General features: G+C 72.8%; 77 protein-coding genes, 2 tRNA genes and 3 pseudogenes. 35 read left to right on the top strand and 47 right to left on the bottom strand.

Translation table 11 applies throughout. From position 1 onward, the window contains the following. Positions 1 to 51: 51 nt before the first annotated feature. Together trpD and ACSLTV_RS23830 are read right to left on the bottom strand one after the other, a co-directional pair. Entirely contained in the window at positions 52 to 1,200 is a 1,149-nt protein-coding gene (gene trpD, locus ACSLTV_RS23825; protein ID WP_432156958.1) for an anthranilate phosphoribosyltransferase, read from the bottom strand. A 2-nt stretch (positions 1,201 to 1,202) separates the two neighbouring features. Further along, entirely contained in the window at positions 1,203 to 1,553 is a 351-nt protein-coding gene (locus ACSLTV_RS23830; protein WP_435612837.1) for a hypothetical protein, read from the bottom strand. A 302-nt stretch (positions 1,554 to 1,855) separates the two neighbouring features. Between ACSLTV_RS23830 and ACSLTV_RS23835 the strand changes: the two genes are divergently transcribed. From ACSLTV_RS23835 to ACSLTV_RS23860, 6 genes are all read left to right on the top strand, one after another. Further along, positions 1,856 to 2,626: a 4'-phosphopantetheinyl transferase family protein gene (locus ACSLTV_RS23835; RefSeq protein ID WP_435612838.1), complete on the top strand. Its 771-nt coding sequence runs from the start codon at positions 1,856 to 1,858 to the stop codon at positions 2,624 to 2,626. 72 nt (positions 2,627 to 2,698) lie between these two features. Continuing rightward, positions 2,699 to 4,243 carry a tryptophan halogenase family protein gene (locus ACSLTV_RS23840; RefSeq protein WP_432139887.1) on the top strand — a complete coding sequence of 515 codons (1,545 nt, stop codon included), beginning with the start codon at positions 2,699 to 2,701 and terminating at the stop codon, positions 4,241 to 4,243. Between the two features lie 260 nt (positions 4,244 to 4,503). Further along, positions 4,504 to 5,112, top strand: a complete 609-nt coding sequence (locus ACSLTV_RS23845) for a flavin reductase family protein (protein ID WP_435612839.1) — start codon at positions 4,504 to 4,506, stop codon at positions 5,110 to 5,112. Continuing rightward, positions 5,109 to 6,614, top strand: a complete 1,506-nt coding sequence (locus tag ACSLTV_RS23850; protein ID WP_435612840.1) for a cation:proton antiporter domain-containing protein — start codon at positions 5,109 to 5,111, stop codon at positions 6,612 to 6,614. The genes ACSLTV_RS23845 and ACSLTV_RS23850 overlap by 4 nt, the downstream gene beginning before the upstream one ends. A 2-nt stretch (positions 6,615 to 6,616) precedes the next feature. Then, positions 6,617 to 6,901 (top strand): chorismate mutase, encoded by a 285-nt coding sequence (locus ACSLTV_RS23855; RefSeq protein WP_432139884.1) that lies wholly within the window; start codon positions 6,617 to 6,619, stop codon positions 6,899 to 6,901. Positions 6,902 to 7,037: 136 nt separating this feature from the next. Next, positions 7,038 to 7,619 (top strand): hypothetical protein, encoded by a 582-nt coding sequence (locus ACSLTV_RS23860; RefSeq protein WP_432139883.1) that lies wholly within the window; start codon positions 7,038 to 7,040, stop codon positions 7,617 to 7,619. 13 nt (positions 7,620 to 7,632) lie between these two features. Here the strand turns inward: ACSLTV_RS23860 and ACSLTV_RS23865 are convergent, their stop codons facing one another. The 13 genes from ACSLTV_RS23865 to ACSLTV_RS23925 form a co-directional block, all read right to left on the bottom strand. Beyond that, entirely contained in the window at positions 7,633 to 8,520 is an 888-nt protein-coding gene (locus tag ACSLTV_RS23865; protein ID WP_435612841.1) for a LuxR C-terminal-related transcriptional regulator, read from the bottom strand. 17 nt (positions 8,521 to 8,537) lie between these two features. After that, positions 8,538 to 9,128: an anthranilate synthase component II gene (locus tag ACSLTV_RS23870; RefSeq protein WP_432139881.1), complete on the bottom strand. Its 591-nt coding sequence runs from the start codon at positions 9,126 to 9,128 to the stop codon at positions 8,538 to 8,540. Further along, positions 9,125 to 10,642 carry an anthranilate synthase component I family protein gene (locus ACSLTV_RS23875; protein ID WP_435612842.1) on the bottom strand — a complete coding sequence of 506 codons (1,518 nt, stop codon included), beginning with the start codon at positions 10,640 to 10,642 and terminating at the stop codon, positions 9,125 to 9,127. The genes ACSLTV_RS23870 and ACSLTV_RS23875 overlap by 4 nt, the downstream gene beginning before the upstream one ends. Positions 10,643 to 10,681: 39 nt before the next feature. Further along, positions 10,682 to 11,671 carry a TauD/TfdA family dioxygenase gene (locus ACSLTV_RS23880; protein WP_435612843.1) on the bottom strand — a complete coding sequence of 330 codons (990 nt, stop codon included), beginning with the start codon at positions 11,669 to 11,671 and terminating at the stop codon, positions 10,682 to 10,684. Continuing rightward, positions 11,668 to 12,198, bottom strand: a complete 531-nt coding sequence (locus ACSLTV_RS23885; RefSeq protein ID WP_432156965.1) for a YbaK/EbsC family protein — start codon at positions 12,196 to 12,198, stop codon at positions 11,668 to 11,670. Before ACSLTV_RS23885 ends, ACSLTV_RS23880 begins: the two co-directional genes overlap by 4 nt. Beyond that, a complete protein-coding gene (locus ACSLTV_RS23890) occupies positions 12,188 to 12,412 on the bottom strand; it encodes an MbtH family protein (RefSeq protein WP_432156966.1) in 225 nt (74 codons plus the stop codon). The genes ACSLTV_RS23885 and ACSLTV_RS23890 overlap by 11 nt, the downstream gene beginning before the upstream one ends. A 13-nt stretch (positions 12,413 to 12,425) precedes the next feature. Then, the gene (sbnA, locus tag ACSLTV_RS23895) at positions 12,426 to 13,409 is read right to left on the bottom strand and encodes a 2,3-diaminopropionate biosynthesis protein SbnA (RefSeq protein ID WP_432139876.1); all 984 of its coding nucleotides are present in this window, start codon (positions 13,407 to 13,409) and stop codon (positions 12,426 to 12,428) included. A gap of 38 nt (positions 13,410 to 13,447) precedes the next feature. After that, on the bottom strand, positions 13,448 to 14,488 hold the full coding sequence (sbnB, locus tag ACSLTV_RS23900) for a 2,3-diaminopropionate biosynthesis protein SbnB (RefSeq protein WP_435612844.1): 1,041 nt from the start codon (positions 14,486 to 14,488) through the stop codon (positions 13,448 to 13,450). 663 nt (positions 14,489 to 15,151) lie between these two features. Beyond that, positions 15,152 to 16,141 carry a TauD/TfdA family dioxygenase gene (locus ACSLTV_RS23905; protein WP_435612845.1) on the bottom strand — a complete coding sequence of 330 codons (990 nt, stop codon included), beginning with the start codon at positions 16,139 to 16,141 and terminating at the stop codon, positions 15,152 to 15,154. Positions 16,142 to 16,167: 26 nt separating this feature from the next. Next, on the bottom strand, positions 16,168 to 18,651 hold the full coding sequence (locus ACSLTV_RS23910) for a non-ribosomal peptide synthetase (protein ID WP_435612846.1): 2,484 nt from the start codon (positions 18,649 to 18,651) through the stop codon (positions 16,168 to 16,170). 175 nt (positions 18,652 to 18,826) lie between these two features. Then, positions 18,827 to 24,400, bottom strand: a complete 5,574-nt coding sequence (locus tag ACSLTV_RS23915; RefSeq protein ID WP_435612847.1) for an amino acid adenylation domain-containing protein — start codon at positions 24,398 to 24,400, stop codon at positions 18,827 to 18,829. Next, positions 24,397 to 28,983: an amino acid adenylation domain-containing protein gene (locus ACSLTV_RS23920; protein ID WP_435612848.1), complete on the bottom strand. Its 4,587-nt coding sequence runs from the start codon at positions 28,981 to 28,983 to the stop codon at positions 24,397 to 24,399. The genes ACSLTV_RS23915 and ACSLTV_RS23920 overlap by 4 nt, the downstream gene beginning before the upstream one ends. Then, the gene (locus ACSLTV_RS23925) at positions 28,980 to 37,145 is read right to left on the bottom strand and encodes an amino acid adenylation domain-containing protein (protein WP_435612849.1); all 8,166 of its coding nucleotides are present in this window, start codon (positions 37,143 to 37,145) and stop codon (positions 28,980 to 28,982) included. The genes ACSLTV_RS23920 and ACSLTV_RS23925 overlap by 4 nt, the downstream gene beginning before the upstream one ends. A 182-nt stretch (positions 37,146 to 37,327) precedes the next feature. Here ACSLTV_RS23925 and ACSLTV_RS23930 point away from each other — a divergent pair, with 182 nt between their 5' ends. The 6 genes from ACSLTV_RS23930 to ACSLTV_RS23955 all read left to right on the top strand — a co-directional run bounded on the left by ACSLTV_RS23930 (position 37,328) and on the right by ACSLTV_RS23955 (position 43,310). Beyond that, on the top strand, positions 37,328 to 38,332 hold the full coding sequence (locus ACSLTV_RS23930; RefSeq protein ID WP_432138457.1) for an ATP-binding cassette domain-containing protein: 1,005 nt from the start codon (positions 37,328 to 37,330) through the stop codon (positions 38,330 to 38,332). Further along, entirely contained in the window at positions 38,329 to 39,123 is a 795-nt protein-coding gene (locus ACSLTV_RS23935) for an ABC transporter permease (protein WP_435612850.1), read from the top strand. The genes ACSLTV_RS23930 and ACSLTV_RS23935 overlap by 4 nt, the downstream gene beginning before the upstream one ends. Before the next feature lie 5 nt (positions 39,124 to 39,128). Then, positions 39,129 to 39,932, top strand: coding sequence for a thioesterase II family protein (locus tag ACSLTV_RS23940; RefSeq protein ID WP_432138459.1), 804 nt, complete (start codon positions 39,129 to 39,131; stop codon positions 39,930 to 39,932). 1 nt (position 39,933) lies between these two features. Then, positions 39,934 to 40,917 (top strand): ABC transporter ATP-binding protein, encoded by a 984-nt coding sequence (locus tag ACSLTV_RS23945; RefSeq protein ID WP_435612851.1) that lies wholly within the window; start codon positions 39,934 to 39,936, stop codon positions 40,915 to 40,917. Further along, complete coding sequence (locus ACSLTV_RS23950; protein ID WP_435612852.1) at positions 40,914 to 41,741, top strand: ABC transporter permease; 828 nt, start codon at positions 40,914 to 40,916, stop codon at positions 41,739 to 41,741. Before ACSLTV_RS23945 ends, ACSLTV_RS23950 begins: the two co-directional genes overlap by 4 nt. An 837-nt stretch (positions 41,742 to 42,578) precedes the next feature. Further along, the gene (locus ACSLTV_RS23955) at positions 42,579 to 43,310 is read left to right on the top strand and encodes a GNAT family N-acetyltransferase (protein WP_432138462.1); all 732 of its coding nucleotides are present in this window, start codon (positions 42,579 to 42,581) and stop codon (positions 43,308 to 43,310) included. 69 nt (positions 43,311 to 43,379) lie between these two features. Here the strand turns inward: ACSLTV_RS23955 and ACSLTV_RS23960 are convergent, their stop codons facing one another. The 10 genes and pseudogenes from ACSLTV_RS23960 to galU form a co-directional block, all read right to left on the bottom strand. Next, positions 43,380 to 43,604 (bottom strand): hypothetical protein, encoded by a 225-nt coding sequence (locus tag ACSLTV_RS23960; protein ID WP_432138463.1) that lies wholly within the window; start codon positions 43,602 to 43,604, stop codon positions 43,380 to 43,382. A gap of 553 nt (positions 43,605 to 44,157) precedes the next feature. Further along, positions 44,158 to 45,363 (bottom strand): tetratricopeptide repeat protein, encoded by a 1,206-nt coding sequence (locus ACSLTV_RS23965; RefSeq protein ID WP_435612872.1) that lies wholly within the window; start codon positions 45,361 to 45,363, stop codon positions 44,158 to 44,160. Positions 45,364 to 45,558: 195 nt separating this feature from the next. Continuing rightward, positions 45,559 to 47,136: pseudogene (locus ACSLTV_RS23970) on the bottom strand (BTAD domain-containing putative transcriptional regulator); the annotation flags it as partial. A gap of 420 nt (positions 47,137 to 47,556) precedes the next feature. Next, positions 47,557 to 47,630, bottom strand: a tRNA-Ala gene (locus tag ACSLTV_RS23975). A 533-nt stretch (positions 47,631 to 48,163) separates the two neighbouring features. Next, positions 48,164 to 49,531, bottom strand: a complete 1,368-nt coding sequence (locus ACSLTV_RS23980; protein ID WP_432138464.1) for a hypothetical protein — start codon at positions 49,529 to 49,531, stop codon at positions 48,164 to 48,166. A 172-nt stretch (positions 49,532 to 49,703) separates the two neighbouring features. After that, positions 49,704 to 50,351, bottom strand: coding sequence for a GNAT family N-acetyltransferase (locus ACSLTV_RS23985; protein WP_432138465.1), 648 nt, complete (start codon positions 50,349 to 50,351; stop codon positions 49,704 to 49,706). A gap of 17 nt (positions 50,352 to 50,368) precedes the next feature. Further along, on the bottom strand, positions 50,369 to 50,977 hold the full coding sequence (locus ACSLTV_RS23990; protein ID WP_432138466.1) for a MogA/MoaB family molybdenum cofactor biosynthesis protein: 609 nt from the start codon (positions 50,975 to 50,977) through the stop codon (positions 50,369 to 50,371). After that, the gene (moaC, locus tag ACSLTV_RS23995) at positions 50,974 to 51,453 is read right to left on the bottom strand and encodes a cyclic pyranopterin monophosphate synthase MoaC (protein ID WP_432138467.1); all 480 of its coding nucleotides are present in this window, start codon (positions 51,451 to 51,453) and stop codon (positions 50,974 to 50,976) included. Before moaC ends, ACSLTV_RS23990 begins: the two co-directional genes overlap by 4 nt. A 142-nt stretch (positions 51,454 to 51,595) precedes the next feature. Next, complete coding sequence (gene glp, locus ACSLTV_RS24000) at positions 51,596 to 52,918, bottom strand: molybdotransferase-like divisome protein Glp (protein ID WP_432138468.1); 1,323 nt, start codon at positions 52,916 to 52,918, stop codon at positions 51,596 to 51,598. 5 nt (positions 52,919 to 52,923) lie between these two features. Next, positions 52,924 to 53,826: a UTP--glucose-1-phosphate uridylyltransferase GalU gene (gene galU, locus ACSLTV_RS24005; protein ID WP_432138469.1), complete on the bottom strand. Its 903-nt coding sequence runs from the start codon at positions 53,824 to 53,826 to the stop codon at positions 52,924 to 52,926. A gap of 127 nt (positions 53,827 to 53,953) precedes the next feature. Between galU and ACSLTV_RS24010 the strand changes: the two genes are divergently transcribed. Continuing rightward, a complete protein-coding gene (locus tag ACSLTV_RS24010) occupies positions 53,954 to 54,535 on the top strand; it encodes a 5-formyltetrahydrofolate cyclo-ligase (protein ID WP_432156395.1) in 582 nt (193 codons plus the stop codon). A gap of 77 nt (positions 54,536 to 54,612) precedes the next feature. On the opposite strand, the gene ACSLTV_RS24015 is transcribed toward ACSLTV_RS24010, so the two are convergent. Further along, positions 54,613 to 57,384 carry a penicillin acylase family protein gene (locus ACSLTV_RS24015; protein ID WP_435612853.1) on the bottom strand — a complete coding sequence of 924 codons (2,772 nt, stop codon included), beginning with the start codon at positions 57,382 to 57,384 and terminating at the stop codon, positions 54,613 to 54,615. Positions 57,385 to 57,628: 244 nt separating this feature from the next. Between ACSLTV_RS24015 and ACSLTV_RS24020 the strand changes: the two genes are divergently transcribed. The 6 genes from ACSLTV_RS24020 (at position 57,629) to mscL (ending at position 63,453) form a co-directional block, all read left to right on the top strand. Beyond that, on the top strand, positions 57,629 to 59,155 hold the full coding sequence (locus ACSLTV_RS24020; RefSeq protein WP_432138471.1) for a potassium/proton antiporter: 1,527 nt from the start codon (positions 57,629 to 57,631) through the stop codon (positions 59,153 to 59,155). Positions 59,156 to 59,423: 268 nt separating this feature from the next. Then, positions 59,424 to 60,716, top strand: a complete 1,293-nt coding sequence (locus ACSLTV_RS24025) for an MFS transporter (RefSeq protein WP_435612854.1) — start codon at positions 59,424 to 59,426, stop codon at positions 60,714 to 60,716. 67 nt (positions 60,717 to 60,783) lie between these two features. Beyond that, the gene (locus ACSLTV_RS24030; RefSeq protein WP_432138473.1) at positions 60,784 to 61,080 is read left to right on the top strand and encodes an FmdB family zinc ribbon protein; all 297 of its coding nucleotides are present in this window, start codon (positions 60,784 to 60,786) and stop codon (positions 61,078 to 61,080) included. Positions 61,081 to 61,206: 126 nt separating this feature from the next. Then, positions 61,207 to 62,040 (top strand): S-methyl-5'-thioadenosine phosphorylase, encoded by an 834-nt coding sequence (locus ACSLTV_RS24035; RefSeq protein WP_432138474.1) that lies wholly within the window; start codon positions 61,207 to 61,209, stop codon positions 62,038 to 62,040. 183 nt (positions 62,041 to 62,223) lie between these two features. Further along, positions 62,224 to 62,838: a hypothetical protein gene (locus ACSLTV_RS24040; protein ID WP_435612855.1), complete on the top strand. Its 615-nt coding sequence runs from the start codon at positions 62,224 to 62,226 to the stop codon at positions 62,836 to 62,838. A 138-nt stretch (positions 62,839 to 62,976) separates the two neighbouring features. Further along, positions 62,977 to 63,453 (top strand): large conductance mechanosensitive channel protein MscL, encoded by a 477-nt coding sequence (gene mscL / locus ACSLTV_RS24045; RefSeq protein WP_432138476.1) that lies wholly within the window; start codon positions 62,977 to 62,979, stop codon positions 63,451 to 63,453. A 49-nt stretch (positions 63,454 to 63,502) separates the two neighbouring features. On the opposite strand, the gene ACSLTV_RS24050 is transcribed toward mscL, so the two are convergent. The 3 genes from ACSLTV_RS24050 to pflB all read right to left on the bottom strand — a co-directional run bounded on the left by ACSLTV_RS24050 (position 63,503) and on the right by pflB (position 66,911). Continuing rightward, positions 63,503 to 63,682, bottom strand: a complete 180-nt coding sequence (locus ACSLTV_RS24050; protein WP_432138477.1) for a hypothetical protein — start codon at positions 63,680 to 63,682, stop codon at positions 63,503 to 63,505. 91 nt (positions 63,683 to 63,773) lie between these two features. Then, positions 63,774 to 64,601 (bottom strand): pyruvate formate-lyase-activating protein, encoded by an 828-nt coding sequence (pflA, locus tag ACSLTV_RS24055; RefSeq protein ID WP_432138478.1) that lies wholly within the window; start codon positions 64,599 to 64,601, stop codon positions 63,774 to 63,776. Between the two features lie 12 nt (positions 64,602 to 64,613). Next, positions 64,614 to 66,911, bottom strand: coding sequence for a formate C-acetyltransferase (pflB, locus tag ACSLTV_RS24060; protein ID WP_432138479.1), 2,298 nt, complete (start codon positions 66,909 to 66,911; stop codon positions 64,614 to 64,616). 227 nt (positions 66,912 to 67,138) lie between these two features. Here pflB and ACSLTV_RS24065 point away from each other — a divergent pair, with 227 nt between their 5' ends. From ACSLTV_RS24065 to ACSLTV_RS24080, 4 genes are all read left to right on the top strand, one after another. Beyond that, a complete protein-coding gene (locus tag ACSLTV_RS24065; RefSeq protein WP_432156322.1) occupies positions 67,139 to 68,392 on the top strand; it encodes a low temperature requirement protein A in 1,254 nt (417 codons plus the stop codon). A gap of 51 nt (positions 68,393 to 68,443) precedes the next feature. Beyond that, the gene (locus ACSLTV_RS24070; protein ID WP_432156323.1) at positions 68,444 to 69,472 is read left to right on the top strand and encodes a P1 family peptidase; all 1,029 of its coding nucleotides are present in this window, start codon (positions 68,444 to 68,446) and stop codon (positions 69,470 to 69,472) included. Between the two features lie 277 nt (positions 69,473 to 69,749). Next, positions 69,750 to 70,967: a L,D-transpeptidase gene (locus ACSLTV_RS24075; RefSeq protein WP_432156324.1), complete on the top strand. Its 1,218-nt coding sequence runs from the start codon at positions 69,750 to 69,752 to the stop codon at positions 70,965 to 70,967. Positions 70,968 to 71,124: 157 nt separating this feature from the next. Continuing rightward, positions 71,125 to 71,871, top strand: a complete 747-nt coding sequence (locus tag ACSLTV_RS24080) for a DUF6227 family protein (RefSeq protein WP_432156325.1) — start codon at positions 71,125 to 71,127, stop codon at positions 71,869 to 71,871. A gap of 595 nt (positions 71,872 to 72,466) precedes the next feature. Here ACSLTV_RS24080 and ACSLTV_RS24085 read toward each other — a convergent pair. The 4 genes from ACSLTV_RS24085 to ACSLTV_RS24100 form a co-directional block, all read right to left on the bottom strand. Beyond that, positions 72,467 to 74,662 carry a PTS fructose transporter subunit IIABC gene (locus ACSLTV_RS24085; protein ID WP_435612856.1) on the bottom strand — a complete coding sequence of 732 codons (2,196 nt, stop codon included), beginning with the start codon at positions 74,660 to 74,662 and terminating at the stop codon, positions 72,467 to 72,469. Positions 74,663 to 74,894: 232 nt separating this feature from the next. Next, positions 74,895 to 75,842, bottom strand: coding sequence for a 1-phosphofructokinase (gene pfkB, locus ACSLTV_RS24090; protein WP_432138485.1), 948 nt, complete (start codon positions 75,840 to 75,842; stop codon positions 74,895 to 74,897). After that, positions 75,839 to 76,600 (bottom strand): DeoR/GlpR family DNA-binding transcription regulator, encoded by a 762-nt coding sequence (locus ACSLTV_RS24095; RefSeq protein ID WP_432138486.1) that lies wholly within the window; start codon positions 76,598 to 76,600, stop codon positions 75,839 to 75,841. The genes pfkB and ACSLTV_RS24095 overlap by 4 nt, the downstream gene beginning before the upstream one ends. Before the next feature lie 508 nt (positions 76,601 to 77,108). Next, the gene (locus tag ACSLTV_RS24100; protein ID WP_432156396.1) at positions 77,109 to 78,677 is read right to left on the bottom strand and encodes an MFS transporter; all 1,569 of its coding nucleotides are present in this window, start codon (positions 78,675 to 78,677) and stop codon (positions 77,109 to 77,111) included. Positions 78,678 to 78,993: 316 nt separating this feature from the next. Between ACSLTV_RS24100 and ACSLTV_RS24105 the strand changes: the two genes are divergently transcribed. After that, positions 78,994 to 79,962, top strand: a complete 969-nt coding sequence (locus tag ACSLTV_RS24105; RefSeq protein WP_435612857.1) for a helix-turn-helix transcriptional regulator — start codon at positions 78,994 to 78,996, stop codon at positions 79,960 to 79,962. Positions 79,963 to 80,803: 841 nt separating this feature from the next. On the opposite strand, the pseudogene ACSLTV_RS24110 reads toward ACSLTV_RS24105, so the two are convergent. Together ACSLTV_RS24110 and ACSLTV_RS24115 are read right to left on the bottom strand one after the other, a co-directional pair. Continuing rightward, positions 80,804 to 81,197 (bottom strand): annotated as a pseudogene (locus tag ACSLTV_RS24110) (TetR/AcrR family transcriptional regulator); the annotation flags it as partial. A 1,038-nt stretch (positions 81,198 to 82,235) separates the two neighbouring features. After that, positions 82,236 to 83,234 (bottom strand): sigma-70 family RNA polymerase sigma factor, encoded by a 999-nt coding sequence (locus tag ACSLTV_RS24115; RefSeq protein WP_432156327.1) that lies wholly within the window; start codon positions 83,232 to 83,234, stop codon positions 82,236 to 82,238. A gap of 250 nt (positions 83,235 to 83,484) precedes the next feature. Between ACSLTV_RS24115 and ACSLTV_RS24120 the strand changes: the two genes are divergently transcribed. Beyond that, positions 83,485 to 84,033, top strand: coding sequence for an N-acetyltransferase family protein (locus ACSLTV_RS24120; RefSeq protein WP_435612858.1), 549 nt, complete (start codon positions 83,485 to 83,487; stop codon positions 84,031 to 84,033). Between the two features lie 268 nt (positions 84,034 to 84,301). On the opposite strand, the gene ACSLTV_RS24125 is transcribed toward ACSLTV_RS24120, so the two are convergent. Both ACSLTV_RS24125 and ACSLTV_RS24130 read right to left on the bottom strand, forming a co-directional pair. After that, positions 84,302 to 85,087: a dioxygenase family protein gene (locus ACSLTV_RS24125; RefSeq protein WP_432138490.1), complete on the bottom strand. Its 786-nt coding sequence runs from the start codon at positions 85,085 to 85,087 to the stop codon at positions 84,302 to 84,304. 103 nt (positions 85,088 to 85,190) lie between these two features. Then, positions 85,191 to 85,397: a hypothetical protein gene (locus tag ACSLTV_RS24130; protein WP_435612859.1), complete on the bottom strand. Its 207-nt coding sequence runs from the start codon at positions 85,395 to 85,397 to the stop codon at positions 85,191 to 85,193. On the opposite strand from ACSLTV_RS24130, the gene ACSLTV_RS24135 reads away from it, so the two are divergent. Next, complete coding sequence (locus ACSLTV_RS24135; protein ID WP_432138492.1) at positions 85,396 to 85,911, top strand: MarR family winged helix-turn-helix transcriptional regulator; 516 nt, start codon at positions 85,396 to 85,398, stop codon at positions 85,909 to 85,911. The two genes, ACSLTV_RS24130 and ACSLTV_RS24135, sit on opposite strands and share 2 nt — an antisense overlap. 290 nt (positions 85,912 to 86,201) lie before the next feature. Here the strand turns inward: ACSLTV_RS24135 and ACSLTV_RS24140 are convergent, their stop codons facing one another. Both ACSLTV_RS24140 and ACSLTV_RS24145 read right to left on the bottom strand, forming a co-directional pair. Further along, the gene (locus ACSLTV_RS24140) at positions 86,202 to 87,743 is read right to left on the bottom strand and encodes an MFS transporter (protein WP_432138493.1); all 1,542 of its coding nucleotides are present in this window, start codon (positions 87,741 to 87,743) and stop codon (positions 86,202 to 86,204) included. A 289-nt stretch (positions 87,744 to 88,032) separates the two neighbouring features. Next, a complete protein-coding gene (locus tag ACSLTV_RS24145; RefSeq protein ID WP_432138494.1) occupies positions 88,033 to 88,686 on the bottom strand; it encodes a TetR/AcrR family transcriptional regulator in 654 nt (217 codons plus the stop codon). A gap of 412 nt (positions 88,687 to 89,098) precedes the next feature. Here ACSLTV_RS24145 and ACSLTV_RS24150 point away from each other — a divergent pair, with 412 nt between their 5' ends. Continuing rightward, positions 89,099 to 90,403, top strand: coding sequence for a M6 family metalloprotease domain-containing protein (locus ACSLTV_RS24150; protein WP_432156328.1), 1,305 nt, complete (start codon positions 89,099 to 89,101; stop codon positions 90,401 to 90,403). 133 nt (positions 90,404 to 90,536) lie between these two features. Here ACSLTV_RS24150 and ACSLTV_RS24155 read toward each other — a convergent pair whose 3' ends face one another. Beyond that, positions 90,537 to 91,763, bottom strand: a complete 1,227-nt coding sequence (locus ACSLTV_RS24155) for an MFS transporter (RefSeq protein ID WP_435612860.1) — start codon at positions 91,761 to 91,763, stop codon at positions 90,537 to 90,539. Between the two features lie 423 nt (positions 91,764 to 92,186). Between ACSLTV_RS24155 and ACSLTV_RS24160 the strand changes: the two genes are divergently transcribed. From ACSLTV_RS24160 to ACSLTV_RS24170, 3 genes are all read left to right on the top strand, one after another. Beyond that, a tRNA-Arg gene (locus ACSLTV_RS24160) sits at positions 92,187 to 92,259 on the top strand. A gap of 113 nt (positions 92,260 to 92,372) precedes the next feature. Continuing rightward, positions 92,373 to 92,705 carry a hypothetical protein gene (locus ACSLTV_RS24165; RefSeq protein WP_435612861.1) on the top strand — a complete coding sequence of 111 codons (333 nt, stop codon included), beginning with the start codon at positions 92,373 to 92,375 and terminating at the stop codon, positions 92,703 to 92,705. 105 nt (positions 92,706 to 92,810) lie between these two features. Then, complete coding sequence (locus tag ACSLTV_RS24170) at positions 92,811 to 93,146, top strand: deoxyxylulose-5-phosphate synthase (protein ID WP_435612862.1); 336 nt, start codon at positions 92,811 to 92,813, stop codon at positions 93,144 to 93,146. A gap of 76 nt (positions 93,147 to 93,222) precedes the next feature. On the opposite strand, the gene ACSLTV_RS24175 is transcribed toward ACSLTV_RS24170, so the two are convergent. Together ACSLTV_RS24175 and ACSLTV_RS24180 are read right to left on the bottom strand one after the other, a co-directional pair. Further along, positions 93,223 to 94,407: a tyrosine-type recombinase/integrase gene (locus ACSLTV_RS24175; RefSeq protein ID WP_435612863.1), complete on the bottom strand. Its 1,185-nt coding sequence runs from the start codon at positions 94,405 to 94,407 to the stop codon at positions 93,223 to 93,225. A gap of 54 nt (positions 94,408 to 94,461) precedes the next feature. Beyond that, positions 94,462 to 94,743 (bottom strand): helix-turn-helix domain-containing protein, encoded by a 282-nt coding sequence (locus ACSLTV_RS24180; protein WP_030052133.1) that lies wholly within the window; start codon positions 94,741 to 94,743, stop codon positions 94,462 to 94,464. Between the two features lie 369 nt (positions 94,744 to 95,112). On the opposite strand from ACSLTV_RS24180, the gene ACSLTV_RS24185 reads away from it, so the two are divergent. The 5 genes and pseudogenes from ACSLTV_RS24185 (at position 95,113) to ACSLTV_RS24205 (ending at position 100,317) form a co-directional block, all read left to right on the top strand. After that, a complete protein-coding gene (locus ACSLTV_RS24185; RefSeq protein ID WP_435612864.1) occupies positions 95,113 to 95,358 on the top strand; it encodes a helix-turn-helix transcriptional regulator in 246 nt (81 codons plus the stop codon). Positions 95,359 to 95,499: 141 nt separating this feature from the next. Further along, the gene (locus ACSLTV_RS24190; RefSeq protein WP_435612865.1) at positions 95,500 to 96,771 is read left to right on the top strand and encodes a DUF3631 domain-containing protein; all 1,272 of its coding nucleotides are present in this window, start codon (positions 95,500 to 95,502) and stop codon (positions 96,769 to 96,771) included. 330 nt (positions 96,772 to 97,101) lie between these two features. Beyond that, a complete protein-coding gene (locus ACSLTV_RS24195; protein WP_435612866.1) occupies positions 97,102 to 97,812 on the top strand; it encodes a DUF2637 domain-containing protein in 711 nt (236 codons plus the stop codon). A 296-nt stretch (positions 97,813 to 98,108) separates the two neighbouring features. Continuing rightward, positions 98,109 to 98,621: a plasmid mobilization protein gene (locus tag ACSLTV_RS24200; RefSeq protein ID WP_435612867.1), complete on the top strand. Its 513-nt coding sequence runs from the start codon at positions 98,109 to 98,111 to the stop codon at positions 98,619 to 98,621. Beyond that, positions 98,618 to 100,317: pseudogene (locus ACSLTV_RS24205) on the top strand (relaxase/mobilization nuclease domain-containing protein). Before ACSLTV_RS24200 ends, ACSLTV_RS24205 begins: the two are co-directional and overlap by 4 nt. A gap of 257 nt (positions 100,318 to 100,574) precedes the next feature. Here ACSLTV_RS24205 and ACSLTV_RS24210 read toward each other — a convergent pair. From ACSLTV_RS24210 to ACSLTV_RS24230, 5 genes are all read right to left on the bottom strand, one after another. After that, positions 100,575 to 101,708, bottom strand: coding sequence for a hypothetical protein (locus ACSLTV_RS24210; protein ID WP_435612868.1), 1,134 nt, complete (start codon positions 101,706 to 101,708; stop codon positions 100,575 to 100,577). Further along, the gene (locus ACSLTV_RS24215) at positions 101,699 to 102,604 is read right to left on the bottom strand and encodes a lactate/malate family dehydrogenase (protein WP_435612869.1); all 906 of its coding nucleotides are present in this window, start codon (positions 102,602 to 102,604) and stop codon (positions 101,699 to 101,701) included. The genes ACSLTV_RS24210 and ACSLTV_RS24215 overlap by 10 nt, the downstream gene beginning before the upstream one ends. Continuing rightward, entirely contained in the window at positions 102,601 to 103,785 is a 1,185-nt protein-coding gene (locus tag ACSLTV_RS24220) for a phosphotransferase (protein WP_435612870.1), read from the bottom strand. The genes ACSLTV_RS24215 and ACSLTV_RS24220 overlap by 4 nt, the downstream gene beginning before the upstream one ends. A 145-nt stretch (positions 103,786 to 103,930) precedes the next feature. Continuing rightward, positions 103,931 to 104,080, bottom strand: coding sequence for a hypothetical protein (locus ACSLTV_RS24225; RefSeq protein ID WP_435612871.1), 150 nt, complete (start codon positions 104,078 to 104,080; stop codon positions 103,931 to 103,933). 11 nt (positions 104,081 to 104,091) lie between these two features. Beyond that, positions 104,092 to 104,454 carry a hypothetical protein gene (locus ACSLTV_RS24230; protein ID WP_030053565.1) on the bottom strand — a complete coding sequence of 121 codons (363 nt, stop codon included), beginning with the start codon at positions 104,452 to 104,454 and terminating at the stop codon, positions 104,092 to 104,094. Between the last annotated feature and the right edge of the window lie 314 nt (positions 104,455 to 104,768).

Genomic DNA, 104,768 nt, shown 5'->3' on the forward strand with positions numbered 1-104,768 from the left:
TCCCCCCCCCCCCCCCCCCCCCCCCCCCCCCCCCCCCCCCCCCCCCGGGTCTCACGCCGCCGCGCGGTGTTCCTCCGGCCGCAGGTGACGGCCGGCTGCCGTCCACCGTCGCAACACCCTGGCGGCGGCGCCGGAGTCGACGGCCGCCGCGGCTCGGGCGAGGGCCGGCCGGAGCCGGTCGGCCAGCGGGGCGTCGAGGGGGGCACCGGAGGGGGCCGCCACCGCCAGTGCCGCCGCTGCGGACAGCAGTACGGCGTCGCGGACGGGGCCGCGCTCCCCCGCGAGCACCCGCCGGGCCACCTCGGCGTTGTGGGCCGCGTCCCCGCCGCGCAGCGCCCCGGGGGGTGCGAGCGGAACACCGACGTCCTCCGGGCTGAACCGCTCCTCGCGCACCTGCGCGCCGGCGACGGTCCACACCCGTGAGGTGGTCGTCACGGTGAGCTCGTCCAGTCCGTCGTCGCCGCGGAAGACCAGCGCGGTGGTGCCGCGCCGGGCCAGGACGCCCGCGACGAGCGGCGCCAGCCGGGCGTCCGCCACGCCGACGGCCAGCGCCCGGGGGCGTCCGGGGTTGGTGAGCGGGCCGAGGGCGTTGAACACGGTGGGGATGCCCAGTTCCCGGCGGACACCGGCGGCGTGCCGCATCGCCGGGTGGAAGTCCGGGGCGAAGCAGAAGGCGATCCCCACGGAGCGGGCCAGCCGCGCGAGTCGCTCGGGAGACTGGCGCAGCGTCACCCCCAGCTCCTCCAGGACGTCGGCGGAGCCGGAGCGGGAACTGGCCGCCCGGTTGCCGTGCTTGACCACCCGGGCGCCGGCGCCGGCGGCGACGATCGCGGCCATCGTGGAGATGTTGACCGTGCAGGCGCCGTCGCCGCCGGTGCCGACGATGTCGACGCAGTCGCCGGGCACGGTGAGCGGGACCGCGTGCGCCAGCATGCCGTCGGCGAGCCCGGCCAGTTCGCCGACCGTCTCGCCCTTGGCGCGCAGGGCGACCAGCAGTCCGGCGAGCTGGGCGGGGGTCGACCGGCCGCCCAGCAGGGAGTCCATCAGCCACGCCGTCTCGTCGGCGGTCAGGTCCCGGCCGCGCAGCACGGCGTCGAGCAGACCGGCCCAGGTCCGGCCGGCCTCGGGACCGGGAGGCGCGGGGGGCACGGGGGGCGCGGGAGGCCCGTCGGGCCGGGCCGCACTCGGTGGTGTGGTCATCGTCAGCCCCAGTCCTCGTTCTCGGGGGTGACCGGGCCGGTGCTGCCCCAGTCCTCGTTCCCGGGAGCGGCAGGGGCGGCGACGCCCCAGTCCTCGTTGGCCACCACAGCAGGCGCGACGCCCCAGTCCTCGTTGGCCACTACGGCGGGCGCGACACCCCGGTCCTCATTGGCCACCACGGCGGGCGCGAAGCCCCAGTCCTCGTTGCCCGGGGCCTTCTCCGGCAGGGCGACGGTGGCGGTCGCGGACGCGTCCCCGGCCAGGGCGACCCCTGCGCCCCCGGCCTGCAGAACGGCCAGAGCGAGCACGCCGCCGGCGATCACACGTACGGTCCTGCTGCCCTTACCACGCATGGACTTCACGATTCCGTATCCCCCTTGTGGAAAATTCAACTGTCCTGGGGTGCCGCCGCCCTGTGCGACCGCGGCGCCCGCTGCGGAAAGGACACTAGGAAGCCGCGACTTCGGCTCGTTATCGTCGCCCCTTCGGCCCGTAGAGCACAGGTGATAAAGCTCTGTCCAGGGGGGTTTTCCTCCATGACTCCGGAGGTTCTTCCGACTTCCGGCCGGGCTGGGGAAAATGAAAGAATCGCCGCTGTGGCGTTTTCCGCCACGGCCGAGAGCGGAGCACGCGGACGGGGACGCCGATGATTTCCTTGACCAGCAACGGGGCCGCGCCGCCCGTGTCCGGCGCGCGCACGGTCACCTGCCATGTCTGGCTGTCGCGCCGCCTGCCCGGCCCCGAGCAGCATTTCGGGCTGCTCGACGCAGAGGAGCGCGGGCGTGCCGCGGAGTTCCTGGTCGAACAGGACTTCGCCCTGTTCGTCACCGGCCGGGTGCTCGCCCGGGCCGCGCTGGGCTCGCTCGCCGGGATCCCGGCGAGCGAGGTCGCCCTGCGGACCCGCTGCCCCGGCTGCGGAGGCCCCCACGGCAAGCCCCGCCCGGTGGGGGCGGCGGCCGGCTGGGAGCTGTCGATCTCGCACTCCGGTGACCTGGTCGCGGTGGCGGTGACCCGGGGCCACCCGGTCGGCGTCGACGTGGAACGCCTCGTGGCCTCCGACGAACCCGGCATCCCCATGGAGTACGAGCTGATCCTCACCCCCGCCGAACGCGCCGGTGTGGCGGCCCTGCCTGCGGAACGTCAGGGCGCCGCCTGTCTGGCGCTGTGGACCCGCAAGGAGGCCGTCCTCAAGGCGACCGGCGAGGGCCTGAACACCCCGATGGACTCCTTCACCGTGACCCCGGCCGCCCGGCCGCCGGCCGTGACGGCCTGGCGTGACGACCGGCCCCGGCCGCGGCCCCGGATCGCCCTGGCCGACCTGCCGCGGGTGGACGGCTGCCTGGGCGCCCTGGCCGTGCTGGACGCGGCCGCGATCGCCCCGCGTATCCGTTCGGGGGCCGAGGTGCTGGCCGAAAGAATGCGATAACGAAAGGAAATCCGCCCTCGATAGCTTCGCTGCACGGTTACGGGCACCAACACCCCGAACAGGAGATGCAGCGTGATCAAGTCAGTCGTCATTGTGGGGGGCGGGACCTCCGGTTGGATGAGCGCCACGTATCTCAAGGCGGCGTTCGGTGACCGGATCGATGTCACCCTGGTCGAATCCGACCGTGTGTCGACGATCGGCGTCGGCGAGGCCACTTTCAGCACGGTCCGGCATTTCTTCGACTATCTGGGCCTCGAAGAGCGGGATTGGATGCCGCACTGCGCCGGCTCCTACAAGCTGGCCATCCGGTTCGAGAACTGGCGGAACGTGGGCGACCACTTCTACCACCCGTTCGAGCGGCTGCGGATGTCGGACGGGTTCACCCTCGCCGACTGGTGGCTGAAGGAGGGCGACCGCAGCCTCCCCTTCGACCAGGCCTGCTTCGTCACCCCGGCGCTGTGCGAGGCGCAGCGCTCGCCGCGCATGATGGACGGCTCGCTGTTCGCCCAGGGCCTCGACGGTTCGCTGGGCCGCTCCACCCTCGACGAGCAGCGCGCGCAGTTCCCGTACGCGTACCACTTCGACGCGGGGCTGCTCGCCCGGTTCCTCACCAAGTACGGCACCGACCGCGGCGTGCGCCACGTCGTGGACGACGTGGTGGAGGTCCGCACGGACGAGCGCGGCTGGCTCACCGAGGTGCAGACCAAGAACAGCGGCGCGCTCGCCGGCGACCTGTTCATCGACTGCACCGGCTTCCGCGGCCTGCTCATCAACCAGACCCTGGAGGAGGAGTTCCTCTCCTTCGAGGACGTGCTCCCCAACAACCGGGCGGTCGCCCTGCGCGTCCCCGCGCCGGACCAGGCCGAGCGCGGCATGCGGCCGTACACCACGGCGACCGCCATGGACGCCGGCTGGATCTGGACGATCCCGCTGTTCGGCCGGACCGGCACCGGCTACGTCTACTCCGACGAGTTCTGCAGCCCGGAGGAGGCCGAGCGCACGCTGCGCCAGTTCGCGGCGCCCGGGCAGGACGACCTGGAGGCCAACCACATCCGGATGCGCATCGGCCGCAACCAGCGCTCGTGGGTGAACAACTGCGTGGCCATCGGGCTGTCGAGCGCGTTCGTGGAGCCGCTGGAGTCGACCGGGATCTTCTTCATCCAGCACGGCATAGAGCAGCTGGTCAAGCACTTCCCGGACGAGCGCTGGGACCCGAGCCTCGCCGACGACTACAACAACCGGGTCGCGCAGGTGCTCGACGGTGTCAAGGAGTTCCTGGTGCTGCACTACGCGGCCGCCGGGCGCGACGACACCCCGTACTGGAAGGAGGCGAAGATCCGGCCGCTGCCGGACGGGCTCGCCGAGAAGCTGGCGCTGGCGTCCTCGCACCTGCTCGACGAGCGCGCCGTCTACCCGCACTACCACGGCTTCGAGCAGTACTCGTGGATCACGATGCTGCTCGGCCTCGGCCACGAGCCGGCCGCTCCCCGGCCCTCGCTCGCCCACATCGATCCCGCGGCGGCCCGCGCGGAACTGGCCAAGGTGCGCGCCGACGCCGAGCAGCTGGTGCGTGCACTGCCCGGCTGCCACGAGTACCTGTCCGTCCTCCACGGCTGACGCCCCCGGCCGCACGCCACCGCCGAGCGGTCACGCCACCGCCGAGCGGTCCGCCGAGACCGCCCTCAGGCCCCGCCCCGTGCCCGTGCCCCCTCCCCCCGACGGGCCCGGGGCGGCCCGGCTGCCCGCCGCCCGGAGCACACCTCGAAGACCGGTTCCCCGACCGCCGGAGACCTCACCCGCCCGACCCCTCCCGTCCGGGATCCGCCACGGCTCTCCGAGCTGTTCCGACCTTCCGAGACCTTCCGAAGGACGCATCCATGACCAGCGTATTGCCGCCCTCGCGACGGCCGGCCGAGCTCCGCGGGCACCCGGCGCCGCGCCCCTCCCCGCGGTCCGGGCCCCCCGCGTCCGCCACCGCGTTCCGCACCCTGATGAGCGCGTTCCCGACCGGGGTCGCCGTCGTGACGACGTACGGCGACGACGGCCGGCCGCGCGGCCTGACCTGCTCGTCCCTGTCCAGCGTGGCCGCCGAGCCGCCGACCCTGTCGGTGTGCCTGACCACCCGCGGCGAGACGCTGCGGGCGCTGCGGGCGCACGGCTCCTTCGCGGTGAACCTGCTGCACCACGGCGGGCAGCGGGCGGCGCAGGTGTTCGCTCGGCCCGCCGACAACCGGTTCGGGCAGGTCGCCTGGCGGGCCTCGCCCGGTGCCGGGCTGCCGTGGCTCGTCGAGGACGCGTTCGCGCTGGCGGAGTGCACGGTTTCGGGTCTTTCGGAAATCGCCGATCATACTGTGGTCATCGGTGAAGTGACCGGTGTCGCCCAGGAGTCGGGGGTCCCCCTGCTCTACGGGGCGCGGGGGTTCGCCGCCTGGCCGGGCGGCACGGTTCCGGGGCCGCTGCCGGCTCCCGAGGGGGTGGCGTCGTGAGCGGCCTGCACGCCGATCCGCTCGCCCGCTTCCTGCTCGCCGCCGCCCTCGTCGTCCTGCTCAGCCATCTGCTCGGCGGCCTCGTGGGCCGGCTCGGGCACCCCCCGGTGATCGGGGAGATCCTCGGCGGTCTGGTCCTCGGCCCCTCCGCGCTCGGCGGGCTGTGGCCGCGGGCCCACGCCTGGCTGCTCCCCGAGGAGGTCACCTCCGCCCTGACGACCACGGCCCAGCTGGGCCTGGTCACCTTCGTGTTCCTGCTCGGCTGCGAACTGCGCCTGGACGGCGGCCGGGCGGGCGGCACCGCCGTCACAGCGGTCGCCGCCGGCGGCATGGGGCTGCCGTTCCTGCTGGGTGCCGGTCTCGCCTGGGCGGCGCCCGGCACGCTGCGCGGCGAGCACGCCACGGACACCGCCTACCCGTTGTTCTTCGGTCTCGCCCTGTCCGTCACCGCCCTGCCCGTGCTGGCCCGGGTGCTGGTCGACATGGGTCTGGACACCACCCGCACCGGGGCGTTCGCCCTGCTGTCGGCGGCGGTCGGCGACGGCATCGCCTGGCTGCTGCTCACCGCGGTCCTCGCGGTCGGCGGCGCCGAAGGTACCGGCCCGGTCGGGCTGACGCTGACGCTGGTCGCCCTGCTGGTGGCGGTGACGTACCTGCTGGTGCGTCCGGCGCTGGCGGCGCTCCTGCGGCGCGTCGAGGCCGGTGGCCGCGGCGAGCGGCTGGTCATGCCGGTGCTGCTGGCGGGGGCGTTCGGCTACGGCGGCCTGACCGACGTGATCGGGCTGCACCCGGTCATCGGCGCGTTCCTGTTCGGTACGGCGGTGCCGCGCGGCTCGGTCCTCGTGGCGCGGCTGCACCAGCAGTTGCAGGGTTTCACGCAGGCGGTGCTGCTGCCGCTGTTCTTCGCCGGCGTCGGCCTCACCGTCTCCCTCGGCACGCTGGGCACCGGTGGCCGGCCCTGGCTGGTGCTGCTCGGCGTCGTCGTGGCCGCGGCGGCCGGCAAGTTGGCCGGGGCGGGCGGCGCGGTCCGGCTGATCGGCATGGACCGCACGGAGGCGCTGCGGTTCGGTGCCCTGATGAACTGCCGGGGCGTCACCGAGCTGGTCGTCGCGGGCATCGGCCGGCAGGCCGGGCTGATCAGCGACGCCGGGCTGACCGTGCTGGTGGTGATGGCCCTGGCGACGACCGCGATGACCGGGCCGCTGCTGCGGCTGACCGGCGTGGCGATGCGATCGCCCGCACCGTCCCCGCCCTCCTCGCCGTCCCCACTGTCCTCGCCGACCTCGCCGTCCCCGACCTCTCGGGACCTCCCGAAGCCCTTGGTCGCGGCCCTGACCCCGCTCCCGCCGCCCTCCCCTCTCCCCGCGGCCGTCCCCGACCCGTCGTCTTCGCTCCCCCCGCTCCCCGTAGCCGTCCCCGCCCCGTCCTCTCCGCTCCCCTCGTCGTCCGCGTACCGGCCGACGTCCGAACGTGCCGCCGGCGGCACCCCCGTGGAGGTCTGACCATGTCTCCGATCGATTCCGCCCGGATCACCGAGCGCAAGCAGCAACTGCACGCCATAGACCAGGACATCATCGATCTGATCCGACAGCGCCAGGACACCGTCTGGCAGTTGAGGACCCTGCGCCGCATGGCGGGGCTGCGCGAGTACCAGCTGGCCCTGGAGAACGAGGTGCTGAGCCACTACCACGAGGCGCTGGGCCGCACCGGCACCAGCATCGCGCTGCAACTGCTCTCGCTGGCCCGCTCCGAGGCCGCCGGCGAGCACGCCGCGTCGAGCGCCGCCTGACCCGCGGTCGGCGGGGCCGGTCCGACGACCGGCCCCGCTCTCGCCGTTCCCCGTTCCCGACCTCCCCCTCTTCCGACCGCCCCAGGTTCCGACCGCCCCGTTTCCCACCGCCCCGAGGAGAGGAAAGAAACCCACCGTGACCCCAACCACCCACACCCGAACCGTGACCCGTCCCGGTCTGCGGTCCCTGCTGGCCGTGCCGTTCCGCCGCGACACGTGGCGGCATCTGCTGTACGCGCTGTTCGTCCCGCTCGTCGCCGGCCTGATCCTGGTGTTACAGCCCGTGATGAAGTCCTCGCAGGACAGCGGACACCAGGCGGTCGGACCGCTGGCGCTGCTGCTGGGGCTGCTGGTCGCCGCGGTGGCCGGGCCGGCCTTCGAACGCATGCGGCTGCGCGTCTTCTTCGGCGAACGGCTGGCCCCGAGGCGCGCCGGCCGGCTGTCGGGCGGCGTCCGCTTCTTCTTCGTCAACATGGTCCTGACCACACTGTCGTTCGCGGCGACCGTCGGCTGGGTCATCGTCTGCGCACGCAACCTGACGTATCCGATCTGGGGCTGGGAGCCCTACCCGACGGACGCGTGGGGCGGGCCGAGCCCGGTCGGCGCGGTCGCGCTGCACTTCTTCTCCGGTGTCGTGGCGTTCTTCGTCCTGCCGTGGGTGGTCGTGCGCGTCACCGAGTGGCAGCGCGTCGCCGTACGCCGGTTCGCCGCCGGCTGACACCCCGCGTACGTCACGGCCGTGCCCCCGGCGGAGGGATCCCGCCGGGGGCACGGCCGTACCCGCCCGGCCACCGCGCGGCGGCCGGGCGGGCGGCCCGTGTCACGCCACCCGGATCCGGGGAGCGGTGCCGGCCGGTGGCCGGCGGTACGAGAGCGGGGCCGTGGCGGGTGGGCGGGCCGGGAACCGCGCGGGTGGCGGGGCGGTCGGCAGCGGCCGGGCGGGGGGGCCGGGCGGAGAGCAGGCGCAGGACGGCGAGGACACGGCGGTTCTCCCCGTCGCCGCCGTTCAGGCCCAGCTTGGCGAAGATCGCCGCCACCCGCTTCTCCACGGTGCCCGGCGACACGCACAGGTCGTCGGCGATGGCGCTGTTGGTCCGGCCCAGCGCCATCAGCCGCAGGACGTCCCGCTCGCGCGGGCTGAGCGAACCGAGGGCCGGGTCCGACCGCTCCGCCTCGCCGGTGCCGGAGGCCCGCGGGCCGAAGGCGGCGCCGAGCACGCCGACGGCCCCCGGGTCGGCCACCGTGCCGCCGGCCGCGACGCGCTCCAGGGCCGGCAGCAGCACCTCCGCCTCGACGGCCTGGTCCAGCAGCAGCAGCGCGGTCCCGGGGCGGCGCGCCCCGAACAGGCGGGCCGCCAGGGCGGGCGCGGGCGCGGCGCAGTACAGCAGGGCCGCGAGGCCGGGCAGCTCCCGCCCGGCCGCCAGCACCGCGTCCACGACGGCGTCGCCGCCGGGCTGCCGCGCCCCCGCCAGCACCGCGTCGGGGCGGCACCGGGCGGCGGCCGCGGGCAGCGCGGCGGCGTCGGCGAGGACGGCGGCCACCTCGTGACCGCCGTCCCGCAGGGTCTGCGCGAGTCCCGCCCGCAGCACGGACGAGCCGTCGACGATGACGATGCGCATGGGTTCCACGTCGCGCCTCACACGCCCGCGGGGGCCTGCGCCCGCGCTGCGGCCAGGACGTTGCCCAGCAGCCGGGCCCCGTCGGTCGTCGCCACGCTCTCCGGGTGGAACTGCACGCCCCACACCGGTAGTTCGCGGTGGCGCAGGGACATCACACAGCCGTCGTCGGCGGCCCGGCCGGTCACCTCCAGTGCGGCGGGCAGCGGCTCCGCCACCACCAGCGAGTGGTAGCGGGCGACCTCGGTGCGGGTGCCCAGCCCCTCGTACAGGCCGGTGCCGTCGTGCGTGACGACGCTGGTCTTGCCGTGCCGTACCCGCCGCGCGGTCACCACCCGGCCGCCGAAGGCGAGGCCGATCGCCTGGTGGCCCAGGCAGATGCCGAGCAGCGGGACGCGGCCCGCGAAGGCGTGCACCAGCTCGACGTGCCCGCTGTCCGCGGGGTGCCCGGGGCCGGGCCCCAGCACCACCGCGTCCGGGGCGGACGCCGTGAGTTCCCCGGGTGAGCGGGTGCGGCTGCGCACCACCTCGGTGTCGGCGCCGAGCCCGCGCAGATACTGGTCGATGATGTACGTGAAGCTGTCGTAGGCGTCGACCAACAGGATCCTCACGGCCGCAGCTCCTTCCCGGTCAGCGCCCAGTAGGCGGCGGCCATCTTGTGCAGGGTCTCCTGCCACTCCCGCTCGGGCACGGAGTCGGCGACGATGCCGGCGCAGCTCTGGGTGCGGTAGCGCGCGCCGTCGTGCACGACCGTGCGGATGCACAGGGCGAGCAGGCTCCAGCCGCGCACGTCGACCAGGCCGACCGCGCCCGCGTACATGCCGCGCGAGCCGTCCTCCAGCTCCTGGATGAGTTCCATGGCGCGGATCTTCGGCGCCCCGGTGACGGTGCCCGCGGGGAACGTCGCGCGCAGCACCGACCAGGTGTCGTGCGCCGGGTCCAGGCGCCCGGAGACCGTGGACACCAGGTGGAAGACGTGCGAGTAGCGCTCCACGGTCATCAGCTGCTCGGTGCGCAGGGTCTCCGGCAGGCACACCCGCCCGATGTCGTTGCGGCACAGGTCGACGAGCATGACGTGCTCGGCGCGTTCCTTCTCGTCGGCCCGCAGCGCGGCCACCCGCCGGGCGTCGGTGTCCGGGTCGCCGCTGCGCGGGACGGTCCCGGCGATGGGCCGCATCACCAGCCGGTCGCCCTCGGCCCCGACCAGCATCTCGGGGCTGGCGCCGATCAGGGTGGTCCCGGCCCGCCGCACCAGGTACATGTACGGGGAGGGGTTGCGGGCGCGCAGCCGCCGGTAGACCTGGAGCGGGGTGAGGTCGGTGTCGACCTCCACGCTGTGCCCGATCTGGATCTGGTAGACGTCCCCGACGCCGATGTGCCGCAGACAGCGCTCGGCGCGCGCCCGGAACGTCTCCTCGTCGGTGCTGTCGCGCACCGAGCGGGGGGCGGGCGCCGCGGGGACGCCGTCGTCGTCGGGCAGCGCGCGCAGCGCCTCGGCGACCGGGTCGGGGGCGGGCGCCGGCCCGAACACGTCGGCGTGCGCCCGCAGCAGCCGTACGGCGCCGGTGGCGAGGTCGTAGTGGACGGTGTCGCGGAACAGGGTCAGGGTGCAGTCCGGGCCGGGGTCCCGGTGCGCGCGGGCCGGCAGGTCCTCCATGTGCCAGGCGGCCTCGTAGCCGACGGTGGTGACGAAGCCGAACGCGAAGGCGTCCGGGGGCACGTCGGTGTGCGTCCGGAACAGCCGCTGGGCCGCACCGAGAAACTCCCACAGCCGGTCCGGCCCGTCGAGGGCGCGGGTGTCCGGGCCGAGCCGGGGCAGGCCCAGACGGTCCGCGACGGCGAGCAGGGCGCCGGTGACGGCCTCGCGGCCGTGCACCCGGACGTGGCCGGCGTGCACCTCGATCTCCGCGAGCCTGCCGAGGCCGACCACGGCCCGGCCGCGGTCCTGGAGCGGGCCCTCGGGGCTTTCCAGGAGGAAGAGGTCCTCCGTGCCGAACCGCTCGGCCAGGGCCGTGTACAGGGCGAGCGGCTCGTGCGGCGGCAACCGGGTCTCCGCCACGTGGACGTCGACGTACGGCGCGGTCGGCTGGGCGACGGGGACGGTCGGTTCGAGAAGTGTGGTCACGGGCGTCTCATTCCTCGGTGCGGTCGTGGGCCGCGGTCGTCAGTCGAGTACGTAGCCGTCGCGCGCCCTCAGCCCGCGGGAGCGGCGCAGGTCGGTGAGGACGAAGCTGCGCTGCAGCCAGCGGTCCCGGCCGTCGTAGCGGGGGCGGAAGGGGGTGCGGCCGTGCACGGTGACCCGGTTGTCCACGACGGCCAGGTCGCCGGGGGCGAGCCGGACCGTCTGCGCGGTCAGGTCGAACAGTTCGGCCAGCTCGGTCAGGGCGGTGCGGGCCCGGTCGGTCATCGGCCGGGTGGCCGCGAAGTCCACCCGTACGTCGGGGTCCTCGACGGCGCCGGTGAGCACGGCGTGCGGCACGGCGGTCGCCGAGTGGCCGAACGAGGGCGGCGCGGCCGTCACGAACTCCTCGCTCCACAGGGCCGCCCGGCTCCGCTCCGACAGCAGCGGCAGCGTCCGGCGCACGCAGCCGGTGCGCAGACCGGCGACCCTCTCGTGGTCGGCGCGCAGGCACAGCAGCATCACGAAGTCGGGCCGGTGCGGGTGGAAGGCGTTCTCGGTGTGGAAGGACAGCAGCACCGAGCCGGCGTTTCCCTGGAAGTCCTCCTTGCCGGGGACCGGGACGACGTCATGGACGAGGGCGCCGGTCTTCTCCGGCCGGAAGGCTGCCGGGTCGCCGAGCCCGGCGGCCACCATCAGCAGCACGGCGGCGGGCACGGTGGCGGTGCGCTGCACCGAGCCGCCCGCACTGGGCGTGGGGGGCAGGTCCGGCTCGCCGACGGGCAGCCCGCGCACCAGCAGGGTGCCGGCGGGCCCGGAGTCGCGGCGGAAGTCGCGCAGGGCGCGGCGCAGTCCGGCGGGCAGGTCGCACCAGGCGTCGCGGGCGGCGGCCACGTACGCCCGGTCGTCCACCCGGCCGTCCGCGACGGGGGCGATGCGCCGGGCGAGGGCGGTGATCCGCTCCGCGTCGCCGCTCCCGACGGTGACGGTCGCGCCCGGGGCGGAGACGGTGGCGGTGTCGAGGGCCAGGGTCATGGGGTCATCACTTTCTGGACGGGGCCGCGGCCGGCGATCGCCGCCACCAGGGGCGCGGCGATCCGCCGGTAGGCCCGGGTGCTCAGGGCGACGGACCGGTCGAGGCGGGCGGCGTTGAAGTAGATCTCGTCCTCGTCGAGCAGGTCCCGTTCGACGACGAGCCGCAGCCGCGGGTCGAACGTGAACGGGATGATCGACCCGCTGACGCAGCCGGTCAGGCGCTCGGCGCTGGCGCGGTCGGCGAAGCCGGCGCGGGAGCCGCCGGTCAGGGCGCGCACCGCGTCGGTGTCGACCCGGCGGTCCCCGGGCACCACCGCGAGGACGTGGTGCCGGCCGCCGGGGCCGCCGGCCACCCGCAGGACCAGGCACTTGGCGGCCTGGCGCAGCGGGTGCCCGCGCAGCGCGGACGCCTGCGCGGTGCGCCCCTCGGGCGGGTGGTGGAGCAGGCGGTGGCCGGCATCGTGCTCGTCGAGCAGTTCCATCAGCCGCCGGTGGGCGGACCGGTCGGTGAGGGTGTCAGCCGGCATGGGTCATCGCTTCGGCGACCGAGCGCGGACGCATGTCCGTCCAGTGCTCCTCGACGTAGGTCTGGCTCTCCGTCAGGCCGGCGTCCTCCAGGACGGCGTGCCAGCCGGCCGGCACCTCGGCGAAGGCCGGCCACAGGGAGTACTGGCCCTCGTCGTTGACGAGGACGTGGAAGCGGCCCTCGGTGTCGTCGAAGGGGTTGCTGGTGGTGGTCACGGTGGGTCTCCCCTCAGGTTCGGTACACGGGCAGCCGCGGTTCGGCGAGCTCGTCGCCGTACAGGCCCTGCACCCAGTTGGTCTGGTAGACGGTGTCGAGATAGCGCTCCCCGAGGTCCGGGGAGATGGCGGCGGTGACGAGGCCGGAGCGGTCCTCGCCGGGGCGGCCGAGCCATTCGGTGGCGCCGGCGACGACGGTGCCGGTGGAGCCGCCGAACAGGAAGCCGCGGGCGGCGAGCCGGTGGCACATGCGGACCGTCTCCGGCTCGGGGACGATCACCACGTCGTCGACGAGGGACTCGTCGAGCAGCGCGGGCCGCACCCCGGCGCCCAGGCCCGGGATCATCCGGGTGGCCGGCGGCCCGCCGAAGGTGACCGAGCCGGCGCTGTCCACGGCGACGACGCGCACGCCGGGCCGGTGCTCCTTGAACCAGCGGGCGCAGCCCATGAGGGTGCCCGTGGTGCCGGCGCCGACGAAGAGCACGTCCAGGCCGGGGAAGCGGTCCGCGATCGGCGGAGCGGTCCAGCGGTAGTGGGCGCGCCAGTTGTCCGGGTTGCGGTACTGGTTGAGCCACACGTAGCGGCTGTCGGACTCGCACAGGCTCCGTACGAGGTTCAGGCGCGCCCCGAGGAAGCCGCCCTCGGGGTCGGGTTCGGTGACGATGCGCACCTCGGCGCCGAAGGCCTCCATCGCGCGCCGGGTGGCGAGGTTGCAGCGCGAGTCGGTGACGCACACGAAGCGGTAGCCCCGACTGGCCGCGATCACGCTGAGGGCCACACCGAGGTTGCCGGACGACGACTCGACGAGCACGGAGTCCTCGCGCAGCACGCCGCCGCGCTCGGCCGCCTCGATCATGGACAGGGCGGCCTTCTGTTTGATGGAGCCGCTGAAGTTGAACCCCTCGCACTTGAGGTAGACCGACGAGCCGAGAACCGGCCAGAGGTCGACGTAGAGGTCGTCCTCGTTGAATTCCTGCGGAGCCGAGATGATCGGCATGGAACCTCCCGCTCTGGGGACGGGATGCGCGCGGGCGGTCAGCCGTGGCGGCGCATTTCGTGGAAGAAGCCGTCCACGACGGCCAGGTCGCCGGCCGCCCGCACGGTGTCGTGGACGTGCCGGCCGAGCGCGAGGTCGAGGACCCCGAGTCCGAACGGCGAGAAGACCACCGGCCGGTCGGCGGGCGGGCGCACCGCGCCGGTCAGCACGTCGTACAGCGTCCCGTGCACGAAGTCCCTTCCGCCGGTGCGCTGTTCGGCCAGGTGCAGGGAGGTGCCGGCCTTCAGGCAGTGGTCGACGTCGTCGACGATGTTGAAGGCGTCCAGCACCACCTCGGGTGCCAGGTCGCGCAGCGACACGTGCAGCACCAGCGGGTTGTGGGTGAACCAGCCGGGGTCGGTGACGTGCGGCTCGGCGGAGACGGTGGCGAAGACGACGAGGTCGCTGGAGCGGATCAGTTTCTCGGCGCTGTCGTGGACGGTGATCGCGCCGGGCGTGCCCTCGCGGTCGAGGTAGCCGGTGAAGCCCTCGGCGTGCGCGCGGTCCAGGTCGTACACGCCGGTCTCGTCGAACTCCCAGCCCGTGCCGACCAGGTAGGCGTGGACGAACCGGGCGATGAGTCCGGTGCCGACGAAGCCGACACGGCGCGGGCGCTCGCGATGCGCGGACAGCTCGCGGGCGGCGAGCGCGGCCGACGCCGCGGTGCGGGCGGCGCTGATGATGGAGCTCTCCAGGCAGGCCGTCGGGTAGCCGGTGGCCGGGTCGTTGAGGATCAGCACCGCGGAGGCGCGGGGCAGCTGCGCGTCGACGTTGCGGGGGAAGCTGGAGATCCACTTCAGCCCGTCGACGGGGTGCTCGCCGCCCAGGGAGGCGGGCAGCGCGATGATCCGGGAGTCCGGCCGGTCGGGGAAGCGCAGGAAGTAGGAGGGCGGGTTGACGGTGTCGCCGGCGCCGTGGGTGCGGTAGGCCGCCTCGACGATGCGGACGACCTCCTCGTAGCGGCCGCCGATGACCTCGTCGACCTGGGCGCCGGATATCACCGCGAACGCGGGTGGCGGCGCCGGGCTGTTCGATGACATGGGTGCTCTTTCCGTGGTGTGACGGGGGTGGGACGAGAGGTGAGGCGGGAGTGGGACGGGGGTGGGGCGGGGGGTGGGGCGGGGAGGACGCGGCGGCCGGGCGCGGCCCCGGACAGGGCCCGGCCCTACGGCCACGGCCGCGGAGCCGGCCGCGGCACCGGGACCGGCGCCGCAGCCGTCGGTACGGCCACCGAGCCGGTACGGCCACCGGCCGGCGGGCCTGCACGGGCACCGGACCGGGATCGGCCCCGCCCGAACCGGTCGGGTGCCGAGCCGGAACCCACCACGCCCGGGGCCAGGACCGACCGCGCCCGGGCCGGCACGGGCACCGGACCGGCCGACGAGCCGGTCCGCCACCGGACCGGGCGCCGGCCGGGGCCGACGGGGGTGTCGAGCCGGAGGCCGGACGCCGGACCGCTGCGACCTCCGAACCCGGTCTCCACCACCGGACCCGGCGCCCGCACCCGATCCGGCCCGGCCCGGCCACCGGCACCGGCACCGGCACCGGCACCGGCACCGGCGAACCGGCACAACCACCGGACCGGCCCTCAACCACGCACCCGAGCCCGTACGGGCGCCGGGCCGCGGGTTGGCGGGGCCGTCGGGTCCGGCGACCGCCGTCGGCGGGTGGTGGAGCCCGGGCCGGCGCGGCCCGGGTGGTGGTCAGTCGGGGCGGACGTGGTCCGGCAGGCGGACCGGGTCGCCCAGGACGACGGCGACGTGCCGGTCGCCGTCGTAGGGCTCGCGGCTGTGGGCCATGCGCAGGTTGTCGACGACGAGGACGTCCCCGTTGGTCCAGGGCTCGGACACGGTGGCCGCCCGGTAGGCGCGGTCGATGGTCTCGACGACCTCCTCGGGGATCGGCCGCCCGTCGCCGTAGGCGGTGTTGAAGGGCAGCGCGTCCGGCCCGTACACGTCGGTGAGGTAGTCGCGGACCATGGGGTCGAGGGTGCGTTCGTTGAGGAAGGAGATCTGGTTGAACCAGACGGGCAGCCCGTTGCCGGGATGCTCGATCACGGCGGCCCTGCGCTGCCGGGTGCGCAGCGCGCCGTCGGGCAGCCAGGTCGCCTCGACCGTCTCCCGGTCGCAGTACGCGGCGACCTCGGCGGGGTCCTCGGTGCCGAACGCCTCGGTCCAGGCGACGCCGACCTCGCGGTAGCTGCGGGTGAGCTGCCAGCCGTCCCGGGCGAACGGCTCGACCAGGTCCGCCGGCAGGGCCGCCAGCACCGCCTGCGAGTCGGCGACGCCGGTGGCGCCGCCGCCGTCCGGTGCGCGCAGGCACGCGAACAGCAGGGTGGCGGGCACCTCGGCGGCGTAGCTCAGCTCGTGGTGCATGCACATCGGCTCGTCGGGCGGCCACTCGGAGGAGGACAGCACACCGGGGGCGAGCCGTCGGCGCGGCGCGAAGCCCTCCCGCTCGGGCATCGCCTCGATGCCCAGCGCGGCGGCGACCGCGCCCACCTCCTCGGGGGTGCGCGGGCCGAGTCCGCGCACCCGGACCGCGCCGTGCTCGGCGACGGCCGCGCGCACCCGGTCACGCAGGGCCGCCGCCCGTCCGGCGGCGTCGGCACCGGCGCCCTCGGCGTCGAGGACCGGCGGCCTGCCGGGCGCGGTACCCGGCACGGGCGCCGTGAGGTCAAGGACGGACGTCATCTCGGGGTCCCTTCTGGGGCATAAGGTCAGACCGCCGCACGCAGCGCGGCGCGCTCGTCGAGCAGGGCGGCGAGGTCGGACAGCACGGGGTGGGCGGCCAGTTCGGCGACGGTGACCTGCCGGTCGAGCCGGATGGCGAGGCGCACGGCGCTCAGGGAGGTGCCGCCGAGCACGAAGAAGTGGGCGTCGCGCCGGACGCGGTGCACGGGCACCTTCAGCGCCTGGCTCCACAGTTCGGCGAGCCGCCGCTCGGTGGGGGTGCGCGGCGCGTCCCGGGCGGTGTCGCCCGGTTCGGGGGCGCTCTGTCCCGCCCACCGGGTCAGCCGCTTCTTGTCGATCTTGCCGTTGGGGGTGAGCGGCATGGCGTCCAGGACGACGAGCCGGGCGGGCACCATGTACGACGGCAGGGCGGCGGCCAGCCGCTCGCGCAGGCCGTCGGGGTCCCGGTCGCCGGAGCGGGTGCAGTAGCCCACCAGGACGCGGTCCTCGCCGCTGCCCGTCACGACCACCGCGGCGTCGCGGACGCCGTCCGCCCGGGTCATGTGGTTCTCGATCTCGCCGATCTCGATGCGGAAGCCGCGGATCTTCAGCTGGGCGTCGCGCCGGCCGTGGAACTCCAGCCGGCCGTCGGGCGCCCAGCGTCCGAAGTCCCCGGAGCGGTACAGCCGGCCGCCCGGGACGTCCGGGTCGGGCAGGAAGGCGGCGGCGGTGCGCTCCTCGTCGTTGACGTAGCCGCGGCCCACGCAGACGCCCGCGAAGACGATCTCGCCGGGCGCGCCGAGCGGTACCGGGGCCAGCCGCTCGTCCACGACCCGGATCCGCACGTTGCGCACCGGCCGGCCGAGCGGCACGGACGCGCCGGCCGGCGGGGTCCGCATCACCTCGTGGTTGGTGTCGTCGCTGGTCTCGGTGAGGCCGTAGGCGTTGACCAGCGGCACCCCGGGGAAGGTCTGGAACCAGCGCTGCGCGAGCTCCTTCTTCAGCGCCTCCCCGGTGGCGGAGACGATCCGCAGCTCGGGCAGCCGTCCCACCCGCCCGTCCAGCCAGGTCAGCAGCACCTCCAGGTAGGAGGGCACGAGCTGGGCCACCTGCACCCGGCCGGTCTCCAGGACGTCGACGAACCGGCCGATGTCGAGGATGGCCTCCTGCTCCACGATCCGGGTGCGCCCGCCGACGACGAGCGCGGCCACCAGCTGCCACAGGGAGATGTCGAAGCACTGCGGGGCGGTCTGGGCGACGGTGGTGTCCTCGCTGACGCCCAGGTCCTCGATCTTGGCGAGGAGGTGGTTGACGAAGCCCGCGTGCTCGCACATGGCGCCCTTGGGTTCGCCCGTGGAGCCGGAGGTGAAGTAGATGTAGGCGAGCGCGTCGGCGGCGACGGGCAGGCCCGGGGAGTGCCCGGGCAGATCGTCGGGGATCCGGTCCACGCGGAGCACGGCGGGGGCGCGGTCGCCGAGCCCGGCGACGGCCTGCCGCAGCGATGCGGAGCCCTCGCCCGTGGTGAGCACCAGGCGGCAGCCGCTGCGGCGCAGCATGGCCTCGATGCGGGAGGCCGGGAAGTGCGGTTCGACGGGCAGGTAGGCGCCGCCCGCCTTGAAGGTGCCGACGACGGCCGCCGCCCAGTCGAGGTCGCGTTCGGTGACGACGGCGACCACGTCCTCGTCCCCCAGCCCCTCGCGCCGCAGCCACCGGGCGATCCGGTTGGCGCGGGCGTCGAGTTCGCCGTACGTCAGGGACCGCTCGCCGAGTTCCACGGCGACCGCGTCGGGCCGCAGCCGGGCCCGCTCCTCGAACAGTTCGTGGAACCGCCGGTCGGGCAGCGCCTGCCGCGGCCCGCTCAGCTCGTCGCGCTGGAAGCGCAGTTCGTCGTCGCCGAGCAGGTGCCGCTCGTGGTGGCCGGCGTCGGGCGCGGTGCGGGCGCGGCCGAGGGCGGTGACGTAGTAGCCGCCGACGCGGTGGGCCGCCGCGGTGTCGAACACGTCGGCGCGGTGCCGCACCAGCAGGTGTTCGCCGTCCACGGCGACGCCGAGGACGACGCCGCGCGGCAGTTCGTCCGGCAGGTCCGCCGCGCGGGGCGCGACGAGGGTGTCGAACATCGGCGGCTCGGTGACGGGGGCGTCGGCGGCGAAGGCGAGCAGGGTGCGCAGGGTGCCCTCGGCGGTCGCGGTCAGCTCCGCCCAGCTGCCGTCCTCGACGCTGATCCGGGCGGGCAGCGCGGGCCCGGACGCCGGCTGGAACCCGCTGACGGTGTCGCGGTCGCCGGTGAGCGCCGCGACCACCTTGGCGTGCGCGGCGAGCAGCAGGGCCGCGTCGACCGCGGTGCCGTCGACCGCGGTGCCGTCGACGCCGGTGAGCGCCACCCGTGCCTCGGCCGTGCCCGGGTGGCCCGGTGCGGCGGCCCAGCCCGGCAGCGGGGTGAAGCCCCCCGCGCGTACGACAGCGCTCCAGTACTCCCGGCCGGCCCCGCCGCCGATCTCGTCCGCCCCGTCCACCACGAGTGTCGCCTCCATCGGAATATCAGCTCGTCCCCGGGGGCCGATTCCGGCCTCTCCCCCAGCGGATCCGACGGTAGGGAGGGGCCTTATCGGCGGGGTATCGGAACAGTTCCGGCCACCGCGGGGCGGGGACGGCATGCGAGAGGGGCGGTACGAGAGGTCTCGTACCACCCCGGTGGCCCGCGTGGCGTCAGTCGCGGGCGTTGAGCAGCCGGCCGATCTCGGCGGCCGGTCCGGGGGCGGCCATGCCCTCGTGGGTGGCGGCCACCTCCAGGCGTTCCACGCCTCCGGACAGGTACGGGGTCCAGGCGTCGGGGTCCGCCCACGCGCGGACGTTCTCGGTGGCGGCGATCAGCAGGATGTCGCCCTTGAACACGGGCGGCCGGGCGGGCGAGACGAGGCGCACGTTGTTGACCAGGGCGCCGAGCACGGCGTGCCGCTGGGCCGGGTCGAGGCCGCCGAGTTCGGAGTCGCCGCGGCCCAGGTAGTCCACGACGCGTTCGCTGAGCGCGACCGCCCCGTCGGGCAGGTCGTCCGGGTCGTCGCCGTGCCGGCGGGCGTGCGCGGCGCACAGGTCGCGCAGCACCCGCTCGGCGGAGAGCTCCTCGCGCCGGTGCTCCTCCACGGGGTAGGCGTCCAGCAGCACCAGCTGCTCCACCTCCTCGCCGCGCCGCTGGAGTTCGGCGGCGAGCAGATGCGCGAGGGTACCGCCGAGGGACCAGCCCAGCAGCCGGTACGGGCCGTGCGGGCGCACGGAGCGCAGCTGCTCGACGTAGCCGTCCAGCATCTCGGCCAGGGTCGCGGCGGGCGGCGCGGAGTCGTCGAGCCCCGCCGACTGCAGCCCGTACACGGGCCGTTCGGGGTCGAGGGTGCGCAGCAGGCCGGAGTAGCACCAGCTCAGGCCGCCGACGGGGTGCACGCAGAACAGCGGTGTCCCGCGGCCCGCCGGGCGCAGCGGCAGCAGGGGTCCGAAGCCGCCCGAGGCGTCCCGGTCGTCGCCGTCGACGAGCCGCAGCAGGTCCGCCGGGGTGGGCGCGGCGAACACCTCGCGCACGCTCGGCTCCCTGCCGAGGGTGCGGCCGACGAGGCCGGCGAGGCGGGAGGCGAGCAGCGAGTGGCCGCCGCGGGCGAAGAAGCTGTCGTCCCTGCCGACCTCGGCGACGCCCAGCACCTCGGCGAACAGCCGGCACATCAGTTCCTCGCGCGGGGTGCGCGGGGGCCGGCCGGTGCCGGTGCGCTCGGGCGGGGCGGGCAGGGCGCGGGTGTCGAGCTTGCCGTTGGGGGTCATGGGCAGTTCGTCGAGGACGACGAGCGCGCCGGGCACCATGTAGTCGGGCAGCTTCTCGCGCAGCGCGGCGAGTGCCCCGGCGGTGTCCGGGCCGGGGCCGGCGGGCACCGCGTAGGCGACGAGGCGGGGGTCGCCCGGGCGGTCCTCGCGGACGACGACCGCCGCCCGGGCGACGCCGGGCACGTCGAGCAGGGCCGCCTCGATCTCGCCGGTCTCGATGCGGAACCCGCGCAGCTTGACCTGGCCGTCCGCCCGGCCGACGAACTCCAGGCGCCCGTCACGGCGGCGGCGCACCAGGTCGCCGGTGCGGTACATGCGGGCGCCGGGCGCCCCGTACGGGTCGGCGACGAACCGGCCCGCGGTCTGCGCCGGCCGGCCGAGGTAGCCGCGGGCCACCCCCGGGCCGGAGATGTACAGCTCGCCGGGCGCGCCGGGCGGGGTGGGGCGCAGCGCGGCGTCGAGGACGTGGACGCGGACCCCGGGCACGGCCCGGCCGATGGAGCGCGGCCCGGGCGCGGCCGGGTCCTGGAGGGCGTAGGTGACCTCGCAGGTGGCCTCCGTGGGACCGTACGCGTTGACCATGCGCCGGCCGGGCGCCCACCGGGCGACCAGCTGCGGGGTGCAGGCCTCGCCGCCGGTCATCAGGGTGGCGAGGTCGGGCAGGTCGGCGGGCGGCAGCCCGGCGAGGACGGCGGGCGGCAGGTGGGCGTGGCTGATGCGCTCCTCGGCCAGGAACGCGGCCAGTTCCGCGCCGACCGGCCGCCGCTCCGGGACGACCAGGCAGGCGCCGGTGAGCAGCGCCATGCACAGTTCGGCCACCGACACGTCGAAGCTCGGCGAGACGAACTGCAGGACGCGGCTGCCGGGGCCGGCGCCGTGGTCGTGCCGGCTGCCGTGGCCGAGCCCGGCGAGCCCGGCGTGGGTGACGACGACGCCCTTGGGTGTGCCGGTGGAGCCGGAGGTGTAGATGACGTACGCCGGGTGCTCGGGGAGCAGGGCCGGGCGCGGTGGGCCGTCGGGCCGGCCGGGGGCGTCGCAGCCGGTCAGTACGGGTGCGTCGGTGCGCAGCCGGGCGGCGGTGCGCTCGGTGGCGAACACGGCGAGCGGGGCGGTCTCGGCGAGCATCAGCTCCAGGCGGCTGTCGGGGTAGTCGGGGTCGAGCGGCACGTAGGCGGCGCCAGCCTTGGTGACGGCGAGGGCGGCGACGACCAGGTCGGCCGAGGCGGGCAGGGCGACGGCGACGAACTTCTCGGGGCCGGCGCCGAGTTCGGCCAGGCGGTGGGCCAGCCGGTTGGCGCGGGCGTCGAGTTCGGCGTAGGTGAGGGTGGTGGTGCCGTGGCGGACGGCGGGCGCGTCGGGGGTGCGGGCGGCCTGCCGGGCGAACAGCGCGGGCAGGGTGTCGGGCGCCACGGCGGGCGCGGCCCGTTCGGTATCGGCGGCCAGCAGCCGGCGCTCCTCGGCGGAGAGCAGGTCGAGGGCGCTCAGTGCGCGCGCCGGGTCCTCGGCGGCCCGGTCGAGGAGGCGGACCAGCCGGTCGGCGAGGTCCCGCGCGGTCTCCGGGTCGAACAGCGCGGTGGCGTACTCCAGCATGCCGCGCAGGCCGCCGTCCCGGGTCTCGGCGACGCTGAACGACAGGTCGCAGCGCGCGGTTCCGGTGGCCAGGCCTTCGAAGCCGACGGTGAGGCCGGGCATCCGCATGACGGGCTCGGCGTTGTTCTGGAAGGCGAGCATCACCTGGAACAGCGGGTGCGCGGCGGCCGACCGCACCGGGTTGAGCGCCTCCACCAGCCGCTCGAACGGCAGCTCCTGGTGGGCGTAGGCGGCGAGGTCGGCCTCGCGGACCCGTTCCAGCAGTTCCCGGAAGGACGGGTCGCCCGAGGTGTCGGTGCGCAGCACCAGCGTGTTGACGAAGAACCCGGCCAGCCGTTCCAGGGCGGGCGCGCCGCGGCCGCCGACGGCGGTGCCGAGCGGGATGTCGTCACCGGCGCCCATCCGGCTGAGCAGCGCGGCGACGGCGGTCTGCACCACCATGAACGCGGTGGCGCCGGCGCTGCGGGCGAGGGCGGTGAGGCGCCGGTGGGTCTCCTCGCCCACCTCGAACGCGACGGTGCCGCCGCGGTGGTCGGCCACCGCGGGACGGGGCCGGTCGGCGGGCAGGTCCAGGCTGCCGGGGGCGCCGTCCAGGGCGGTGCGCCAGAACGCCAGCTGCCGGGCGAGCAGGCTGTCCGGGTCGTCGTCGGCGCCGAGCAGTTCGCGCTGCCACAGCGCGTAGTCGGCGTACTGCAGCGGCAGCGGTTCCCAGCCGGGGGCGGTGCCGCGGCAGCGCGCGGTGTACGCCTCGGCGAGGTCGCCGAGGAGCGGGGCGACGGAGCCGCCGTCGGCGGCGATGTGGTGGACCAGCAGCAGCAGGACGTGCTCCCGGGGGCCGAGCCGCAGCACGGTGGCCCGCAGCGGGATCTCGCCGGCCAGGTCGAACGGGTGGCGGGCGGCCTCGGCGAGCAGCCGGGCGGCGTCGCCCGGCGCGGCGTCGACCACGTCGACGGGCGGCTCCGCGTCCGCCAGCACGCGCTGGTGGGGCACGCCCCGCTCGGCGGGGAACACGGTGCGCAGGCTCTCGTGGCGCCGGGTCAGGTCGCCGAGCGCGGCGGTGAGCGCCGGCAGGTCCAGGTCGCCGGTCAGGCGCAGCGGCATCGGCACGTTGTAGGCGGGGCTCGGCCCTTCCGCCCGGTACAGGAACCACAGGCGGGCCTGGGCGAAGGACAGGGGGACGCGGGCGGGGCGCGGCCGGGCGGCCGGCTCGGGCGGCGCGGGCCGGCCGGCGGCCTGCCGGATCCGTTCGGCGAACCGGGCCGGGGTGGGGGCGGCGAACAGCTCGCGCACGGGCAGGGACACCCCGAGGACGGCGCGGACGCGGCCCAGGAGCTTCAGCGCCGACAGGGAGTGCCCGCCCCGGGCGAAGAAGCTCTCCCGGGGTCCGATCCGGGGGTGCCCGAGGACCTCGGCGAACAGGCCGCACAGGATCTCCTCCTCGGGGCCGGCCGCCGCGCCGGGCCCGGGCCGCTCCGCATCCCCTTCGCGGGCCGCGGCCGCCTCGGCGGGCGCGCCGTTCGCGTCCCGGGCGGGTCCGGGCGGCGCGGGCAGCTGGGCGCGCTCCTCGGGCAGCAGGCCCGGCAGGGCGCCGACCGGGGTGGCCGGGGCGCCGGCGGCGGCTTCCAGCAGGCGCACCACGTGCCGCAGCACCGTCCCGGAGGTGTCCTCGTCGTACAGGTCGGGCCGGTACTCCAGGCGGACGACCAGGCGCTGCCCGGCGAGGCCGGCGACGAGCCGCAGCGGGTAGTGCGCGGCGTCCTGGCCGGTGACCCGGCCGACCCGCAGCCCGTCGTAGTCCTGCCGGGGCCCGCCGCCGCCGGGGTAGTTCTCGACCGTCAGCACGGTGTCGAACAGGTCCCCGTGCCCGGCGAGCCGCTGGACGTCGCCGAGCCGCAGTTGCTGGTGGTCCAGGAGCAGCGCCTGTTCCTCCTGCAGCCGTCCCAGCGCCTCGGTGAGCGGTCGCCGCGCGTCGAGCCGGACCCGGACCGGCACGGTGTTGATGAACAGGCCGACCATGGTCTCCACGCCGGGCAGCTGCGGCGGCCGGCCCGAGACCACCGAGCCGAAGACCACGTCGTCGCGTCCGGTCAGCTCGCGCAGGGTCAGCGCCCAGGCGCCCTGCAGCACGGTGTTGAGGGTCAGCCCGGCGGCGCGGGCGGCGCCGAGCAGCGCGGCCGTGGCGTACTCGGACAGCTCCACGGTGTGCAGGCGGGGCGGGACGGGGGGCAGGTCCCGGCCGGGCGCGACCAGGGTGGGCCCGGCCAGGCCGGCCAGCGCCCGCCGCCACGCCTCCTCGGCGGCCGGCCGGTCCTGCGCGGCCAGCCAGGCGAGGTAGTCGCGGTACGGCGTGACGGGCGGCAGGGCGGCGGCGTCGCCGTGCCCGGCGTACAGGGTGAGCAGTTCCCGCTGGAGGACCGGCGCGGACCAGCCGTCCCACAGGATGTGGTGGTTGGTCAGCACCAGGGCGTGCCGCCGGCTGTCGCGGCGCACCAGGCGGAACCGCAGCGCGGGCGGCGCGGCCAGGTCGAAGGGGCGGGCGCGCTCCTCGTCCAGGATCCGCGCGAGGGCGGCCTCGCGGCCGTCGGCGGGTATGCCGGTCAGGTCGGTCTCCTGCCAGGGCAGCTCCACCTGCCGGTGCACGACCTGGATGGCCTGGCCGTTGGCGCGCTGCCGGAACCCGGCCCGCAGGTTGGCGTGGCGGCGCAGCAGCGCCTCGGCGGCGGTGCGCAGCCGGGGGGCGTCCAGCGGTCCGGTCAGGTCCAGCACCAGCTGGGTGGTGTACACGTCCCCGCCGGTGTCCTGCGCGGCGCCTTCCAGGGCGTGGAAGAGCAGTCCCTCCTGCAGCGGCGAGAGCGGCAGGACGTCCTCGAGCCCGGATGTCTTCATGCGAGGTCCCTCAATTCTGCTTCCAGGTCGTCGATCTCGCCCTGACTCAGGGAGACCAGGTCCAGGTCGGACGGGGTGAACCCGCCGGCCTCGGGCGCCCGCACCCCGTGGGTGAGGGCGCGCAGCGCGTCGAACCAGCCGGCCGCGAGGGTGCGCACCTCCGCCTCCTCGAACAGTTCGCCGGGCCAGGTCCAGGTGGCCGCCAGCTCGGGTCCGCCCGGCCGGTCCAGCGTCACGGAGTTGATCTCCAGGGCGTGGCCGACGGGCATGTCGGGGTCGCGGGGTGCCGGGGCGGGCGCGCCGGACACGGCCGCCCAGTCCGCCGGTGCGGAGTACGCGCCGGGAGCGGCGGACGCCTCGCCCGCGGGCATCCGGCCCAGGTAGTTGAAGCCGATCTGCGGGGCCGGCCGGCCGGCCAGCGCCGCCGCGGACCGCGGGTCGAGGTGGCGCAGGACGCCGTGTCCGAGTCCGTGGTCGGGCAGGGCGCGCAGCTGCTCCTTGACCCGTTTCAGGGCGTCCGGCCCGGGGTCGTCGCCGGGTTCGATCCGCACCGGGTGCAGCACGGTGAACCAGCCCACGGTCCGGGACAGGTCGATGCCCTCGGTGATCTCCTCGCGGCCGTGCCCCTCCAGGTCGACCAGGAGGGCGGGGGTGTCCTGGCCGCGTCCGCGCCGGTGTGCGCGGACCGCGAGGGCGAGGGCCGTCAGCAGCACGTCGTTGACTCCTCCGTGCACGGCCGCCGGGACGCTCGTCAGCAGCGGCTCGGTGTCCTCGGCGGGCAGCGTCAGGGTGATCTGCCGTGCGGTGAGCGCCGTGTCCCGCGCGGGGTCGAGGGCCCGGGTGCCGAGCGGCGGGTCGGGAGTGGCGGCGATGTCCTGCCACAGGGCGAGTTCGCCGCGCCGGTCCGGTGCGCTCTCGGCGAGGGTGCGGGCCCAGCGGCGGAAGGAGGTGGGCACCGGCGCGAGTTCCTCGCCGCGCCAGGCCGCCGCCAGGTCGGCGAGCAGGATCCGCCAGGACACCCCGTCGACCACCAGGTGGTGGGCGAGCAGGAGCAGCAGTCCGGGCCGGTCCGGGCCGCGGTCGTACCGGACGAAGCGGACGACCGACCCGTCGCGCGGCGCGAGCCGCTGCCGGGCCGCCTCGCCCTCCGCCGCCAGTACGGCGGCCAGCCGCGGCCCGTCCAGCCCGCGCGCGTCGACGTGGTGCAGCAGGTCGGCGGCGCGCACCCGGCCGGCCTCCGGCACGTCCAGCCGCCAGCCGGCGCCGGGGTCGGGTTCGGCCCGCAGCCGCAGGACCTCGTGCCGGTCCAGGAGCGCCTGCAGTGCCTCGGTGAGCCGCTCGGGGTCGGCCCCGGCCGGCACCCGCACGGTCATCGACTGGTTGAAGCCGGTCCAGGAGCCGCCGAGTTCGCGCAGCCAGTGCATGATCGGCGTGGCGAGGACGGTGCCGGCGCCGTCGTCCGCCGCGGTGGGCGCCTCGTCGGTCACGGCCCGGGCCACGACCGCGAGCCGTGCGGCCGAGCGGTGCGCGAAGACGTCCCGGGCGGTGAACTCCAGCCCGGCCCGGCGGGCCCGGCCGACCAGCTGGATGGCGAGGATGCTGTCCCCGCCCAGCTCGAAGAACCCGGCTTCCGGGTCGACGGCGTCCAGGCCGAGCACCTCGGCGAACAGGCCGCACAGGATCTCCTCCTGGGCGGTACGGGCGGCACGTCCGGTGCCCTGACCGCCGTACGACGGCACCGGCAGGGCCTTGTGGTCGAGCTTGCCGTTCGGGGTGAGCGGCAGGGCGTCCAGCGGCACGATCGCCGCAGGGACCATGTACTCGGGCAGGTGCTCGGCCGCGAGGGCCCGCACCTCGTCGCGGGTCGCGTCGCCCACGGTGTACGCCACCACGCGCTTGTCGCCGGGCCGGTCCTCGCGGACCACCACGGCCGCCTGCCGCACACCCGGGTGGGTGCCGAGGACGCCCTCGATCTCGCCGAGCTCGATCCGGAAACCGCGGATCTTCACCTGGTGGTCGACGCGCCCGACGAACTCCAGCTGCCCGTCGGCGCGCCACCGCACCACATCCCCCGTCCGGTACAGCCGGCTCCCAGGAGCCCCGAACGGATCGGCCACGAAACGCCCCGACGTCAACGCCGGACGCCCCAGATAACCACGCGCCAGACCGGACCCCGACACATACAACTCACCCGGCACCCCCACCGGCACCGGCCGCAGCCGCGCGTCCAGGACGTACACGTCGAAGCCGTTGAGCGGGGAGCCGATGGGCGGGGTGACGGCGCCGGAGAGCGGGCGGCTCATCGTGGCGCACACGGTCGTCTCGGTGGGCCCGTACGCGTTGATCATCCGCCGGCCCTCGGACCACACCCCGACCAGAGCGGGCGGGCACGCCTCACCGGCGACCACGAGCGTCATCCCGTCCGGCAGACCACCCTCCGGCATCACCGGCAGAGCGGCGGGCGGCAGGGTGGCGTGCGTGACCCCGTGGCGGGCCAGCACCCCGGCCAGGGGCTCGCCCGGCAGCAGTTCCGCCGCCGGGGCCATCACCAGCCGCGCTCCCGCCAGCAGCGCCATGCAGACCTCCCACGCCGCCGCGTCGAAGCTGGGCGAGGCGAACTGCAGCACCCTGCTGTCCGGAGTGACGTCGAAGGCACGGGTCTGGGAGTACGACAGGCCGGCGATCCCGGAGTGGGTGACGACCACCCCCTTGGGGCGGCCGGTCGACCCCGACGTGTAGATGACGTACGCGGGTGAGCCCAGGGTCAGCGCGGCCGTACGGTCCGCGTCGGTGACGTCGGCCGGGTCGCAGGCACCGAACGGCACCTGCTCCACCAGCACCGGCTCGACCCCCTCGGGAAGCCTCGGAGCCGTACCCGCGTCGGTGAGGACACAGACGGGCCGGGAGTCGTCCAGCATGTAGGCGATGCGGTCGGCCGGGTACTCCGGGTCGACGGGCACGTACGCGCCGCCCGCCTTCATCACCCCGAGGACGGCCACCAGCCACTCCACCGACCGCGGCAACGCCACCGCGACCCGCTTCTCCGGCCCCACCCCACGACCGATCAGCCAGTGCGCCAGCCGATTGGCACGACGGTTCAACTCCCCGTAGCCCAGGGCCTCGGAGCCGAACTCGACGGCGACCGCGTCCGGGTCCCGCCGCACCCGCTCCTCGAACAACTCGACGAACGTGGCCGCCCCGACCGGCTCACCCGACTCGTTCCACTCACCCACAATCCGCCGACGCTCCTCCGGCGCCAGGACGTCCCACTCGCCGAGCGCCCGGTCCGGGCACTCCCCCGCCCACTCCAGCAGCCGCACCAACCGCCCCACCAGCGCCTCGACCGACCCCCGGTCGAACACCTCCGTCGCGAAGGTGACGGCACCGGCCAGGCCGTCGGGGGCGCCGTCGGCGGTGTGCCGCTCGTGCAGGGTGAGCGCGAGGTCGAACTTGGCGGTCCCGACGGACAGGTCGTCGAGGCGTGCGGTGGCCCCCGGGAAACGGACCTGTCCCTCCGCGTTGTTCTGCAGGACGAGCATGACCTGGAAGAGGGGGTGGTGGGCCAGTGACCGGACCGGGTTGACCGCCTCCACGACCCGCTCGAACGGCACGTCCTGGTGCGCGAACGCCGACAGATCCGTCTCCCGCACCCGCTCCACCAGCTCACGGAACGTCGGATCACCCGACACATCCGCCCGCAGCACCAACGTGTTCACGAAGAACCCGACCAGATCGTCCAACGCCTCGTCCGAACGACCGGCCACCACCGTCCCCACAGGAACGTCCGAACCCGCCCCGAGCCGCGACAGCAACGCGGCAAGCGCCGCATGCACCACCATGAACACGGTCGCACCCGTCGACCGGGCCAGCTCCTTCAACGCCCGATGCGCCCCCGCCGGCACCCGCACATCCACCAACGCACCCGCATGCCCCGCAACCACAGGCCGCGCACGATCCAACGGCAACCCGACCAACTCCGGAAGCCCCGCCAGCTCCTTGCGCCAAAACCCCAACTGCCGCGCCAGCACACTCCCCGGATCCGACTCCTCCCCCAGCACCTCCCGCTGCCACAACGCGAAATCCGCGTACTGCACCGGCAACGGCTCCCAACCAGGCACATCCCCACTCACCCGAGCCGCGTACGCCACCGACAGATCCCGCACCAACGGACCCGCCGACCACCCGTCCGCCACGATGTGATGCATCAACAACAACACCACGAACCCACCCTCACCCACCGCGAACAACGTCACCCGGAACGGCACCTCACCCTCCAGCACGAACACGTGCCGGGACTCGGCGGCCAGGGCGGGCTCCAGCTCGTCGGACGTCACCCGCTCGATGCGGAAGACGTCGGTGTCCTCGGCCGGCAGGATGCGCTGCCGGGGCACGCCGTCCACGGCCGGGAACACGGTGCGCAGGCTCTCGTGCCGGGCGACGACGTCCCGTACGGCGTCGCGCAGGGCGTCCGGGTCCAGCGGGCCGTCGACGCGCAGGGCGAGCGGCACGTTGTAGGTGGGGCTCGGGCCCTCCAGGTGGTACAGGAACCACAGCCTCTGCTGGGCGTGAGAGAGCGGAATCATGACATCTCCTCGGACCTCTTCATCGGCCGCAGCTTGGGCCGGGCCTTCTCGGCACGCGCCAGGCGGGTGACGAGGGTCTCCGCCGTGGGGTTCTCGAACAGGGTGCGCAGACTGGTCTCGGCCTCGAAGACCGAGCGGATACGGCTGATGAGCCGGGTGGCGAGCAGCGAGTGGCCGCCCAGCTCGAAGAAGTTGGCCGCCGGGTCGACGGCGTCCAGGCCGAGCACCTCGGCGAACAGGCCGCACAGGATCTCCTCCTGGGCGGTACGGGCGGCACGTCCGGTGCCCTGGCCGCCGTACGACGGCACCGGCAGGGCCTTCTGGTCGACCTTGCCGTTCGCGTTCAGGGGCAGTGCCTCCAGCGGCACGATCGCGGACGGCACCATGTACTCCGGCAGCTTTTCGGCGGCCAGGGTCCTCAGCTCCTCGACCGGCGCGGTGGTGACGGCGTAGGCGACGACGCGCTTGTCGCCGGGGCGGTCCTCGCGGACCACGACCGTCACCTGGCGCACCCGCGGGTCGGCGCCGAGCACGCCCTCGATCTCGCCCGGCTCGATCCGGAAACCGCGGATCTTCACCTGGTGGTCGACGCGCCCGACGAACTCCAGTTGCCCGTCGGCCCACCACCGCACCACATCCCCCGTCCGGTACAGCCGGGCTCCGGGCGTGCCGAACGGGTCGGCGACGAAGCGGGCGGCGGTGAGGGCGGGGCGGTGGAGGTAGCCGCGGGCGAGTCCGGCGCCGCCGAGGTACAGCTCGCCGGGGACGCCGGCCGGGACCGGCCGCAGCCGGGCGTCCAGGACGTACGCCGTGGTGTTGTCCATGGGGCCGCCGATCGGCGGGGTGCCGGGGTAGTCGTAGGGGCGGCGGACCGGGTGGCAGGTGGCGAACGTGGTGGTCTCCGTGGGGCCGTACACGTGCACCACCCGGGTGCCGGGGCAGCGTTGTGCGACGCCGCGCATCGCGGCCGCCGATCCCGCCTCGCCGCCGGTCCACACCTCGCGCACCCCGGACAGCGGATCGCCGGGCTCCTCGGCGAGCAGGTTGAACAGGGCGGTGGTGAGGAACACGGCGGTCACCCCGCCCCCGGTGAGCTGGGTGCGCAGGAACGCCAGGTCGGTCTCGCCCGGGGGTGCCACGACGACCTCGCCGCCGGACAGCAGCGGTACCCACAGTTCGTAGGTGGAGGCGTCGAAGGCCAGCGGGGAGTGCAGCAGGACCCGCCGGTGGGCGTCACCGGCGAAGCGGTGGTCGGCGGCCAGCGCGGCGATGTTCCGGTGGGTGACGACGACGCCCTTGGGGGTGCCCGTCGAGCCGGAGGTGAACATGGCGTAGGCGAGCTGCCCCGGCGGGACCGGCACCGCCGGGTCGTGCCCGGGGTGGTCCGGGGCGCCGGGGCGGAGGACCCGCACCCCGGGCGGCGGGACGAGGTCGTCGCGGTCGGTGACGAGGAGGGGTGCGCCGGCCTGGTCGAGGACGAGCCGCAGCCGGGCGGCGGGCGAGCGCACGTCCAGCGGGACGTACGTGCCGCCGGCCTTGAGGACGCCGAGGATCGCCACGACGGCCTCGAAGGAACGGTCCAGGTGGAGCGCGACCGGGGTCTCGGCCCGGACGCCCTCGGCGATCAGCCGGTGCGCGAACCGGTTGGCCCGGCGGTCGAGTTCGGCGTAGGTGAGCGTGTCGTCGCCGCGGCGCAGGGCGACGGCGTCGGGGGTGCGGGCGGCCTGGGCGGCGAACAGCGCGGGCAGGGAGCCCTCGGGGACCTCCCGGCCGGTGTCGTTCCAGGTGTCCAGCACCGTGCGGCGCTCGGCGTCGGTGATCACCGGGAGGGCGCCGATCGGCAGCCCGGGGTCGGCGGCGGCGGCGTCGAGGAAGCGCGCCAGCCGGTCGGCGAGGGCGGCCGCGGTGTCCCGTTCGAACAGGTCCGTGGCGTAGCCGAGCGTGCCGGTGACGCCGTCCCGGTCCTCGCGCACGTTGAGGATCAGGTCGAACTTGGCCGCGCCCGCGCTCAGGTCCTCCACGTCCACGTCGAGGCCGGGGAGTTCGGCCCGGCCGTCCGTGGTGTTCTGCAGGACGAGCATGACCTGGAAGAGGGGGTGGTGGGCCAGGGACCGGGCCGGGTTGACCGCCTCCACGACCCGCTCGAAGGGCACGTCCTGGTGCGCGAACGCCGACAGGTCGGTCTCCCGGACCCGCTCCAGCAGCTCGCGGAAGGCGGGGTCGCCCGAGGTGTCCGTGCGCAGCACCAGCGTGTTGACGAAGAACCCGACCAGGTCGTCCAGCGCCTCGTCGGAACGGCCGGCGACCACCGTCCCCACGGGGACGTCGGCGCCCGCGCCGAGCCGCGACAGCAGGGCGGCGAGCGCCGCGTGCAGCACCATGAACACGGTGGCACCCGTCGACCGGGCCAGTTCCTTGAGCGCCCGGTGGCTGTCGGGGCCGAGCCGGAAGGGCACCAGGCCGCCGCGGTGGGCGGCGACCGCCGGACGCGGGTGGTCCAGCGGCAGCTCCAGCAGCTCGGGGGCGCCGGACAACTGCTGCCGCCAGTAGGCGAGCTGACGGCTCAGCGGGCTGCCGGCGTCGCTCTCGTCACCGAGGACGTCCTGCTGCCACAGCGCGTAGTCGGCGTACTGCACCGGCAGCGGCTCCCAGCCGGGGGCGCCACCGCCGAGGCGGGCGGTGTAGGCGGCGGACAGGTCGCGCAGCAGGGGGCCCGCCGACCAGCCGTCGGCCACGATGTGGTGCATCAGCAGCAACAGCACGTGCTGCTCACCGCCGTCCCCGAACAGGGTGAACCGCAGGGGCGGTTCGGAGTCGAGGGCGAAGGTGTGCCGGGCCGCCTCGGCCAGTGCCGCCGCCGTCTCGCCGGGCGCCGTGGTACGGACGTCGAGCGCGGGCACGGTGTCCGCGGGCAGGACGTGCTGCCGGGGCACGCCGTCCTCCTCGGTGAACACCGTGCGCAGGCTCTCGTGGCGGGCGGCCACGTCGCCGAGCGCGGCGCGCAGCGCCGGGACGTCCAGGGGGCCGGACAGGCGCAGCGCGAGCGGGATGTTGTAGGTGGGGCTCGGGCCCTCCAGCCGGTTCAGGAACCACAGCCGGCGCTGGGCGTGCGACAGCGGCAGCCGCTCGGGGCGCTCCCGGCGGACCGGCCGGGGGCGGGCCTCGCCGGTGCCGTCGAGGCGGGCGGCGAGGTCGCGCACGGTGGGCGCCTCGAAGAGGGTGCGCAGCGAGAGGTCGGCGCCGAACACGGTCCGTACCCGGCCGACCAGCCGGGTGGCGAGCAGGGAGTGCCCGCCCAGGTCGAAGAAGCCGGTGTCCACCGGCACCTCGGGTACCCCGAGGACCTCGGCGAACAGGCCGCGCAGGATCTCCTCACGGGCGGTGCGCGGCGCGGCGCCCGCCGGGTCGGCGGCGGGCCGCCGTTCGGGCGCGGGCAGCGCGGCCCGGTCCAGCTTGCCGTTGGCGGTGGCGGGGAACGCGTCCAGCAGCACGACGTCCGCGGGGACCATGTACTCGGGCAGCCGTTCGGCCGCCCAGCGCCGCAGCCCGGCCTCGTCCGCGCCGGGCCCGGCGGGCACCGCGTAGGCGACGACGCGCCGGTCGCCGGGCCGGTCCTCGCGGACCACCGCGGCCGCCTGCCGCACCTGCGGGTGGGCGCCGAGCACCCCCTCGATCTCGCCGAGCTCGATCCGGAAACCGCGCACCTTGACCTGGTGGTCGACGCGGCCGACGAACTCCAGCAGCCCGCGCCGGTTCCAGCGGCCCAGGTCGCCCGAGCGGTACATGCGCGCGCCGGGCGGGCCGAACGGGTCGGCGACGAACCGGGCGGCGGTCAGCGCGCGACGGCCGTGGTAGCCGCGGGTGACCAGGTCGCCCGCGATGTACAGCTCGCCGCTCACTCCGGCGGGCACCGGGCGCAGCCGCCCGTCGAGCACGTACATCCGGGTGCCGTGCACGGGCCGGCCGATGGTGACGACGCCGGCGGGCACCGGCTCGCCCGGCTCGATGCGGAACTCGGTGCAGCCGACGGTCGTCTCGGTGGGCCCGTACTCGTTGACGACGGTGGCCTCCGGGTGGCGGGCCCGCCACTGCTCCAGCACCTCGCCCATCAGGGACTCGCCGCCCAGCACCAGCTGGCGGGCGGGGGAGAGACGGTCGTCGTTCTCCAGCAGCAGCGGCAGGTGGCTGGGGGTGGCCTTGACGAAGTCCGGGCGGGCGGCGGGCGGCCGGCCGTCCCGGCCGTCGAGACCGAGGAGTTCCACCGTGCCGCCCGCGGTGAGCGGGGCGAAGACACCGGTGACGGTCAGGTCGAAGGCGACCGGCGAGTGCACCAGCGCCCGGCCGCCCACGCTGTCGTACGCCTCCCGCGCCCAGGCGAGGTACGCGGCCAGCGAGCGGTGCTCGACGACGACGCCCTTGGGCCGGCCGGTGGAGCCGGAGGTGAAGATGACGTACGCCGGGTGGGCCGGGGTGAGCGGGGCGGTGCGCTCGGCGTCGGTGACGTCGCTGCCGTTGGTGACGTCGGTGGATCCGGCCGGACCGGCGAGACCGGCGCAGTCGGTGGGGCCGGTGTCCAGCGGCAGCTGTCGTTCCGCGTCCGGGTCGAGCGTCACCAGCCGATGCCCGTCCGGCAGCTTCGCGCCGTCCCGGGAGGTGGTGAGGGTCGCCACCGGTCGTACGTCGTCCAGGACGAAGGCGATGCGGTCGGCGGGGTGCGTCAGGTCCAGCGGCAGGTAGGCGGCGCCCGTCTTGACGATGCCGAGCAGCGCGGCGATCTGGTCGACGGAGCGGTCCAGGGCGACCGCGACATGCGTCTCGGGGCCGGCGCCGAGCGCGATCAGCCGGCGTGCCAGCCGGTTGGCGTACGCGTTCAGCTCCCGGTACGTCAGGACGGTGCCGGCGTGCTCGACGGCCGGCGCGTCCGGGGTGCGGCGGACCTGCGCCTCGAACAGCTCGGGCAGGGTGGCGGGGCCGGCGGCCGGCGCCGGGGCGCCCTGCCAGCCGTGGAGCAGCAGCTCCCGCTCGGCGTCGTCGAGGAGGTCCAGGTCGCCGATCCGGGTGTCGGGCGCGGCGGCGGCCGCGGCCAGCACCCGGACCAGCCGGGCGGCGAGCAGTTCGGCGCTCTCCCGGTCGAACAGGTCGACGGCGTACTCCAGGGTGCCCGCGAGCGCCTCGCCGTCCTCCGCGAACAGGAACGACAGGTCGACGTTGGCGGCGGCGCGGTCGGCGGTGCCCACGGCGACCCGCAGGCCGGGCAGGTCGTAGTGGACGTGCTCGGTGCCCTGGAAGGTCAGCATCGTCTGGAACAGAGGGTGGTGCGCCAGAGACCGAGTGGGGTTGAGGTGCTCCACCAGCCGGTCCAGCGGCAGGTCCTGGTGGGCGAAGTCGGCGAGGTCGCCGTCGCGGACCCGGCCGAGCAGCTCGGTGAAGGCGGGGTCGCCTGAGGTGTCCGTGCGCAGGCACACCGTGTTGGCGAAGCAGCCGACCAGCGGGTCGAGGAGTTCGTCGGCGCGGCCCGCGACGGCGGTGCCGACGGGGATGTCCTGGCCGGCGCCGAGCCGGGTGAGCAGCGCGGCGAGACCGGCCTGCACGGTCATGAAGACGGTGCTGCCGGTACGCCGGGCCAGGGCGGCCAGCCGCCCGTGCAGCTCGCCGGGCACGGTGAACCGGACCCGGCCGCCCCGCCCGGAGGCGACGGCCGGCCGGGGCCGGTCGGTGGGCAGCTCCAGCACGTCGGGGAGACCCGCGAGCCGTTCCTCCCAGTACGCCAGGTCCGCCTCGGGCCGTTCGGCCGCGCGCTGCCACAGCGTGTAGTCGGCGTACTGCACGGGCAGCCGGTCCCAGCGCGGGGCGTGCCCGGCGAGGCGTGCGGTGTAGGCGGCGGACAGGTCCCGGGCCAGGGGGCCGGTGGAGGCGCCGTCGGCGGCGATGTGGTGCAGCAGGACGAGCAAGGTGTGGCGGTCGGGGCCGGTGCGCAGCAGCACCGTGCGCAGCGGCGGTGCCGCCGCGAGGTCGAAGCGGTGCCGGGCCTGCCGGGTCAGCTCGCCGGGCAGGTCCTCCTCGGCCACGTCCACGACGTGCAGCGCGGGCCGGGCCTCGGCCAGGACGACCTGCGCGGGTTCGCCGTCCGTGACGCGGTAGACGGTGCGCAGCACCTCGTGCCGGTCGGTGAGGTCGCCGAGCGCGTCGGCCAGCGCCCGCCGGTCCAGCGGTCCGGTCAGCCGCAGCGTGAGCGCCATGTTGTACGAGGTGTCGTCGGCGTCCATCTGCCGCACGAACCACAGGCGGCGCTGCGCGCTGGACAGCGGCAGCCGCTCCGGCCGCCCGGCGGGAGCCAGTTCGGGCCGGTCCGCGCCGGCGGCGGTGTCCAGCGCGCGGGCGAACGCGGCCGGGGTGGGAGCGTCGAACAGGGCGTTGACCGGTACGGACACGCCGAGCAGCCGGCGCACCCGGTTGACCAGGCGGTTGGCGCGCAGGGAGTGGCCACCGTGCGCGAAGAAGTCGTCGTCGGGCCCGAACCCCGGCGTGCCCAGCACCTCGGCGAACAGCCCGCACAGGATCTCCTCGCGGGGATCGCGCGCGGCCCGGCGGACGGCGGCGGGACGGTGCTCGGCCAGCGCGGCCCGGTCCACCTTGCCGTGGGCGGTCAGCGGCAGCGCGTCGTGCACGACGACGGCGGCCGGTGCGGCGTGCTCGGGCAGCAGCCCCGCGGCGAACTCCTTGACCCGGTCCGGGTCCGGGCGGTGTCCCGGCGCGGCCACGACGTGCGCGACGAGGGTGTCGCCGTGGGCGACGACCGCGGCCCGGCCGACGCCGGGCGCCGTCAGCAGCACGGCCTCGGTCCCGGCGGGCTCGACCCGGTGGCCGCGGATCTTCAGCTGGTCGTCCCGGCGGCCGGTGAACTCGTGGCAGCCGTCACCGAGTTCGCGGACCAGGTCGCCGGTGCGGTAGCGGCCGCCGAAGCCCTCCGGCGCGTCGGCGTACCGGGCCAGGTGGGGGGTGACGACGACGAGTTCGCCGTCCTCGACGGTCAGCCGCACGCCCTCCACGCCCGGCCCGATCGGCACCCGGGCGCCGTGCCGGGCGGCCGGGGGGCGTGCGGGGCCGGCGGCGACGAACCGGGAGACGACCTGCGGGGTCTCCGTGGTGCCGTACAGGTTCAGGACGCGGGCCCCGGGGGCGAGCGCGGTCCAGGCGTCCACCGTGCGCCAGGTCAGCGGTTCCCCGCCGAAGCCGACGAGCCGCAGTCCGGGCCAGCCGTCGCCGGGGGCGCTGTCGGCGAGCGCGTCACCGAGGCCGGGCGTCAGGTGGACCAGGTCGATCCGCTCGTCCGACAGCCAGCGGGCGATCGCGGCGGCGTCGCGCACGTCGGCCTCCGGGAAGACGACGGTGCCGCCCGCCCACAGCGGCACGAACACGTCCCGCAGCAGCGGGTCGTGGCCGAGCCCGGACAGCACGGCTCCGCGCACTCCGGGCCCGATGCGCTCGGCGGCGGTGTACCAGCGCAGGAAGTGCTCCACCGGCTCCCACCCACCGAGGATCCGCCGGGCCTCACCGGTGGTACCGGAGGTGTGGGCGACGTACGCGACGGCCCCCTGAACGTGAGCCCCGGCCGCGTCGGCACCCTCCGCACAGGCACCCGCCGCGTCGGCACCCGCCGCGTCGGCACCATCGGCATAGGCACCATCGGCACCCTCCGCATCGGCACCCGCGATGAACGCCGGCACGCCCGCGTCCGCGAGCCCCTCCGGGAGGCCCGCCGGGTCGCAGGTCAGCCATGCCTTCACCGCGGACCGCTCGGCACGCCGCCGCGACGCGCGCACCGGGTACGCGGCGTCGCACACCAGGAAGGCGGCGCCGCTGCGCGCCACGGCCACCAGGGCCAGCGCGAGGGCGGGGGTGCGCAGCGCGTGGATCGCGACGGTGTCCCCGGCGCCGACGCCGGCCGCGGACAGCCGCCGGGCGAGCCGTGCCGTCGCCGCGTCGAAGGACCGGTAGCTCCACCGCGCCCCTGTTCCCGCCCCCGTTCCCGTCCCCGCCCCCGTCCCCGACACCGCGAGGGCGTCGGGCGTGCGGGCCGCGTGCTCCGCGAGCCGCCCCAGCAGACCGGCCGGTCCGGCCGCCTCGGACCGTCCCGGGTCCCGTATCGCCTCACCTGACATGGATCCGACTCCTCAGTTCGCAGTCCACATGCCGGTGGAGGCTAGGAACCCGCTCTTTCGCCGCGTTATCGCGCGCGTTTCGGCCAGGCGGGAGCCGGCGCGAAGCAATTCGATAAGCCATCGATACAGGGCCGCCGTAGCGTCCGGCTCGCCGCTGTTTCCGCGGACCTTGAGAGGACCCCATGACCCACACGACCCCGGCGATACGCGCAACAGACCTGGCCAAGCAGTTCGGTGACACCCGCGCGGTGCGGGGCGTGTCCTTCGAGGTGCCCGAGGGCACGGTCCTCGGCCTGCTGGGACCCAACGGCGCCGGCAAGACCACCACCGTGCGCATGCTGTGCACGCTGGTCAGGCCGGACTCCGGGCAGGCGTTCATCCACGGCTACGACGTGGCACGCCAGTCCCGCGAGGTCCGCAACCTGATCGGCATGACCGGCCAGTACGCGGCCGTCGACGAGGACATCTCCGGCTGGGAGAACCTGTACCTGATCGGCCGGCTCCTCAACATGGGCCGATCCGCCGCCCGTTCGGGAGCCGACTCCATGCTGGAGCGCTTCCGGCTCACCGAGGCCGGCAACCGGCCGGTGAAGACGTACTCCGGCGGAATGCGCCGACGGCTCGATCTCGCCGCGAGTCTGCTGGGCGAGCCGAAGGTGCTGTTCCTCGACGAACCGACCACCGGACTCGACCCGCACAGCCGCAACGAGCTGTGGGACGAGGTCCGTTCCCTGGCCGGCCAGGGCACCAGCGTGCTGCTCACCACCCAGTACATGGAGGAGGCCGAGGCCCTCGCCGACTCCGTCGTGGTGATCGACCGCGGCGAGGTCATCGCCTCCGGCACCGTCGGCGACCTGCGCGAGCGCATCGGCGGCCCGGTGCTCCACCTCACGCCCCGCGACCGCGCCGACCTGCCCGCCGTCCGGCGGGCCCTGGAGGGCGCGGGCCTCGGCCCGCTCGCCGTGGACGACACCGACGGGCTGGTGCGGCTGCCCCTGGACCGGGCGGGCCGCACCGTCACCGAGGCGGTACGCGTCCTCGGCGCGTCCGGCATCGAACTGGCCCGCGTCGACACCCTCACACCCAGCTTCGACGACGTGTTCCTCACCCTCACCGGCAACGCGCCGGTCACCCCTCTCGCCACCGCCGGGCTCCCCGGCGCCGACACCGCCAGGAGCGCCGCATGAGCGTCACCGCCGCCGTCGGCGGCCTGCCCGGCACCCGGCAGGCCGTCGGCCACACCCTGGCCGTCACCCGCCGCAACCTGCGCAAGGTGCTCAGCAGTCCGGGGCAGATCCTGGACGCCACCCTGATGCCGCTGGTCTTCGCCCTGATCTTCGTCTACGTCTTCGGCGGCGCCATCTCCGGCAGCAACGCCGCCTACCGGCAGTACGTGATGCCCGGCATCATGGCGCTGACCACCACCATCGCCTCCCGCACCGCCGGCATCAGCCTCAACGCGGACTTCCACAACGGTGTGATGGACCGGTTCCGGACCCTGCCGATGACCGCGTGGGCGGTGCTCGCCGGGCGGATCGTCGCCGACACCGCGCGGATGCTGGTCAGCCTGCTGGTGGTGTTCGCGTTCGCCGTGCTGATCGGCTTCCGGGTGCACACCGGCCCGCTCCAGGCCGCCGCCGCGATCGGCGTCATCCTGCTGTACGGGGTCGCGCTGGCCTGGCTGCACGCCCTGATCGGCCTGGCGGCGCGCTCCCCGGAGACCGTGCAGAGCGTCGGCATGCTCGCCATGGTGCCGCTGCAGTTCGGCAGTTCCATCTTCGTCGCCCCCGACACCATGCCGGGCTGGCTGGGCGTCCTGGTCGAGCACAACCCGATGAGCTCGGTGGTCGACGCCGCCCGCGCCCTGCTGACCGGCGGCGCCACCGCCACCGACGTCATCGCGGCACTGGCCTGGAGCCTCGCCCTGATCGCCGTCACCGCGCCCCTCGCCGCACACCGTTTCGCCAAGCGGAGCTGACCACCGTGCCCACACCCACCACCTCGCCCGACCCCACCCGCGCCGCCGGTTCCGCCGCCTCCTGGCTGCGGACCCTGCACGCACCGCCGCGACCGGGGACCCGCCTGGTCTGCTTCCCGCACGCGGGCGGCGCGGCCAGCTTCTTCCGCGGCTGGCCCGCCCTGCTGCCCGCGGACACCGAGGTGCTCGCCGTGCGCTACCCCGGCCGCGAGGACCGCATCCTGGAGGAGCCCGTCACCTCCATGGCCGAGCTGGCCGGCCCCGTCGCCGACGCCCTGGCCGCCCTGCCCGCGCTCCCCACCGCGTACTTCGGCCACAGCATGGGCGCCTCCGTGGCCTACGAGACCGCACTGCGCCAGGGCTCCCAGGCCGGGCCCCGGCTGCTCGCGGTGTCCGGCCGGGCCGCCCCGCACCGGCTGCCGGTCTTCGGTTTCGACGACGACGCCGCGCTGCTCGCCGACGTACGCCGCCGCGGCGGCCCGCTGGCCCCCGCGCTGGACGACCCCGACCTGACCGAACTCGTCCTGCCCGCCCTGCGCGCCGACTACGGGCTGCTGCGGCGGTACACGGCCGAGGCGCGCGCCGAACGGCTGGACATCCCCGTCATCGCCTACTACGGCGACGCCGACACCGACGTCCCCGCGGCCGACGTGGTCGCCTGGGCCGACGTCGCCGCCCCCGGCACGTTCACCGCCCGCGCCTTCCCGGGCGACCACTTCTACCTCGTGCCGCACGCCGCCGACCTGGTCGGCGACCTCACCGCGCACCTGGTCCCCCTGTCCCTCCCCCCTGCGCGAAGGAATGCCTGACATGCAGATCTCGGCCCCAGAGGTGGTGGCCCGCCGGCTGACCAAACGGTACGGCCGCAGGACCGCGGTCGACGACCTCACGTTCACCGTCCAGCCCGGAAAGGTCACCGGCTTCCTCGGCCCCAACGGCGCCGGCAAGTCGACCACCATGCGGCTGCTGCTCGGCCTCGACCGGCCCACCGCCGGCAGCGCGCTCATCGGCGGCCGGCCCTACGCCGAACTGCGCGACCCGCTGCGGACCGTCGGCGCACTGCTGGAGGCCCGCGCCTTCCACAAGGGCCGCAGCGCCTACGCCCATCTGCGCTTCCTCGCCCACACCCAGGGGCTGCCCGCCACCCGCGCCGACGAGGTGCTGGAGCGGGTCGGGCTGAGCGAGGTCCGCAAGGCCCGGGCCGGCGGCTTCTCCCTCGGCATGGCCCAGCGGCTGGGCATCGCGGCCGCGCTCATCGGCGACCCGCGCGTCCTGGTGCTGGACGAGCCCGTCAACGGGCTCGACCCCGAAGGCGTGCTGTGGATCCGCAACCTGATGAAGTCCCTGGCCGGCGAAGGCCGTTCGGTCTTCGTCTCCAGCCATCTGATGAACGAGATGGCCGTCACCGCCGACCACCTGATCGTCATCGGCCGGGGCCGGCTGCTCGCCGACTGCCCCGTCGAGGAGTTCATCGAGCGCAACTCCCGCTCCGAGGCCGTCCTGGTCCGCACGCCCGCCGCCGCCCGGCTCACCCCGCTGCTGGCCGCCGCGGGCGGCGCGGTCCGCGCCGAGGGCCCGGATCAGCTCGCGGTGACCGGTCTGGAGGCGGCACGGATCGCCGAACTGGCCGCCGCCGAGGGGATCGTGCTGCACGAACTGACCCGGCAGCGCGCCTCGCTGGAGGAGGCGTTCCTGCGGATGACGGAGACGAGCGTCGAGTACGGCGGCCCCGCGGGGACCGCCGGGGAACCGGCGGCGCCGGTGTCCTCCCTCACCGAAAGGAGCGCGGCATGACCGCGGAAGCCCTCGCCCCCGCCCGGTACCCGACGGCGAAGTCCCCCGGCTTCACCGGTCTGCTGCGGGCGGAGTGGGTGAAGATCAGCTCGGTGCGGTCGACCGGCTGGGTGCTGCTGATGATGCTGGTGGCGTCCGTCGGCGTGGCCGTCGCGGCGTCCGCGGTCACCGCCGCGCAGTGGGACTCGGCGTCGGCCGCCGACCGCGCGAAGGTCGTGGACGACCCCCTGTCGGTGATCTTCAGCGCGTTCGGGGTCGGCGAGCTGATCGTGTGCGTGCTCGGTGTGCTGGTGGTGACCGGCGAGTACTCCAGTGGCACCATCCGGGCCAGCATCCTGGCCGTGCCGCGGCGCAGCCCGCTGCTGGCGGCGAAGGCCGCGGTGTTCGCCCTGGTGACGCTGGCGGCCGGTGAACTGACCTCTTTCGCCTCGTTCTTCGCCGGCGCGGCGCTGCTGCGCGAGCACGCCCCCGTCGCCCTCGGCGATCCGGGCGTCCTGCGCGTGGTCGTCGGCAGCGGTCTCTTCCTCGCCGCGATGAGCCTGTTCGCGCTCGGCGTCGGCGCCCTGGTCCGCCACACGGCGGGCGCCATCGCCGCGGTGATCGGCTTCCTGCTGGTCCTGGCGCCCCTGGCGGGCAGCCTGCCCGGCGCCGCCGGCGAGAAGGCCGCGGCCTTCCTCCCCGCCAACGCCGGCCAGCAGATCGTCTTCACCCACCCCGCCCCGGACAGCGTGCTCACCCCCTGGCAGGGCCTCGGGGTGTGCGCCCTGTGGGGCGCGGCCCTGATCACCGTGGCCGCGCTGCTCCTCCGGCGCCGCGACGTCTGACCCCACGGTCCACCCGCGCCGGCCCGATCCCCCCTCGACCGGCGCGGGTCCTCTCCTCTGTCGGTCCGTCGCTCGTACGGCTCTATCGGCCCGTCGCTCGTACGGCTCCTTCCACGGCTCGCACGCCCCTCGACACGGCTCCTTCCACGGCTCGCACGCCCCTCGACATGGCTCCTCGCACAACCCGCACGCCCCTCGACACGGCTCATCCCACGGCTCGCACGCCCCTCGACATGGCTCCTCGCACAACCCGCACGTCCCTCGACACGGCTCATCCCACAACCCGCACGCCCCTCGGTGGCGACCCGCCCCGGTTGGCGTCGAGGGCCCGGGCCGTCCGCCCGACGGCGCGTCACGACCGGTCTCAGGGTTCGTCTCCCGACGGCAACCGAGCCACGCCCAGGCCGTCGGCCTCACCGCCCGCTCGACCGACCACAGCTCTTCTGCGTTCGCGTCGGCAGGGCCGTGCGAGTCGGTGACCCAGGTCCGCCGACCGGCCGACCGGCCCGACCCGTCCGACCCGTCGGTGTACGCCCCGGTGCGACGTCCGGCCGGAGACCCTTGGCCAAGGCTCACGTCGGCCCGACGCCTCGCCCTCCCCCTCGCACCGCACCGCACCCGCACCCGCACCCGCACCACCACACTCGCAGGCCGTCCCCCCTCCTCCCCCGGCCGCCTGCCGTCACGGGCCGGCGACACCGCTGGCCGGTACCGGTACCGGCCCCGGCTACCGGCCACCCCACCACGGCGGATCGGCAGCCCCCACCCACCGACGGGCCGGCCGCCCGTACCCGCCCTCGGGCGGCGGCCCGCCCCGCCAACCGAGAGGAAGCGCCCATGCTCACCGTCACCCGCCCGCGCGGCGGCGCCGACCTGCTGGCCGCGGCCGACGACCCGTGGACCCGAGAGTGGATCACGCCCGAGTGGACCGGCCCGGCCTGGGCCGTCCAGGGCGCGGTCGCCTACGGCCTCGGAACGCCGGACGAGCCGACCGCGACCGTCACGGTCACCGGCACCGCGGAGGCCGCCACCGAACTCACCGCCCAGGTGCTGAGCACCCTGCCGGAACCGCCGTACGTCCTGACCGTGCCGCGCGGCACCGGCTCACTGCCCGACGGCGAACGAGAGGAGTGGGCGCTGATGACCACGGCCGCCGCCCCGCCCGCGCAGCCCGGCGAGGAAAAGGTCGTCCCGGTTCCGCCCGGTCCCGAGGTGGCCGCTCTGCTGGCGGAGGCGAGCCCCGGTCATCTGGTGCGCCCCGGCGATCCCCAGGTCGCCGTGTGGGCCGGCGTCCCCGGCCCGGACGGCACCCCGGTGTGCGTGGGCGCGCTGCTGACCCGCCCCGGCACCGGCGCGCCGCACCTCGCGTCGATCGCCACCGCCCCCGCTCACCGCGGCCGGGGCCTCGCCGCCGCCGTCACGGCCTGGCTCACCCGCCGGGCCCTGGAACGCGCCCCCGGCTGCAGCCTGGCCCGCCTGGACTCGGCCCGCGCCGCCCACCGCCTCTACGAACGCCTCGGGTACGGCACCGCGCAGCAGTTCACGAGCGTCACCCTCGACGTGTGGTGACACCGCCCGCACACGAACGCGCGCGGGGGCGGCCACCGATGGTGCCGCCCCCGTCGTCCCTCCACGGGCTCATGATTCGGCCGGGTCCTCCAGCAGGTGCTGGATGGCCCGCACCCGCCCGGCGACCTCGGTCATCTCCGAGCGCAGGCTCTGCTGGTCCGCCGCCAGCCGCTCCACGGCCGCGTACCTCCTGCGGTTGTGGCCCGTGGAGAACCAGAACAGGGCCGCCACGACGATCATGGTGCAGCTGAGCATGATCGCGGCGGCGATGACGGCCCCGGCCGTGGCGTCCATAGAAGAGCCCTCCCTGTCCCCCCGTGCGATGTGGTCACTCAGAGGAAGGCTAACGGCACGGACCGTCCCGTCACCATGTGGGAAAACCATAGCCCCGCACCGCATGTCCGAAGTCTTTCCAGGGTGGCCGGGTCCGTTCGCCCAGCCACCCGAAAGCCCGCAGGCCCACGCACGCCGATCCGCCCTTCCGGCCCGCACGCCCACCTCCCGGACGCCACGCCCCGACGGCGTCGCTCCCGGGCGTCTCGCCTCAGCCCCGTCGCCCGGGCGTCTCGCCTCAGCCCCGTCGGACGCACGGCGCGCCTCAGCACCATCGGGCCTGACGGTTCGCCCCGCCTGGTCGGCCCCGGGCGGCCACGGCGGCGGCACATCCACCCGCTCGGCGCGTGGCCGTCACCCCTCGTACGGCGGCAGCAACGCACCCCCGCCCCACCCCTCGTGTCAGTACCCGCGGGGTGGCAGCGCCCCGCCACCCGTCAGTACCCCCGCGACGGAGGCAGCGCCGCCACCACCCCTCAGCACCCACGCGACGGCGGCAGCGCCCCGCCACCCGTCAGTACTCGTGCGGCGACAGCGGGGCCCCCGCCCGCTCGGTGCGTTCCTGCCAGGGCCGGGCGCCGATCCGCTGGAAGATCTCCCGCGCCGCCCGCAGATAGGTCTCGGCGCCGGGCCGGTCCAGGGCGCGCAGGGCCCGCCCGATGGCCAGATTGATCTGCCCCTCCACCAGCGGACTGTCCACCCGGGCGGCGATGTCCAGCGCGTCGGTGAGGGTGTCCAGCGCCTTCTGTCCGTCGCCCGACGCGAGCCGGGTCTCACCGAGGCCGTGCAGGGCGTAGACCAGCCCGACCATGTCGGACTTCTCCTTGACGATGTGCACCACCCGGAGAAACGCTTCCTCGGCGAGCTTGACCTCGTCGGTCGCGAGATACACCCGCGCCAGCCGGTGCATGCTCTGCGCCAGGCCGCGCCCGCCGCCCGCCCCGTCGATCGTCTGCGACAGCCGGACCGCCTCCTGGCCGAGCTCGACCGCCACGTCCGCGCGGCCGAGGTCGAGCTGGATCTGGGCCATGTTGTTCACGACGTGTGCCAGCGAGGACCGGTCGCCCACCGAGCGGAAGATCTCCCGGGCCTCCTCCAGCCGGCGCATGGCCGTGTCCAGGTCGCCCCGCATCCGGTCCCGGATCGCCAGGTTCCGCAGCACCAGGGCCTCGCCGTACGGCTCTCCGCACCGGCGGTGCAGTTCCAGCGCCTCCTCCAGCAGGGCACCGGTCCGTTCGAGGTCGCGCAGCCGAAGTTCGGCGGCGCCGAGGTCGGACAGCATGACGGCCTGCCCGCGCAGGTCTCCGGCCGCCCGCGCGGCCTCCAGCGCCCGCTGGGCGCAGTGCCGCCAGTCCTCCACGTAGTTGCGGGTCTCGAACAGCACCACCATGGACGTCACCAGGTCCCAGGCGGGCTCGGCCAGGCCCAGGTCGGCCGCCTGGTCGATGAGCGCCCGCAGCGACAGCCGCTCCACCTCGAACCACTCCAGCGGCGCCACGAGCAGTTCGTCGGTGAGTTCGTCGCCCAGCGGCCGTCGCGGCGCGGTGCCGTGCAGCACGCTGAAGTCGCCGCCGTACTCCCGACGGTGAGCCTCCTCGGCCAGCGTGAGGTACGTCCGCAGCACACGCTCCCGGGCGGTTCGGCGCTGCTCCTCGTCCTCCTCCTGCGCGGCGCACTCGGCGGCGTACAGCCGCAGCAGGTTCTGCAGCCGGTAGCGCATGTGCCCCGTGGCGTCGAGCCCGACGGGCTCCAGGAACTGGGCGTCGACCAGCTGCTCGATCAGCAGTTCGGCGTCCGGTACCGGGCAGTCCAGCAACGCGGCGGCGGTCCAGGCGGCGAAGTCCGGCGAGGTCAGCAGGCCGAGCCTGCGGTAGAGGCAGGCCGCGTCCCCGGAGAGGTAGCGGTAGCTCAGCTCCAGGCCGACCCGCACCTGCGAATCGCCCTGGCTCAGCTCGTCCAGCCGCCGTTGCTCGTCCCGCAGCCGGGTCACCATGTGCCGTACCGTCCAGTGCGGCCGGGAGGCCAGCCGGGCGGCCGCGATACGCAGCGCCAGCGGCAGCCCGTCGCACAGGTGGGCGAGGGCCGCCGCGTCCGCCGGACCGGCGGCGATCCGCGACTCGCCGGCGATCGCGGCGAGCAGCCCGACCGCCTCCCGCTCGGCCAGCAGCCGCAGCTGGATCCGCGCCTGCGGCGGCCAGGTGACCAGGTCCTCCAGCGTCTCCCTGCTCGTGACGACCACACAGCACTCGCCGACACCCGGCAGCAGGTCGCGCACCTGCGCGTAGTGACGGACGTTGTCCAGGACGACCAGCATGCGGCGTCCGGCGAGCAGCGACCGGTACAGCGCGATCCGCTCCTCGTGCGCCGTCGGCACGTGGTCCGCGGCCACGCCCAGCGAGCGCAGGAAGCGCCCGAGCACGTCCCCGGCCTCGGTGGGTGTGTGCAGGCCGTCGTAGCCGCGCATGTCCGCGTACAGGCTGCCGTCCGGGAAGTGCTCGTGGACCCGGTGGCCCCAGTGGACCGCGATCCCCGTCTTCCCCACTCCGGCCACCCCGGTGATCAGCCCCACCCGGGGCCCCGGCGCGTTCCCTGGCTCCGTCAGCAGCGCGTCCAGATCGGCGAGTTCGGCCTCCCGGCCGATGAAGCCCGGTATGCCGGGCGGAAGTTCGGAGGGCACCGGGCCGGGACGGCCCGAGGCTCCGGCGGCCTGGCCGACCGGGCTGTCGGGCGCGGCGAGCGAGGGATCGTCGTTGAGGATCGCGTCGTGCAGGCTCTGCACATCGGGGCCGGGCTCCAGCCCCAGCTCCTCGACGAACTGCTTGCGCGCCGCCCGGAACGCGTCCATCGCCTCCGCACGCCGCCCGGCCCGGTACAGCGCCAGCATGAGATGCCCCAACGTCCGCTCCCGCAGCGGGTGTTCCCGTACGACGGCGGACAGTTCCGGGATGATCTCCTGGTGGTGGTCGAGCGCCAGGTGCACGGCGCTGGCATCGTCGAAGGCATTGAGCCGGCGCTCCTCCAGCCGGGACGCCTCGTCCTCGACCGGACGCCCCATCACCCCGCTGAGCGCGGGACCGCGCCACAATCCGAGGGCCTGCGCATAGTGCTGCGCCGCCTCGGGCAGCCGGTTCTCGGCCACGGCCTGCTCGGCCCGGCTCACCAGACCGGTGAAGACCAGCCAGTCGATCTCGTGCCGCGACGCGTCCAGCAGATAGCCCGGATGCTGGGTGACGATCACGTCGTCCGCCACGCCGGCACCCTTGAACGCCTTGCGCAGCGCGGCCACGCAGATCGCGACCTGGGTGCGGGCCGTGGAAGGGGGCCTGCCGTTCCACACGACGTCGATGAGAGTGTCCACCGGCACGACGCGCCCCGGGTTGATGACGAGCAGCGCCAGAATGGCCCGCTGCCGCGCGCCGCCCACCGACACCGGCACCCCGTCGGCCTCGACCGCTAAGGGGCCGAGCACGGTGAATCGGAGATCTGCCCCCATGTGCGCCCCCCAGCACAGTCATCATCATCCGACAAGGATCATGCTGCATGTTTCCGCCGAGCGCCAGGCATCGCAAGCCAAATCCCGGTCAGGAAAAATCGAAATATTTCCTTCCATTTGCGCCCATACAGCGGCGGTCGCACAGGCCGCCACCCACCGCGCCAACTGGCCCGCGGGACCCGGCCGTCACCCTCACCCGGCCCTCGACCTCACCCGGCCGGAACAGCGCCGAAACTACCGCGCCAACCTGTGAGCCCCAGCCCCCAGCCGCCAGGCTCCAGGCTCCAACACGGACAACTGCCGCTGCCGGGCGCCGACCAGAAGCCGCGCGACCTCCGAAACGACGAGATCCCGTTCAGTTCGATGAACTGAACGGGATCTCCCGAACCACTCCCGACCGAAGCCGGAACGGTCATTGCGTGGACCTGAGGGGATTTGAACCCCTGGCCCCCTCGATGCGAACGAGGTGCGCTACCGGACTGCGCCACAGGCCCTTGCAACGAGTGAAACTCTAGCACCCCCATCGGCCTGCTCAAAAATCCGTTCCGGGGGGTGGAGGCGGGGGCGTCGGAGGCCGTCGGAGGGCCTCGGTGAGCCTCAAGGGCGTGAGGGCGTGGGCGCGCGGGCGAGGCCGGGGTGGGGCGCATGGCGGGGTGAGGCGGGGTTAGGGCAGGTGGGAGTGGGGTGCCCTAGACGGGGCTGGCGGAACGGGGAACGGATTGCGAGGGGCGGGGGCTCACAAGGGAGGTGGCGGAGGCGCGCAAGGGAGTGGGCGCGCAAGGGAGTGGGCGTGCAAGGGAGTGGGCGTGCAAGGGAGTGGGCGGGGGCGGTGTGTGTGGAAGAGGGGCGCAGCCGACGCGGACAGGGCGTGCAGGGAGAGGAAGCGCGGGTGCACGTCGGGCGGAAGGACCGCGACACAGGCAAGGCTGCAGGGGGCGGGCACGGCGTGGGCGTGGGGGGCCCGGCACGCGCCGACGCGCACGAGGAGCCGGGCGCGGGCCGGCGCGCGCCCCCGCCCCGGCCCGTTTCACTCGTTGGCGGCCTTGGGCCGGTCACCGTCCTCGTACTGGTCGAACAGCGGCGTACGCACCCGCTCCCGGGACCGCCGAGCGGACGCGGCCCGTCGCGCGTCACTGCGCTCGCCTCCGTCCGCCTCCTCCTCCGCGGGAGCGGCGCTCTCGCCCATCTCGGCGCCGGTCTCGCGCTCCTCGCGCTCCTCGTGCTCCTCGTACGCCGGCGTGACCGCGCTCGAACGCGCCGAACTCCAGGTGTCGGGTGCCCCAAGATCCACATCCGCCGTGGCCCGCGGCGCGACCGGCGCGGTGACGTACGTCGGCAGCGGAACCGGCACGGGCTCCCAGCTCTCCCCCGGCCCCGGCCGTCGCCGCTCACGCTGCTGGTCCACCCACTCGGCGTGGTCCGTCTGCTCGACCAGCGCACGCCGGTCGGCGGCGCGCGCGAGCAGTCCAGGGTCGGTCTCCGGCTCGGGCGCCTGATCAGGCTCCTCTGCGCCGGGTTCCGCCTCGGAGTCGAGGGGCACGGACGCGGACGCGCGCCGGCGCGGGTGGCGCTCGCGCTCCTTCAGTCGTTGTGCGGCCGCCTCGGCGCGCTGCCGGTCCATCTGAAACGCGAAGCGCCGACGCTCCTGGGAGCGCAGATACGCGATGTACGCGCTGAGCAGGACGGCGGGCACACCGGGCGCCCACAGGAACGCGAGCCCCCCGACGGCGGCGACGATCGCACCCAGCGTGAATGCGAGGAACAGCATCACCGTCGTGCGCCGGCGGCGCGCGAGAACCTTCATGCGCCGTGCGCGCGCGGCAGCCGCCTGCGCGGCCGGCCCGGTGGGCGCGGCAGGGCGGGCCGTGCGCCGGGCTCCGGGCATCCGCTTACGCGCCGATGCGGGCTCCGCGGCGCGCGCGGGCTCGCGCCGCGACGACACGCCGGCACTTCCCTCGCGGCCCGGCACGTGACCGGCTTCCCGCGCGGTCGCCCCACCGGCCGTACGCGCGGGATGGTCCGCGTGACCGGCCTGGCCACGCGGCTCATGCGCGGACTCACGCCCCGGTTCCAGGCCCTGGCCGTGCTCCCGCTCGTGGAGCGCCACGTACACCTGGGGGCGCGTGGGAGGCATGGCGAAGGCCCGGACGTCCACCGCGTCGGTGACGGCGTCCGGGTCGACATCCGGCTCCGCCTCGTCGGCGGAGCGCGCCCGCAGGTCCTTGGCGTACCGGCGCTCCATCCCCGCCCGTCCGGACAGCAACCGGATGGCTGTGCTGAAGCGTTCCGTCGGACGGGCCTCGTTCAGCTCGTCCTGCCTACGGAGCCACATCGGCACCAAGTAGGCGGCCCAGGCCCCGACAATGACTGCGTAGATGAGGCCGCTGCTGCTCACGCCTCACACCGTAGAGGGGTTTGCGCGAGGCCATCCGCCAATTGGGCCGGTGTGTCGCACGATCTGGCTGATATTTCGAGCTTTTTTTGTGATCGATGCGATCACCAGGCCGCCACGGAGGGGAATTCAATGCCCGCAGCTGGTCACGCGGCGATCAATTTCGAACATTTATTCAATTTCCGGGGGTGGTCCGATTCCCCGGCGCGTCCTCGTGGTCGCGGGGCGCGCGCTGGGCTCGTGAGCGCCGCCAGCGGGTCAGCAGTCCCTCGGGCACTTCCTCTGCGGTGAGTGCGTAGACGAGGTGGTCCCGCCAGGCTCCGTCGATGTGGAGATAACGGGGCCGCAGCCCCTCGTCCCGGAATCCAAGTTTCTCCACCACGCGGCGGCTGGGCCCGTTCTCGGGGCGAATGCAGACCTCGACGCGGTGCAGTCCGACACCGCGGAAACAGTGGTCGACCACCAGCGCCACGGCCGTCGGCATCACCCCGCGGCCGGCGACCGCCTCGTCGACCCAGTAGCCGATGTGCCCGGAGCACATCGAGCCCCAGGTGATCCCGGCCACCGTCAGCTGCCCGACGAGCCGCCCCTCGTACTCGATGACGAAGGGCAGCATCCGGCCCGCGCCCGCCTCCGACCTCAGGTGCCGGACCATCTGGCGGTAGGTCGGCCGGTGCGCGATGGGTCCGCTCGGAGCGGGCGGCGGGATGGTCGCCTCCCAGGGGCGCAGCCAGTCCCGGTTGCGCCGGTTCACCTCACGCCACGCGCGCTGGTCGCGCAGCTTTATCGGCCGCAGGACGACATCGCCCTCCACCAGTCGCACGGGCCAGGATGGACTGTTCAGCGCGCACCCCCCGGAGTTCCCGCCCCGCCCTGAGCAGCGCTGGGGGAACGTCTGGAACCGTCGTCACCGGTCGGCGCCGCCTGAGCGTCGGGCCGGGGATGGTCACCCCCTCGGATCTGCTCGACGGCGTGGACCAGCAGGTGTTCCAGGACGGCCAGCCCGTCCTTCACCCCGCCCGAGGAGCCGGGCAGGTTGACGATCAGTGTCCGCTGCGCCACTCCGGCCAGGCCCCGCGAGAGCGCCGCGGTCGGCACCTTCTCCCGGCCGAACGCGCGGATGGCCTCCGGGATGCCCGGCACCTCGTGGTCGAGCACCGCGCGGGTGGCCTCGGGAGTACGGTCGGTGGGCGAGACACCGGTTCCACCGGTCGTGACGATCACGTCGTACCCGGCGGCCACACCGGCACGCAGGGCGGTTTCCACCGGAGCCCCGTCGGGGACCACCCGCGGTCCGTCGACGGTGAAGCCGAAACGCTGGAGCCCCTCGGCGACCAAGGGGCCGCCCTTGTCCTCGTACACGCCTGCGGCGGCGCGGTTGGAGGCGGTCACCACCAGCGCGCGATACGGCGCGCGCCGCGCGTCACCGGCGGACGGCGCGCCGCTCACGACCGGCTCCAGTCGCCCGACTTTCCGCCCGTCTTCTCCTCCACGCGCACGTCCGTGATGACCGCTCCCTTGTCGACCGCCTTGACCATGTCGATCACGGTGAGTGCGGCGACGGAGACTGCGGTGAGCGCTTCCATCTCGACACCGGTACGGTCCGTCGTCCTCACTGTCGCGACGATCTCCACGGCGTCGTCCGCGACCGACAAGTCCAGTTTCACACCGGAGAGCGCCAGGGGATGACACAACGGGATCAGGTCCGGGGTGCGCTTGGCACCCATGATGCCCGCGATGCGCGCGGTGGCCAGCGCGTCACCCTTGGGCACGCCTTCTCCGCGCAGCAGCTCGACCACGCGGGGCGAGACGACAACCCGCCCGCTGGCGCGCGCCGTGCGCGCCGTCACGTCCTTGCCGGAGACGTCGACCATGCGGGCGGCCCCCGCCTCGTCGATGTGCGTCAGTCGGTCCTGCGTACTCATGCTCGTTCGGCGCTCCCGGTCCGGGCCCGTCCGCGGTGCGGCGCGCGGGCCTGCTGTGCGCGACACGCTACCCCCACGACCGGGCGCTCAGACGTCCAGGACCGGAGTGCGGGCGGGCGCGGAGGCGGGTTCGCGCGCCGGTTCAGCCGAGCAGGACGACCTCGACCTCGGCGCCCGGCTCGACGGTCTCGGCGTCCTCGGGGACGACGATCAGTGCGTCGGCGTGCGCGAGGGCGGCGACCAGATGGGATCCGGCACCGCCGACCGGACGGACCGTGCCGTGGGCGTAGGTGCCGCGCAGGAACTGCCGCCGTCCCTTCGGGGAGGCAAGAGCCCGGTCCGCGGCCAGCTTCGCACGCGTGGTGGGCCGGTGGACATCAGCGAGGCCCATCAGGGCACGGATGGCCGGTCGGGCGAACAACTCGAAGGACACGTACGACGACACCGGGTTGCCGGGCAGAGCCAGCAGCGGGATGTGCTCCGGACCGATGGACCCGAACCCCTGCGGCTTGCCCGGCTGCATGGCGAGCTTGCGGAACTCGATGCCGCTGCCCGCCTCGTCCTCGTCCCCGACGTGGGACAGCGCTTCCTTGACGACGTCGTACGCCCCGACGCTGACACCGCCCGTGGTGACCAAGAGGTCGGCACGGACGAGCTGGTCCTCGATGGTCGAGCGGAGCGTCTCCGCGTCGTCGGTGACCGCGCCCACCCGGTAGGCGATGGCGCCCGCGTCACGGGCCGCCGCAGTGAGGGCGAAACTGTTGGAGTCGTAGATCTGACCGTTGCCGAGGTCCTCGCCGGGCTGGACGAGTTCGCTGCCGGTGGACACGATGACCACGCGCGGGCGCGGGCGCACCCGGACGGTGCCCCGGCCGATCGCGGCCAGGAGAGCGATCTGCGGAGGGCCCAGAACGGTGCCGGCCTCCAGGGCCCGGTCGCCGGCCTTCACGTCGCTGCCCTGCGCGCGCACGTGCGCGCGTGCCTCGGCCGACCGGTACACGCGTACATGCCCGGTGGCGCCCTCGGGGGCGAGGCTGCGCGCACGCATACCGCCGACCGGGCCCTCGCCGAGCCCGCCGTCGGTCCACTCCACGGGGACGACGGTCTCGGCTCCCGGCGGCAGCGGGGCGCCGGTCATGATCCGGGCGGCCTGCCCGGGGCCCACGTGGAGCAGTTCGGCCTGGCCGGCCGCGACGTCCCCGACGACCTCCAGGACCGCGGGGAACTCCTCACCGGCACCCGCCACGTCCGCGACCCGCACCGCGTACCCGTCCATGGAGCTGTTGTCGAACGGCGGCAGCGAGACCGGCACCGTGACCTCCTCGACCAGAACACAGCCCTGGGCGTCGAGCAGTTGCAGCTCGATCGGTTCCAGGGGGCGGACGGTGGCGAGGATGTCGTCCAGGTGCTCGTCGACCGACCACAGGTGGTCCTGGCCGGTGGAGCGGGGCGCGGCGGTGCTCAACGTGGTTACAACTCCTCGGTGACGTAACTGCGAAGCCAGGATCGGAAGTCCGGACCCAGATCTTCACGTTCGCACGCGAGTCTGACAATGGCCCGCAGGTAGTCGCCGCGGTCGCCGGTGTCATAGCGGCGGCCCTTGAAGACGACTCCGTGGACGGGGCCGCCGACCTTCTCGTCCTGGGCGAGTTGCTGCAGGGCGTCGGTGAGCTGGATCTCGCCGCCGCGTCCCGGCTCGGTCTTGCGCAGGACGTCGAAGATGCTCGCGTCGAGGACGTACCGGCCGATGATGGCGTAGCTGGAAGGGGCGTCAGCCTGGTCGGGCTTCTCCACCAGCCCGGTCACCTTGACGACGTCGCCGTCGGTGGTGGCCTCCACCGCCGCGCACCCATAGAGGTGAATCTGCTCGGGCGCCACCTCCATCAACGCGACGACACTGCCGCCGCGCTGTTCCTGCACCTCGATCATCCGCTTGAGCAGCGGATCGCGCGGGTCGATCAGGTCGTCACCCAGCAGGACGGCGAACGGGTCCTGCCCGACGTGCGGCGCGGCGCAGAGCACGGCGTGCCCGAGACCCCGGGGGTCGCCCTGCCGCACGTAGTGCATGGTCGCGAGGTCGCTGGACTCCTGGACCTTCGCGAGCCGATTGGCGTCGCCCTTCTTCTCCAGAGCCGACTCAAGCTCGTAATTGCGGTCGAAATGGTCCTCCAGGGGGCGCTTGTTGCGGCCCGTGACCATGAGAACGTCATCGAGACCTGCGGAGACGGCCTCCTCGACCACGTACTGGATCGCCGGCTTGTCCACGACCGGCAGCATCTCCTTGGGAGTGGCCTTGGTGGCCGGCAGGAACCGGGTGCCGAGCCCGGCTGCGGGGATGACAGCCTTGGTGATCCTGGGGTGCGACTGAGTCATGCCCGTCACCATATCGGCTGCCTTTGAGAGGAATCTGCCGCCCCGGTCAATAGGTGTTCATATGAACGAATTCGAACAGAACGGGAGCGTCATGCACGCCAAAGGCACCGCCGAGTCTGACAAGCGTATGTTGCGCCGAGAGCTCATCACGGTGAGGAACACATTGACGTCGGATGACGTACGGGAAGCCGCCGCGTCCCTTGCCCGGCGCGCCCTGGAGCTGCCCGAGCTGGCGCGGGCGCGCACGGTGGCGGCGTACGTCTCCGTGGGGAGCGAACCCGGCACCCTCACACTGCTCGACGCGCTGCGCGCGCGGGGCGTACGCGTCCTGCTGCCCGCGCTGCTGCCCGACAACGACCTGGACTGGGGGGCGTACGCCGGCGAGGGGTCACTCGCGCGGGTGCAGCACGGGGGCGGGATGGCGCTCTTCGAACCGACCGGCGCGCGGCTCGGACCGGGCGCCGTGACGCAAGCCGACGTGGTGCTGCTGCCGGGGCTCGCCGTCGACGCGCACGGTATGCGGCTGGGGCGTGGTGGCGGCTCGTACGACCGTGTGCTCTCGCGTCTTGAGCACGCGGGAGCACACCCCGCCCTGGTGGTGCTCCTGTACGACGCGGAAATCGTGGATCGTGTTCCGGCCGAGGCGCACGACCGGCCGGTGCACGCCGTGGTGACGCCCTCCGCGGTGCGCCGCTTCGGGCGCGGCTGACGGACGAGCGAGCCGGACGGCTCGAGGGGGCTTCCACGGGCACGTGGAAGCCCCCTCGCGCTAGTGGTCCGGCCGGCTCACGGCTTCAGGACGAGCTTGTCGCCGGTGTCCTCGTCGACGGCCTTCCGGGAGAAGGACCAGTCGAGGAGTTCGCCCTTGGCCCACTTGCCCGTCTGGTCGGTGTAGTGGGCGCTGAAGGCATGCCCCGAGGCACCGGTGAGGTTGATCCACTTGGACTTGTCGAAGTCGTCGAGGTTGATCACCATCCGCATCGAGGGGACCCAGACGACCTCGTAGCCACCGGCGGCGTTCCAGCCGGTGGCGTCGACCGCCGCCTCGCCACCGCTGAGCTTCCACGGCCCGCGGTTGAGGATGTACTGCAGGAAGCCGGGTCCGCTGGTGCCGAGCGTCTGGTTCTTCAGGAACAGGCGGTGCAGGCGTCCCCAGCTCCAGGTGTCGATGTCCTTGCCGAGCTTGGCGGTCAGCTCCCACCGGGCGTCGATCATGGCTCGCTCGAACAGCTGGTCACGGTTGGTCGCGCCGGGACGGGTGCCCGACTTGGGCGTCGTCCACCACGGGCTGTCCGGCTTCTCCATGAGGGTGCGGACGACCTCGAACCAGCGGTCGCCACCGTCCGGCTGGGCCTGGTCCGCGTCGCGTTCGCCGCACTCGCGCACCTTGCGGGTGTCGTCGACCGGGCCGGTGGTGTTGACCGGGTCGACCCACAGGCACTGGCCCTCGACGCGCAGTTCCTTGGGCAGCTTGTGGCCGAAAGCGAGCTTGAGGATGTTGCGCCAGACCGCGTTGAAGTAGGCGGCGGCCGCGGAGTCGGCGTCCTGCGTGTAGTCCCAGCCCTGGAGCAGCTTCTGGGCGTCGCGCACGTCCGGGTCGTCGAGGTCGATGTCCAGCAGCTTGGGCACGAGCAGCTTGGCCATTTCGCTGCTGTTGTCCAGCTGCATCTGGCGCATGTCGTCGGTCGAGACCTTGCCGCCGCCCTTGATCTTCTGCTTGATGAGGTCGGTGATCCGCTGGCTGCGGGCGCCGTACCCCCAGTCCGTGGTGAGGGTGTAGGGGTACTTGTCCTTGTCGACGACGGCCTGGTTGGCGGTCACGATGTAGCCGCGCTCCGGGTCGTACTCGTAGGGCAGCTCGTCGAACTTGATGTAGCCGGTCCACTTGTACTTGCGGTCCCAGCCCGGGGCCGGGATCGAGCCGTCGTGGCCCTTCGCGCGCGTGGGGATCTTGCCCGGCAGGGTGTAGCCGATGTGGTTGTCGGTGTCCGCGTAGACCAGGTTCTGCGAGGGGACGTCGAACAGCTTGGCCGCCCCGCGGAAGTCCTCCCAGTCGGTCGCCTTGTCCATCACGAAGACGGCGTCCATGGTGGTGCCCGGCTGGAGGGCGGTCCAGCGCAGGGCGACACCGTAGCCGTCGCCGCGGTCGGGGGCGGCCGTGTCGACGCCGGCCCGCTTGCCGACGTCCACGAGTTCGTCGCTGCGGTCGGAGAGCAGGGGCATCCCGTCCTCGGTCTGCCGGACGACGATCTTCTTCGACGCCCCGCCGGCAACCCGGATCGTCTCCTCGCGGGTGGTGAACGGCCGCACCTTGCCGTCGTACAGGTAGCCGTCGCCGGTGAGCTTCTCCAGGTAGAGGTCGGTGACGTCGACACCGGAGTTGGTCATGCCCCAGGAGATCTTCTGGTTGTGACCGATGATCACACCGGGCACGCCGGCGAAGGTGTAGCCGGCGACGTCGAACTGGCACTTGCCGGTGAGGCTGCGGCAGTGCAGGCCCATCTGGTACCAGACGGAGGGCAGCGCGGGCGACAGGTGAGGGTCGTTGGCCAGTAGCGGCTTCCCGGTGATGGTGTGCTGCCCCCCGACGACCCATGAGTTGGAGCCGATGCCGTTACCGTTCACGCCGACGGCGGTGGGCAGGTCGTCCAGGACGTCGTAAAGGCCCCCGAGCTGGCTCTGGAGGGCCGACCCCTCGGTCTCCGTGGACAGAGCCGTGCCGCTCGTCCCGGACCCCGTGGCGGAGCCCTCGGAGTCGCCCGCCCCGCTGCCCTGCTCGTAGGTCTCGGTCAGCTCGTCGTACTGGCCCTCCTGCACGATCGCCTGGTTACGGCTGTACGGGTACTTCGGGTACAGGTCGGCGATCTGCTGGGGGCCGAGACGGCTGGTCATCAGCGCGCGGTCGATCTCGTCCTGCATGTTGCCGCGCAGGTCCCAGGCCATCGCCTTGAGCCACGAGACCGAGTCGACGGGGGTCCACTGGGCCGGCTTGTAGTCGTTGCTGAAGCCGAGCGCCGCGTACTCCAGCGAGATCTCCTCGCCGTCCTTGCCGTCGAGGTAGGCGTTGACTCCCTTGGCGTACGCCTGGAGGTATTTCTTGGTGGAGGCCGACAGGACCTTGTCGTACTCCTCCTTGGCGATCCGGTCCCAGCCCAGGGTGCGCAGGAACTCGTCGTTGTCGATCTGGCTCTTGCCGAACATCTCCGACAGGCGCCCGGACGTCAGGTGCCGGCGCACGTCCATCTCGTAGAACCGGTCCTGCGCCTGGACGTAGCCCTGCGCCATGAACAGGTCCTCGTCCGAGGAGGCGTAGATCTGCGGGATGCCGTGGCCGTCCCGCTTCACGTCGACAGGTCCGGACAGGCCCTGCAGCGTGATCGACCCGGTCGTCTGCGGGAAGGAGGCGCGGACGGTGCTGACGGACCAGTAGGCGCCGAAGGCGATACCGCCGATGAGGGCCAGCACCAGTACGAGCACGAAAAGACGGGCTTTGCGCCCCTTTTTCCTGCCTGACTTGCCGGGCTTGTCACCCGTTGTGGCGGTGGTGTTGGGGGGCATCGCTGTCCTTGCTGTCCTAACGCGAGCGGCAAAGCGGGCTGTCCTTTTGAATGAGCGCTGGAGCAACCATAGGCGCAGGGCCCGGCGCCACTTGACTCGGAGTGGGGAACCAGCACGCAAGGACGTTCGATCCTGCCCGGACCAGCGTCAAGAAAACGTCAAGAGTTAGGTAAGGTAACGAAGTAGTTATCCGGGGCGCACGGCTGTCGCGCCCGGTGTATGTGTGCGCCCTCGCGCAAGGCGCGTGCGCCAGGGAAGGGAACCGCCGCTGACTGTTCACCACCTCAACCAGCTCCTCCTCGTCTGCTCGCTCGTCCTGCTCGTCGCCGTGGCAGCGGTCCGGATCTCCTCGCGCAGCGGACTCCCCAGCCTGCTCGTGTACCTGGGCATCGGCGTGCTCATGGGCCAGGACGGCATCGGTGACATCCACTTCGACAACGCCGAACTCACTCAGGTCATCGGCTACGCGGCGCTCGTCGTGATCCTGGCCGAGGGCGGTCTCGGCACGAAGTGGAAAGAGATCAGACCCGTCCTGCCGGCCGCCTCCACCCTGGCGTTGGCGGGGGTCGCGGTGAGCGTCGGCATCACGGCGACGGCGGCGCATCACCTGGTCGGGCTGGAGTGGCGGCAGGCGCTCATCGTGGGCGCGGTGGTGTCGTCGACGGACGCGGCCGCGGTCTTCTCCGTACTCCGCAAGATTCCCCTTCCCGCGCGCGTGACGGGCACGCTGGAGGCGGAGTCCGGCTTCAACGACGCCCCGGTGGTCATCCTGGTCGTCGCCTTCTCCGCGGCCGGCCCCGTCGAGCACTGGTACGCGCTGCTGGGCGAGATAGCCCTGGAACTGGTCATCGGCGCGGCCGTCGGGCTCGCCATCGGCTGGGCGGGCTCCTGGGGGCTGCGGCACGTCGCACTGCCCGCCTCCGGTCTGTATCCCATCGCCGTCATGGCCATCGCGATCACGGCGTACGCGGCGGGCGCGCTGGCACACGGCAGCGGCTTCCTCGCCGTCTACCTCGCCTCGATGGTCATGGGGAACGCGAAGCTGCCGCACTGGCCCGCCACGCGCGGGTTCGCCGACGGGCTCGGCTGGATCGCCCAGATCGGCATGTTCGTCCTGCTGGGCCTCCTGGTCACTCCGCACGAACTGTTCGGGGACGTGTGGTCGGCCCTCGTCATCGGCCTGGTACTGACGATGGTGGCGCGCCCCTTGAGCGTGCTGCTGTGCCTGGTGCCCTTCCGGGTGGCCTGGCGGGAGCAGGCACTGATGTCCTGGGCCGGCCTGCGCGGCGCCGTACCGATCATCCTGGCGACGATCCCCATGGTGAACGGGGTCGAGGGCAGCCGCCGCCTCTTCAACATCGTCTTCATCCTGGTCGTGGTCTACACGCTCGTCCAGGGCCCCACACTGCCCTGGCTCGCACGGACCCTGCGCCTGGGCGACGACTCCGAGGCCACCGATCTCGGCATCGAGTCGGCGCCCCTGGAGCGCCTGCGCGGACATCTGCTGTCCGTCGCGATCCCCGAGGACTCGAAGATGCACGGCGTCGAGGTCAACGAGCTCCGGCTGCCGACCGGCGCCGCGGTCACCCTGGTCGTACGGGACGGGACATCGTTCGTCCCGCTGCCCAGTACGGTGCTGCGCCGCAACGACGAACTGCTCGTCGTCACCACCGACCCGGTGCGGGACGCCACCGAGCGGCGGCTGCGCGCCGTCGCACGCGGGGGCAAGCTGGCCGGCTGGCTCGGCACAGGAGGCGAGGCCGCACGTTAAGTGCGCGTTTCGCACCGTTCACGCCCTGGACAATCACAGGCAGACGTCGTCGTGGTGCTCGTTTTCACAGGCATGACCAACAGTGATCCCTGTACCATGAAGGCGCACCTTGATCGAACCAACTCTGCCTGACGCAGAGCTGGCGCGACCGTATGGCGGCCGGAAAGCTCCCCACAAGGGACGCCGGTATCTACCGCAGTGCGCGCAAGAGGACAGCTCTCGGCGCCCCCGCACAGGCGCGCTACCAGGCGGCAGAAAGGCACGGGCCGTGGCATCCACGGTCACCACCGAGCCGTCGAAGGGCTCGTCGGCATCCTCCCGCCCGGGATACGGGCAACTGCTGCGCACCCGCGGCGCATGGACGTTCCTGCTGCCGGGTTTCGCGGCGCGCCAGCCGTTCGCGATGCTCACCCTCTCCATCGTGCTGCTCGTGCAGCACACCACCGGCTCGTACGGGGCGGCGGGCGCCGCCGCGGCCGTCACCGGCGTCTCCATGGCGCTGTTCGCGCCGTACAGCGGGCGCCTGGCCGACCGCTACGGCCAGCGCGCCGTGCTGGTCCCCGGTGTGCTGGTGCACGCGCTGGCCGGCCTCACCCTGACGGCGCTCGCGCTGGCTCACGCGCCTCTTTGGGTGCTCTTCGTGGCGGCCGTCCCCACCGGCGCCTCCGTCCCGCAGGTCGGGCCCATGGTGCGCGCACGCTGGGGCGTGACGCTGAAGGACTCGCCCCTGATGTCCACCGCGGCGGCCTTCGAGTCCGTCACGGACGAGCTGACCTTCGTTGTCGGCCCCCTGCTGGCCACCGCGCTGTGCACCACCGTGAACCCGGCGGCGGGCCTGGTGACGGAAGCCTCGCTGACCCTGCTCGGCGGCCTGCTCTTCGCAGCCCAGAAGGGCACCCAGCCGCCGGTCGCCGCGAGCCGGCACGCGCGCGTGGAGCACGCCTCGGCCCTGCGCGTCCCCGGCGTGCGCGTCCTCATCGTCGTGTTCCTGGGCATCGGCTCCGTCTTCGGCGGCATGCAGGTCTCGCTGGCGGCTTTCACCGAGTCGATCGGCGAGCCCGGCCTGAACGGTGTCCTGTACGGCGTCTTCGCCGCGGGCAACATGCTCTCCGGCATCGCCTGCGGCGCGATCGCCTGGAGGGCCGCCCCGCAGCGCCGTCTCGTCGTCGGGTACGCGGCGCTCGCACTGGCCGCGTCCGGCCTCTGGGCCGCGCACTCGGTGCTGCTCCTGACCGGCCTGGGGCTTCTCGTCGGCATGTGCATCGCGCCGGCGCTGATCACCGGCTACACGCTCGTCGAGGGTCTCGTCCTGGCCGGCGCGCGCACCGAGGCCTTCACCTGGCTGACGGGCGCGGTGGCGCTGGGGCAGGCCGGAGCCGTCACCGTCGCCGGACAGCTGGAGGACCGCTTCTGGGGCGGCGCCGGATTCCTCGTGCCGATGGGGGGCACGGTGCTCGCCCTGGCGACCCTGCTGGCGCTGCGCTCGCGCCTCGTGGCGCGCCCCCGCGGCCGTACCGTCGCACGTGGCGTCGGTCACCGCGCGCCCGTGACAGTGGACTGATCCCGAGGAATGCGTCAGTATGGACCGTCGTTAGCACTCATTGAGTGAGAGTGCCAGGAGGAAGACAGTGCCGACCTACCAGTACCAGTGCACCGAGTGCGGCGAGGGCCTTGAGGCGGTGCAGAAGTTCACCGACGACGCCCTGACCGAGTGCCCCAGCTGCGGTGGCCGCCTGAAGAAGGTGTTCTCCGCGGTCGGCATTGTCTTCAAGGGCTCCGGTTTCTACCGCAACGACAGCCGCGGCTCCTCGTCGAGCAGCTCGCCGGCGTCGTCCAAGTCGTCGACGTCCACCTCGGACTCTTCTTCCTCGTCGTCCTCCTCCTCGGAGTCGAAGACGTCGACCTCCAGCTCCTCCGCCGCCTGAGGTCTGCTGTCGAAGGCCCTGCCGTCCCCCGGGACGGCAGGGCCTTCGACACGTCGTGAGGGAGCAGCCGCCGTCCGTTCGCACGGATGAGCCCATGGCCTGGGAGCGCAGGCTAGTGTGCTGGTCATGGCGAACGCAGAGATCGGTGTAATCGGCGGCTCCGGGTTCTACTCGTTCCTCGACGACGTGACCGAGGTTCAGGTGGACACTCCGTACGGAGCGCCCAGCGACTCCCTCTTCCTCGGTGAGGTCGCCGGGCGGCGGGTCGCCTTCCTGCCCCGGCACGGGCGCGGGCACCACCTGCCGCCTCACCGGATCAACTACCGGGCCAACCTCTGGGCGCTGCGTTCGGTCGGTGTGCGCCAGGTCCTCGGCCCGTGCGCGGTCGGCGGTCTGCGCCCCGAGTACGGGCCCGGCACACTCCTCGTCCCCGACCAACTGGTGGACCGTACGAAGGCCCGCTCGAACTCGTACTTCGACGGGTTGCCGCTGCCCGACGGGAGCGTGCCGAACGTGGTGCACGTCTCCCTGGCGGACCCGTACTGCCCCACCGGTCGGGCGGCGGCGCTGAAGGCGGCGCGCGGGCATGACTGGGAGGCGGTGGACGGCGGAACGCTGGTCGTGGTGGAAGGCCCACGATTCTCGACCCGGGCCGAGTCACTGTGGCACCAGGCGCAGGGCTGGTCCGTGGTGGGTATGACCGGCCACCCCGAGGCGGCGCTCGCCCGGGAACTCGAACTCTGTTACACGTCGCTGACCCTGGTCACGGACCTGGACGCGGGCGCCGAGACCGGTGAGGGCGTCTCGCACGACGAGGTGTTGCGGGTCTTCGCCGCCAATGTGGACCGGATGCGGGGCGTGCTGTTCGACGCGGTGGCGGCGCTGCCCGCGACCGGGGAACGGGACTGCCTCTGCGTGAGCGCGCTGGGCGGGATGGACCCGGGTTTCGAGCTGCCGTAAGAGTGGGAGCGGGGCTTCCCGAGCGGACTCCGGAGGTGGTTCCGGACTACTTCGGGGTGTGGAATCTCCTTCGAGTGAGGGAGTTGTCCACAACCCGTCGGTAGTCCACAGGCTCCGACGGGCGGCGGCCCGAGGGCTCATGGTGGGCCGTGCAAGCCCGTCTCTCGCCGCAGGTGGTGACTCATGTCCATGCCTCCCCCACCCTTCGTGCCTTGGTCCGACTCCCCCGCCTCCCCCGTGCCCGGCACCTCGCATCCGCCGGGTGCGGACGCGCCCCCCACGTGTGAGGTGCCGCCGTTCGCTCCCGTTCGGGTGCGCGGGGGGAGGTATCAGCTACAACGGCTCCTCCGGTCTCGCAGGCGGGCCCTGGCGCTGGGCCTCGCCGTCACCGCCGCCGCGCTGGTCGCCGCGGGCCCCGGAGACGGGGCCGACCGGCCACCCGGCCACCCGGGCGACGGCCCGCGAGCGCACGCCCGTCCGGTAAGCGGCGAGCGGGACCGGCGGCACCGGGCTGCCGAGACAGTCTCCGCGCCGGTGCGCATCGCCGACGCCGGCGCGGTGCGCCTGTTGCGCCCCGGCGACCGGGTCGACGTGATCGCCGCCGGGCAGACCGCCTCGGGCGCGGACGCGCGCGTGGTCGCACGGGGCGCGCTGGTGACGAACGTGCCGGAGCCGACCGAGGACGCGGGCGTCTCCGTCGACGGCGGTGCGCTGGTCGTTCTGTCGGTGCCGCGGACCATCGCGGCGCGTCTCGCGGGCGCCGGCGCGACAGCACGGCTGGCGGTGACACTGTGCTGAGTCCACTGGTCCGACTTGTGAGGGATGTGCTGTCAAGTCCCCCCATCGAGCTACCGAATTGGACACCTCGGCCTGACTCTGACGTAGGTTGCGGAGCTGTTTGTTCCACAACCTGTGAATACGAGGAGAGTCACCGAGGTGAGCAAGAAGAAGGGCCCCAGCGTTCTGCAGGGCTTCAAGACCTTCCTGATGCGCGGCAACGTCGTCGACCTGGCGGTGGCGGTGGTCATCGGCGCCGCCTTCACGAACATCGTGAACTCGGTGGTGAAGGGCGTCATCAACCCGGTGGTCGGGGCGATCGGCACACAGAACCTCGACAGCTACAGCTCTTGTCTCAAGGGGCCCTGCGCGAAGGCGGCGGACGGCACCGTCACGAGCGGGGTGATGATCCTCTGGGGGTCCGTCCTGGGTGCGACGCTCACCTTCGTGATCACCGCGGCGGTCGTCTACTTCCTGATGGTGCTGCCGATGTCGAGGTACCTGGCGCGTCAGGAGGCCCGCCAGAAGGCACGGGAGGGCACCGTCGAGGTCATCGAGGTGACCGAGCTGGAGGTGCTGAAGGAGATCCGCGACACGCTGGTATCGCAGCGTGGCCCGGAATCCACCAGGTCGTAACGGGAATCGCCGGGGCGCTGCGGTCCCTGGTCCGCGAGGCCCGTCGTGCTCAGAGGTGGTGGGGCGGCTTTTCGTCGAGGAAGCGTTTCAGGTCCGCCGCCGCGTCGCCGGTGGTCGGCCGCTCGCCCCAGCCTCGGTCCTGGTCGTCCGTGGACTGCTGGTCCAGCGGATCGTCGAAGACCAGCGCGGGCTTCGGGGCGCGCGGTTCGGGGCCGGTGGAGGTGCTCATGCCTCCAGGGTACGGTCCTGGCGCCGAAGCGGGCGGGGCCTGCCGCATCGGCCCGGGTGCCGCGCCCGGCGCACCCGCGCGAGAGGACGTCTCAGACCGCGTAGAGGCCGTGAGCGGCGAAGACGGCGCGCGCCAGAGCGGTCTGCTCCATGGTGGGGCTGGGTGTGTCATGCAGTGTGAAGGGCCGGCCGAGGGCCTGCCACTTGGCTTCGCCGAGCTTGTGGAAGGGCAGGACGTCGACGCGTGTGACGTTGCCGAGCGAGGCGGCGAAGGCGGCGACTCCCTCGATGTTGTCAGGGGCGTCGGTGAGGCCGGGCACGAGAACGAAGCGGACGTGGACCTCCTTGCCGAGGTCGGCCAGCCGGTGGGCGAAGTCGAGGGTGGGCTGCAGGGGCCGGCCGGTCACCCTGCGGTAGGTGTCGCGGTCCCAGGACTTGATGTCGAGCAGGACGAGGTCGGTGTCCCGCAGCAGGGCGTCGGTGGCGCGGACACCGAGGAAGCCCGAGGTGTCCAGGGCTGTGTGCAGACCGAGTTCGTGCTTGAAGCGGTTGAGCAGCTCGCCGGTGAAGACCGGCTGCAGGAGCGGCTCCCCACCGCTGACGGTGGCGCCGCCGCCGGCCGCGGCGATGAACCGTGTGTACTTGCGGGCCTCGCCGACAACCTCGTCGGCGGTGGTGCGCTTGCCGTCGCGCATCCGCCAGGTGTCGGGGTTGTGGCAGTACAGACAGGTCAGCGGGCAGCCGGACAGGAAGGTGACGAAGCGGGTGCCCGGCCCGTCGACGCCGGTCGACAGGTCCCACGAGTGGACCGACCCCACGGCCGGGCGGCGGGTCACCGCCGCGGCCGGGGTGGCCGCTCCGGCGGCGGGGGGTCCCGTCCGCGCCGGGGTCGCCGACGCGGACGGAAGAAGCGTGGTCATCGCCCAGCTCCCTTACAGCGCACCGTGGAAGGTGCGGTTGATGACGTCCAGTTGCTGCTCGCGCGTGAGGCGGATGAAGTTGACCGCGTAGCCGGAGACCCGGATCGTCAGCTGGGGGTACTGCTCGGGGTGCTCCATCGCGTCCTCGAGAGTCGCCTTGTCCAGGACGTTGACGTTCATGTGGAAGCCGTCGCTGGCCATGTAGCCGTCCAGGACGCCGGAGAGGTTGGCGACTCGTTCCTCGGGGGTCCGCCCCAGGGCGTCCGGGGTGATCGTGTTGGTCAGCGAGATGCCGTCCTCGGCATCGTCGTACGGCAGCTTGGCGACGGACAGCGCCGAGGCGACGTACCCGTGCTGGTCGCGTCCGTTCATGGGGTTGGCGCCGGGCGCGAAGGGAGTGCCCGCTCGGCGGCCGTCGGGGGTGTTGCCGGTCTTCTTGCCGTAGACGACGTTCGAGGTGATCGTCAGGACGGACTGGGTGTGCACCGCGTCACGGTACGTCGGGTGCTTCCGCACCTTCTCCATGAAGTCGTGCACGATCCAGCGGGCGAGGTCGTCGGCCCGGTCGTCGTTGTTGCCGTACGCCGGGTAGTCGCCCTCGACGACGTAGTCGACGGCGAGGCCCGTCTCGTCGCGGACGACCTTCACGCGTGCGTGCTTGATGGCGGACAGCGAGTCGGCGGCGACCGAGAGGCCTGCTATGCCGCACGCCATGGTGCGCAGGACCACCCGGTCGTGCAGGGCCATCTCCAGGCGCTCGTAGGCGTACTTGTCGTGCATGTAGTGGATGACGTTGAGCGCGTGGACGTAGGTCTTGGCGAGCCAGCCGAGCATGGCGTCGTAGCGGTCGCGGACGGTGTCGTAGTCGAGGTACTCGTCGGTGATCGGCTCGAAGCCCTCGACGACGGTCTGGCCGGACTTCTCGTCGCGGCCGCCGTTGATGGCGTACAGCAGGGCCTTGGCGACGTTGACGCGGGCGCCGAAGAACTGCATCTGCTTGCCCATGGCCATGGCGGAGACGCAGCAGGCGATGGCGGTGTCGTCCCCGTACTTCGGCCGCATGAGCTCGTCGGACTCGAACTGCAGGGCGCTGGTGTCGATGGCGACCTTCGAGGCGAAGGCCTTGAACCCCTCGGGCAGGCGCGGCGACCAGAAGACGGTGAGGTTGGGCTCGGGGGCGGGTCCGAGGTTGTAGAGCGTGTTCAGGGCCCGGAAGGTGGTGCGGGTGACCAGCGGGCGCCCGTCGTCGCCGATGCCTCCCATGGACCAGGTGACCCAGGTGGGGTCGCCGGAGTAGAGCTCGTTGTACTCGGGGGTGCGCAGGAAGCGCACGATGCGCAGCTTGATGACGAAGTCGTCGATGAGTTCCTGGGCCGCGGCCTCGGTGAGCAGGCCGCGCTCGATGTCCCGCTGGAGGAAGATGTCGAGGAAGGCGTCGATGCGGCCGATCGACATGGCGGCGCCGTTCTGCTCCTTGACCGCGGCGAGGTAGGCGAAGTAGAGCCACTGGACGGCCTCGCGGCCGGTGCGGGCAGGGCCGGAGATGTCGTGCCCGTAGGAGAGGGCCATGGCCTTGAGTTCGAGGAGTGCCCGGATCTGCTCAGCGGTTTCCTCGCGTTCCTGGATCACCTCGACACTCGGCCACAGGACTTCGAGTGCGAGTTTGTCCGCTCGCTTGGCGGCGACGAGCCGGTCCACGCCGTAGAGGGCGACGCGGCGGTAGTCGCCGATGATGCGGCCGCGGCCGTACGCGTCGGGCAGGCCGGTGATGATGCCGGAGGAACGGCAGGCGCGGATCTCGGGGGTGTAGGCGTCGAAGACTCCGTCGTTGTGGGTCTTGCGGAGCTTGGTGTAGATCTCCTTGACCGCGGGGTCGGGCTCGTAGCCGTAGGCCCTGAGGGCGCCCTCGACCATGCGCCAGCCGCCGTTGGGCATGATGGCCCGCTTGAGGGGGGCGTCGGTCTGCAGGCCGACGATCAGGTCGAGGTCCCGGTCGATGTAGCCGGGGGCGAAGGCGTCGATGCGCGACGGGGTCCTGGTGTCGACGTCGTAGACGCCGCGCTCGTTCTCGACGGGGAACATCGACAGAAGCCTGTTCCAGACCGCGGTGGTGCGCTCGGTGGGGCCTGCGAGGAAGGCACCGTCACCCTCGTAGGGAGTGTAGTTGCGCTGGACGAAGTCGCGGACGTCGATTGCGTCGCGCCACAGGCCGCCGCGGAAGCCGGCCCAGGCCTCCCCTGGTACCGACGTCTCGTCCGCCGTCTGCTCCCCAGGAGTGACGGTCGTGGTTTCCGCAGGAGTGGCAGCCATGGCCCGCACCTTCCGCATCGCTTGACCAGTACAGGTCCATTCCACTGCGGCGGGGACGCGGCAGGGCACCGCGTTGGTCCCCGATTGCTGCCCGAAGGTCCCAGTGGCGACCGGTCCGTTCCGACTACCGGCGGGCTGACCTGGTCGTTCCGGCGGGACTTTGGACCTTCTCGCCTTGTGAAAGCGTTCACAAGATTTTTGGGCGGTTATCTGGTGTGCTGGAACGCATGACGACCGGTTCGCCCGTCCCGCATCCGCTCTCCTCCACGCCGGCCCGCGCGCGGCCGCTGCGACGGCTCACCGCGCGCGGCCGCGACGAGGCACACCGGACGGCCACGCCGCTGGAACTCTTCTTCGACCTGTGCTTCGTCGTGGCCATCGCCCAGGCGGGTGTGGCGCTCGTGCACGCCGTCGCAGAGGGACACGCGGGCGAGGGCATCCTGAACTACGCGATGGTGTTCTTCGCCATCTGGTGGGCCTGGATGAACTTCTCCTGGTTCGCCTCGGCGTACGACAACGACGACGTGCTCTACCGGGTCGTCACCCTGGTGCAGATCGCCGGTGTGCTGGTGCTGGCGGCGGGGGTCTCGCGAGCCTTCGACGAGCACGACTTCACGCTCGTCCTGATCGGCTACGCGATCATGCGGGTCGCGCTGATCACACAGTGGCTGCGCGCGGCGAGCTCGGCAGAGGGCGCTGAGAGAACCATGGCGCTGCGGTACGCCTTCGGCGTCCTGATCTGCCAGGTCGGCTGGTTCGGACTGGTGGTCCTGCCGGAACCGGCGCGCCCCTGGGTGTTCCTGGTGATGGCGGCGGCGGAGCTGGCGGTGCCCGTGTACGCGGAGAAGGACGCCCAGACGTCCTGGCATCCCCACCACATCGCCGAGCGCTACGGGCTGTTCACGATCATCGTCCTCGGCGAGACCATCGCCGCGGCCACGGTCGCCGTCAAGTCGGCGGTGGACGAACACGACGCACTGGGCGCACTGCTGCCCATCGCGCTGGGCGGGCTGCTCATCGTGTTCGCCGCCTGGTGGATCTACTTCGTGGTGCCCATCCACGGACATCTGCGCTCCAACAAGGAGTCGTTCCTGTGGGGCTACGGCCATTACCTGATCTTCGCCTCGGCGGCCGCCATCGGGGCCGGTCTCGAGGTGGCCGTCGAGCAGGCGGTCGGCCAGGCGCACATCTCCACGCTCTCCGCGTCGGCCGCGGTGACGTTGCCGACCGCCCTGTTCCTGCTCACTGTCTGGGCACTGCATTCGCGCCACTTCAAAGTCGGTCTCGCTCAGCAGGCGGTCCTGCCGGTCACCGCGCTGCTGGTGATCTGCTGCACGTTCCTCGGCGACTGGGCGGTGCTCGCGGCCGGCGTGGTGTCGGCCCTGGCCGTGGTGACCGGGACGGTGCTCACGGCGCGCATGGCGACGCGCGCGGAGGCACTGCGGGCGGACACCTCGCGCACCTCCAGCCCGGTGGTGTGAACGCCCGGCGCACTCCTGCTGGGCGCGCGCCGAGCGAGCGAGACTGGGCCCATGACAGTGGACGCTCTGACAGATGTCACCGGCGTGCGGGTGGGGCACGCGACCCGCACCGGCGACGGTTGGCTCACCGGCACGACCGTGGTTCTCGCACCGGAAGGTGGCGCGGTCGCCGCGGTGGATGTGCGAGGTGGCGGACCCGGCACGAAGGAAACCGACGCGCTGGACCCGCGCAACCTGGTGCAGAAGGCCGAGGCGGTCGTGCTGACCGGCGGCAGCGCCTACGGGCTCGACGCGGCTTCCGGGGTGATGGCCTGGCTGGAGGAACGAGGACGGGGCGTGCGGGTGGGCCCGGACCCCGCGCACGTCGTGCCCGTGGTGCCGGCCGCCTGCGTCTTCGACCTGGGGCGTGGCGGAGACTTCCGGGCGCGTCCCGGCGCGGACATGGGCCGGACCGCAGTGGAGGCGGCTGCGGCGAGCGAGCCGGGCGCGCGCGTGCCCGAGGGGTGCGTGGGTGCGGGGACGGGCGCCGTCGCCGGGGCGCTCAAGGGCGGGATCGGCACCGCCAGCACGGTGCTCGACTCCGGGGTCACGGTGGCCGCGCTGGTTGTGGCCAACGCGGCGGGCGCCGTCCTCGACCCTGAGACGGGCGCGTTGTACGGGGAGTTGTGGCAGGGGCGGGCCGTCTATCCGGAGGGGCGCGTTCACGAGGCCGCGCGCCGGCGCCTCGCGCTCTGCGCCGCGCAGAACGGGGCACCGCCGCTGAACACCACGCTCGCGGTCGTGGCCACCGACGCGGAACTGTCGAAGGCGCAGGCGCAGAAGCTCGCGGGCACGGCGCACGACGGGATCGCGCGCGCCGTGCGGCCGGTGCACCTGCTCCACGACGGGGACACCGTCTTCGCGCTGGCGACGGGCACACACCCGCTCGGCAGTGAGCACCCGCTGGCGCTCAACGACATCCTGGCGGCGGGAGCGGACGTGGTCACCCGCGCGATCGTGCGGGGGGTGCGTGCGGCGGAGTCGGTGGCAGGACCGGGTGGGATGTGGCCGTCCTACGGGGAGTTGTACGGCAAGCGTTGACCGTGGGGCTCACGCCGGTTCGCGCGTCACGGGGCGGGTGAGGCCGACGCCGGCGCGCGAGGGTGCCGGGCCCGTCGTGATGCCGTGGCGCCGGTCCGTTGTGTGAGGACGAGTGGGAGGTGCCGGAACACAAGTTCCGCTCTGTGACTGGGATTTGTCGCGGTTCTGTCACGTGGTGGCACCCGAATGGACCGGGAGGAACCTGGGCGGCGGTCGAGGCCCTCTGACTTCACGTAGGGGAGCGGACCTCGCACATGACATGAAGCTGGAGCAGCCCGTGACAACGTCGGACATAGCAGCGCGGCGCGTACTGGGGGCCTGTGCCGTCCTGGTGGTCGGCGCCTTGGCGCTGACCGGATGCGGCGGTGACGCCCAGGCCGACAACGACAGCAAGAGCGGGGACAGCGCCGTGAAGGCAGCTGCCGCGAGGATCGCCTTTTCGGCCGAGAACGGGGCGACAGGCGCCTCGATCAACACGACCGGGGTGAAGGTGGCGAACGGGCGGCTGGTCGGTGTGCGGATGAAGGCGGCCGGGACGGGCCACGACGTGCCGGGCGCGATGTCCGCGGACGGCGTGAGCTGGAAGCCGAAGGAGCAGTTGGAGCGGGGCACGAAGTACGAGATATCGGCGACCGCGAAGGGGGCCGACGGGAAGAGTGTGACCGCCAAGTCGGTCTTCACGACCGTGACCACGGCGAACAGCTTCATTGGGACGTACCGGCCGGACGGGGGCACCACCGTCGGGGTCGGGATGCCGGTGTCCTTCACCTTCGACAAGGCGATCAGCGACAGGAAGGCCGTGCAGTCGCACATCACGGTGACGTCCAGCAGCGGGCAGAAGGTGGTCGGGCACTGGTTCGGCTCGCAGCGGCTCGACTTCCGGCCCGAGGAGTACTGGAAGGCCGGCTCCAAGGTGACGATGAAGATCGACCTGGACGGCGTGGAGGGCGCGAACGGAGTCTTCGGGGTGCAGAAGAAGACGGTCAGCTTCACCGTCGGGCGCTCGCAGGTCTCCACGGTGGACGTCAACACCCAGACCATGACGGTGGTGCGGGACGGCCAGACGCTCCGGTCGGTGCCGATCTCGTCCGGGGACGCGGAGCACACCACCTACAACGGGCAGATGGTGATCTCCGAGAAGCTGATCGAGACGCGCATGGACAGCCGGACCGTGGGCATGGCCAACGCGTACAACATCCCCGACGTGCCGCACGCCATGCGGCTGACGACATCGGGCACCTTCCTGCACGGCAACTACTGGTACAACCCGGCCAACCCGCCTTTCGGCAGCTTCGGCAGCAGCCACGGCTGCGTCGGTCTCCGGGACACGCAGGGTGCACGCGGCGACACCCCCGCCAAGTGGTTCTACGACAACTCGCTCATCGGCGATGTGGTGATCGTCAAGAACTCTCCGGACAAGACGGTGGCGCCGGACAACGGGCTCAACGGCTGGAACATGTCGTGGAACGAGTGGACCGCGGGGAGTGCCGTCTGACGATACGGTTCCTGACGGAACGTCGGGCCGCGCGGAACCTCTCGCGCGGCCGCCTCGTTTTTCCGGCGTACGTTTTCTCGGTTCCCGGACATGATGTCCGACCGAGGGGCTACGGTATGCACCCACAAGGTGACATGCAGCAACGCCGGGAGAGACCTTGAGCGTTCCGTACGAGACAGCAGCGTACGAACCAGCCGAGTCGCCGGAGTCTCCTGAGGAGCACCTCGCGCGACTCCTCGGCCGCGCCCTGAACTCCTTCGAACTGCCCGACGACACGATACGGCGCCTCGATCACGCGCTGGCGCACGCCAGTTCACTGCACTCCGCGCACCACAGCGCGGGGCTGCACCGGGAGACGTACCGGCACACGTGGTTGCTCGCGGACGGCTCGGCGCTCACCCTGTGGGAGCTCGTCCACAACACCGCCCCGGACGGGGAGCCCCAGCACGAGGTGTACGTCGACGAGGAGGAGGTGCGCACCGCCACCTCCCGGTTGCCGTTCCCGCCCGACACCCCCGAGTTCGACCTGCCGGTGGTGGTGACGCTGTCGCCGGTGCCCGCTCCCCGCCACGTGTACGTGCCGGACGACTCGGCGGACCACGCGCGACGGCTGCTGCGCCGGGCCGAGAACCCTGACCGCCCCGGGGCGGAGACGGCGGCGCTGCTGAGGAACGCCTCCGCTCACCAGATCACCCAGGCGTTCGGACGGCCTTGCCGCGCGGGGCGCATCGGGTTGTGTTTCGCGCTCTACGAACACGCCTTCCTCCTGCACGACGGCCAGGAGATCTCCTTGTGGGAGGTCGAGCACACGGCGACGCCCGACGGGCGCCACATGTGCGAGGTCTATCCGTCGGAGGCGGCGGCCCGCGAGGCGATGGAGCGGCGGGCGGCTCAGGTGTCGTGAGTCGCGCGGGGGCGTGCGACCTGAGCGCCGGGCGCACGCCCTACACCGCACGCCCCCTCGCTTACGAAAGCCCACCGCGTGGCATGCGAAGCCCAGCGCTTGGTGTGATGTGCACGCCGGGGGTGCGCGCGGCTTCCGAGCGCGTCAGTTGTGCAACCGGCGCACTAGGCCGACGAAGGCGGCCCGTTCCGCCGGGGTGAGTTCGACGGACTCGCGGTGGGGGCCGTGCCCGAGTTGTCTTGGGACGGAGGGCAGGGACACCGAGACGGTGCGGTCCGAGAGACTAGCGCCCCCTGAACGCCATGAGCCGGGGCGGACAGGACGGGGGCGCTGGGCGCGGACCAGGCCGGTCAGCCAGACGGCGGCGACCGCGGCGAGGGCCGTCACGCCCGCCAGTCGAAGGTGCGAGACACGCTCAGGCATGGGCCCAGTAGACACCACGAGTCGGAACTGTGGGCATGGATCACTTCGGACCGTGATGTATCTCGCACACCTCATCGATCAGACACATCTCGGACAGTAGCGGCCGGCCGCACGCTCCCTGGTGCGGGGCGTGCGGCCGGCCGTCGGTGCCGCGCTCGGGGTCGGCGCTCTGCTACGCCGCCACCGGCTGCTGCTCGGTCTGCGTCGAACCGGCCTCGGTGGAGGCCGTCGGGTCGGCCGACGCGGTGCCGGTCGCCGGCTTGCGCAGGCCCTTGAGGAGGACGACCAGGGCCGTCGTGACGCCCACGCCCGCTGCGATGGCGACCAGGTAGAGCATCGGGTTGCCGATCAGCGGGACCACGAAGACGCCGCCGTGCGGGGCGCGCAGGGTGGTGTCGAACGCCATGGCCAACGCGCCGGTGATCGCGCCGCCCACCATCGAGGAGGGGATCACGCGCAGCGGGTCGGCGGCGGCGAACGGGATGGCGCCCTCGGAGATGAAGGAGGCGCCGAGCACCCAGGCGGCCTTCCCGTTCTCGCGCTCGGTCTCGGTGAAGAGCTTGCTGCGGACCGTGGTGGCCAGGGCCATCGCCAGCGGCGGGACCATGCCGGCGGCCATGACGGCGGCCATGATCTTCATCGCGGAGTCGCTGGGGTCGGCGACGGCGATGCCGGCGGTGGCGAAGGTGTACGCGACCTTGTTGACGGGGCCGCCGAGGTCGAAGCACATCATCAGGCCGAGCAGGGCACCGAGGAGGACGGCGTTGGTGCCGGTGAGGCCGTTCAGCCAGTCGGTCATGCCCTGCTGGGCCTCGGCGATGGGCTTGCCGATGACGACGAACATCAGGAATCCGACGATCGCCGAGGAGATCAACGGGATCACGACCACCGGCATGATGCCGCGCAGGGGCGCCGGGATGTGCACCTTCTGGATCGCCATCACCACACCACCGGCGATCAGACCGGCCGCAAGGCCGCCGAGGAAGCCGGCGTTGATGGTGAGGGCGATCGAGCCGCCGACGAAGCCGGGGACCAGGCCGGGCCGGTCGGCCATACCGTAGGCGATGTAGCCGGCCAGGACGGGGACCAGGAATCTGAAGGAGACGCCGCCGATCTGGAACAGCAGCGCGGCCCAGCTGTCGATCTGGGTCCACGTGAAGTGGTCCATCACCGAGGGCGCCTTGTCGATCTCCCAGCCGCCGATCGCGAATCCGAGGGCGATGAGCAGACCGCCGGCGGCGACGAACGGAACCATGTAGCTCACGCCGGACATCAGCCACTTGCGGAGCTTGGTGCCGTAGCCGTCGCCGGAGTCGCCGGCGCGTTCCACCGGCGTGCCCGCTGCCGCGGGCGCCCCCGCGGTGACCTCGCCGCGAGCCGCCCTCTCGCGGACCTCGGCGATGAGATCGGCGGGACGGCTGATGCCCGCCTTCACACCGACATCGACGGTGGGCTTGCCGGCGAAACGGTCCTTGTCGCGCACCGGGACGTCATGGGCGAAGATCACGCCGTCGGCCGCCTTGATGACGGCCGGGTCGAGCCGGGTGAAGCCGGCCGAGCCCTGCGTCTCCACGACGAGTTCCACGCCCGCCTCACGCCCGGCGTTCTCCAGGGACTCGGCGGCCATGTAGGTGTGGGCGATGCCGGTGGGGCAGGAGGTGACGGCGACGATACGGAAGGGGCGCTCATCCGCGGGCGCGTCCGGCGCGTCCGCCCCGCTGACCGCCGTGACGCCGGCGGAGGCCGCCGCCGGCGTCACGGCGGAGTCGTCGAAGCCGCTCTCAGCCGCACCCCGTCGCGAGACGCTTGCCGCACCGGTCCCAGTCCCGTCAGTCCCGCCAGTCCCGCCAGTCCCGCCAGGCACAGAGAGCTCAGCGGACTCAGCGGACGCACCCGACACCTCGCGCGGCGTCTCCTCAGCCTGCGCCTCCTCACCCCGGATCAGCGCCGCCGCCTCTCCCGCGTCCGCCGCCGACCGGAGCGCGGAGGTGAAGTCGGCGTTCATCAGCTGCCGGGCGAGAGAGGAGAGGATGGTGAGGTGGGCGTCGTCGGCGCCGACGGGCGCGGCGATGAGGAAGACGAGGTCGGCGGGCCCGTCGGCAGCGCCGAAGTCGATGCCGGAGGCGCTGCGGCCGAACGCGAGGGTGGGCTCGGTGACGTGGGCACTGCGGCAGTGCGGGATGCCGATGCCGCCGTCGAGTCCGGTGGGCATCTGGGCTTCGCGGGCGGCCACGTCGGCGAGGAAGCCCTCCAGGTCGGTCACCCGGCCCTGGGCAACCATGCGTTCGGCGAGCGACCGCGCCGCCGCTTCCTTGGTGTCGGCGGACAGGTCGAGGTCGACCAGGTCCGCGGTGATCATGTCACTCATCGCGGGCTCCTTCGCACGCGTATCGCCCGGATCGTGGGGTGGGCGGGGGTGGGGACGGGGGTGGGGGTGGGGGTGAAGTGGGCGGAGGCGCGGCCGGGGAAACCCCGCCTCCGCGGGGCGGCGGAACGGCCGGGGGAGCCGCACCGCCCGTCGGACGCGGCGAGTAACGCAAGGTCTCGCCGCTGCCGGGCCGGTCGGGGAGGTGCCGGTCGCGGAGGGGTGGGGCGAGTGGTCATGACACCGGCTCCCCGAGTTCGCGGTCCAAGGGCACCTGGTCGGTGACCGTGACCGCTGCTGGATCGAGGTCGGCCGGCGTGGGCATCACGCTGCCGGGCAGTTGGACGGCGGCGGCGCCGTGCGCGACGGCCGAGGCGAGCGCCCGCGGTCCGCTGCCGCCGGCGATGAGGAAGCCGGCGAGGGAGGAGTCACCGGCTCCCACGTTGCTGCGTACGGTGTCGACGCGCGCGGTGGCGAACCAGATGCCCGTGTCCTCCACGAGCAACTGCCCGTCGGCGCCCAGGCTGGCCAGCACGGCGCGCGCGCCCATGCCGCGCAACTCCTCGGCCGCCTTCACCGCGTCGCCCACCGTCATGAGCGGGCGCCCGACGGCCTCGGCGAGCTCCTCGGCGTTCGGCTTCACCACATCGGGCCGCGCACGCAGCGCCTCCTGCAGCGCGCGCCCCGAGGTGTCGAGCGCGATCCGCGCGCCCCCGGCGTGCGCCCGCGTGACCACATCGGCGTACCAAGAAGGCGCGAGACCGCGAGGCAGGCTCCCGCAGCAGGCGATCCAGTCGGCGTCGTGCGACTGCGCGCGCACCGTCTCCAGAAGGAGTTCCTGCTCCTGCGCCGACAGCTCCGGCCCGGGCGCGTTGATTTTCGTGAGCACTCCGTCGGACTCCGCGAGCGCGATGTTCGAGCGGGTGGCGCCGGCGACCGGGACCGGCGCGACCTCGATGCCCTGAGCGTCGAGCAGATCCGCAACGAGCGCCCCCGGCGCACCCCCCAGGGGAAGGACCGCGACCGTGCGCCGCCCGGCGGCCGCGACGGCACGAGAGACGTTCACGCCCTTGCCGCCGGGGTCCATGCGCTCGCCTGTGGCACGGATGACCTCGCCGCGTTCCAGGGCGGGGACCTCGTAGGTGCGGTCGAGGGACGGGTTGGGTGTGACGGTGAGGATCATGCGCGTACTACTTCCGTGCCGCCGCGCTCGATGGCGGCCGCGTCGTCGTTGCTCAGCCCGCTGTCGGTGATCAGCAGGTCCACGTCGCTCAGGTCGCCGAAGCGGGCGAAGTGCTCCTGGCCGTGCTTGGTGGAGTCGGCGAGGAGGATGACGCGCCGGGCGGCGGCGACGGCCGCGCGTTTGACCGCGGCCTCGGCGAGGTCGGGGGTGGTCAGGCCGTGCTCGGCGGAGAAGCCGTTGGCGGCGAGGAACAGCACGTCGGCGCGGATCTCGCCGTATGCGCGCAGCGCCCAGGCGTCCACGGCGGCGCGCGTGCGGTGCCGCACGCGCCCCCCGATGAGGTGGAGCTGCAGGCCCGGGTGGTCCGCGAGTCGGGCGGCGATGGGCAGGGAGTGCGTGACGACGGTGAGCTCGGCGTCCAGCGGGAGGGCGGCGGCCAGGCGGGCGACCGTGGTGCCGGCGTCGAGGATCATGGTGCCGTCGGCGGGAAGTTCACCGAGGGCGGCCTTGGCGATGCGGTCCTTCTCATCGGTGGAGGTGCCCTCGCGTTCGGCGAGGTCCGGCTCGAAGTCAAGGCGTCCGGCCGGTATGGCTCCACCGTGGACCCTGCGCACCAGACCGGCGCGGTCGAGGGCCTTCAGGTCGCGGCGGATGGTCTCCGCGGTGACCTGGAACTCCTCGGCCAGCGACACGACGTCCACGCGACCGCCGTCGCGGGCGAGCCGCAGGATCTCCTGCTGCCGCTCCGGTGCGTACATGTCCGTTCGCCTCCACTTGATGCCCGAACTTGTGGTTTCGCTCGGAGGCTACGCCCGGTTTTCCGGAAAGTAAACAGGTTCGGGCTTCATGTGGGCGCGATCGGACTTCCGGCCTGCCGCTGGGTGCCGTTCGGACAGGTCGAGGGAATGCGGGCCGGGCCGGGCACGGGGGCGAGACCCATCTCAGATCGGACCGAGACCCACCCGGGGCGCCCTGCATTCGGCTCCCTTCCGGCTCGCGGTCGACCCACGTCCAGCCCACGGTCGACCCGCGTCCGGCTCACGTCCGGCTCACGGTCGACGCACGAACGCCCGCGGTCGACGCGCGGACGCCCCCCGGTCGACCCGAAGCCGACCCGGGGCAGAGGCGCGGTGGAGCAGAGGCGGAGGCGCAGTGGCGTCGGGGCGGTCGGCGGGCCGGCGGGACAGCCGAAGGGCCCGGCACCGGCATTCCGGTGTCGGGCCCTTCGGCGGAAGCGTCACCTCAGGTGTCAGCTCAGGTACCGACTCACGGCACGAGCTCCGTCTCCCGTCCCCCGGAGGGGGCCGCCCCCGGGGAGTCGGGACGGGCGGCGGGGTGGGCGGCGGGGTGGGCGGTGGAGCCCGAGGTGCGTACGCCATCCATGCGCTCCGCACCGTCCGTGTGTTCCAGGCCGCCCATGCGTTCCAGGCCGTCCGTACCGTCGCCACCGCCCTCCAGGTGCTGCGCGGGCCGCTTCGGCAGGGCGAACATGATCAGGAAGATGGCGCCCATCACGACGGCCACCCACACCAGCGCGTGCTCAAAGGCGTGCACGAAGGCGGGGCCCACCTGGGCCGGAGTGAGCCGGTCCGCGATCTGCCCGAAGAAGACAACGGACACCAGGCCGAGGCCGAGCGCATTGCCCATCTGCTGCACGGTGCTGATGAGGCCGGACGCGGAGCCGGCGTGTTCCCGCGGCACTTCGGAGAGCACCGCGTCGGTGAGCGGGGCGACGATCAGCCCCATGCCGGCGCCCATCACGACCAGCGGGAGGGCCATCTGCCAGGAGGCGATGGACAGGCCGTAACGGTCGGACTCCCACAGGTAGAGCAGCACGCCGACGACCATGATCAGGGCCCCCGCCTGCAGCACCCCGCGGCCGAAGCGCGGAACGAGCTTCTGGACGGACAGGCCGGCCGCCGTAGAGACGGCGAGCGAGAACGGTACGCCGGTCAGGCCGGCCCGCAGGGGGCTCCAGCCCAGCCCGGTCTGCATGTACAGCGTCCAGACCAGGAAGAAGATGCCGAGGGCGATACCGAACACCGTCTGTACGGCGATACCGGCGGCGAAGCTCTTGACCTTGAAGAGGGACAGCTCGATCAGGGGGGAACCGTCCCGGGCGGCCTTGCGGCGCTCGTAGGTGATCAGCGCGGCGAGGACGCCGAGGGCGCCGGCCATCATGACGTACCCCCACAGCGGCCAGCCCAGCTCATGGCCGCGGGTGAGCGGGTAGAGGAGCATCAGCAGGCCGAGCGTGACCAGGGCGACGCCGACGAGGTCGAGCTTGAGGGCCCGGGGCGCCTTGGACTCGGTGATGTAGCGGCGGCCGAGGAACAGTCCGGCGATGCCGACCGGCAGGTTGATCAGGAAGATCGGCCGCCATTCCAGTCCGAAGAGGTTCCACTCGGTGAGCAGGGCGCCCAGCAGCGGCCCGGAGACCGCGCCCAGGCCGACGATCGCGCCGAACAGACCGAAGACCTTGCCGCGTTCGTGAGCCGGGAACGTGGCGTGCACGATCGACAGCACCTGGGGCACCATCAGCGAGGCCATCGCGCCCTGCAGGAAGCGGGAGGCGACCAGCATCTCGGGGTTGGCGGCGAAGCCGCACAGCGCGGAGGCGAGGGTGAAGCCGCCGATGCCGAGGAGGAACAACCGCTTGCGGCCGTGGATGTCACCGAGCCGCCCACCGGTGATCAGGCCGGCGGCGAAGGCGAGCGCGTAGCCGGCGGTGATCCACTGGATCTGGCTCCAGCTGGCGCCCGAGTTCTGGCGGATCGACGGGATGGCGATGTTGACGATCGTGACGTCGACGAGGTCCATGAAGGCCGCGGTCATCACGATGGCCAGCGCTATCCAGCGCCTGTTCGCGGCCCGTGCGGCGGAGCCGGACGGGCCGGCGGAGCCCGACGGGCCGGCGGAGCCTGACACCGCGCCGGAGCCGGGCAGCGCAACAGGAACAGACGTCCCGGTAGGCACGGACGGTGCGGCGGATCCGACCGGGAGGGCCGTGTCCCGAGCGTCCGGGCCGGTCGTGGGTGACGTGTCGCGCAGTTCCCCGCGCCCCTTGAGGGTTGGCTCGTTCGAGGTCATGGCACCAAGCTAGGCACGCAGTAGGTCAGATCGTGTCCTATATCCGCGGCATGCTCGACCCATGACGACGGATACTCCGGCTCGGCTTCTGCAACTGCTCTCCCTCCTCCAGACCCCGCGCGAGTGGCCCGGTGGCGAGCTCGCCGACCGGCTCGGGGTGTCCCGCCGTACGGTGCGGCGGGACGTCGACCGGCTGCGCGAGCTGGGCTATCCCGTGCAGGCGACCCACGGGTCGGACGGCGGGTACCGGCTGGTCGCCGGGAAGGCGATGCCGCCGCTCGTACTGGACGACGAGGAGGCGGTGGCGATCGCGGTGGGCCTGCGGGCGGGCGCCGGGCACGCGATCGAGGGCGTCGACGAGGCGGCGGTGCGGGCACTGGCGAAACTGGAGCAGGTACTGCCGGCGCGGCTGCGTCACCGGGTGACCACCTTGCAGGCCGCGACGACCGCTCTGACCAGCGGTGACGGCGCGAGCGTCGCGCCCGAGACGCTGACCGTGATGGCGTCCACGGTGGCCGGGCACGAGCGGCTGCGGTTCGCCTATCGGGCGAAGGACGGGGCGGAGTCCCGCCGCCTGACCGAGCCCTACCGACTGGTGTCCACCGGGCGGCGCTGGTACCTCGTGGCGTACGACCTCGGGCGCGAGGACTGGCGGACGTTCCGCGTGGACCGGGTACGAGAGCCCTTCGCCACGGGCGCGCGGTTCACTCCGCGACAACTGCCCGAGGGGGGCGCGGTGGAGTACCTTCGGCGCTCGATCCGGGGGCAGGAGGGGTACGAGTACCAGTTCGACGTCGAGTTCGAGGCGGACGTCGACGCCGTCGCGGCCCGGCTGCCGGCGTGGCTCGGGCGCCCCGAGCAGCTGGCCGGGGCTCGCTGCCGCCTGCGCGGCGCGACCAGCGATCCGGCGGCCTGGCTGGCGATCCGACTGGCCGCGCTGGGCCACGACTTCACCGTACGGGCGCCGACGGAACTCGTGACGGCCGTACGGGAACTGGGCGGCCGTCTGACCCGAGCGACAGGTGGGTGAACCGGACGGCGGGCGGGCGAACCGAGCCGAACAAGACCGGCGGGGCGGCAGCCGGACCGGGCCGGGGTCGGGTCTGGACCGGGGTCGGGTGAGGTCGGTCGGGTGAGACCGGCGGCCCCGCCGGTCTGGGACACGGTCCGCTCGCGAGGGCGGCCGAGTGCACCGCCCACTGACCCTGCCTGCCACCTGGCGCCTGGCGCCTGCCGCCTGCCGCTTGGCACTTGGCGCATGGCGCCTGCCGCTTGGCGCCCCCGCCAACTGCCACCGCCGTACAGTCACCCGGGCCGGGACGGCAGTGCGGGCTCAGGACCCGCCCCCCAGGGGAATTCGCGCAGGGCTGCCAGGTTGCGTACGGCCAGGTCCGCCGGGCCGTGCGGGCCCGATGGCGGGGCGTCGCCCGCGGCCCAGGTCTCCACTGCCACACGTACGGCGGCACTTGCCACGGCGGCGGCGAACCGCGCGAACCCAGGGGTCGCCGGCCCCGGCACCGGCACTGGAGGCACCCGGGCACCGACTGCACCCGACGCACCCGACGCACCCGACGCACCGGAGGCACCCGACGCACCCATCGGATCCGACGGATCAGACGCACCGACTTCCGCCGAACCACCGTCCCCTGCACCGTCGCGTCCACCGGCGCCACCAACCTCCCCAGCACCACGAAGCTCACCGGAGCCACCCCCCTCACCCGAGCCGCCCCCCGCACCGGGACCACCCCCCGCGCCCGAACCACCCCCTGGCGCGGCAACGTTGTCGGCCTCACCCGCACCCCGCGGGCCACCACCGCACCCCCCGGCCGGACTCTCCTCCACGCAGACCTCCACCACGCTCGCCGCGACCCACCGCGCCACCAGCACCCCCTCCAGCGCCTCCTCCGACCCCCGGCACACCTCCGCCCAGACCTTCCGCAGGGCGGGATCCGTCAGCGCGAGTCGGACCAGCGGGCGCAGCCACTCCCAGGAGGCGGTCGAGACGCCGACGCCAGGAGTCAGGGTGTGGTGAACGGCGTGCTCCAGAGCCTGGGGAAGGGGCAGGCCGTCGGGTGCGTCGCGGACCGCTTCGGCCCAGCGCCGGGCTCCGGCCGCGTAGAGCGGCGCTACCGCCTCCTCCTTGGTCGCGAAGTAGCGGTAGAAGGTGCGTGGGGCGACACCCGCGGCCTGTGCGATGTCCTCCGCGCGGGTCGCCTTCAGGCCCCGGCTGACGAACAGCCGAGCCGCCGTGCGCGCGATCTCCATGCGGGTCTCCGCCTTGCGCCGCTCGGTCAGGGAGAGCCGCTCCGACCCGGAAACCTGCCCGGCCAGATCGGACGAGCCGACACCCACTCCCCCAGCCACCGCCCCCGCCTCCGCGCCCCTCCGCGCTCCCGGCTCAAGCCCCGGTTCCCCCGCGAGGAACGCCGAACCTGTCTGGTTGCCTGAGGATGGGGTGGAGCTTGTCACATCGGCAGGCTATGCCCTTGTGGCACAATCTGCCATCCGGGTGGGCCACCCCGGAGTTCAGGTACGGGGTGGCCCGCCCCTCCAACTCGACCGGCCGGGGTCAGGCCTGGGCGCTTGGAAGCCAGGGCCTGCAGGTGCCGCTGGACGAGGTCGCAGGCCGCGGGTCTCAGACCGCGGGTCTCAGACCGCGGGTCTCAGACCGCGGGTCTCAGGCCGCGGGTCTCAGGCCGCGGGTCTCAGGCCGCGGCGAGGCCGAAGAAGCCCGCCCCGGCAACGCCCAAGGCAAGGCGGCAAGGCCTGAGACGCGCCACGAGACGACGACGCTCAAGGCGACGCAAAAAAGGAGCCGGGCCTCGGCGCCCGGGGGGACAGGCGCCGAGGCCCGGCTCTGGGAAAGTCCCGGCGCCGGGGGGGGATTGCGTCGGGACTTGGCTGGTGGTCTGGTCACTTCGTTCGCGTCGTCACGGGCGGCGTCGGCCCATCGGCCCATCGGTCCGGAGCGCGACGAACAGAGGTCGAACTGCCGCGCCTGGGAGTCTTGTTCCCCCGGTCCGGAGGGTTAAGCGACGTTACATCGCCATGTTTGCGCGGGCTTTCGCCACCCGGCGTACGCCAGCCACGGGCCGGCCGCGCTACGGAGGCGCCCGCCGACCGGCCAGGTACGCCGGCCGACGAGATCACCGTCACGTCAGCCCTGGCAGCCCGTCACGCGGTGACGTCACGTCACGCCGCGACGTCACCGCGGTCCGCAGTCCGTAATCCGCTGTCACACCACGCCGCGAACGGCGTGGCACCTTGCGACCGCGTCGCGTCGCGCCGCGCCGCAGCGTCACATCAGGCCGCCGCCTCGAAGCCGGTGTCGCGCGCCAGCTTCTTCAGTTCCAGCAGCGCGTGCTTCTCGATCTGGCGGATGCGCTCACGGGTGAGCCCGTGCTCCTTGCCGACCTCCGTGAGCGTGCGCTCTCGGCCGTCCTCGATGCCGTACCGCATCTTGATGATCGAGGCGGTGCGCGGGTCCAGGCGGTCGATCAGGCCGTCGAGTTCCTCGCTGCGGAGCAGCGTGAGAACGGACTGCTCGGGCGAGACCGCGCTGGTGTCCTCCAGCAGGTCGCCGAACTGGGTCTCGCCCTCGTCGTCGACCGACATGTTCAGCGAGACCGGGTCGCGGGCCCAGTCCAGGACGTCGACCACGCGCTCCGGATTGGAGCCGAGCTCGGCGGCGATCTCCGCGGGCTCCGGGTCGCGGCCGTGCTCCCGGTTGAACTCGCGCTGCACACGCCGGATCCTGCCCAGTTCCTCCACCAGGTGGACGGGGAGGCGGATGGTGCGGGACTGGTCGGCGATGGAGCGGGTGATGGCCTGGCGGATCCACCAGGTGGCGTACGTGGAGAACTTGAAGCCCTTGCGGTAGTCGAACTTCTCCACCGCGCGCACCAGGCCGGCGTTGCCCTCCTGGATCAGGTCGAGCAGGGGCAGGCCACTGCGCGGGTAGCGGCGCGCCACGGCGACGACCAGGCGGAGGTTGGAGCGGATGAATACGTCCTTGGCGCGCTCCCCCTCGGCGACCAGGGCCTGCAGTTCCTCCTTCGAGGCGTCGGCCTGGGACTCCTCGTACCCGTCGAGGACCTGCCGCGCGAACACGCCCGCCTCGATGATCTGCGACAGCTCTACCTCCCTGGCGGCGTCCAGCAGCGGTGTGCGCGCGATCTCGTCGAGGTACATGCCGACCAGATCGCGGTCGGCGATCTCGCCGCCAGTGGCGCGAACACTGCTTGCCGCGTCGGCCGTCTCGCCGGTGGCGGACTGACGACGGGCGACGGCACGGGTTGCCATGCGTGCTCCCTTGCGATTCGAGGTCCCCCCGCTCGAACGGGGCCGAGAGTGGGGAAGGTCGGCGGTGGTCCTTGGAAGCCGGTCACGGGCGAGGGGAAAACTTTCAGCGAGCCCCTTCCGGTGCTCTCCGACTCTCCTCGGGTGCCCGGCATCCGATGGAAACAACGACTGGAATCAGGACAGAATTCCCAAGCCGTCCCTCAATTTTTCTGATCTTGCAGTACCCTGTCCGGCCACACGAGGAGGCCAGATGCCGTCGGGACATACAGAGGTGCTGGTCAGGCCGGGGACCGAGGGGGATCTGGAGGCCCTGACAGCCCTCTACAACCACTACGTACGTGAGACGCCCATCACGTTCGACACCGCTGAATTCACTCCGGAGGAGCGCCGCCCCTGGCTGCTCTCCCACCCTGAAGACGGGCCGTACCGCCTGATGGTTGCCGCGACCGCGGACCCCGCGGGCGATTCACAGGAGATCCTGGGGTACGCCACCTCCAGCCCGTTCCGGGCGAAGCCGGCCTACGCGACGTCCGTCGAGACGACGATCTACCTCGCCCCGACTTCCCCCACCGGAGGCACGCTCGGCGGCCGCGGTATCGGCACCCTGCTCTACAAGGCACTCTTCGCGACCCTGGCGGGCGAGGACCTGCACCGCGCCTACGCCGGCATCACCCAGCCGAACGAGGCGTCCGTACGCCTCCACGAGCGGTTCGGCTTCCGGCACGTGGGGACGTACGACGAGGTGGGCCGCAAGTTCGGTCGCTACTGGGACGTCGCCTGGTACGCGAAGGAACTCTAGGACCGGGGAGCCCGGCGGACCGCGTCCGAGCAATCAAAGACCGCGCCGAACCCCCAGCACATCCGACCGGAGCCCTCAGCGAACCCGACCGGGTCTCAGCGCACGCGTCCGGAGCCGTCGGCAAACCCAACCGGGGTCTCAGCGCACGCGTCCGGAGCCGTCGGCAAACCCGACCGGAGCCGTCGGCAAACCCGCTCGGAACACTCGGCGACCCCGCCTCGGCACGTGGCGACCCCGCCACAGCACCCGGCGCCCCCCGTCACAGCGCTCACCCGAACTGCACCGACCGCTTGGCCAGCCCCATCCAGAACCCGTCGATCACCGACTTCTGTTCCGCGAGGTCGCCGGCCGCCTCGGCCGCGCCCATGGTCACGAACAGCGGGGCGAAGTGCTCGGTGCGCGGGTGGGCGTAGCGGCCGGCCGGGGAGGCGTGGAGGAAGTCCAGCAGGGCGTCCCAGTCCCGGTTCTCCAGGGCCAGGCGGCCCCAGTCGTCGAACTCCGCCGACCATGCGGGCACACCGCCCTGCCGGAGCGCGGCCAGGTTGTGGGTGAAGAAGCCGGAGCCGACGATCAGCACGCCCTCGTCACGCAGGGGAGCGAGGCGGCGGCCGATGTCCATCAGCCGCACCGGGTCGAGCGTCGGCATGGACACCTGAAGGACGGGGATGTCTGCGGCCGGGAACATCTCGACGAGGGGCACGTACGCCCCGTGGTCGAGGCCGCGGTCGGGGATGTCCTGCACGGGCGTTCCGGGGGTGCGCAGCAGCCTGCGTACGGATTCGGCGAGAGCGGGGGCACCCGGGGCCGGGTAGGTCACCCGGTAGTAGTGCTCGGGGAAGCCCCAGAAGTCGTGCACGAGCGGGACGGTCTCGACGGCGCCGAGGGCGAGTGGGGCTTCCTCCCAGTGGGCGGAGACCATCAGGATCGCGCGGGGGCGGGGCAGGCCGGCCGCCCAGGCGGCGAGTTCGCCGGGCCAGACGGGGTCGTCGGCGAGGGGCGGGGCGCCGTGGCTGAGGTACAGGGCGGGCATGCGGTCGGGGGCGGCGGCGGGCATGGCGGTGACTCCCTCACACACGACGTGCTGCGTGCTTTAAAACTTAAGCACTAACGGAGTCATACCCTACGCCCGGTTTGTTTAAAGTTCAAGGAGACTGTGCTTACAGTGGATACATGAACAGGCCATCCACATCCGCTCCGGGCGCATCCGACAGACCCGACGCAGCCGACGCACCGGACACTCCCGGCGCGTCCGGCACGTCCGGCACATCCGGCGCATCCGATATGTCCGGCGCGCCCAGCGTCACCGGCGAACCCGCCGCACCCGCCGCGTCCGCCGCGTCCACCGCGTCCACCGCGTCCGGCATGTCAGGAACGTCGGCCACCCCCGAGGGCGACGGACCGCTGTGGCTCACCGCCGAGGAGCAGCAGGTCTGGCGCGCCTACCTCCACGCCACGACGCTCCTGGAAGACCATCTCGACCGGCAGCTGCAGCGCGACGCGGGCATGCCGCACATCTACTACGGCCTGCTGGTGGGCCTGGCCGAAGCCCCGCACCGCCGACTGCGGATGACCGAGCTGGCCAGGAAGTCCAAGATCACCCGGTCCCGGCTCTCGCACGCCGTCGCCCGGCTGGAGAAGAACGGCTGGGTGCGTCGCGAGAACTGCCCCGACGACAAGCGGGGTCAGTTCGCGGTGCTGACGGACGCAGGACTGGAGGTGCTGCGCCGTACCGCGCCGGGCCATGTGGCCGCCGTACGGCAGGCGCTGTTCGACCGGCTCTCCCCGGACCAGCAGAAGGCCCTCGGCGACATCATGCAGATCGTCGCCGAGGGCCTGCAGCCCGAGGATGCGGGCGCGGACCTGCCCTGGCTCCGCTGAAGAACCTCCGCGGAGCCCGGGCAGGTCCCGGGTGCGTACGTCGAGGGCGTCCCCTTCCCTCTGACGTACGCGGGTCCATCCGAAGGGGTACCGGGGCCGCGACCGTCAGCGCCCCGAGGGGAACGACGGTCGGCGGCGCCTCAGTGTGCAACCGACGGCTGCGCGACCACTGGCTGTACGACCACCGGGTGTACGACCATTCAGTGCGCCGCCACTCAGTACTCGACCACTCAGTACTCGATCACTCAGCGCGCGGCCACTCATTGCGCGGCCACTCAGCGCGCGGCCACTCAGTGCGCGACCACCGGGACCGCCAGCTCGTCCTCGACGCCCTCACCGGCGCCGGCGACCACACCGGTTCCGGGCCGGCCGGCGTTGACGAAGGTCAGGGCGATCGCGGCGGCCAGGACCAGGATGCCGACGGCGACCCAGATGGCGTTGGTGTAGCCGTGCACCATGCCGTCCAGCTGCACCAGCTTCTGCTGGGCCGGGGTACCGGCGGACGCGATGTGGCCCGTGATGTACGAGGTGGTCGCGGAGGCCGCGATCGTGTTGAGCAGAGCGGTACCGATGGCGCCGCCCACCTGCTGCGAGGTGTTGACCATCGCCGAGGCGACACCCGCGTCACGCGGTTCCACGCCCTGCGTGGCCATGGACATGGCCGGCATGAACGCCGTACCCATACCGAGCCCGAGCAGCAGCTGCGCCGGCAGCAGCAGGGTCGCGTACGAGGAGTCGACCTGCAGCTGGGTCAGGATCAGCATGCCGACGGCGGCGACCAGGAAGCCGGGTCCCATCAGCAGGCGCGGCGGGACCCGGGTCATCAGCCGGGTGCCGATCTGGGTGGAGCCCGTGATCATGCCCGCGATCATCGGCAGGAAGGCGAAGCCGGTCTTGACCGGCGAGTAGCCCTTCACGATCTGCAGGTAGTAGGTGAGGAAGAGGAACAGGCCGAACATGCCGATGATGGCCAGGCCCAGGGAGAGGTAGATCCCGCCCCGGTTGCGTTCGGTGACCACGCGCAGCGGCAGCAGCGGCGCCCGCACCTTGGACTCGACGACGACGAAGGCGAGCAGCAGGACGGCGGAGGCGACGAACATGCCGACGGTCAGGGAATCGCCCCAGCCCTCGGACTCGGCGCGGGTGAAGCCGTAGACCAGCGCGACCAGGCCGAGCGTGGAGAGCAGGACGCCCGGGATGTCCAGCGGGTTGCGGTTGCGGCCACCCTCCGGCTCACGGATGACGAAGTACGCGCCGAGCGCGGCGACCACGGCGAACGGGATGTTCACGAAGAACGTCCAGCGCCAGTTCAGGTACTCGGTGAGGAAGCCGCCGAGGATCAGGCCGACGGCACCGCCGGCACCGGCGATGGCACCGTAGATGCCGAACGCCTTGGCGCGCTCCTTGCCGTCGGTGAACATCACGGCGAGCAGCGAGAGAGCGGCGGGCGCGAGCAGCGCGCCGAAGACGCCCTGCAGGGCGCGGGCACCGAACATCATGGCCTGCTCGGTGGCGGCACCGCCGAGCGCGGAGGCGGCGGCGAAGCCGACCAGACCGGTGACGAAGGCGCGCTTGCGGCCCCACAGGTCGGCGATGCGGCCGCCGAACAGGAGCAGGCCACCGAAGGCAAGGGCGTAGGCGGTGACCACCCACTGCTTGTTGCCCTCGGATATGCCCAGGTCGTGCTGGGCGGACGGCATCGCGATGTTCACGATGGTCGCGTCGAGGACGACCATCAGCTGGGCGAGCGCGATGAAGGCGAGCGCCTTCCATCGGTTCGCATCCGGCGCCAGGTCAGGCACGCCGGAAGCCTTTTCGGCTGTTGCAGACATGGGGGTACCCACTTCGGAGCTCTGTGACGGAAAGATTGATCGGGACAGGAGGACGGAGAGGAACGGACGAGAGGAACGGAAGAGAAGAACAGAAGGACGGAGGTCGAGGACGAGAAGGACGGAGGTCGCGGAGGCTCAGGACGACGGGAAGATCAGGACTGGTGTCCGTCACCGGGACGCCCACGGGCGCTCCGGGGGACAGACGGCCGAGCGGCGCGAAACTCATCGACCGGGGCCGGAAGTCATCGCTCGGGGCCGGAAGTCATCGGTCAGGTCCGGCAGTCATCGGTCAGGTCCGGCGCAGATCCTCCATGGTCATGGCCGCACCGGGCAGGTCGGAGCGGGCCGGGGCCCGCAACCCGTCCAGGAACAGCTGCAGATGGCGGTGGACGAACCGGTCGACGCTCAGGCACTGCGCACCGGCCGGGGGCCGGCTGAGCTGGGCGACCGCGAGCATCACGTCACCGACACCGACATCGGGGCGTAGCTGTCCGGCCGCCTTGGCGCGGTCCATCACTCCCTGGATCAGCAGCTCGGCGCGTTCCCGGGCGGCCTCCAGGTCGGGATGGGCCTGGTCGAAGGTGCTGGAGATCATCGGACACAGGGCGCTGACCCGCTCCTCCGCGGCGGTGTGCACGAAGCGCTCCAGCGCGTCGAAGGCGTCCCCGGTCTCCGCGAGCGCCTCCTTGGCGGCCCGCGTGGTGCGGTCCATGACCGAGCAGACGACCTCGCGCACCAGCGCGTCGCGGGCGGGGAAGTTGCGGTAGACCGTGGCGTTGCCGACACCGGCCCGGCGGGCGATGTCGTCGAGCGGGACGTCGGGTCCGTGCTCGACGAAGAGCTCCCGGGCGGCGGTGACGATCCGCTCCCGGTTGCGCAGGGCGTCGGCACGCGGCCGGGTGGCCCTACGCGCCTCGGGCGCCGGGTTCGTCACGGTCTGCACGTCGGTCTCCTGATGAAGGGTGGTGGGCGGCGGGCGGAATGGCCGCCAGCCGCGCCTTTTCGTGTCTCGTACTGCTTGCGTTGCCTGTACTGCTCGTACTGCTTGTGCTGCTCGTACTGCTTGTGCTGCTCGTACTGCTTACTGCTTGTGCTGCTGCGTGTCCTACGCGTCGTGCGCGTCCGCCCGATCCGGGGAACGCTTCCCCGTTTCAGTCGGACACTGAGCTAAACGGGGAAGGGGTCCCCGGTAATTTCCGCCGCGGGGATTTTTCTGATGTGACCTGCGTCACTATGCACATACTCGCCGGTATCCCCCGATCGGCCGACTCAACGCGCGCCCGCGCGCCCCCCGGCACAGGGTGATCGCAAGGGTGCAGCCGGTGACCTGGGCTGCCCGGACCGAAAGGCCCCGTATGCAGCCGCAGTCGCCGCCACCGCTGCCCGGCAGCCGACGGATACGCCCCCGCCGCGCGGCCGCGCTCACCGTGGTGAGCGCGCTGACTCTCGCGGTCGGCAGCGCGGCGAGCTCCGGACGCCTCCCCACGCCCAATCCCACGGTCGCCGGTCCGGGCCCGGTCTCCCCGGCCCGCCTCTCCTCCCTAGCCCCCTGCATGATCGGCGGCGGTACGGCCGTGCAGATGTCCGAGGGCTTCCCCACCCCTGGCGGCTACTCCCGCTCCACCGGCCGGGTGCACGCCCTGAACCTGATGATCGACTTCTCGGACGCGCCGGGTGCGGGCCTCGCGATGAGCCGCTTCCAGGAGTTCTTCCCGCAGACCCGGGAGTGGTTCCGCACGGCGTCGTACGGCCGCCTCGACTACGTCCCCGAGACCCCGGTCCCGCACTGGCTGCGCATGCCCAAGCCGTTCCGGGCGTACGGCATAGAGCGCGGCGCGCCGTTCGAGCCCGGCTACCGGAAGCTGGTCGAGGACATCGTCGCCGCGGCCGACCATGAGGTCGACTTCCGCCGCTACGACCTGCTGAACGTCCTGGTCACCCCCAACGCGGGCCCCTCCGCCCTGGACACGGTGCTGTCGGTGACGTTCGCCGGCAACACGGAGGCGCCGACCGCCGACGGGGTACCGATCGCCAACGCCTCCTTCGTCTACTCCCGCCAGGACGACGGCTCCGGCTCCTACGACCGCACCGGCTACCGCGTGCTGCCGCACGAGAACGGCCATGTCTTCGGCCTTCCCGACCTCTACACCCAGGACGGCGGCGGTGCGGTCGGCCACTGGGACATCATGAGCGAGGACTGGGGGGCCAACAACGACCTGCTCGGCTGGCACAAGTGGAAGCTGGGCTGGCTGGACGCCGACCAGGTCGGCTGCGCGGCCGAGCGCGGCACCACGGAGTACACCCTGACCCCGCTGGCCCGGCCGGGCGGCCCCAAGCTGGTGTTCGTCCCGGTGAGCCCGCGCTCCGGTTACGCGGTGGAACTGCGCACCGCCGAGGGCAACGACGAGGCGGTGTGCCGGCCCGGCATCCTGATCTACAAGGTGAACGCGTCCGTCGACACCGGCATGGGCCCGGTCACCGTCCACGACGCCCGGCGTGACAGCGGCGGCTGCACCCGCATGCCGAACGTCCACGCCGAACTCTCCGACGCCCCCCTCACCCCCGGCGAGACCTTCCAGGACACCCGCCACGACCTGCGCATCTCGGTGGCGGAGGGAAGCCTGGACGGCGGCTACCGGGTACGGGTCACCCGCGGCTGACGAGGCCCCGCCGGGCCCCGCCGGGCCTCACCGGGCCCATCGGGCAGCGGCCCGGGCGGCGGACTGCACGACCGGACGGCGGACCACACGGCCGCCCCTCACACCAGCCACAGCCCGCGTCCGAACTCCACGGTCAAGGCACGGCATCCAGCGGCTCACCGGGCCGGGCCGCACCGCCCTCCCCTACCGGAGCCGGGGCGGGGTCGGGCAGCAGGGTCTCGGCACCCAGGATCATCAAGGCGGCGACGCTCAGCAGGCCCCCGACGAGGAAGGTCTCACGCACCGCGAGCACGTGCAGCACGAGCGCACCGCACAGAGCACCCGCGGCCACCCCCAGGTTGAAGGCCGCCGAGTTGGCTGCCAGGGCGATCTCCGTACGGCCGGGAGCCACACGCAGGACGCGGCTCTGGGCGGCCATGAAGACCGGCGCGACCGCCGTGCCGAGCACGGCGAGGGCGACGCTCACCGTCACCTTGTCGTGGGCGTCGGCGTACAGCGCGAGCAGGGCGGCCGCCTGCACGGCGACCGGCACGGCCAGCGTGGCCCGCGGAAAGCGGTCGAGCAACGGGCCGACCACCGTGACGCCCACGAAGCCACCCAGCCCGAACGCGCCCAGCAGCCCGCTGACCGCGTCTCCGGAGAACCGCCCGGCGTCCTGGAGAAAGTCGACGAGGTAGGTGAAGCCCGCGAAGACCCCGGTGACCGACAGGGCGGTGACGGCGAGGACGCCGGCGAAGCGGCGGGCGTCCGGTTCGGCCCCGTAGGCGGCGTGCCCCTCCTCGGGGCGGGTGGTCGGAAGGAGCACGGCAACCGCCACCAGGGCCACCAGCACCATCACGCTGAGCATCCCGAACGGCACCTGCCAGTCGGTACGCCGACCGAGCCAGTTGCCCGCCGGCACCCCGGCGACGGTGGCCAGCGCGCCACCGACCGACAGCGCCCCGATGACCCGGCCACGCACCCCGGGGGAGAACAGGCCGACGGCGACCGGCCCCATGACCGCCCAGAACAACGCCTGCGCGAGCGCGGTGGCGACCCGGGCGACGACGAGCAGCCCGTAGGAGGACACCAGCGCGGGCAGCACACTGGACAGGAAGAGCACGGCCAGCACGCCACTGAGCACGAACCGGCGCGGCGTACGCCGGGTCACGTGCGCCAGGGGCAGGGAGGCGAGCGCGACGGTCAGGCCGTACCAGGTGACGAGGTATCCCACGGACTGCGAGGAGACGTCGAGGTCCTCGGCCATCAGTCTGAGCAGGCCGATCGGCAGATTCTCGGTGGTGTTGAAGCCGAAGGCCGACAACATGAGGGCCCCGACCACGCCCGCCTTCCGCCAGAACGCCAGTGGTGTGCCGGCCATGCGATCCCTTCACCGTCCGCGACGAGCCCGGTGGACCTCGTTCCGAAGCCTAGCGACGGCACGACCCCCGACGTGCCCCCTCTCCTCCCGTTGTCCGGTTCCCGTCCCCGGCCGAAGGCCCGGGCCCCCGAGGGGACCTGCACCCGCATGAACATCGCCGTACGACTCCAGGCCGTCGACCGCAGGACACCACCGCCGCCCGCCAACGGGCGCCCCTGCACCGCCACTCCACCGGCCTGCTTCCCCTCCCGCGACCCCGCACCGACCCCCACACCGCCCTCCGCCCAGCCCCGATCCGGTACCCTGTCGATCGAGCGCCCAAGCAGGCGCTGCCGCATGACGCCCGGCTCCGTCCGGCTCACGCGGCAGCCGTCGGCACCAGGACGCTCAGGGCTTGCCAGAACCCGTTTCCGACCAAGCCCCGCCTTCGTAGCTCAGGGGATAGAGCACCGCTCTCCTAAAGCGGGTGTCGCAGGTTCGAATCCTGCCGGGGGCACAAAGAAACACCTGGTCAGAGGCCCTTCCGTCCGTCGGACGGGAGGGCCTTCTTCCTCGCAGCACACATATGGCACACATGCGGCTGCGGGCAGAGGTGGGGAGCTGTGCGAGATGCCCGCGAAGGACGAGTTGGCCCGGCGCCGGCACGACAAGCTGGTCGACCGCTTGGAGAGCCTGATGCGGGCTTCACTGAAGCCTCGCTACCGGGGCTACCACGGGCAGCTGATTCTGAGCAGCGGCGATCTTGAGGAGATGGGCGAACTCAAGGACGTCCGTCGTGCTGCACGCGAGGCGGGCCGTCGTCTCGGCTGGCAACCGAAGACCCACATCGTCGACGCAAGACTCTTCGTGTACGACGACCGCGAGGTCCCCAGAGAGATCAGCGAGCTGGCCGCGAGGGATGCTGCTGACGCCGTCGACGCAGCACTCCGAAGAGGCGAGTAGAAGCGAGTACGGTCGGCCATCGTCGCCCCACCTCTTACTGAAGGGCCTGCGCAGGCTGCCGGAAATCTGTCGAGCCCGACCCTGTAGTGGCTCTACCCTTCCCGCATGGCCCATGCCAAGACCTCGTACGTTTGCCTGCCCTGCCGGGCCTCGTACAAGCAGCCCTACCCCGGCTACCACGACCACGACCGGGTCTGTCCACGCTGCACCGAACCACTGATCCACGTCGGCTCCGCCTTCGCGGCACCCAAGAGGCGGGACACCGCCGCCTGGCGCACCCTCTCCGTGCTGCTGCACGCCGGTGTGCGCTTCCACAAGAGCTGCTGCGGCGGCCCCGGCTACCGCCCCTGCACTCTCAGTGAGGTGCGCGAGCGGATGGCCTACGCCCGGGCCACCGGAGAACCGTTCGCTCAGGCGTTGGTCCGCCGCGACCTGCCCTAGCAGCCTGACAGCAGGGGGCGTTCCGCCGCGCCTGAAGCGACCCCTGCTGTCAAAGACAGCACGGATTTGGCACACATCACGCCGCGGGATCCTCCAGGACGGCCACGGCCTCGGCAGCCATGCGGGCTTTCTTCTCCGCTTTCTCCAGCTTGGCCTTCGCCTTGGCCAGTTGCTTGGAGCGGCGCTTGTGCATCTTCTTCGAGACCTCGTCCAGGCGGTCGGGGAAGAGGTGCCCGTAGGTGTCCAGGGTCAGCGTCGCGGACTTGTGGCCCAGCATCGTCTGTACGACGTTGACATCCGCCCCGCTTGCGATGGCGAGCGAGGCTGCCGTGTGCCTCAGCTTGTGCGGGGTGACCTTGATGTGCCCCAGTCCGGCCTTCACGACCGCCGGCGCGAAGAACCGCTGACGGAAGTTGCGGGCCCGCAGCGGCCCGCCCTGCGGGGCGGTGAAGAGCAAGTCGTCATCTCCCCTCCCCTTGACGCGGGGCTTCAGCTCGTCGGCCAGGAACCGCGGGATCGGTACGGACCGGCGCTCGTGGTTCTTGGGGGTGTCGAGGTAGAGCTTGCCGTTGTCCTCGGCGTACGCCTCCACGATGTGGGCCCGACAGGCGTCCAGGTCGACGCGGCCCACCTTGAGCGCAGATGCCTCGCCCCAGCGCAGTCCGGTGTAGGCCAGCAGCAGGATGAACACCCGGTAGGCGCCTGACGCGTTAGCCAGCGCGTCGACCTGCATGTCGTCGAGGTACACGTGATCAGCGGGCATCGCCTTCGGCAGAGGCGCGCCGACAGCCGGGTTGGCCGCCAGACGACGGGCCTTGACCACGTAGCCGAGAACGCGGCTGAGGACGACGTACGCCTTGCGGACCGACCGGGGGCTGAGCTTCCTGCCGCCGGTCGCCTCGCCGGACTGCAGATCCGCGAGCCACTCGGCGATGTCCTCGAAGTGGATGCGGTCCAGCGGGGCGGTGCCCCACTTAGGGATCACGTGGACGTCGAGAACACCGCGGTAGCGAGCCCGGGTTGAGCGCTTGAGGTGGAGCTGCGCCGCCAGCCAGGACTCCGCCACCTCTGCGAACTTCACCCGCGCGGCTGCGGGATCGCGATAGGAGCCGTCGTTGAGACGCGACTCCATCCTTGTCCGCTCCGCCTCGGCGTCGACCTTGCGGGCGAAGGTCTTCATCTTCGGCTTGCCGTCGGGGTCGTACCAGCGCACGCGGTAGCGCCCCGGTGGCGTACGCCCGGCCCGCTTGGCTCCCGCCACGGCCTCTACGTACGCCGCGTGCCCTATGCGGTCCTCAATCCAGACCCGCGCCAACTAGCACCCCCTCCGGTCATCACGGGACGCCGACGGGAGCGGCAGGAGCAGGGTCGTGGGAGCAACACCGAGCGCCGTGGCGATGGCGACGAGGTCGTCGATGTCGCAGCGGCGGCGGGCGCGCTCGGTGCGGCTGAGGGCGGTGTTGGTCATCGGGCGGCCCAGTGCGGTGCAGCGGGCGGCGAGCTGGTGCTGGGTCAGGCCGCGCACGAGGCGTAGGTGCTCGATGGCGCGGGCGGTGTGGAGGCCGGCGGGGCCTATTTCGACAGGTCGGTTTGGCATGACAGATAGCTTTAGCCTGCAATCGGCCGCCGTGGCAATAGTTTGCTCAACTACCTGAGAAAAGTGATTGCGACTACCTATATTCCATTTTTCTTGAGTAAGCGGGGCTGGGGTGAAGGTGTCCCCTCACGCTGGGTCCGTCGGGCCAGCGTATGCCCTGAGCAGCTATGTTTCCCCCGTCAGGGCAGGGGGGCGGAAATCAGGGGTCCGGTTGACAGCGATTTCGGCAACCGGGGATCCGCCCTTACTGTTTTGCCATCGGGCCATGCCGAGAAGCTGTACGGAGTTTCAAAGTAAACACTGGACTTCTTCGCCGACGCTGTGGCTTTGTTGTCCAGGCCCGATTGACCGATACCGAAAAGGAGCCCTGTGCCGAACCCTTCCGCCCGCCACACCCGCACCCCCGCCGCCACCGCCGATGCGACCAGGCGCGGCCCGCTGGCCACCCCCGCAGAGGTCGCCGCGTACCTCGGGGTGCCGGTGAAGACGCTCTACCAGTGGAAGTACCGGGGCATCGGCCCCAACGTGCACAAGGTCGGCCGTCACCTGCGCTACCGCTGGCACGAGGTGGACGCCTGGCTGAACGCCCAGGCCACGTACGACCTCGCGGTCTGAAACCCGTCTCGGGACAGCGAAGCGGCTCCCGGCGAGCCACCGCCGGGAGCCGCGGGAGTCCCTGCCTCATCGCCCTTGCCAGAACGATCGAACCGGTGCGGCCGGACCTTGCCCGTCCAGCCGCACCAGAGAGGAACGCCTGTGGACGAACCTACGTCCCCCACCGCCCCCACCTCGACGCCCGACGTGCCGCCCGGCGTCGCCATTCCCGGCCAGTCGGCCATTCCCGCCACACCTCCCGCAGACCAGGACCGCGACGGCGCGGCCTCAGCAGGGCCACTGCCCGAGGGCGCGCAGATCCTGGCTGCCCTGCGGGCGCAGCTCCGGCGGTACGTGGCGATGCCGAGCGAGGAGGCCGTCACGGCCGTGGCGCTGTGGATCGCTGCGACGCATCTGCAGCGCGCGTGGCAGCACGCACCTCGCCTGGCGATCGTCGCTCCGGAGAAGCGGTGCGGTAAGTCCCGCCTGCTGGACATCGTGACGGAGACGGTGCACAACCGCCTGATCACGGTCAACGCCAGCGCGGCGGCGATCTTCCGGTCGATCGACGGGGACGACCCGCCCACCCTCCTGGTCGACGAGGCCGACACGCTCTTCAGCAGCCCCAGGGCCGCGGAGAAGAACGAGGAGGTACGCGGGCTGATCAATGCCGGTCACCAGCGCGGCCGGCCCACCCTGCGGGTATCCGGGCCCGATCACCAGGTGCAGGAGTTCCCCACCTTCGCCATGGCCGCACTCGCCGGGATCGGCGACCTGCCCGACACGATCCAGGACCGGGCGGTGGTCATCCGCATGCGCCGCCGCGCGGCGGGCGAGAAGGTGGCCTCCTTCCGCACAGGCCGGGACACCCCCGCCCTGAACGCGATCCGCGACCGCCTCCACGCCTGGCTCCAGCCGCTGTACGCACGGGCCATGGAGATGGAGCCGCCCATGCCGGTCGAGGACCGCGCGGCGGACACCTGGGAACCGCTGGTCATCATCGCCGACCTCGCCGGGGGCGACTGGCCCGCGCTCGCACGCACCGCCTGCCGCACCATGACCGACTACGAGGCCGGCCAGGACGAGGAGGGCGGGCTGCGCACCCGCCTCCTCGTCGGCATCCGCCGCGCCTTCGCCACTGTGGGCGATCCCGCCGTGCTCAGCACGAAGCACCTGCTGGAGTCCCTGAACGCGGACAGGGAAGCACCGTGGGCGGAATACGGCGCCAACGGGCTGACCCCGCGCGGACTGCAGCTGCTCCTGAAGCCCTACGGCATCGGCTCGGCCAACCGCCGCTTCCCCGACGGCACCCAGGCCAAGGGCTTCGCGCGTAACCAATTCCTCGACACCTGGGCGCGCTACTGCCCCGAACCGAAGGCGGCGGACGCGCCCGCCTCGTCAGCCGACGGGCCGCTGCCTGGCACCGCAGCCTGACTCGACACCACTCGCATCACTCGTCCCCGCGCAGGTCAGCGCGGGGACGAGTGAACAGCCCGCAACGAGTCGTCTCGACATCACCACGCCACTCGTACCTGTGCTGACCAGGCACGCGACGAGTGGTACGAGTCCCAGCACCTCGCAGCCACAGCACCCTGCCCCCCTGCCGGCCTGCCCGCAGGTGCCCCCACCCACCGGAGGTCTCCCCTGCCCCCGCACGAACCCACCACACCCGAGTCCGCCGTACCCAAGACCGGCGCCATCCGCTTCGGCATCGCCCTGCTCGGCACGATCGGCTTCGTCCTGTCCTATGACGCCTTGTGCCAGATGGCCGTGGCCGCCCATATCCGCCCGCTCTTCGCCATCGGCTTCCCTCTCGTCATCGACGGGTTCATCGCCATCGGCATCGGCACCCTGCTCCTGGTACGCACCGCGTCGAAGGCTGCCCGCCTGTACGTGTGGCTCCTCGTCAGCCTGGCGACCGCGCTGAGCATCTGGGCCAACGCGCTCCACGCCGTACGTCTCAACCAGCAGGCCCTGGGCGGCGGTCTGCAGCTCAACGACTGGACCGTAGCCGTGCTCTCCGCGCTCCCGCCGCTCGCGCTGGCCGGCGCGGTGCACTTCTACCAGATCATCCAGAGTGACCTCGCGCTGGCTGCCGATCGGGAAGACACCGACCCGGTAACCAGCGGCGCCACCTCGGACGTTCAGCTGCCCATACACCTCAAGGTGGCGGGCGCCCCGCCAGAGGTGGCGGAAGACGCTTCCCATGTGGCGGATGCCTCCGCCGCTTCCCCTGCGTCCGACACAGAGGAGTCGGACACCGTCGATACCGAGCTGCTCGCCCTCGCCCGCCGTGCGCCGCGTGGACGCGGAGGCAAAGCCTCACGCCGCCACATCGAGGACGCGGTTCGGAGCACCGGCCGCACGATCGGCAAGGACCAGGCGGAACGCGTCAAGGACGCGCTCCAGGCCGAACTCGACGAAGCCGCAGCAGCCAAACCGAGCGCGACCGCGCCAGCGGCAATCGCCTCCTGACCACCGGCCACTGCCAACCGCGTCCCGCATCTCTCGTCCCCGCGCACGTCAGCGCGGGGACGAGTCTCCCTTCGGCGACGAGTCGACCCGACATCACCGCCCTCCCCGATCCACATCCCACCGAGTAGGTCGCCATGCCCACGCCACAGCACGAACTGTCCACCACGCAAAAGGAGATGACCACGACCACAGCAACCACCACCGCGTCAGCAAGGTATCCCGCTGGACCGTCCACAGGCCGGTCCCACGGGGAAGCCTCCGCCCCAGGGGTGGCGGAGGCACTCGGGCACCAGGGGGTGTCCGAGGAGGAGGAGAAGAAACACTCTGACGCCGAGCCCGTCGCCGTTGCCGTGCCCCTGCCGCGCGCCGCCGAAGCAGCCGCTCTGTATCGAGTCGCCCAACGCCGCAAACCCGATCCAGGCGGCCGGCGCAAGAAGCGCGTCGATGCCCGTTACAGCGTTGAGGAGAGGGACGCAATCCGTGCCAAGGCCACGTCGCTGAACCTGAGCGGCGCTCACTACGTCGCCGCCGTCACCCTGGCCCACATTGAAGGTGACCTCACTGTGCCCGGCCAACGCACCCAGCTGGACGACTACATCGACGAGCTGACCGCCCTGCGCGAGCAGGTCGCCACCATCGGCCGCAACGTCAACCAGATCGCCAAGAAGCTCAACTCCGGCGGCCATCCACAACCTGTCGACAGCGCCCTCCTCGCCCAGACCGACCGCACTCTGGACGCCGTCGGCGCTGCAGTGCGCCACATCGCGGCAGCTGCGAACCAGGCCGTCAGCCACAAGGCGGCCCGATGATCGCGAAGATCAGCGGCGGCAAGGACACCGCCGGCCTGATCCGCTACCTCTTCGACACCAAGAAGGCCAAGGACCACACCGACCCGCACCTGGTGGCCTCCTGGGACGGCTTCGCCCCCGACCCCGGCCGCGCCGACGACTTCGACACCACGAAGAGGCTCCTGGTGGCCGACCTCGACCTGCACGTCAAGCAGGCCCGGCGGCTCGGCCGCGCACCCGACAAGCACACGTGGCACTGCTCGATCCGGGCCGCCGAGAGCGACCGGCACCTGAGCGACGAGGAGTGGGCCGACATCGCTCGCCGCGTCGTGGCTGCCACCGGCATCGCACCCGACGGCGATCCGGACGGCTGCCGCTGGGTCGCCGTGCGCCACGCCCCCGACCACATCCACATCGCCGCCACCAAGGTCCGCGCGGACCTGCGCACCGCACGCCACTGGAACGACTACCTCACCGCCGACCGCGAACTCGCAACCATCGAGAAGGAATATGGCCTGTACAAAGTCGTGCGCGGGGACCGCACCGCCGCCAAGCGGCCCACCCGCGCCGAGCAGGAGAAGGCCCGCCGCCAAGGACGCAAGACAACCTCCCGTGAACAACTGCGCACCACCGTCCGCCAGCTGGTGTCCATCACCGCCAGCCCGGAAGAGTTCCTCCGCCTCCTCGACGGTGTCGACGGGGTCCGCGTCGACGTCCAGCACTTCCCCTCCGGGGACATACGCGGCTACAAGGTCGGACACCAACGCCGCCGGCGAGCCGGTCTGGTTCTCCGGCTCCCATCTCGCCCCCGACCTGTCCTTCCCCAAAATCCGCGAGCGCCTCACCGGCATCGAACCCCCACCCGCAACCGAGCCGGGCAGCCGACGCAGGACGAACCCCTGGCACCAGGCCACCGCGGCGGCAGAACGCATCCCCCACCACCTCGACCAGAGCGACGACACCGTCGCCCAGGCACACGTCGCGGCCTTCGCCGAGGCCCTCGACGTCCTGCCGCTCCTCGTCCCCGACCACCTGTTCCGGCAGCTCCAGCAGGCTGCCTTCGCGTTCGAACGTGCCTCCCGCTCCCGCATTCGGGACCAGCAGGACCAGGCCCGCGCCCTGCGCGGCGCCGTACGCGCGCTACGCACGACACCGGCCGCCGGTGACGGGAGCGGGCTGGCGATGTTCCTCGACATCGCCGTCCTGGTCGTGATCGCCGCCACCCGCTGGCACCAGGCCCGCCACCATGACCAGCAGGTCACCGCTGCCCAGCAGACCTTGGTCCACCTCCAAGCGGCCTACGAGCAGGCAGCGGCTCAACCACTGTCCGCCCTGGCCCAGCGCAGGCCACCTGCGCCACGCCCGGCACCTACGAGCCGTCCTGCCCGACCACGCCGAGCAAGTCCTCGCAGACCCCGCCTGGCCAGCACTGGCCGCCGCTCTCACCCAAGCCGAGACAGCAGGCCACGACCCCCAACAGCTCCTCCAGCACGCCGCCCGTCAGCGCTCACTGGACGACGCTCGCTCACCTGCCAGAACCCTGACCTGGCGCATCCAACGCCTCGGCACGAGGCCGGCACCCAGCGAGCAAGCGCGTGCCGCCCAAGCCGGCATGGCCGCGATCGGGCGACCGGGGCAGCCTGCTGCCTCTGCCAACCTTGCACCGAGCCTCGCCCACCAACTTGGCACGACAGCGGCACGTCCCCGACGCAGCTGATCCCTGACGTAGGGGTCACGCGGCCACGGATCTGGACAGCCAACGGATGACACAGTGGCAGACCCTGAAAGAACACGCAGATCACCGCGTCGGCGTACACGGAGATCGAGGACTTATATGAAGTTGGTCGGGTAGGGGCTCGGTTTCGTCGACGAATCTCATGGCGGATGGAGGGAAGCGCCGACGAGAGGCGTGTGGGGCCGCCCGCCCAGTGCAGGAGGTGGGCGGGCGGCCGATGTACCGGATGGCCGGTCGGGCTAGACGACCGCGATGTCGTCGGCGGTCTTGGCCAGGAGAGCGCTGTTCGCAGCGGCGTCGTGAGTGAGCATGAGTGACCGGTGAGGCAGCCGACCAAGCTGCTCAACGAGAGCTGTGGCGTTGTCCGATGCGGTGGCTGGGATGAGGCCGAAGATGTCCGGGTAGCGGTCCTCGGTCGTCGTGCTGAACACGTCGCTTTCGGTGAGGGCGCGGTCGTCTCCGAGCACAGCCGGAGACGCCTCAGGGTTCACCGTGGGGAAGAGCAGCCCGGCCGCGGTGGCTTCGGTGGCCAGGGTGAGGCCGAGCCAGGTGGCGAGCTGGTCGGGGAAGAACTGGGGCTTGAGTTCCTTGCCGTCCGCGCGCCACACGGGCTCTCGGCGCCCGTCGCTCAGGGCTTCGGTCACGCTCGGGTGCTGGGTGGGGTGGAGCTGTTCGCCGGCGAGCACCCTTTCGCGTACCTGGTCGTACAGGCCGGTCGCATCGAGCAGGCCGAGGCCGATGGCGGCGGCCGACGGCCACGGCAGCACCTTGACAGTTCCGTCCGCCTCGGGGCGGGCGAACACACGGTCGTTGGCGAGCAGCCCCCACCCCTGGCGGGCCAGAAGAAGAGCCGTGGTGGTCTTCCCGGCGCCCTTGTCGCCGAGGGTGAGCACCGCGCGGCCGTCCTTGACGGCGGCGGAGGCGTGGAGGACGGTCCAGCCGTCGGCGAGGAGCTGGGCGCGTACGAGTTCGCGGGCGAGGCGAGCGGCAGCGACGGCGACGGGTTTGGGCTGTTCGCCGACGATGGTGAGGCGGTGCCGGTCGGCCTGGTAGGCGAGGCGTTCGTCGGGCTGCACGGCGTGCGTGACGCCGTCGTGTCGGGATACGAGGGTGCGGGCGCTGGCGTAGTCGGTCTCTGCGAACCCGTAGTCGTGGATGAGGGTTTCGACCTCGTCCACCCGGTTGGGGCCGGTGTCGGCGAGGACCAGGGCGCCGCTGCCTTCGGCGATGCCGGCGCCCGTGGGGGGCTTTGCGGGGGTGGCATTCCACCAGGGGCCGAAGTAGCGGCGGGACCAGTCGGTGATCTCCTCCATCTGGGAGGCGACCGTCACGGTGGCGGTGTCGGTGGCGATGTGGGTTGCGGTCAGCGGCACGAGGGTGCTCCTTCGCGGTTGATGGTGCGGTAGGCGGCGCCCAACTTGGTGCGGGCGGCAGTGAACTGGGCGGTTTCCCGTTCGTTCAGGCTCAGGGGGGTGACGGTGGGCTGACCGGCGGTGATCTGCAACCGGATTCCGAGCCAGACACCATCGCGGTTGACGGACAGCACATCCGTGCCGTCCTCGACGGCCAGGAGTTTGCGCAGGGCAGACACCACGGCGGCGCTCGGGCCGTTGCGCACGCGTCCGATCCCGGTGTTGATCCGGCGTGGCCGGTCGCGGAGTTCGGCCGTCACGATGTCGAGCGGCACTGTGGCGGAGCGTCCGTTGATGGTGGTCGACGATGCACAGATCACGGCGCCGTCGCCGTGTTCGCCGATCACGTAACCGTCCACGGTGTCGACCGGCACGGCGTGGTGCTGGGCGAGTGCGAGCCGGTAGCGGGCGGTATCCGTGGCGGAGCCGATCCCGAATACCCGGCGCGCGCGGGACAGCTCGGCGAAGTAGCGGGCCAGCACGTCGACCGGATTGGTGACCATCACCACCGTGCCCGGGTAGCCGGTCAGGGTGTGGGCCCACTCTGCGATGACGGGGGCGTTCGCGGCGAGTCCGGCCATGCGCACGTCCGCTGTGCGGGTGTTGGTGAACGTCGCGCGAGGGCAGATCACCAGCGCGTCCGCGTCGCCCATATCGGCGTGCGCCGCCGTGAACGCGCGGGCGCCTGCTGTGAGCTGCCGGGCGTCTTCCAGATCGGTCACCAGGCCGTGCGCGGCCTCGGCTGTGCGGGAGGTGACCAGCAGCCGGGAACACCACGGCTCGACAGCCAGGAGGGCCGCGACCGTCTGGCCGATGGCGCCGGCGCCGATGACGCCGACCGTGTAGCCCCCGCTCATCGGGTGGCCGCCCGGGTCACGCAGGCCAGGGCCAGGCGCCAGGCCGACTCGGGCTCGGTCCCGGCGGTCAGTGTGGTGCTGATGGAGTCCAGGACCTGGCACAGCGCCGGGGCGGAGTCGACGACTGCCTGGGCGTGCTCCGGCAACGGCAGCGCGGACGGAGCGGCGAGGTACGTCGACAGGATGTTCACGCTGTCCATCAGCCATGTGACCATCACCCGGCGCAGCCACGTCCCGCGCTCGGTGCGACCGATGCCCCGGGCCTGCTCGCGGATGAAGGCGTCGATGCCCTCCACCAGCAGGGTGGCACCGTCGACCGGCGGCGCAGCGATCACGGCAAGGAGCGCGCGGGAGGAGAGTTTCGCGGCGTCCTGGTGAGAGCCCCCGCGCGACAGTCCCGGGTCGATGAACACCGGCTGCTCGTCGGGGCCGTCCGGGAACAGGACGTGTTCGGGCTTCAGGTCCCCGTACACGACCATGCGAGGGCCCGGGGCAGGGGTGAGGCGGAGTTTCAGCAGACGGGACACCACTACTGCTAGCACGGCCACCGCACCCCGGCGGATGCGCTCCTCCAGCAGGTCGACGCCGAGCCGTGCCACGTAGGCGCGGCCGGAGATGCCGTTGAACTTCCGGCGGAACGTGGTGTCGATGCCGCGCTCTGCGATTGCCGCCTCATCGGCCACAGCCGCCACCGCCGGGGACTGAAGCGAAGCGAGAGAGCGCACGGCACCGCTCATTAAGGCAGCGGTTCGGGCGGGGTCCTTGGCGATCAGGTCGAGCAGATTCGGCCCGGTCACGGCCTCGGTGAACAGCACTCCTTGCCGGTAGCCGACGCAGCGACCCACCCGGATTCCGGCGGCGTCCAGGGCGCGGAGCTGCGCGGCCTCCCGCGCCAGCAGCGATGTGGGCGACGTTGCGTAGGCAGCCTGCGCGGCCCTGACCTGGTCTCCGTCCCCGGCGACGCCGCGCAGCACGGAGACCAGGGAGAGGCCAAGGACGGAGTCCTTCGCGAACACCTCACGGCCGCCGAGGTGCACCCGGCGGACGTAGCCGGTGACAGACGGCACGTGAGCGCCGAGCGTCACCGACTCGCTGGGCCACTCCTCGGCCGCCACACGGCATATACGGTCGGCGGCCAGTTCGAACAGTGCTCCGGGTTCGGGCAGGGCGGCGTGCGGCATTGTGGAGCCTCCTCGACGAGGGAAGCGGGACAGAACCTTGCGCCGTCCCGCCCACGTGGCCTGGCGTGGGAGTGGGGCCACGGGGCGGGACGGAGTCAGACCGGCGGCCGGGCAGGAAGGGGAAGCACCGTCCGGCCGCCGGAGATCACCAGTCGGCGCCGCCATAGGCGAGCACGGCGAGCACGAAGGCGGTGACCGAGACGGCGAAGAGGAGTTGTACGGTCACTTGCCGCCAGCCGATCCGGGTTCGCCGCCGACGCGTCGGCCGGGTGGCCTCAGCCAGCTCCTTGTCCAAGCCGTCGAGCATCATGGGGCCGCCTGCAGCGCCGCCAGCGGCTCCCACGAGTAGCTGATGGTGACACCGTGCTCGGCCAGGGTCTCCGCCTCGCGAAGCCGGAATTCAGGGTGGGACTCGGGGGCGAGGGCAGCAGGCCAACGGGTGATGACGTCGGTGATCTCGCCGCGCGCGGCCATCTCGCACACACGTCGCCAGCCCTCGCGGCGCTGAGGGTCCGGCTCCCCGTACGGGTCGGTGACCGTATCCACCAGGCGCAGACCACGCCCTTCCGCGAACGCGCGGCCCTCCTCAACAGCCCGCTCTTCGGGCACCTTCGAAGCCGGTCGGACCTGGTCGACGCACACGTACAACACCGCGGCGCGGGTGCTCATCGAGCGGGCCTCCCCCGGTGGTGGGGGCACCGGCAGTTGGGCCACGCTCCCGTGAGATCGGGCACCTTCGCCGGGATGACCGCGGATTTCTCCCGCATCGTTGTACGGGTCCCGTCCGGCCCGAGCCGGTACACCTTCAACGTCATCCCACTGGGCAGTTCCGCTGCTGCTGTCATCGTCACGCCTTGGTCAGGGGGTTGGGGGGAAGAGGGCCGCGGCCCACCGAAGGGGGGCGAGGGGTGGCCCGTCATCGCACGCGTGCCCGAACTCCCGGTGTGGGGACGGGCGTTGCACTGACAACCAGTCAACGATCA

It is taken from the genome of Streptomyces sp. bgisy159 (assembly GCF_965341775.1).
In the GTDB taxonomy this organism is placed as follows: Bacteria; Actinomycetota; Actinomycetes; order Streptomycetales; family Streptomycetaceae; genus Streptomyces.

Coding starts and splice junctions, on each gene's coding strand:
- ACSLTV_RS24150 (WP_432156328.1), top strand. CDS start 89,099: ATGCAGCCGCAGTCGCCGCCACCGCTGCCCGGCAGCCGACGGATACGC.
- ACSLTV_RS24180 (WP_030052133.1), bottom strand. CDS start 94,743: ATGCCAAACCGACCTGTCGAAATAGGCCCCGCCGGCCTCCACACCGCC.
- ACSLTV_RS24065 (WP_432156322.1), top strand. CDS start 67,139: ATGACGACCGGTTCGCCCGTCCCGCATCCGCTCTCCTCCACGCCGGCC.
- ACSLTV_RS23930 (WP_432138457.1), top strand. CDS start 37,328: ATGACCCACACGACCCCGGCGATACGCGCAACAGACCTGGCCAAGCAG.
- ACSLTV_RS24120 (WP_435612858.1), top strand. CDS start 83,485: ATGCCGTCGGGACATACAGAGGTGCTGGTCAGGCCGGGGACCGAGGGG.
- ACSLTV_RS24010 (WP_432156395.1), top strand. CDS start 53,954: ATGTTGCGCCGAGAGCTCATCACGGTGAGGAACACATTGACGTCGGAT.
- sbnB (WP_435612844.1), bottom strand. CDS start 14,488: ATGTCATCGAACAGCCCGGCGCCGCCACCCGCGTTCGCGGTGATATCC.
- ACSLTV_RS24215 (WP_435612869.1), bottom strand. CDS start 102,604: ATGAGCGGGGGCTACACGGTCGGCGTCATCGGCGCCGGCGCCATCGGC.
- ACSLTV_RS24140 (WP_432138493.1), bottom strand. CDS start 87,743: ATGTCTGCAACAGCCGAAAAGGCTTCCGGCGTGCCTGACCTGGCGCCG.
- ACSLTV_RS23865 (WP_435612841.1), bottom strand. CDS start 8,520: ATGCGCATCGTCATCGTCGACGGCTCGTCCGTGCTGCGGGCGGGACTC.
- ACSLTV_RS23920 (WP_435612848.1), bottom strand. CDS start 28,983: ATGATTCCGCTCTCTCACGCCCAGCAGAGGCTGTGGTTCCTGTACCAC.
- ACSLTV_RS23950 (WP_435612852.1), top strand. CDS start 40,914: ATGACCGCGGAAGCCCTCGCCCCCGCCCGGTACCCGACGGCGAAGTCC.
- ACSLTV_RS24040 (WP_435612855.1), top strand. CDS start 62,224: ATGTCCATGCCTCCCCCACCCTTCGTGCCTTGGTCCGACTCCCCCGCC.
- ACSLTV_RS24155 (WP_435612860.1), bottom strand. CDS start 91,763: ATGGCCGGCACACCACTGGCGTTCTGGCGGAAGGCGGGCGTGGTCGGG.
- ACSLTV_RS24085 (WP_435612856.1), bottom strand. CDS start 74,662: ATGAGTGACATGATCACCGCGGACCTGGTCGACCTCGACCTGTCCGCC.
- ACSLTV_RS23965 (WP_435612872.1), bottom strand. CDS start 45,363: ATGCGCTACCGGCTGCAGAACCTGCTGCGGCTGTACGCCGCCGAGTGC.
- ACSLTV_RS23855 (WP_432139884.1), top strand. CDS start 6,617: ATGTCTCCGATCGATTCCGCCCGGATCACCGAGCGCAAGCAGCAACTG.
- ACSLTV_RS24100 (WP_432156396.1), bottom strand. CDS start 78,677: ATGACCGCGGCCTTCATGGACCTCGTCGACGTCACGATCGTCAACATC.
- ACSLTV_RS23885 (WP_432156965.1), bottom strand. CDS start 12,198: ATGCCGGCTGACACCCTCACCGACCGGTCCGCCCACCGGCGGCTGATG.
- ACSLTV_RS24165 (WP_435612861.1), top strand. CDS start 92,373: ATGCCCGCGAAGGACGAGTTGGCCCGGCGCCGGCACGACAAGCTGGTC.
- ACSLTV_RS24015 (WP_435612853.1), bottom strand. CDS start 57,384: ATGCCCCCCAACACCACCGCCACAACGGGTGACAAGCCCGGCAAGTCA.
- ACSLTV_RS24135 (WP_432138492.1), top strand. CDS start 85,396: ATGTCAGGAACGTCGGCCACCCCCGAGGGCGACGGACCGCTGTGGCTC.
- ACSLTV_RS24130 (WP_435612859.1), bottom strand. CDS start 85,397: ATGCCGGACGCGGTGGACGCGGTGGACGCGGCGGACGCGGCGGGTGCG.
- ACSLTV_RS23905 (WP_435612845.1), bottom strand. CDS start 16,141: ATGACGTCCGTCCTTGACCTCACGGCGCCCGTGCCGGGTACCGCGCCC.
- ACSLTV_RS23910 (WP_435612846.1), bottom strand. CDS start 18,651: ATGGAGGCGACACTCGTGGTGGACGGGGCGGACGAGATCGGCGGCGGG.
- galU (WP_432138469.1), bottom strand. CDS start 53,826: ATGACTCAGTCGCACCCCAGGATCACCAAGGCTGTCATCCCCGCAGCC.
- ACSLTV_RS23945 (WP_435612851.1), top strand. CDS start 39,934: ATGCAGATCTCGGCCCCAGAGGTGGTGGCCCGCCGGCTGACCAAACGG.
- trpD (WP_432156958.1), bottom strand. CDS start 1,200: ATGACCACACCACCGAGTGCGGCCCGGCCCGACGGGCCTCCCGCGCCC.
- pfkB (WP_432138485.1), bottom strand. CDS start 75,842: ATGATCCTCACCGTCACACCCAACCCGTCCCTCGACCGCACCTACGAG.
- ACSLTV_RS23915 (WP_435612847.1), bottom strand. CDS start 24,400: ATGAAGACATCCGGGCTCGAGGACGTCCTGCCGCTCTCGCCGCTGCAG.
- pflB (WP_432138479.1), bottom strand. CDS start 66,911: ATGGCTGCCACTCCTGCGGAAACCACGACCGTCACTCCTGGGGAGCAG.
- moaC (WP_432138467.1), bottom strand. CDS start 51,453: ATGAGTACGCAGGACCGACTGACGCACATCGACGAGGCGGGGGCCGCC.
- ACSLTV_RS23830 (WP_435612837.1), bottom strand. CDS start 1,553: ATGCGTGGTAAGGGCAGCAGGACCGTACGTGTGATCGCCGGCGGCGTG.
- ACSLTV_RS24105 (WP_435612857.1), top strand. CDS start 78,994: ATGACGACGGATACTCCGGCTCGGCTTCTGCAACTGCTCTCCCTCCTC.
- ACSLTV_RS24170 (WP_435612862.1), top strand. CDS start 92,811: ATGGCCCATGCCAAGACCTCGTACGTTTGCCTGCCCTGCCGGGCCTCG.
- ACSLTV_RS24230 (WP_030053565.1), bottom strand. CDS start 104,454: ATGAGCACCCGCGCCGCGGTGTTGTACGTGTGCGTCGACCAGGTCCGA.
- ACSLTV_RS24050 (WP_432138477.1), bottom strand. CDS start 63,682: ATGAGCACCTCCACCGGCCCCGAACCGCGCGCCCCGAAGCCCGCGCTG.
- pflA (WP_432138478.1), bottom strand. CDS start 64,601: ATGACCACGCTTCTTCCGTCCGCGTCGGCGACCCCGGCGCGGACGGGA.
- ACSLTV_RS23880 (WP_435612843.1), bottom strand. CDS start 11,671: ATGACCCTGGCCCTCGACACCGCCACCGTCTCCGCCCCGGGCGCGACC.
- sbnA (WP_432139876.1), bottom strand. CDS start 13,409: ATGCCGATCATCTCGGCTCCGCAGGAATTCAACGAGGACGACCTCTAC.
- ACSLTV_RS24125 (WP_432138490.1), bottom strand. CDS start 85,087: ATGCCCGCCGCCGCCCCCGACCGCATGCCCGCCCTGTACCTCAGCCAC.
- ACSLTV_RS24115 (WP_432156327.1), bottom strand. CDS start 83,234: ATGGCAACCCGTGCCGTCGCCCGTCGTCAGTCCGCCACCGGCGAGACG.
- ACSLTV_RS23955 (WP_432138462.1), top strand. CDS start 42,579: ATGCTCACCGTCACCCGCCCGCGCGGCGGCGCCGACCTGCTGGCCGCG.
- ACSLTV_RS24195 (WP_435612866.1), top strand. CDS start 97,102: ATGGCCGTGGCCGCCCATATCCGCCCGCTCTTCGCCATCGGCTTCCCT.
- ACSLTV_RS24095 (WP_432138486.1), bottom strand. CDS start 76,600: ATGTACGCACCGGAGCGGCAGCAGGAGATCCTGCGGCTCGCCCGCGAC.
- ACSLTV_RS24070 (WP_432156323.1), top strand. CDS start 68,444: ATGACAGTGGACGCTCTGACAGATGTCACCGGCGTGCGGGTGGGGCAC.
- ACSLTV_RS24220 (WP_435612870.1), bottom strand. CDS start 103,785: ATGCCGCACGCCGCCCTGCCCGAACCCGGAGCACTGTTCGAACTGGCC.
- ACSLTV_RS23845 (WP_435612839.1), top strand. CDS start 4,504: ATGACCAGCGTATTGCCGCCCTCGCGACGGCCGGCCGAGCTCCGCGGG.
- ACSLTV_RS23935 (WP_435612850.1), top strand. CDS start 38,329: ATGAGCGTCACCGCCGCCGTCGGCGGCCTGCCCGGCACCCGGCAGGCC.
- ACSLTV_RS23925 (WP_435612849.1), bottom strand. CDS start 37,145: ATGTCAGGTGAGGCGATACGGGACCCGGGACGGTCCGAGGCGGCCGGA.
- ACSLTV_RS23960 (WP_432138463.1), bottom strand. CDS start 43,604: ATGGACGCCACGGCCGGGGCCGTCATCGCCGCCGCGATCATGCTCAGC.
- ACSLTV_RS24035 (WP_432138474.1), top strand. CDS start 61,207: ATGGCGAACGCAGAGATCGGTGTAATCGGCGGCTCCGGGTTCTACTCG.